Below are 86,783 nucleotides of genomic sequence, written 5' to 3' on the forward strand. Positions count from 1 at the left end.
TATTTTTTCATGCTGACAAACGTATAAAATTGTGTTAATTATTTTAACATTTGTTGCACTAGATTTCTGAAACGGCGCAATGGAGGTAGCCAACTCTGTATATGTTGGCGAGGTTCAACTGCTTTAATCATTAGATTTCTGTAAAGGATTCAGATTTTTAAGTCTTTAGTTGTACAAGTAGTAATAATCCCAAGCTTTCCTATACCAAAACTTAAAGCTTCAAAAGGTGCATACTAGATTTATTTTTCTGAATCCTTTTTTCTATTTATCGTGCAAAAATTAATACCTTTAAGCCGTTTTTTAAATGTATGTCAAAGCCAAAACTTATAAGGGTAACAACGGTCCCTATTTCTTTAGAAAAGCTACTGGGTAAGCAACTTAGCTTCATGGATCAGCACTTCGACCTTACAGCGGTGTCAGCAGATGCATCAGCATTAGTTGAGGTCGGTAAGAAGCTTGGCGTTAAAAGTTATCCTGTCGAAATGACACGTCAGATTACACCTGTACAGGACCTTAAGGCTTTATGGAAAATGTACCGATTTCTAAAATCAGAGCGACCTGATGTAATCCATTCTCATACACCTAAGGCGGGACTGGTCAGCATGTTGGCTGCAAAGTTGGCAGGCGTTCCTCATCGTTTACACACTGTAGCGGGACTGCCACTGATGGAAGCGCAAGGTCTAAAGCGTAAGATTTTGATGTTGGTTGAGCAGTTGACCTATACTGCTGCAACGCATGTCTATCCTAACTCAAAAGGTCTATCCGATTTTATTTTAGAAAATAAATTAACAACAAGCTCGAAGTTAAAAGTTATTGCTAATGGATCTTCTAATGGCATCGATACGACTTATTTTGATAAAGATAATCTTGATCAAAATGATTTATTGGTCTTAAAAAAGAGCCTTAAAATTGAAGATGATGACAAAGTTTTTATTTTTGTAGGACGATTAGTGGGTGATAAAGGTCTTAATGAACTTATTGAAGCTTTTGATGAGATTGGTAAAAATAACACAGCAACAAAACTAATATTAGTGGGCACATTTGAGGATGAGCTTGATCCTTTGCAAACCTCAACTTTGGAAAAAATAAAGTCCAATTCTAACATCATTAATGTCGGCTGGCAAACGGATGTGCGACCTTTTTTGGCGATAGCTGATATTTTAACTTTTCCGAGTTATAGAGAAGGTTTCCCGAATGTTGTGATGCAGGCAGGTGCCATGGGTTTGGCTTCTATAGTTAGCAATATTAATGGTTGTAACGAAATTATTATTGAATATAAAAACGGATTAATTATCCCAGTTAAAAACAAAAAAGCCTTAGCAGAAGCCATGCAAAAGTTGCTAAATGATCAAGCTTTATTAAATAGTTTAAAAACAAATGCCCGTCCAATGATTGTTGATCGCTATCAACAGCAAGTCGTTTGGGATGCACTTTTAACAGAATATAAATCTTTACTCGGAGCTAGAAGTTAGGAATTATGAATTATAAATTCGGAATTAAAAATCCGGCGTTTTGACTAAAACAAAAAACTAGAAACTAAACATAAAAAAAGTTGTACAAGAATTTCCTAAAAAGAATTTTAGACCTCGTCTTAGCGAGTATTGGCTTCATTCTACTGTTGCCAATATTTTTATTGGTGACAATTGGGTTATATTTTGCCAACCAGGGCAAGCCTTTCTTTTTTCAAAAACGTCCGGGCAAGAATGAGAAGATTTTCAAAATCATCAAATTCAAAACCATGAATGATAAAACGGACGCCAATGGACAACTTCTACCCGATAAAAAACGTTTAACAAAAATAGGTGCTATTGTACGAAAAACCTCTTTGGATGAGATTCCCCAACTTATTAATGTTATCAAAGCTGATATGAGTCTCATTGGTCCAAGACCTCTTCTTCCCGAATATCTGGAGATGTATAGCCAAACACAAAAACGTCGCCACGAGATAAAACCTGGTATAACGGGCTGGGCACAGGTCAATGGTCGTAATGCCATATCATGGACCAAAAAGCTAGAGCTTGATGTGGAATATGTAGATAATATTAACTTTTTGTTAGACTGCAAAATCTTCTTTCTAACCATAAAAAAAGTTTTGATACGAGAAGGAATCTCACAAGAAGGTCAAGTAAGTATCGAACCGTTTAACGGAAAAAACTAATAGCAAATGAGTTTATATTTGTACGGAGCTAGCGGTCACGGTAAAGTCGTTTTAGAAATAGCAGAAGCATTGAAGATTCCTGTTGAAGCCTTTATTGATGGTGATCAAACAAAACTTAATTTATTTTGCTACCCAATAATTCATCATGTACCTATAAATGTAGAACTAACATTATCTCTTGGAAATAATCTAACAAGAAAAAGTATTGCAAATAAACTATCGGACTATGTTTTTAAAACATTAATTCATCCAAGCGCGCAGATTTCAAAAAGAGCAGAGCTTGGCGCTGGAAGCGTTGTGATGGCTGGGGTAAGTATTAATTCTTGTTCCAAAATTGGAAAGCATTGTATTATTAATACAAATGCGGCGGTAGATCACGATTGTATATTAGAAGATTTTGTTCATATTTCTCCAAATGCTTCATTAGCAGGCAATGTTGAAGTGGGAGAGTTAACGCAAATAGGCATAGGAGCTTGTGTTATACAAGGTGTAAAAATTGGGAAAAACTGTATGATCGGTGCAGGAAGTGTGGTGATAAAGGATATTCCTGATAATGCTGTAGTAGTTGGCAATCCAGCTAGAATTATTAAATACCGACAAGACTAAATTATCTAACAAAATAAAACAATCAAGGCTTCCCACTGGGAAGCCTTGATTTATTCTGTATAAGAATCAAGAATTACTTCTTTTTAGCGCCAGCTACAGCAGTCGCTAGATCAGCACCAGCTTTGAACTTTGCAACTTTCTTAGCAGCAATTTTGATTGGTTTTTTAGTTGCAGGGTTGATACCTTGTCTAGCAGCTCTTTCAGATACTGAGAAAGTCCCGAATCCTACTAAAGAAACTTTACCTTCTTTCTTTTTTAAAGTGGTTGTAACGTTGCTGATGAAAGATTCTAATGCTTTCTTAGCAGCTACTTTTGTGATTTCTGCATCCTTTGCGATTGCATCGATTAATTCAGATTTGTTCATAATTGTATTTAATTAAAGTTATGTTGTTATAGCAAATATAGAACATTTTTCATTTCATACAAGTCTTTTTGTGTTTTTTAGAGAAAAACCTAGTATTTTTTTTATTATGATATAAAATTCATAATTTTATTATTTGCCAAATTAAGGGCTTTCTTTAAATGTTGTAATGTTGTTATTGCCATTGTATAAGGATATTAGCAATATTTATCTTTTACAATTGCAAATTGTTGATTCTTGAATTTTGATATTAAACTTTTGTTAAGTTAATTGTACTAATATAAATAATTTAAGCTTAGTTTTTATTGAAAAATACTTATTTATAGTAAATTTGCAACATGTTAATAGAAGTATTCAAATCCAAAATACACAGAGTTAAAGTCACAGAGTCCGACCTTAACTACATCGGGAGCATTACCATAGACGAAGATCTTATCGACGCAGCTGGCCTTATCGTTGGCGAACGTGTCTATATTGTTAATGTTAACAATGGCGAACGTTTTGACACTTACGTTATTAAAGGAACTCGTGGTTCTGGAGAAATCTGTCTTAATGGACCAGCGGCAAGAAAAGTGCACAAAGGTGATACTGTAATCATTATTGCGTACGCGCAGATGTCGCCTGAGGAAGCTAAAACTTTCCAGCCAAAAATCGTTTTCCCGAACGAAGATACCAACCTTTTAACCTAATGAATGGCTGAAGCTAAAAAAAATAATCCTATAAAAACGGCAATCACCATTGCTGTATCGCTTGCTTTTGCAGGCTTTTTTTTGTGGCTTGCTTTGAAGGGTTTGGACTTTGAAGTGATAAAAGCTTCTTTGTCGAAAGCCAATTATCTTTGGGTAGCTTTTGCAGCCTGTTTTGGTTTGGGCGCTTATTGGTTTCGTGCGGTGCGCTGGAATCTTTTGTTGGAACCAATGGGACATTCGATATCGAATAGCAATTCGTTGTGGTCTATTTCGTTTGGTTATTTGATGAATTTGACCATCCCAAGAAGTGGCGAAGTGGCGCGTGCAACAGCTTTATATGGCGTCGAAAAAGTGCCTGTTGACCAATCTTTCGGGACGATTATACTAGAGCGAGTTGTCGATTTGGTTTGTATGTTGGCTTTTTTAGGCTTGACTTTGATTTTTAAATACGATGCGATTTTATCATTTTATAAACAATCTGGTGTTAACATTAACCCCAACAAAATTGCTTTAATTTTTGGAGCCTTAGCTGTTTGCGGTATCATCTTCTTTGCAATAAGAAAAAGACTAGCTAATGTACCAGTTCTTGGAAAAATAGTTGGTTTTATTGATGGAATCCTAGACGGATTGATGTCAATCTTCCGAATGAAACAAAAGGCAAAATTTATTCTTTATACAGTTCTAATCTGGATTTGCTATTATTTTGCGGCTTATCTGGTTTGTTTTTCTCTTCCCGAAACATCTGATTTTGGATTTGCTGATGGCTTTTTCATTTTGGTGGTTGGGACTTTGGGCATGATTATCCCAGCTTCTGGCGGAATTGGCGCATTTAATTTGGCGATGAAGTTTGGTTTTATGGCCTTATTCATCTCGATGGGGAAAGATGGTAATCTTGGTGGTGAAGTTGGATTAATTTATTCTTTTATTTCGTTGCCGTTGCAGATTTGCATTATGTTGGTGATGGGATTAATCTCGATTCCGATGTTAGCGAAGGCTAGAAAGTTTTAGTTTAAAAGAGTCAAGGTTCAAGAGCCGAGAACCAAGATTCTAGACTTGAAACTTCAAACCTTGAACTTGAAACCTTGAACTTGAAACCTTGAACTTGAAACCTTGAACTTGAAACTTTATTCATTAAACAAATAAGTACAGCGTTAATTCGCAATAGGGATAGAAGCGGTAGCCCGCAAGGAGGCGCGAGCGAAGCGAGAGCCGACTGAGGACTACAAGCGGATAGCCCGACCCGAGCTGTGGGAAATGCCTTAGCGAGGGGATTGCCCAAAATGAAAGTTTATTAAAGATAATAATTTCAAAAGATTATCTTTGTAAACATAAAATTTGAAATAATTACAACGAGGAGAAATCCTTAAATATCAAAACAAATGACAATAGACAACAATCACGTAGTATCTTTAGGCTACACGCTGAACACGATCGAAGCTAACGGAGAAAAACTTTTTGTAGAAAATACAACATCTGAAAATCCATTAACATTTTTATACGGTGTTGGGATGATGATTCCGAAATTCGAGGAAGAAATTAAAGGTCTTACTATTGGTGACAAAAAAACGTTCACAATTTCTCCAGCTGAGGCTTATGGCGAGAGACAAGATGATGCTGTGGCGCAATTGCCAATCGATATGTTCCAAGAGAGTGGAATTCCGCCAGTTGGTGCGATGTTGCCATTATCTGACAACCAAGGTAACAACTTTAACGCGATTGTTGTTGAGGTGACTCCAGAAACGGTTGTTGCTGACCTTAACCACCCAATGGCTGGGAAAACTTTGAGCTTTGATGTTGAGATCTTTAACACAAGACCTGCAACTGAAGAGGAGCTTTCTCACGGTCACGCACACGGTGTTGACGGAAACGAAGCGCACTAATCTAGTGAATTGAAAATATAAAGTCACTCCTTTTTGGAGTGACTTTTTTTATGAATTAAGTTGAATGAGACTTCCTCTTTCTTCGTCTTTCTCGATGCTTAAAGACATCGGGATACGTTCTTTCAGTTCTTCGACGTGGGAAATAATGCCGACGATTCGGTTTTCTTTTTGGAGATTCATCAAAGTTTCAAAAACGATGTTAACGGATTCTACGTCTTGTGTTCCGAAACCTTCATCAATAAAGAAGAAATTCTTTTCCGCTTTCGCATTGGATTGTACAGATTCCGCCAAAGCCAACGCCAAACTCAAGGAAACTTGAAAAGCTTGTCCACCAGACAATGTTTTCACGCTTCGGCTTCGGCCTTCGTTAAGGAAATCGACAATTTCGAAATCGTTGTTATCATTCAATTGTAAACTTAATTGATTGCGCGTCATTCGGTGAAATCTCACATTCGCATGATCACATAATTGTCGCAAATAGATGGAAGAAACATATTGAACAAATCCTGCTCCTTTAAAGAGATTGAACATCGTTTTTAGGTTTTCAGCGCGTTTTGAAAGTGCAGCTTGTTCCTTCAATAAATCTTCTTTTTTCTCGAATTCTTGTTCTAAACGAGCGATTTCAGCAGCGATTTGGATAGCCAATTTATTGGCTTCTGCAAGTTCAGATTCTTTGGTTTTAAATTGGTTTTCAGATTCTAAAAATTGGTTTTCATCAAACGAAAAATCCTTTAGCTTTTCCTTCAATTCTGATATGCTGTTTTTCAAAGTTTCAAATTGAATTTTAAAATTCTGAATTTCCTGTTGAATATTTTGCTCGTCTAAATTTTGATTCAAAATTTCTAAAACTGCGTCAAGATCAGCGAAATTTGATTTTTCTAAATTTTCATTCAATTGATTTTGGATCCTCTCTAGTTGCAAAATAAAATCCGAAACTTGTTTTTGAAATTGGTCACGCTTCGTATTTTCTGACGATAATTTGACTTGAATTTCCTGAATTTCTGAAATTAGATGATTCCAAACCCTTTCTGTATTCTGATTTTCTTGTTTTAAATTATTAAGTTGTAATTGAACTTCAGCTTCTGTTTTTTCTGAATAATCATTTGGATTTAACTCTTTTAAAAGCGCTTTGTTACTCGCTATTTTGGTTTTAAATTCTAAATTTTCATTTGAAATTTCCAGAAAACGTTGATTGGCTTTTTCTAGTTTTTTCCGAATAGAATCTAATTCTGTTCGGGAAGTGTTAAGTTCTTTTTCTTTCGATTTTAGTTGGAGTTCTTTGTTTTGATTTTCTGTTTTACGATTTTGAAAGTCATCAAAATTGTCTTTTGAAAAGTCTTTCCAAATGAATGTTTTTTCTAATTCCAAAATTTGACTTTTTATTGTTTCAATCGAATTTTGAATTAGTTTTCCTTGTTGCGAAACCAAAACTTTTTCTTGTTGAAGTCTTTCAGCTTCCTTTGCTTTTTGCTCTAAACTTTCAAGTTGTCCATTCAGAACTAAAAGTTTTTCTTCTAAAACTTTCAAATCATTGCTCACATCTTCGAAAACCGCAATCGAAGGATGATGTTCTGAACCGCATAACGGACAAGCTTTTCCATCTTGCAATTCGGTAGAATAATGCGAAAGTTGCTTGGAAACTTCTAACTGATTTTTCTGATTTTGAAGCTTTTCTTTTTCCTCTTTTAAATTTGAAATTTCTGTGAAAAGCTTTTCTAGTTCTAGCTTTTTTAGTTTTTCATCGAGAACTTCAATCGATTTTTTGTTGGCTTCAAAATTTGGTTTTTCTTTATCTAAATTGTTTGTGAAATTTTGTTTTTTCGAAAACCATTCGCCAACTTCAATCAAAGTTGCTGACGAAATTAATTGAGTTTTTAAGTTTGATATTTCCTGCTCTTGATTTTGAATTTTTGAGGAAGTTTCTTCTTCTTTTGCTTTAAATTCTTTTACAAACTTTTCTCCTTCAATCGTACTTTCAGCATTTTTTGCAAGTTTGGATTCGTCGGATTTTACATGAAACAACAACTCTAAATCTTGCTCTAGAACTTTTTGTTTCGGGAGCGCATCAACTTTTGGTTGCAATTCTTCTTTTGATTTTTGTAATCGATTCGAATTATCCGTCAACGATTTACAATGTTCGTCCACTAATTTTAATTGCTCTTCCGTAGATTTTAAAAGATTTTGATTTCGATTTCTTTCTTTTAAATCGTCATTAAACAGTTTAGAAACAGATTGATACTGTTTTAATTGACCCTCTTTTGCATCAATTGTTTCCTTATTTTTTTCTAATTCCGAAAAATCAGTTTCTTTTTTGGAAAGCAATTCGAAATCCGATTTCAGATTTTTTAATTGTTGATAATGCGAATTGACTTTTTCAAATTCGAGTTTTAAGTTTTCTTGAGTCGTTTTCGCTTCTCTTAAATTATCTTTTTGAATAGCAATATGTTCTTCCGAAATCGTTTCAAAACCAGAAAGTTTTCCTTCAAGTTGATCGAGTTCGGTTTGGTTTTTCTTATTTAAACCTGAAACTTTATCCTGCAAATCGAATCGATACAGATTGAAAATTTCTTTCATCATATCCGTTCTTTCTTTTGCGCCCAGCTCCAAAAATTCCTTGAATTGACCTTGCGGAATAATAATCGTTCGTTTGAAATTGGAATAATTTAAGCCAATAATTTCCTCCGCATTCACGTGATCCAAAGCTTCCCAAGTTTCATTTTTAAATTCATAAAACACCGCCGAAGCAGGTTTTACGTCTTCAAAATTTTTAGAATTTCGTTTGTATTCTCGCGTTACTCGGAACAATTTATTTTCATGATTGATGAAATCAAATTCAATATATGATCGATTGGATTTTAAGTTCATCATGTTGTACGCACGTTTATCACGGGCGTTCAATCGCTCAGTTTCGCCATATAATGCAAAAGAAATCGCCTCCAAAATCGACGATTTCCCAGAACCAACCGCCCCAAAAATCCCAAACAATCCTGCTTCCGTAAGATTGGAAAAATCGATGCTTTGACGTTCCTGATACGAATAAAGTCCTTCTATAGTTAGTTTCTGTGGAATCATATTTTTTTTAATTAGAGTTCTCGATACGCTGCGCTACTCGAACTGACGTTGTGTTTTAAATATTTAATGATAGCTGAAGATAATCATTATAATTATGTTAACTATTTAATCAAGTTCACTATTCCGACCGATGTTGTGTTTAAGACGTTTGAAAATAAAATTCAGATAAATATTCTTAGTCGGTAACGTTGTTTCGGTCGTCAGTTCGAGTAGATTTTGAAAAAATCGTATCGAGAACTTTAGTCTTATTTTTTTAAATTCTTTTTTGCAAGATTTGGTAAATCTTCAAATCTGCCATCAATCAAAGCTTGCTTTTTAGCTTGAGACCATTTTTTGATTTTCTTTTCAAAGGAAATTGCGAGGTTGATATCTGTAAAATCACAATAATAAACTAATATTAATGGTCTTCTTGTATAGGTGTAAGACCCAAAATGCTTACCTTCTTGATGTTCTATAAGCCTTTGGTGGACGTCCGAGGTTACACCAATGTAGAAAGTGTTATCAGAACAAAGTAATATGTAGACATAAGAATTTTGCATAGAAATCTTTATTCCTTCTGAATTTCTTTAAGCAAATCCATTAATTCTTCATTAGGTTCTTGATTAGCGTTTTTCGACTTGAAATAATCGACGAAAAGAGGCTCTAAATCTTTTGTGATGTCAATTTCAGCGATTTCAGTCTTTTGATTTTCGATGTTTTTCACTTTTGGAATTAAATAAATTATACCGTCATGACTTTGAAAAATTCGTTTGCGATCTTCTGCTTTCAAAAAAGAATCAGATTCGATGGTCAATTCAATTAATGTATTGGGGTTTTGTGTCAACCAAGTGATTGTCTCATCAACATTATCGAAACTTTTTCTAACCAATTGCCGTCCAGATTTTAATTCAATTTTTTCAAAAGAAATGTTTTGGTTGGGTTTTGCATCAATAATGGAAACAAATTTGGTTTGGCCAGCCTCTGAAAAGCTATAACAAAGCGGTGAAGAACTGTAAACAACAGGTTTTTCTTCCGTTCCAATATTTCTAAAGCCGTGCAAATGTCCCAAGGCCGTATATTGAATTTGATTGGGAATTGAATCGGAATACACCATATCTGCATTTCCGATTTTGATTGGTTTTTCACCTTCAGGTTCTTCTAAAAGTGCAGTACCACGCTTATTCATATATAAATGCGTAGTCAAAATATTAACACCGTTTTCATCACAGAAGTCGTCGGTAATAGTTTTCCAATGTTCGGCTAAAGTTTCGTTCAAAGCTTTTTCTTTTTCTTCACCGAAATACTGTTTCAACCGAACTTCATTGGCGTAGGCCGTATGAATTAGTCGAATTGGATATGCGAACTGATTTAATTTTAATTCTAAAAATCCTTCTAGAGAATTTATAATTTTGAAATTTTCTACTTCAAATTCTTGAATTTTAGCTTGAGGATGTCCGATAAGAATAATGCCGCATTCGCGAGCCAAAGGATCTGGCGCATTAATCAAATTGGGAGAATCGTGATTTCCTGCAATGGCGATTACGGGACGTTTTCCGTTGTTTGACAGTCGTTTTAAAGTTTTATAAAAAAGTTCAACCGCCTCAACACTTGGATTGAAATTATCGAACAAATCGCCCGCAATAATTACCATGTTAACCTTGTGTTCATCAGCGATTTCGATGATTTCATTCATCACCGAAATTTGCTCCTCCAATCGTGAAAATCGGTCTAGGCGTTTTCCTAAATGCCAATCGGCAGTATGTAAAATTTTCATGATTCGCTATCTTGTTGTTGATTCTCCTTCTCAATAAAACTGGCTCTAATTTCTTTTAATCTAGCTTTTCGTTTTTCTTCGGATTCTTGAGTTTTCCTCTTCTTTTGGTCGATTTTTTTCTTGTGCGCTTTTCGGTTGGCATCCGTATTTCTGCTCATTTTTAAGCCTATTTAATGAAGCTAAGATAGTGAAGTTTAAAAGGAAAATAAAAAGGAAATCCGTAAAACTAAAGTTTTGTTTTTGTACTTCGTATGCCTTGAATAGTCTTTTAAATGTCAGATTTTCAATCTATTATATATGAAGTGATTTTTGTCACGTTAAAAAATTTTCGTCAAAAAATTTATTCTGCCTAAGTTTGTAGCATGATTGCGAATTGTTGTCATACTTATTAAGAAAGACGGAGGGATCTGACCCATTGATGTCTTAACAACCTGCCAAAATATGGTAAGGTGTTACATTCAGCCTTTGAAAAAAGGAAAAATAAGTTGAAATACGATATTTGTCGGGTATTTAGGATGCCTGTCTATAATAACTTCTTTCAGCTTTGGCTGGAAGAAGTTTTTTTTGCTCTAAACTTAAAAGTAAATTTTTAAAATATGAAATCTAAAATTAATTTTAATCGAGGAAAACAAGTCGTTGTTACGACAGCTGTTGTTTTCTTTTCAGGAGTTTATTCTATTCAAGCTCAAGAAGTTGCAAAACCCAAAGATACAACTTCTGCTAAGCATATTGAGGAAGTGGTGATTGTTGGCTCTAGAAGTGGAGGACGATCAAAAGCAGATAGTCCTGTTCCTGTCGATGTGTTTAACCTAAAAGGTTTGCAAGAGTCGTTGCCACAGACTAACATCAACCAAATTCTTAATTCGATTGCGCCGTCTTTTACATCGACTATTCAGACCAATGCTGATGGAACGGATCACTTGGATCCTGCGCAGTTACGCGGTTTGGGACCAGACCAAACTTTAGTTTTGATTAATGGAAAACGAAGACATACTTCCGCTTTAATCAATGTAAATGGGACGCCAGGAAGAGGAACTGTTGGGACAGACCTTAATGCAATTCCAGCTTTTGCGCTTAACAGAATCGAAGTTCTTCGCGATGGTGCATCAGCGCAATATGGATCGGACGCGATTGCAGGAGTGCTCAACTTGCAATTGAAACGTGATACTGGAAAATTGACTGGACAGTTTAATTATGGAGGTTATTTGACACCGACTGCTAACGATCACACGGGGAATTATGATGGACAACAATTTCAAGTGGACTTGAATTATGGCAACAAAATCGGCAGCAAAGGCGGTTTTTATAATTTAACTTGGTCTTCACAATTCCGTGAACCAACAAGAAGAGCAGGTACAGAAAGTGATCCTATCTACAATGCCTATAATGCTATCGAAAAAAGAGCTGCTGAAAATGGTGTGAACTTGGCGTCTTATTTTAGCAATATTGGACAATTGAAAGGTTCAGCTGGTGAACAAGATTTTGTGAATTTAATACATCAATATGCGCAAGATGTTAGCTATTTCGGTGGCGATTTGCAGTCGAAAATCCAGTCTGCTAATAGTATTTCTGCGTTGCAATCGGTTTTAAATCCGAGTTCTTTTACAAAAGATCAACTGAATTATTTTACCGATCAAGAGTTGGCATATCGCGGTTTAACAAGAAAAGATTTTAACATGCAAGTTGGACAGTCCAAACTTAATAGCCATCAAATATTTGCAAATGTTGAAGTACCAATAAGTGATGACTGGAAGGTCTACACTTTCGGTGGATATTCGACAAGAAATGGTTCTTCAGGAGGTTTTTTCAGACGTCCATCACAATCAAGAACTTTTACTGGATTGTATCTTGATGGTTACTTACCACAAATTAACACAAGCATCCAAGACGTGTCGTTCTCTGCCGGCGTCAGAGGGAAATTTGATGGTTGGAATATTGATCTTAGTAATACTTTCGGTCAAAATAGTTTTGATTATACCATTAAAAATACAAGCAATACCAGTTTGCGATTTGCGTCGCCGTCATCTTTTAAAGCTGGAGGTTTAGCATTTTTACAAAACACAGTTAATTTAGAATTTAATAAATCTTTTGATGTTTTCAAAGGTTTGAATCTTGCTTTTGGACTCGAGCAACGTCATGAAAATTTCAAAATAAATTCTGGTGAGGAGGCTTCTTACACGGCTTATGATGTTAACGGAAATCCTCAGACGCTGACTTCTGTTAATCCTACAGATTTCTTTGGAAATGCTTTGCCAGGCGGTTCTCAAGTTTTTGCTGGTTTTAGAAATGAAAATAAAACAGACAAAAGCAGAAACTCTTATGCAGCTTACGCTGACGCAGAATTTAATTTCACAGATTGGTTGTTAGTTGATGCTGCTTTGCGTTATGAGAATTATTCGGATTTTGGATCGACTTTTAACTATAAATTGGCGTCTAGAATAAAACTTACAGATCAGCTTAATTTCCGTTTTGCAGGATCGACAGGATTCCGTGCGCCGTCTATTCATCAGATTTATTACAACACAACTTCGACTTTGTTTGTCAATGGTGAGCTAAAAGAAGTTGGAACTTTTAGCAACGAATCTCAAATTGCAAAAGGTTTCGGGATTCCGAGTTTAAAACAGGAAACTTCAAAATCAGTGAGCGCAGGTTTTGCATACAAAATCCCGACACTTAATTTAAATATTACTGCGGACGCCTATTACATTAAAATTGATAACAGAATTGTATTGACAGATCAGTTCTCAAGACCGACGGACAAACAGATTGAAGCTAATCCGAACTTACAGGCTGTAAGAAATGAGTTGGACCGTGCAAGTGTAAATGCAGCTCAGTTTTTTGCAAATTCTATCGATACCGAAACCAAAGGTTTGGATGTTGTCGTGAGTCATAATTATAGAACAGGCGATTTCAAATTAAATAATGATTTCGCTATTAACCTTACCAAAACTCAGAAAGTTGGTGATATTCATGCTTCGGATTTGTTACGAAATGCAGGTTTAGAAAATGTTTATTTCTCTGAAAAATCTCGTATTTATTTGGAAGATTCTGTGCCAAAAGTTAAGGCGAGTCTTTCAAATAATTTGTCTTGGAAAGATTTTAATTTTTACTTAAGAAATACCTATTACGGAAAAGTTTGGGGTGCCGATATTCTTGATGCCAACTTTGATGGAATTACACTTCCTAACGAACATCAACTAATTTCGGATAAGATAATCACCGATTTGTCGATTGGTTATAACATCAATAAGAATTTTAATTTGACAATTGGTGTGAATAATCTATTTGATATCTATCCAACCAAGAATTTGCCTTTCTCTTCTAATAACGATCAATTTGTCTATTCTCGTTCTACATCGCAGTTTGGACAGAATGGAAGATATGTGTTTAGTAAGTTAAGTGTGACGTTTTAATATTTTTCAAAAAGCCATCAAGAGTAATTTTCGATGGCTTTTTTATTGAATTCTAATTTAATTAGATTAAAATACTAAATTCGCTCAAAAAAAATGGAAACTTCTAAAGATCCACTTCACGGAAAACGCTTGGACACGATTCTGGAAGAACTTCTCGAATACTACAAAGGTTATGGCGAACTGGGAAAACAAATCAACATTCGCTGTTTTAATGGTGAAAATCCTAGTGTGTCATCTTCATTAAAATTTCTTCGCAAAACGCCTTGGGCACGCGCCAAAGTTGAGAGTTTGTATTTATATGTTTTGAGAAAGAAAAAGAAAAATTTGGAATAACTTAATCATCCATAAACTCTCCCGAAACATAATACCAACGACCTTTCACAGGTTGAAAGTACGAAAATTCATGATGAATTTGTGAATTACCATCTTGGTCGGTATAATAGGCTTTGAACTCGACTTGATTAAGCGCCGGAGTTTTTATGATTTCAAGTTTTGTCCAAGTATTTATTTCGCCCCATTCTTGCAATTCGGCTTTATCATGGAATTTTCTTTTGGAAGAAAGTGTCGTTTCCCAAAGATAATCTGCGTTCGGAATCGCAAATGCCGAAAATCGCGAACGCATCAAAGCTTCCGCTGTTGATGCAGTTTTATCACGTTTGTGGAAAGGTTGGCAACATTCTTCGTAGGTTTTTCCGGAGCAGCAAGGACAAGTCATTTTTTAATTATTAGTTATGAATTAAGAATTAAATCAATTTTAGATTAAAATAAATTCCATCGTTTTTTCGATATGGCTTTGTTCTGTAATTCCTTTTGCATAAAAAAGAATTCTCGCCCGAATTATATTTATTCAAATACGCTTGACTAATTCTTTCGTTTAAACGATCTAAATCTTTGGGAATTTCGGCTCTAATTTTAAAAACTTGGTTGCCGCATTTTATTTCGCCGTTCGAATCATTTAGAAAAGTGCTGTACCAACTTCTTTCGGCAAATCCCCAGGAACGTGCAAAAATTTTGTTATCAACGGTAACCATCCAAATTTCAAGAAAAGTTTCGCGTTCCTTTCGAGCTTTTATTCCGATAAGGTTGTGCGAATTGATGTAATTAATTGCTTCGTTTTGCATTGTTGAGTTTTATGAGAATCGTCACTTCGAGTAGATTTTGAAAAAATCGTATCGAGAAGTTTTTAATGCAAAGACTTCTCGATACGCTACGCTACTCGAAGTGACGTGAGATTATAAGTTTACCCAAAAGCTCTTTTCAAAAGGCTTTCTACCTTTGGTTCGCTGCCACGGAAGTTTTTGTACAATTCCATTGGGTCTTTGGTTCCGCCGGATGATAATAGAACTTTGTATTTTGCAGCCGTTTCTGGATTGAAAATTCCTGTTTCTTTAAAATACGCAAAAGCATCTGCGTCCAAAACTTCTGCCCATTTATACGAATAATATCCTGCCGAATATCCACCTTGGAAAATATGCGAAAAAGTCGGACTCATCGCCGTTTCAGGATTTACTGGATATAAAGAGGTTTTCGAAGTTTGAGCGTCTTCAAAAGCTTTTATGTCATTTACATCTTTAGGATGCGTGTGATACGCCATATCTAATAATCCAAAACCTAATTGACGAAGCGTTTGGTAGCCTTCCATAAAGTTTTTGGATTGCTCGATTTTTTCAATTTTATCGTTGGGTAAAACTTCACCTGTTTTGTAATGTTTTGCAAATGTTTTTAGGAATTCTGGTTCGTAGCAGAAGTTTTCCAAAAACTGAGATGGTAATTCTACAAAATCCCATTTCACAGAAGTTCCTGAAAGGTTTGGATATTGCGTATTGGCTAACATTCCGTGAATTGCGTGTCCAAATTCGTGAAAAAGCGTCGTCACTTCTTGGAAAGTTAACAAACTTGGTGTGTCTTTCGTTGGTTTGCTGAAGTTACAAACAATAGAAATGTGTGGACGAGAATTCTCGCCATCTTTCGTGAATTGATTTTTATAACTCGTCATCCAAGCGCCGGCACGTTTTCCTTTTCTTGGGAAATAATCGGTGTATAGAATCGCTTTAAGCTGTCGGTTGTCGGTTGTTGGTTGTTGGTTGTCTGTCTGAGCGGAGTCGAAGACTTGATTCTCGGTTCTTGGTTCTTGAATCTCATAAACCTCGTAGGTTTGAACATCCGAATGGTATTTTTGAATCGTATTAACTTCTTTGAATTCCAATCCGAAAAGTTGATTTGCCAGTCCAAAAACCGCGTCCTGAACTTGATTTAAAGGGAAGTAAGGTTTTAATTCCTCATCATTGAAATCGTATTTTGCTTTACGCAACTTTTCAGCGTAAAAAGAATGATCATAACCTTGCATATCTTCGATTCCGTCGGCTTTTGCTAAAGCTTTTAGTTCTTCAATTTCTTTTTGGGCGTAAGGTTTTGCTTTTGTTAAAAGTTCATTTAAAAACTCAATAACTTTAATTGGAGATTTCGCCATTCGCTCTTCCAGAACGTAATCTGCGTAATTTTTATAACCTAAAAGTTCGGCTTTCTGCTGTTTTAATGAAATAATTTTTTTGATAAGATTTTGATTATCAAATTCGCCACCGTCAAAAGATTTTTTGCCATTTGCTAAAGCCAATTCTTTTCTCAATTCGCGATTATCAGCATAGGTCATGAACGGAACATAGCTTGGATACTGTAATGTCACAACATAGCCATCTAAATTTCTTTCTTTGGCTTCTTCAGCGTATTGTTCCAAAATTGCGTCTGGAATTCCAGCTAAATCTTCTTTGTTGGTGATGTGTTTGAAATACGCATTGGTTGCTGCAAGCGCATTTTGTCCGAATTGAAGTGACTTCACCGATAAATCCATATTGATTTGCTTCAATTTTTCTTTATCCGAATCGTTGAGTAAAGCGCCGCTTCTCACAAAACCTTTGTAGGTTTCATCTAAAAGCATTTGTTGCTCTTCATTGAGATTGTATTTTGATTTCTCATCGTAAACTTTTTTAATTCTATTGAAAAGTGCTTCGTTTTGTGAAATTTTAGACGAATATTCTGTTAAAAGTGGCGAAACTTCTTGTGCAATTTGCTGAAGTTCATCGCTGGTTTCGGCAGAATTTAAATTGAAAAAAATATTAGAAACGACATCTAATTTCTCACCTGAATAAGCCAAAGCTTCGATTGTATTTTTGAAAGTTGGCTCTTCTGAATTGTTGACAATTGCATCAATTTCTTTCTCTGATTCTGAAATTAACTCTTTAAATGCGGGAAGATAATCTTCGTTTTTAATGTTTTCAAAAGGTGGCGTATGATAAGGTGTGTTGAAATTTTGGGTAAGTATGTTCATGTTTTGCTGTATTAATGATGTACAAAGTACAATGTATTTACTTAAGTTTTGAGTTTAATGTTTCAAGTTTTAAATCTGAAATCTTAAATCTTGGTTCTTATATCTCTTTCTCAAAGATAAAGCCAAATCTTGAAATTGTGACAAAATTGCGTCCCGGATGGAACGGCATGTTGGAGCTCTCCCAAAAAGAGAGTTTAGGATTGGCTTGGGAAGCGACTAGTGACAGCCGGAAAAGACGCCATGAAAATTATCAGTTCCCTAAATTGTAACGTAAAAGAATGCTAAATTTGATTAAAATATCAAGAATGTCGCATCATTTACTTTTAGTATTCCATTTATTAGGCGCATGCATTTGGGTGGGTGGCCATTTGATTTTGTCCATCGGAATTTTACCCGAAGTTTTGAAGAAAAAAGAGCCTGAAATTCTACTCAATTTTGAACGGAAATATGAGAAAATAGGAATTCCAGCTTTACTTGTTATGGTGATTACGGGCGTTTGGATGTCGTATCAATTCGGGATTAAATGGGATGATTGGTTTCATTTTGAAAATCCTTTGGAAACGGCGATTTCCATAAAATTAGGTTTTCTTCTCGTAACTATTTTGTTTGCGTTGAGTGCTAACTTCCTAGTATTACCCAAACTTTCTGCGAAAACACTTCCATTGATGGCTTTTCATGTGATTTCGGTTACGTTATTGGGTGTTGGTTTTTTGTTGGTTGGGAGTTTTATTCGGTATGGGGGAATTTCTTTTTAATAAATAAAATGTCACTAATTTTTGAAGAGTACTTTTTTAAATATGATTATTTGAAAAATATTATATTTATCTAAATATTAAGTTGATGCAGAAGATTGGATATGAAAAAAGTGAATTAAGGCGTTTTGTGATGCAACTTTTGTCTGACAAAATTAAAAAGCTAGAAAACTTCATAGATTTTACCATAGAAGCAAGTCGCGATATCAAAAAAACGCCAAAGTATGATAGCATTCGTGAGGAAGCTCAAGAAGAGATTTATCAATTGCAAAAGCAATTAGCGGGTTTTTATGATATGCAAAAATCAATGGCGAAAGTTGTCAATTCTGATTTCGAAAAAGTGAGACTTGGCGCTTTGGTGATCACGAATAAAGCTCGTTTTTATATTTCGATATCGTTGGGCGAATTTTTCTATGATGGTGACCGATTTTATGCCATTTCGGAGGAGAGTCCTTTAGCGCAAAAAATGTTAGGTTTGACAGTTGGTAGCGAGTTTACACTCAATAAAATTCATCAAAAAATAGTAGAGATTATTTAATTGAATGAAGACAATTCTAGAAACTTCTCGCTTTTTTCTTCGTGAATTAAATATGAATGATGCTGAATCTTTTTATGCTTTAAATGTTAATCCAAACGTTCTCAAATATACTGGTGATAAAGCTTTTGATCATGTTGATGACGCACGAGATTTTCTACAAAACTATAAAGAATACGAAAAATACGGTTTTGGAAGATGGGCAATTATTTCTAAATCTAATCAAGAATTTGTAGGTTGGTGCGGACTGAAATTTCATCCAGAAACTGATGAAGTTGATCTAGGATTCAGGATTTTTGAAAAATTTTGGAATCAAGGTATCGCCACCGAAACTGCTAAAGCTTGTCTAGATTATGGATTTTCTGTTTTAAAACTTCAAGATATTATAGGTCGTGCGATGTCAGAAAATAGGGCATCGATTTCCGTTTTAGAAAAATGTGGAATGCAATTTTCGAAGAATATTTTATTAGATGGGCAAAAAGCTGTTCAGTATTCTATTTCTAAAACTTAATTCTAGAATCCATAAATCTATTCGTATTTTTACAACATGGAAAATGCAAAGATTTTAAAACATATTATCGAGGAAAGACGTAGTGTTTTTCCCAAAGATTATACCGATACGCCAATCCCAGAACATATTTTGGAAGAAGTTCTTAATGCTTCGGTTTTGGCACCTAATCATAAAAAAACGAAACCTTGGCGCTTCAAAGTTTTTAGAAATGATGACAAACAACAACTTGGTGAAGAGTTGCAATCTATTTATAAAACGATAACGCCACCGCAAACTTTCCTTGAAAAGAAATATCAAGATATTGGTTTCAAAATAGGTAAAGCGAATATTGTAATATCCATTGTTTGCGAATTCAGTGGACTTGTTCCAGATTGGGAAGAAATTGCTGCAACAGCGATGGCGGTTCAGAATATGTATTTGACCTGTACAGCTAATAGAGTTGGTTGTTATTGGAGTTCGCCAGCTTTGGTTAATCATCTTAAAGATTCTTTAAAAATTGAGGAAAACCAAAAATGTTTGGGGCTTTTCTATATGGGAAGTTTGGCTTAATTTTTATTTTTAAAATTGTTTTGATATTTAATTTCTAAATTAAAAGAAATTACTATCTTTGCACACTATTAAAATTTAACCGGGACGTGATCCCAAAAATTAAAACAATATGTCAGTAAAAATTAGATTACAAAGACACGGTAAAAAAGGGAAACCTTTCTTCCACATCGTGGTTGCAGATTCAAGAGCTAAAAGAGATGGTAAATTCATCGAAAAAATCGGAATCTACAACCCAGTTACTAACCCTGCAACTATCGAACTAAATGTTGATGCTGCTGTTAAGTGGTTAAACAACGGTGCTCAGCCTACTGACACTGCAAGAGCTATCCTTTCTTACAAAGGTGCTATGTACAAAAAACACTTACAAGGTGGTGTTGCTAAAGGTGCTTTTGACGAAGTTGAAGCTGAGAAGAGATTCGCTGCTTGGGTTGATGCAAAAGAAGCTAAAGTACAAAGTAAAGTTGATGGTTTAGCAACTGCTAAAGCTGATGCTAAAAAAGCTGCTTTGGAAGCTGAGGTTAAAGTAAACGAAGCTAGAGTAGCTGCTGCTGCACAAGCTGAGGCTGATGCTAAAGCTGCTGAAGAAGCTGCTAATGCTCCTGCTGAAGAAACTACAGAGGCTCCTGCTGAAGGAGAAGCTGCTGCTGAAGAAAACACTGAAGCTTAAGAATCCCCAATTATGCGTAAAGAAGACTGTTATTTATTAGGAAGAATTACGCGTAAGCACGGATTGGCTGGTCACGTGATCCTAAAATTGGACACCGATCAACCTGAACTTTACAATAAATTGGAATCAATATTCGTTGAAATCAACGGATTATTGGTTCCTTTTTTTATTGAAAAAATATCTTGGAGCAAGTCCGACGCACTTAATATTTTACTTAAAAATATTACCGAAACTTTGGCTGACCAAGTTCTTGGGAAAGATGTTTATCTTCCTCTTTCTACTTTGCCACCACTTTCTGGCAAGCAATTCTATTATCACGAGATTGTCGGTTTCGAAATCCATGAAGAAGATGGAAAAACTTGTGGCATCATTCAGTCTGTTAATGACCAGACAGCACAACATTATTTTATGTTAAGATTAGCGGACAAAGATGTTGTTATCCCAATTATTAAAGATTGGATTTTGGAAGTTAATCGCGACGAAAAGTTCATCAAAATGCAATTGCCAGATGGCTTGATGGATGTTTTCTTAGGAGAGCACAAAAAAGACGAATAACTATTTTTTTGGTAAGAAATAAACTTCGTACTTACCAACTTTTTCCTTTTTATTTATCATGACCAAATAAGTTCCCAAATCAGTATCGATGAGGTGACTAATGCCTGTTTTGGTGTAATCTATCTTGGTTTCAGTCTTTGTCCCGTTGAGGTTGACGTTGTAATATTTCATGTAGACTGGTGCGTAACCAAAGCTCGCAACATAATGATTTCCTTGGCTGAACCAAGCATTTCCAGTAACAATACTATCTTTAGCGGTTTTAAATTCAGTTTTCAAAATTCTAACCACTTCATAATAATGATCTCGTAACATATCCTCATTTGGGATACGCTTCATTTTAGGTTTTAGTTCTTTTAAAAGATTTCGTTGATCAGGCGGATACATAGTGTAATCGGTTGATATGGGTGAAAGAAAACCATCTCTTATTAGAAAAGGCTCGTTTGTATTGAGGTTGCAAAAATAATTGAAAGTTCCCCACGAGAAATTATCTAGATCTATTGAAGAATTATTAGGATCGCTAACCAAAGTCATATCTTGGATTTGTGAATACATCTTATTCTGAAGGGCTTTTCGTTCTTCATGTATTTTGTTAAATATCTCCGAATCCCTTTCTTGTTCACCAATATGCCTTTGTTTTTCATATTTTCCAGCGATAACATCAAGGTCAAAAAGTGGAATTTCTTTTTTGATTTTATAATCTAGATATTGGTACATAAATCTGTTTGCGTACAGATTATTTTTACTGTCAAGAAAAGCCAAATTCTGATTGTCAAAATTTGTTTTCAGGCTGTCTTTTTGTAGAATTTTATCGTTTTTAAGAATGAGCAGTTTCCAATCTTGACGATCCCTTTGAAGATAATCTGGCCAGTAAAAAGATACAAATAGTCGCCACGTGATAAAAATTTGATGCTATTTCATTCTGTAGCAGTCCATTCTGCAACTTTTGTTAGTTTGATACTATTGTTTTTAAAACTCGGAAAGTGCGTAATGTCAGGATGTTTATCTTCTTCGATGGCCGATTTTGGAGAATAACAAGAACGTAATGGCAATCAAAAAAAGTAAAAGAAGATAGTTTTTAATAATTGTATTTCTAAAAACTAATATAAGATTCTGAAATTTTATTTAAACAAGTTCGTCTTTCAAAGCGTTAATCTTTCTTTTCATTTTATTAAAAAACAATGCACGATCGCGGTTTCCAGCATTATTCAAGGATTTTGAATTTTTGATTTGGTGTTCAAAATAACTTTTGGCATCGTCAGAAGTCACTTTGTCGTTGGTCATAATGTAACCAAACATACTAAAGGGAACAAAGTAAGCGTTCTCCGTTTCGTTGGTGAATAATATGCTGTTGTTAAGAATCACAATTTCGTTGATGTAGATTTCAAAATTTTGGTCGTCCGCAATTTTTGATTCTAAACGATCGAATAATGTCTCTAAATCTTCTAAAATTAATTGTCCTTCTTTTGACGAAATCATTCCAATTTCAAAATAGAATTTTATCTGCTGAAGAATACTCGAAATACTGCTTTCGTTCCAGATTTCAGTAACTTCCTGTTGTTCATAAAGTTCTTCTAAAGCTTTGTTACTTTCAGAATAATATTTAAAATCAAAATCTTTAAACTTGGTCAAAAACTTATCTTGGTTAAGAAGATTCATCCAAACATAAAACTTGAATTTCGACAATAAGGAATCCGAAATCGTATAAAAAAACGGAATGTCCTTAGCCGAATAATAAACTTTAGCGTGCTGATTTTTGTTTTTAAAACTTGATAAAATCTTTAAAGAATTATCAAAATAATTAAGCAAATCCTCCGATGACTTGACAGTTTGTATGCGCTGAACAACCAATTGATTGGTCGTTCCGACAAATTAGTCTAAAGAAATTTGATAATATCTTGCCAATTCTACCGCTTCTTCCAAACTGAATTTTGACTTCAACGAACTTCTTCGGTGTGCAGCATTGTAACTGATATTAAGGATATTTGCGAGCTCGTTGTTAAGGGATTTGTCACCGATTTTTTTTCGGATTTCTCGAAGTAAAGCTTCCTGATACATTTTTTTGTGATTTTCACAAATTTAATAAAAAACTTAAATGTTTTGCGCATAGACAATCTTCTATTCTGCCTCTAATTTTGAAATAGAATTTTAGAAATCAGAATTATTAAAACCTATTTTTTTATACAAATCACAATGTTTACAAGCTTGACCGTTTTTGGTCAAGAAGAAACACGTTCTCAAGGTGGCGCTTCAAAGATAATTACGTTCACACCATTGTCGTCTAATATTAGCGATGTTAACGGAATTGGGGTCGGAATTGGTCTCGATGGTGATTTTAATCCGAAATCAAAGGGTTTTCAAACCATCCACGGATTTAATCTCGATGTTAATCCACTTGGTTTTTTGATTTTTTGTTTTTACGATTCATTAAAAGCTCAAAATACGATGACAAAAGCACAAATTAATGGATAAAGTCTTTCACTGGCTGGTAATCTTAGGGAGGTAAGTAATACTGGATTTGGCATCTCGATGTACAATTACGGTATGGATATAAATGGTGCTTTCGTGAGCTTTTTTAGTAGTGATGTTGAAGAATTAAATGGACTTGGTGTTTCTATTTTCGGAAATCACGCAAGCAGCGGAAGAGGACTTTTTGTTGGCGGTTATAATTCGGCTGATGATTTCAAAGGGATGCAAATTGGTGTGTACAACCATATGCAGACAGGTTTCGGAATCCAAATTGGCATGGTTAATATTTCGAAATCAACTTCGGCTTTACAATTAGGTTTCTGGAACCGAAACGGAGAACGTACGATGCCATTTATAAATTTTTAAAACAAGAACGATGAAAAATATACCTTATTTATTGATTGTGTTTCGATTTTTGTGCGCACCAATTATTTTAGTTTTAGCATTTTATTTAAAGATAGAAGCGCAAATTCCTATTTTGATTTTAATGTATCTAGGATTGTTTTCAGATATATTTGACGGTATTATTGCGAGAAAAGCAGGTGTTGCTTCGGAGAAATTAAGAGGATTGGACAGTCAGACCGATTTGGTGTTTTGTTTATCCATAGGTGTTGGCACGTATTTACTTTTGCCAGAATTAATTCAACAAAACAAAGTTCCGATTATTTTAATCTTTATTATGGAAGCTTTGTGTTACATCATAAGTTTTGCAAAATTCGGTAAGGAAACCTGTACACACGCTTTTCTATCCAAAATGTGGGGACTGAGTTTGCTACTTGCTTTTACCAGTTTGTTAGGTTTTAAGTATGCTGGTTGGGCTTTCACGACAGGCGTTGTTTTAGGACTGATCTCCCATTTGGATGTGATTTTGATTGTTCTTATACTTCCAAAATGGCAGCATGACATCCCAGGTTGCTATCATGCATGGCGAATTCGTCAAGGGAAATCTATTAAAAAGAATATTTACTTTAATAGTTAATAGGCTAAAACTGTTTAAATTTCATAACTTTGCAGACATTAATTTTTGATAATGAAAAAGCAAACAATTAAAGATCTTTTAACAGATTACAAGAAAGTTTTACATCACGACATTACAGTTTACGGTTGGGTTAGAGCATTCCGTTCTAATCGTTTTATAGCACTTAACGACGGATCAACGATCAATAATTTGCAAGTGGTCGTAGACTTCGAAAATTTTGATGAAAACATTATCAAAAATATCAGCACAGCTGCCTCTCTTAAAGTAACTGGCGAAGTTGTAGAAAGTCAAGGTGCTGGTCAAACAGTAGAATTAATCGCGAAAAAAATTATAATTCTTGGTGACAACTTTACTGAAGAATTGCAGTCGACGATTCTTCAACCTAAAAAACATAGCTTAGAAAAATTGCGTGAGCAGGCACATCTTAGATTTAGAACCAATCTTTTTGGCGCGGTTTTCAGAGTGAGAAGTGCGGTGAGTTTTGCAATTCACCAATATTTTAATCAAAATCAATTCTTCTACATCAACACGCCAATTGTAACAGGAGCAGATGCTGAGGGAGCTGGAGAAATGTTTGGTGTTACTAATTTTGATCTAAATAACATTCCGCGTAACGAAGAAGGAGAAATCGATTACACACAAGACTTCTTCGGTAGGAAAACCAACTTAACGGTTTCTGGCCAGTTGGAAGGCGAAACTGCAGCAATGGGATTGGGGCGTATTTATACATTTGGACCGACCTTCCGTGCAGAAAATTCTAACACCACGCGTCACTTGGCTGAGTTCTGGATGATCGAGCCAGAAGTTGCTTTCAACAATTTGGAGGACAATATCGACTTGGCTGAGGATTTCCTAAAATATGTGATCAACTATTGTTTAGAAAATTGCAAAGACGATTTAGAATTTTTGGATAAGCGTTTTGCAGAAGAGCAAAAAACAAAACCAGAAAAAGAAAGAGCAAAAGAAGGCCTTATCGAAAAGCTTCAAAACATTGTTGCTAAACGTTTCAAGAGAGTATCTTATACAGAAGCAATCGATATTTTATTAAATTCTAAAGAGAATAAAAAAGGAAAATTCGCATATCCAATCGAAGCTTGGGGCGCAGATCTACAATCGGAGCACGAGCGTTTCTTAGTAGAAAAGCATTTCGAAAGCCCAGTTGTGTTGTTCGATTATCCGAAAGATATCAAGGCTTTCTATATGAAGCTGAATGAAGATAACAAAACCGTTGCTGCGATGGACGTATTGTTCCCAGGGATTGGCGAAATTATCGGTGGATCTGAGAGAGAAGCGCGTTTAGATGTTCTTAAACAAAAGATGGAAGAAATGCATGTTGATGAGCACGAGCTTTGGTGGTATTTAGATACGCGTAAGTTCGGGTCTGTGCCACACGCAGGATTTGGTTTAGGACTAGAAAGATTGGTGCTTTTCGTGACAGGTATGACCAATATCCGTGACGTAATTCCTTTCCCAAGAACACCCAAAAGCGCTGAATTTTAATTCAGTTTTTAAAATACGTAAACCCGCCTTTCAAAACTTTTTTTGAAAGGCGGGTTTATTTTTTAGGAGCAATTTCCCGCTCTCGGCTATATCTTTAGGCTTGTCGCTCGGACGGCTCCGCTTGCGCTTCGCCGCCTCACTCCAACCCCAAAGGATGCCGCCTCCATCTGGGCTAGAGATTTGGGATAATCATTTAACCCGAGTTGGAGATAAGAAGATTAACATCTTTTTAGAAGCTTAGACGTTTTTATTTTTGAAACAAAAAAAAGCTTTGCTCATCCAGAGACAAGCAAAGCACATTTATAAATCTTTATTTTGAAAAAAATTCTAATTTAATTTATCCGTCAACTTCGCAAATTGCTTTTCAGCATTTTTCTCTTCATATAGAATGGCGAAAATCGTGTTGATAATCGGAAGTCTTAATTTTTTCTCCTTACATATGCTATAGATGCCATTAGTGGCGTAATAACCCTCCGCGACCATGTTCATCGATTGGATTGCAGACTTAACCGTATAACCTTTCCCAATTAAGTTTCCGAGATTTCGGTTACGCGAGAATAATGAGTAAGCTGTTACCAAAAGGTCACCAAGATAAGCGCTTTCATTAACATCGCGAGGTTCTGGATACACAGCTTCGAGGAAGGTTTCCATCTCACGAATCGCATTAGAAACATAAACCGCGATAAAGTTATCACCATAGCCCAATCCACTAGCAATACCAGCACCGATGGCGTAGATATTTTTTAGGATTGCGCTGTATTCATTACCAAGGATATCTTGACTTTCGTTCACTTTAATGTAGAAAGAAGAGAATATTTTGGAAAGAATTTCGGAGTCTTTTTGGTCTGCTGCTGCAATTGTTAAGTAAGAAAGACGCTCCATCGCAACTTCTTCCGCATGACAAGGTCCCGCAATAACGGCTTGATTTTTATAACCAATCTGGAATTTGTCACGAAGGTAATTTGCAACAATATCATTGTATTCTGGTACAATACCTTTAATTGCTGAACAAAATAATTTTTCTTGATAATTACAACTTAGATTTTCTAAAGTAGCCGCAAGATAAATGGATGGCGTTGCTAAGACAACAATGTCGCAAGCTTCAACCAGTTCGTTAATATCAGTAGTAAGTTTTAGTTGCTTCATGTTAAAGCTAACCATTGGAAGATAAGTTGGATTGTGCCCACGCAATTGTATTGCTCCTTTTACAAACTCGTTACGGACATACCAATGCACGGTTTTACAGTTTTCTGTCAGCATTTTTACAATTGCTGTTGCGAAACTTCCACTTCCTACAACACCTATTTTGGGTAGTTGAGGAGATTTTGTTTTTGCCATTTTGTTCACTTATTTTAACCTTATGCAAAGCTACAATTATATAATTAAAATGAAAATTTATCATTGCAAAATCAATAAATACCTATTATTAGGTATTTCATAGAATTAAAAAATAATTAAAGTTTGTTAAATATTTTACTGTAAATGACCGTTTTATAAAAAATGATTATTTTTGCATTCTTAATTTTTAACGTATAATCAAGCAGATATATATGAAGAGATTTTTGAGAAGTAATAAAAAGACTAATATCGTTTTGGGATGTTTATTAGTTGTTGTTTTTGCTCAAGCCATGTTAATCGGAAAACTTTATTCTGAGAAAGATGACAAAAATTATCAAGTTAATTTAGTAAAAATTAACACGGTAAAAGATAGTATTGATCACCGCGAACTAAAGGAAAATCTTTTGAATGTTGATAAAGTGGTGCGTAATCTTAATTCATTTTTAGTTTCCAAAAACGTATCGGATGTAAGAATTGAAAACCTTGCAAAAGATAGCTTGGCAAACGAAGTTTATCTATCAAAACAAAGTAATCGTTATAGCCAGTATCTAGTAGATCTTGAAAAAAAATTACAGAAAGTACCGTTAGGTGTTCCGACTTCGGGCTATATTTCTTCTAACTTCGGAATAAGAAAAAATCCTATACCGTTCAAAACAGTTTTTGCTTCTGTTAAACCTTTGAAACCTGCTGCAACAGATAGTACTGGCTCAATTGCCACATTAAAGGAAGATCCAAAAGCAAGTCAAAATGCTCCAGCTGAAAAAGATCAAATGCAATTCCATAAAGGGATCGATGTCGCTGTAGCCTTTGGTTCTGATGTTGTTGCGGCGGCAGCTGGTAAAGTTTTGTTTGCTGGACAGAAGGGTGGTTATGGTAATTGTGTCATCATTTCGCATGGAAACGGATTGGCAACGCTTTACGGGCATCTTTCTAGTATTTCGGTAGCTAACAACCAAGAAGTGAAAGTGGGAGAGGTGATCGCAAAATCTGGAAATTCTGGACGTTCTACTGGTCCACATCTTCACTATGAAGTTCATAAAAATAACACGCCGGTTAATCCGAAATTGTTCATGAATTTATAAAATATTAAAAGCATCTTTTTAAGATGCTTTTTTCTTTTTCTATTATCTGTAAATATTAAATTGTTCACGAATTTTGCGTGAGCGATGGCAGCGGAAATCCTTTGGGTTGACGCGAGGCGACGGAGCGTAGCGGAGCCGTCCGAGCGTCAAGCTAAAGATTGTAGCGGACGTAGCGACCCGAAGTTATGCTTTGGCTTTGACTTTGGAAAAACGAGGGGCACGCCCAAAATAAAAAAATCCCGAAACTTGGTAAGTATCGGGATTTTTGTGAAGTATAACTTTAATTATTTCTTAAGCTCTTCAAGAAACTCATCGTGAGAGATTGCTGTTTCTTTTTTGCTTGCTTTTTCTAGGATAGCGTCTTTTAGTTTTGCCATACCAACTTCTGAAGAGATTTGACGTACTTGGTTTTCGTCTTTCAACATTTCAACCGCATATTTTTGTACTTCTTCGTCAGATAAGTGGTGGATACCGTAGATTGCTAATTGATTTCTAACCAACTGCTCAGCTTGTGCTAATACGTCGTTGTAGTCTAAAGAAATTTCGTTTTGCGTCATCAACTTACCTTCTAAGATTTGGTATTTGATTTGGTTTTTCTCTTTTTCAAGAATTTCTTTTGCTTGCTCTTCAGATTGGATGTTTTGGTTAGAGAACATCAACCATTTTGTTAAGAAAGCTTCAGGAAGTTTAACTTCTTCTTTTTCAGAAATTTGTTCTAAAATTTTGTTAACGAAATGTACATCAGCATTTTGTTGGAAATACTCGTCTAACTCTTTTTTAACACGCTCTCTAAGTTCTTCCTCTGACTTAATTTCGTCTTTACCATAAACTTTATCGAACAATTCTTGGTTAAGTTCTGCCAAGTCTAGACCGTAGATGTCTTTAACAGTTACCTCAACTTCGTTGTGGTGCATGTTTTCAGCTTCATCTTTGTTGATGCCTAATTCTTTAGCAAGATCTTCTTTAGCTACTAAATCTTCTTTAGAAACTTTTACAGATTCATCTTTTTTAAGAGACTTAACAAGATCGTATACTGCTTTAGTTTCTTTGTTAGCTGTAACGTGCTTTGGCGCGTGGTTGTGCTCACCTTCTGCACCTTCTTCTACAACTTGCTTAACTTCTAGAGCGATGTAAGAATCTTTTCCGATTTTGTCTTGCTCTACACGCTCAGCAAAACGCTTTTGCATGTTTTCTACACTTGTAGTGATTTCTTTATCAGACGCTTCAACTTTGTAGTGTGGCGCTTCGTATTTTGAAAGATCGATTGTCAATTCTGGCTCGTAACCAACTTCGAAAGCTACAGAAACTTGGTCAGCATTGTAGTCTAACTCGTTAACTGGAAGAGGTACTGGTTGACCTACCAATCTCAATTTGTTATCATTAACATAAGCGTTAAGCGCCTCAGAGATTTGCTTGTTGATTTCTTCAAAAGCGATACCAGCTTCATATTGTTTTTTAACCATACTTAATGGCACTTTTCCTTTTCTGAATCCAGGTACTTGCGCATTTTTAGCGTAGTTAATTAAAGTTTTGTCAACTTTTTCTTTGTAATCTGATTTATCCAAAGTTACAGTAAGTAATGCACTTACTTCGTCATGGTTTTTTGCTGTAACGTTCATTATTAATTAATTGAAATTTTAGTTGGCAAAAATAGTCAAAAAAGAGCGATTTGCAAAATTAATCCTTAGACTAATCATAGCAAATCGCTCATAAAATATGTTAATTTTAATTTTATCGAAGATTTTGTTTATTTTCTTCAACAAAATTGATTCTTAAGATCTTAATTCGTGATACCGAAAGTTGCTTCTGCATCTGTCTCGCCACCAGTTACACTTCCCCAAGCTGTTCCGTTAAGGTTTTCGTTTGCCGAAGCTGGCTCGTGGACCAATGTCATTATTAATTTTGGAGAAGAATCTTTTGTAGCTTTTACAACAGTCCATTTTGTTTTAAGACCAACACGCACGCCTTTTTTGTTGGGTGTATCTAGACGCTCCAATTGGATCTCCGATTTTGGAAAATTGAAAATCATGAAATGCTCATCTTTCGCCATTTCGATCTCGCTGGTTACATCTTCGCTGCCATTCATGAATTGTGCTGTAACTTCATAGCTTTTTCCGTCTTCCAATTTTATTGCGGGTGCAGCGCCAGATCCAACGCTGTAATTATAATCTTGAACATTATTGGTTGTCAAATTCTTAACATGTAGTACGATATTCGTTAGTTCTTCTTGTGGAAGATCATCCGCTTCGAAGTCGTTGTCTCGGCTACAAGATACGATGCTAAGGCTAATAAATGCTAATAAAAATAGTGTGCTTAATGTTCTGATTGATAATATGTTTTTCATTTTGATTTGTTTTAAGTCGTTTTTCATTTTGAAGTAAAATTCGTCAGTTCGAGTGGTTTTTCACAGTCATATTTTTAAAAATTATATCGAGAACAGAATTTTATTTTTTAATAATAGTTTCAAAATGCGCGACGGATTTGTTAATAAAGTTTAATTAAATTTTAAATATTGATACTAAAAATTGTATCTGAAATTGATAATAATATTGCGACCTATATCTTCCGAGAAATATCTAATACGGTTGAGATAATCGCGATAAGCTTTGTTAAATAAATTCTGCACCGTTAAACCAGCCGAAAGATTTTTTGTTAAATTAAATCCTGCTTGTACATTCCAAAGGCTGTAAGCTGGCGGTGGCGTACTAAAATCAACCGTTTTTGTGACCTCGACACCGTTTTCATAAAATGTAATTTCAGAATTGTGAATCGGAAAACGATTTTGTTTTAAAACGCTTCTGTTTTCTAAATTAACGTAGAAGTTGTTCCAATTTTTACGTTGGTATTCCAAACTGTTGCTAAAGTTGGTTGGCATCATCAAGATCAAAGGCTCATCGTTGGTGGTGTCTTGTCCATAAAGATAAGCACCACGACCACGATAGGTGAGGTCGTCTGTCAAATGGAGATTAACATCGACATCAACGCCCAACATTTTTGCATTGATTTGACGATATTCCCAAACTGGAAAAGGTCCAACTTGCGTCGCTTGCTGAATGCCCGTCGGAATCTGATTGATGAAATTGTGGGTGATGAAATAATACGGATTGATACTAAAATCTAAACCTTTCAACACATCCGCTTTTCCGTCAATCAACAAATTGAATTGATGCCCAGATTCGTTTTGCAAACGCATATTTCCTTTTTCGATAATCGCCGCAGAGTGGTGTAGACCTTCAGCAAAGAGTTCCGCAACATTGGGTGTTCTTTCAACTTTTGCGTAATTAAATTTCACACCAAAATTTGGATTGGCTTTCCAATCAATCCCAACATTGTAAGAAAAGTTTTTAAAATTAAGAATCGGATTAGTCAATACACGATTTTGATACGTTCGCACATAAAACTGCGAAAAATTTTGCGCATAATTATTCGTCCAATCTTTGTAGTCATACCACTTGACAACATTGTATTTGGTAGCATCATAACGTGCGCCTGCTTCAACATTTAGGTTTGATAAAAGTTTATATTTAAAAATAGAATACAAACCTCCCGAATATTTATCATAATTCGGAACCAAACGTCTGGCTTGGGTTTTCGGATTCGAGTAATTGTTTTGATACATCAGATCAATGCCTGTTTCCAAAGACCATTTTTCGCGCTCCAATAGATCGTTAATGTTGAATTGATTGGTGATTAGTTCCAAATCCAAACTTGGGATACTATTGAGATCACCACGACGAAGATCATATTCTTTTCGATGATTATATTGGAAACTATAACTCGCCGAAATCTTTCCTAAATTTTCAAAACGTTTAAAAGCCGAAATTTTCGCAATATGATGTTCGATTTCTTGTCTTGGATTATCAATCGAATACCCAAAATCTCTCATATACAAAGGTTCTGGCGCTGTCATCGCCAAATAAAAATCTTTGTCATTGCCAACATGCGAACCGCGGAAAATTCCTAAGTTTTGATTCGTGACATAATAATCAAACGAAATCCCTTGCTTGAATTCATTCTTTTGAACCGTAAAGTTAAAAGAAGAAAACTCGCTTCCCGTGTTCATCAAATCATAGTTAGGCGCGGATAAATCACCAAGCTTTTTGTAGCTTCCATTGGTTTTGATTGCCCAACCATTTTCCCACGTTTTTAAAACTTTAAGGTCTACGCCAAGTCCACGACCATTCGACATCCCCGAAAGATTAGCCGATCCACTTATGCTGTCTTTCTTTTTGTAAATCTCAGGTTCCAAAACGACAACGCCACCAACAGTGTCCGTTCCGTATTTGAGAGCTGAAGCGCCTTTTATCACATCGATGTGTTCAAAATTGGTGATGTCAACATTAGGAGCATGTTCTACACCCCATTCTTGTTCCGCCAATTTTACACCATTGTTGATAATGGAAATTCGGCTGCCGTACATACCGTGGATAATCGGCTTGGCGATGCTGTTTCCGGTTTTCAAAGTTCCAACACCAGAGATTTTGGTCAACAGATTACCGAGATTCTCTGTGGAATTTCGTTCGATGTTTTCTTTATCCAAAGTCTTGATAATGATTGCGCCTTTGGATTTGTGTGGCGCATGTATCGTAATGCTTGCAATTTCTTCTGTGTGATGCTCCAACAGAATTTCCAAATGTAGATTTTTGTTAAGTTCTATTTTGGATTCGTAAGCGTTACATTTTGGGTGCGTTACGATAATGTTGTAAGTCCCAGCTTTGATGTTTGAAAGTGTGAAATTACCTTTTGCATCCGTTTTTGTCGAAAGACTTCCCACGACAACTGTTGCATCACGCAACGCAGATTTGTCATGAAAATCCTTCACCACGCCCTCCACTTTGTACATAGATTGCGCCATTAACAATGTTGTCCCCAAAAGGAGAAACATTACTTTGAATATTGTTTTCATTAAGTTGAATTTCAGTATAACATATCCAAAAGGGAAAGCCCAAATGGAGTGAATTTAATTGCTATTATTACTGAAAAACAGGAGGACCTCGCAAATAGAGGCTGGTAATATTGTAATTGAAAAAGCTTGACTGCAAAACTGCAAACTCCTGCTTTTCCGAAAAAGTTTTGATTGTTGAAAATTCAAAGTCGATTGGCTCGATGCTGTGGTTGGTCGTCAAAAAATGACAAGCCAAACAGTCATTAGCACTCGAGAATTTTTCTAACGAATTTTTCTCGAATTTTACTTCCTTCGAAGTCGAAAAGTTAAGTTGAAACTCGGAATGATGTTGATGTAAGTAGGGCGAAAAGACAAGCAACAACAAATAAAGTCCAGTAATAAAACTGGAGATTATCGATTTATGTTGTTGGTTTTTTCTAAACATCTTTACAAAGTTAGTGTTTTATGTTTTGATATATTTAATTTAAAAACAATTATGTGTTGTTATATGTCTTTAAAAACTAAAATTTGTTACGATTATTTTTCGGAATCGAAGTAAAGACGGTAATATTTACCTTTTTCATCTTGTCCAGTTTCTAGTTTGTCGCGGTCGCCATGAACGTAGATGTGGAAGTTTTTGTCAAGCTTAATGACTGATTTGAAGTGTCGTTGTTGCTTTTTAACTGCTGATTGATTAATCGGAAAATCTTCTGAAATGCTGACTTGCATGTCGTTTTCGTAATCGGTTTTAAAGTTTGAAAAACTTTCGATAACGTGTTCGTCTACCAAGATTTCGTTAACGAAATCATCGTATTTGAATTCTTCTTTTTCTTTGAAGAAGTTAATTGACTTGTTAAGAAAGTCTGCTTGATCGGCTCTTGACACTTCAAATTCTTGAGGAAGTTGCGTCGTGATATAATCTTTGTAAACTGCCAAAGTCTCTTGCGTGTGGAAGAAGTCGTTGTCGCGTTGTTTCACTTTTAAAAAATCCTCGAACCAGTAATACATGTCACCGTTTTTGTTGTTGTCGACAACGGATAAGATGTAGCCAGATTCTTTATCGTTATTGTAGATAAGCGCCGCTTTGTCAATCTTTGAAAGTCCAATCCCGAAATCTCTTTCAATTTCGAAAGATTCGTTTTGCGGATATATTTTGAGGAAAGCTTCTTTTTTTTCGGTTTTGAAAATTCCGATTTTGTCAATTTTTCCGCCTTCTGGATCTTCTTCGGAATCAAAGAATACGATGAATACTTCGCCGTTTTGAACACGTGGATTTTCGGCAGCTTCGTAAAGGTGTTTTGCAATGTTTTCGGACTCCCAAAGGAATTTGTTTTTGTCTTCAAAAATCTCAGCAACCGAACTGTACACGGGATTGTTAACTAAATAGGTGTCGCTGTAAAACTGAAATTGCTCTTCGGACTTGAAAGCGTTAAGGAAATAATTTCCTAATAACTCCTTCATATCTTCGTGCAGCTCTAGCTCTTCCTGAGAAAGGATTAACGGATCACCATTGATTTTGTTACCAACTTTGTGTACAACGATTTTAGAAAACATGTTATAATCTTTTTAGGATTGCAAAGATAGGAATCCGAAATTAAGATTCGATATCAATTTCATGAAGACTTTCTTTTTTTGAGAAATCTGTCAACGGACGCGTGAGGGCGAAGCGCATTGTTGGAGCTCGTGAGTTGAGGCGGCGGCTGAGCGAAGCGAAAGCCGCCGCCTCAACTAACAGCGACTGCGCGTAGACCGACGCTTTGGTTGGGCTAAGCTAGGAAAAGCGGCACGCCCAAATAGAAATATGCTTCTTGGAAATTATAAATTGTATTAAAGTTTTTAATAAAATAGTTAATATGTCAGAAAAATATTAAAGTTATCTAAATATGATGTTTGTCATGAAATTATTATTGTTGGTTAATTTTTGTAAAAACGAATATTAATTAAAAATTAGAATTAAGATGAATAAGGTAATAATTAAAAATGCGGTTTTAGGAATTTTATTATTTGGGTCAGCAAGTTTTGTAACGGCTCAAACTTCAGTGAAAAAGTCGCCAGATATGCAAGTAGCACAAGAACAAGTGAATCCAGCTATTGAAGCTTTGAAAAAACAAGTGGAAGCTAATCCAAAAGATAATAATGCGCTGGTGAATCTTGCGGTTGCTTATCAAGAAGGGAAGGACTGGACGAATGCGTTAGAAACTTGGAAAAAAGTAACAACTGCGCTTCCAGATTGGGCGCCAGCATACTATAGTGAAGGTTATGTGTATCAATCTTTGAAAGATGTGCCGAATGCAACATCTTCGTATCAAAAATATATTAATCTAGTTAAGCCTGAGGAATTAGAGGCTAGTAAAGCAAATTTGGCTTATGCTCACTTTTTTGTAGCTTATTCTCAATTTGCAACTAACAAAGAGGAAGCGAAAAAGAACATAGCAAAATCTCTTGAGTATGACGCAACTAATGCTGATGCCATTAAGCTGAAAGAGGCTTTGGATAAATAATTGAATAAGAATAATGCAATAAAAAACGCTTCAAATTTTTGAAGCGTTTTTGTTTTTTTTATCCTTTGAATTCTCCCATATCGATAAACTTCTCTTGACGATCTTTCATTAGTCGATCTCCCGACTGTTTTGATAAAGTTTTAATGTCTTTAAGAATCACTTCTTTAACATTTTCAAAAGTTTGTTTTGGATCATAATGCGCACCTCCAAGTGGTTCTGGGATAATAGCATCAATCAATTTTTCTTTTAACATGTCAGGCGCTGTCAACTTCATTGTAGCGGCTGCAGTTTCTTTATACTCCCAACTTCTCCAAAGAATTGCTGAACAGTTTTCTGGTGAAATAACAGAATACCAAGTGTTTTCTAACATATAGACGCGGTTACCAACACCAATTCCTAATGCTCCTCCTGAAGCGCCTTCTCCAATAATAATGGTGATAATTGGCGTTTTCATTTGGCACATTTCCAAAATATTTCTTGCAATTGCTTCACCTTGTCCACGCTCTTCAGCTTCTAAACCAGGATAAGCGCCCGGTGTATCTACCAACGTCACAATAGGAATGTTAAACTTCTCCGCCAACTTCATAAGACGCAAAGCTTTACGGTAACCTTCTGGGTTTGACATCCCAAAACGACGATGTTGTCTTTCTTTGGTTGTTCTACCTTTTTGAGTCCCGATAATCATCACACTCTCACCGTTTATTTTGATAAGTCCGCCAATCATCGCCGGATCATCACCAAAGTTGCGGTCGCCGTGTAACTCCACAAAGCTATTTTCGTCAGCAATCCCTTTGATATAGTCCAAAGTGTATGGTCTGTCTGGGTGACGAGATAATTGCACACGTTGCCAAGGCGTTAGGTTTCCGTATATTTTTTTCTTGGTAGCAAGAATTTTATCTTCAATCTTTTTGCAAGATTCTTTAACATCTACACCGCTTTCTTCACCTACTAGAGCACATTTGTCATATTGCTCCATAAGGTCTTTTACCGGTTGTTCAAAATCTAAGTATTCCATTGTTTGTATAAGAATTCAATCTTCAAAAATAGCGTTTTTTTATAACATCTAAATTTTTTAAAAATCGAAATGTATTATTTTATGTTAGAAATAGCATTTTTAAGTCTCAAAATACTTTCGTCTTTTCCAAGAATTGAAAGAATATCTGGTACATCTGGTCCTTTTAGTTCTCCAACTAAAGATAAACGAAGTGGCATCATTACTTTGCCCATTCCAAGTCCTTTTGCTTCTGCAAAATCGTGGATAGTTTGTTTTAAAGTTTCTGATTCGAAGTTTGAAGTTTGAAGTTGATCAGCGAATTCTTGCATTAAACTTCCAGTTTCTTCGTTCCATGCTTTTTTGCTAGCTTTTTCGTCGTAAGAAGTTGGCGCTTCGAAGAAAAATTTGCTATCGTTATAAATATCTTTAATGAAACTTGCTCTTTCCTTCATCAAAGAAACAATTTTCAACAAAGTGTCATTATTTAAACTTGAATTTTTAACCTCATCCAATTCTTTGAACAATTCTAAAACTTCAGCATCCGATTTTTTCAATAAATATTCGTGATTAAACCAAACTGCTTTTTCAGGATTAAATCTTGCGCCAGCTTTGTGAACTTTATGAAGATCAAATTCAGAAATCATTTCGTCCATCGTCAAGATTTCTCTATCGTTTGCAGGACTCCAACCCAACAAAGCAACCATATTGATGAATGCATCTGGGAAATAACCTGACTCTTTGTATCCTTTCCAAATATCACCGCTCTCAGGATCTTTAAAATCCATCGGGAACACTGGGAAACCAAATTTAGCGCCATCTCTTTTGCTTAATTTTCCTTTTCCTTCTGGTTTTAAAATCAATGATAAATGCGCAAATTGTGGAGCTTCCCAACCCATTGCTTCGTACAACAAAACGTGAAGTCCCAGTGAGGGCAACCACTCTTCACCACGAATAACATGAGAAATTTTCATTTCGTGATCATCGATAATATTGGCGAAATGGTAAGTTGGCATTCCGTCATTTTTTACCAAAACTTTATCATCTAAAGTATCAGTATTTACACTAAAATTTCCACGAATGATATCTTCCATATTCAGTTGACGACCAACTGGCATTTTAAAACGCACAACATAAGGAACGCCGTCTGCTTTTAGTTTTTCCACTTCTTCATTAGAAAGTGTCAAACTGTTTTTCATACGATTTCTCGTGAAATTGTTGTAAGCAAAAACTTCACCTTTAGCTTCAAATTCAGCACGAATTGCATCTAGTTCTTCTGGCGTATCAAAAGCGATGTAAGCATAATCTGTCCTTAAAATTTGTTCTGTATATTTATCGTAAATATCACGTCTTTCAGATTGACGATAAGGTCCGTAAGGTCCACCATGAATCGGACTTTCATCTGGGATTAATCCGCACCATTCCAGAGATTTCATAATATAATCTTCAGCACCTTCCACATATCTCGCAGTGTCGGTATCTTCAATTCTTAATACAAAATCGCCTCCGTTATGTTTAGCGAAAAGATAATCATATAATGCAGTTCTTACACCACCCAAATGCAAAGCACCTGTAGGACTTGGCGCAAAACGGACTCTTACTCTTTCCATTGTTTGAAAAATTTAGAGTGCAAATTTACGAAAAATGAAGAGATTATGTTAATTTTAGCTAAGTTTGTATGATGACAAAAGTAGAAAAGCAAAATAAAATTTTATTCTATATAAAAGGCTACTCAACGCAGTTTCTTCCAAAGCAAAATCTTGAAAAAAAAATTAATGCTCTTCGTAAAATTTTGAGTAAAAAAGATTTGGATGTTGCTGAATATCGCGTTGACTACTATAATAAATTGTCAGAAAAACAAAAAGTTACACATTCTGGGACGCGAATTAAAGATCTAAAACATCCTAAAACACCCAAGTCGTACTATTTTGATACTTACGAATATGCTCGCTATTTTGATGACAATCTTCTGATTGATTATGCCTTTGGTGATGTTAACACGATTTTACCAATTCCAATGATTACAAAAAGTCGTCCGATTGCAGGAAGTAACGAAAATAATATTCTTTTAAAGCTAGATAAAGCGAGACATTTTGTGTCGGTCGATGATAGAAAAGATTTTAATAAAAAAAACAACCTGTTAATCGGACGAGGAGGAATCTATCAGGAACATAGAATTCGTTTTTTTGAGAAACATTTTGAAAATCCATTGTGTGATATTGGACAAGTTAATTTGAAAGAAGGCAACCCTAAATGGATAAAACCAAAGATGACTATCGATCAACATCTTGATTATAAATTTATCTTAAGTCTTGAAGGTACTGATGTTGCAACTAATCTAAAATGGATAATGTCTTCAAATTCTATTGCTATTGCGCCTCCTCACAAAATGGAAACTTGGTATATGGAAGGAACTCTTATTCCGAATGAGCATTTTATACAGATTGCTGATGATTTTTCTGATCTTGATGAAAAACTGGAGTTTTATACTAGTAATCCAAAAGCCGCATTAGAGATTGTTGGGAATGCGAAAAGATTTAGATCGAATTTTAATAATGAAAATCTCGAAGATTTAATTGCATTATTGGTGCTCAAAAAATATTTTGAACAAGTTGATTAATGACAAGCATAATCCATTATAATTATTACATTTTCCTTTTCCCCAAAAGTTGGTCACTAGCGAATAGGATAAATGATTGAAGGGGGAATTTGGATTTCATTTCCGATTTAACAATACTAAATCTTCTCTTTAATTCGTGTAAATTTTCATTGAAAAATGTCTGTTGAGCAGGATTGTTAGATAAGTTTTCTTTATTGATTTTATAAGCGTTGTTGAATCGTCGTAATAATTTTTTATACTCTTTAAAATTTTTATTTTTTTTATCGATACTAAAATAGTTGGTGATCGATTTTTTTGTTTCAGTAGAGTTTTCGTAAAATACACTCCCTACTTGTTGCGTAGCGTGTCGTCGATAAGAAATTAATTTTTCATCAAGAAAGTATAATTCATCATGTAGTACTGCCACTAAAGCAATCCATCGATCATGGTGCATTTCGTCGATTAAAGGTATCGGAATTATCTGGTCAATTAGCTTTTTTCTGAATGCCATAGTTGCACCAGTACAAAAATTATCGACAAGATTTAGGATGTTGTACTTGTCAAAGATGTAACCATTTTCTTCAACTAATTTTGGAAAATCCCACACCGGTATTGTGTCAATGTTTAAACTGTTTTCATCAATAATATTTCCATTGGTGCATATTGCAGATATGTTATTTTTTTTCTCAAAAATTTCGAGGATTTTCTCAACCTTATTTGGAGACCATATATCGTCTTGATCACATAAGAAAATAATGTCATTATTACATAAGGAGATAGTCTTTTCAAAGTTTTTTACACTGCGAAGATTGTGATCGTTACTGATTATATTGAATTTCCCTGGATTTTTTTCTGAATAACTTCTTAGAATGGATATTGTTGAATCAGTAGAACAATCGTCACAGACTACAATCTCGTCTATTGGACTTGTTTGGTTCAAAATTGAATCTAATTGCTGCGATAAAAATTTTTCGCCATTATATGTACAAAGTGCTACTGAGGTTTTCATTTTTTTTTGCGTGTAATTTTTATTCTAAAATGTGGTTAATCCACGTCGTGAAAGAATATTTCTCAATGTCTTTCTTTTCTAAATTTTTATAATCGGCATTAACGAAATTTTCAATTACCTGCGGCGTAATGTTGGTATCCCAAACTAAAATATTAGATTGTGAATACAACTCATGTTCACGAGAAAGTTTATTATTTGTAATTAATTTTTTTGATAAATATATCGCTTCAAAAAAACGAAACGATAAGCCGTTGTGAACAGTATCTACAAAGTCTAATATGATATCCGACTTCTGGATTTGCTCCATAACTTGTGGATAGGTAAGTGGGTCTTTTATAAAAGTAATACCAGAATCTGCATATTTTTTTGGAGTTTCTTCATTAAAATATAAAAGCTTAATATTAATAGTGTAACCTAATTTTTTTAGAATTTTTGTTAAAAATAGGATACTTTCAATTCTATTCTCAACAAAGCTTCCAATGAAAAATACTTCTTTATTTTTGCTGTTGTTCGCATTGTAACTCGTAGCAATGTCAAAATAAAAATTACTGGTTAGTAAGATGTTAGAATGTGTTTTTTTGTATTTTTGAAAATCGTTTGGATCGAAAACAAAAAACTTATCGAAAATTGTAATTAATGTTTTTGCCTTGGGATAACGATCAAGTCCGTCCCACTGATAGCCAATTAATTTTTTTGCTTTTGTTTTGAGTAGCAGTAATGTATCTTTCGTAAAGTAGTCTGGGCGAATAACTAATGCATAGTCTGCTATCGAATTTAGATTTTGAAACTGATGAGCTAGTTGAACACTATCGAAATTTAATTTTAAGTTTTGTTTAAAATTTTTATCATTAAAAAATGTTTTTCTAAAAAAATTAGTCAATTTTTGAATGATATTGACGTATCTAAAATCTTGATCACTTGCATAAAATAACTTAACTTCAAATCCACATTGCTCTAGATTATCTAAGAAAGCTTTGTAGATTTCGAAGTGCTTGGGCATTATTAATATGATTGATTTTTTCACAACATTTTGTTTAAGCATTTACTATTCTCATTATCCACTCGCTAAAGCTGTATTTCTTCACAATATCATATGGTAGATCGACGTATGATTTTTTTACAAAATCTGGAATTAACTTATAGTTATTATTCTCAATTACGAAAATGTTATTCGGGTGATAAAAGTCGTACTTTTTAACCTCAACATTATCGGTTATAACTTTCTTTTTATAATAAAGTCCTTCAAAAAAACGTATAGACAAGCCTGCATGTCTTGGATCTACAAAATCTAATAATACATCCGAGTTTTTAACCAACTCGATATTTTCTATAAATGTAATCCTATTTTTAATGTAATTTATCTTGGGATTTTTGCTGTTGTTTTCTTCAAACTCTTGTAAAATAAAATTGAGACGAAAGTTATTTTCATCCGCAAACATGATGAAATTATTTATTTTGTTGCGTCTGTTTTCCCAATCAAGACCCACGAAATATAAAATTGGATTTCCAGATTGTGACGCTGGTTTTAGATTATCAAAATGATCTACATCAAAATAGAAATTCGTAGTTTTTCTGATATTCGGTACGCCTTCAACATTTTCAAAGCAGAAAAAAGTATCAAATAATGAAAAATAATTCTTTACAGCTGGAAATTTTTCAATGCCATCCCATTGATAAGCAATGAGTTTTGATGTTCTTCCTTTTAATTTTTTAATAAACGAGATTGGAAATTCATCGGGTCGAATCACAAGAATATAATCAAAATGTCCATCAAGATTCTCTGCTATTTTCAAAAACTCCTTCTCTGTAAAAATTTTGACAAGTTCTTTTTTATAAGATTTATCTTTTTGAAATGTCTTTTTAAAAAAATTAATTAATCTTTCGCTGTTTTGATATTTAAATTTAGGAATTTGATCTGTCACTAAACTTGCATGAAAACCCAACTTTTCTAGATTTTTCACGAAAAGTTCAGGGAAATCGGAGTAACTAGGCATTACCAAAAGAAAGCTTTTTCCTTGCATTATATTACTTTAGAGAATACAAAATTTTATACGTTTTAATGATTTTTCTAAGACTATTAATTGGGTTTCTGAAAAAGTATTTTTTAATTATGCTGAAATCGTGTCGCGATAGAACATTTAGACTTCTATAATACAAGTCGTTGTTTTTAGACAAAATTCGTTGTTTCCCCAGAGGCTTATAATTGGTTTTTAAAGCTGCTTCTAGTCGCGAAATTATTTCTGAGCTAAGTTTGTCTTGTTCTCTAATTGCAAAATCTAAGAATATTTTTTTGATATAAACTGCATAATAATTAGAAATTATTTCATAATCTTTTTTGATGGAATATTGATTTAAAATTTCTTCCATAACTTGGATGTACGACTCGAGATTTCGATCACCAAGATTTTTTGTGATAGAATTTAGGTTATCAATACGGTAAAAATATGTTTCTTGGTTTATAAACTTTACATTTTTTGCTAAAAGCATGGTTTCAAAAAACCACAGTTCATCTTCATGCAAAATCTTATTTTTAAAGCGAAGATTATTTTTCTTAATAAAATCTGATTTGTACAATCTATTTTGTGCAACAGGCGTAAGACCTGTTTCCATATTTCTAATAATTACTTCATATTGAGTATTTTCAAAATTAATGTCGCCTTCCGAAGGATGCAATAAGCTCGAAAGTCTATTTATTTGATTATCAACAATTGTTGAGCTTGTTGTAATTCCAGTAACGATATCATTGTTTTGATAAGATGACACTAATGAGGTGATCGCATCGTCGGTTAAGATATCATCCGAATCCAGAAAAAAGATAAAGTCACCATCCGCAATATCAATACCTCGATTGCGGGTTGCAGAAAGTCCAGCATTTTCTTGTGTTAAAACTTTTATCCGAGAGTCTATCAGTCCATAAGTTTTTATTATTTCGAAAGTCTTATCGGTACTACCATCATTGATAAGGATACATTCCCAATTTTTATAGTCTTGATTAATGACAGAAGTAACGCAAGCATCAAGGTAATTCTCTACATTATAACAAGGTACAATTATAGATACAAGAGGTTTTTCTGTCATTTTTTTGCAATTAGCTTTGTATAAAGATTCGGTTGATAATAATACAATCTTATGTAAAAATAATATTCTGGGCCAATATCAGTAATAGGATATTTAAGAAATGTTTTGAAAGATTTTCTGATGTTTTCCTTTTCTTGTTGCATTTCATTTTTAGGCGTTTGTCGGAGAATACGCTTAAGAACCATCAAAAGTTTTCTAATAATATTTTTAGTGATTTTTTTCTGATCTTTAATCTGAGTTGTAGCTTGCCAGAATTTAAAAACCTCCATTATCGCTAAGTAGAAATAATATGCGGTCTCGGGAGAAAGGTTGTGAGAGAGACTATTTTCTCTTTGTATGTAATGGTAAAGTTTATCATTAGATTTTACAACCTTTATTGCTTTGTCGAATACTTTAAATAGCGTCGAATAATCCTCAAATGATTTTAAATCCTCAGGAAAACTTATATCTTTTAAAAATTTAGACTTGTAAAGCTTTCCCCATGGATGACTTTGTATGACACTATCTTCTAGTAAAAGCGACAATGCTCTTTTCCCATCAAATACTCGTTCATTAGAAATGGGCTTGTTAAAAACTACATTTCCTTCTTCATCCTCATAAGAGGCTTCTATAACGGCAATATCAGAATTTTCTTCAGCCAGTAGATCAAATAAAGTACTGCAGTAATTAGGCTCAACCCAATCATCGGAGTCAACAAAACAAATGTATTCGCCAGATGCGGTTTTCAGACCCATATTTCGTGCTCTCGAAACACCACTATTACTTTGTTTAATGACAATAATGCGCTTATCACTTTCTTGAAATTCTTTGTAAATTTCGGCACTTGCGTCTGTAGAACCATCATCAATAATGATAATCTCCAAATTACAGTAAGTTTGATGAATAACAGAATTGAGACATTTGCTTAATGACAATTCAGCATTATAGCAAGGGATAATTATACTTATCAAAGGGTAACTACTCATGCGCATTGCAATAGGCTGTTATTAGTTCTGTACCTTTATCATAAAACGCTAACAGTAACTCATTTAGCTTAGGATAAAAAGATTTTGTAATAAAAGCTTTATTTGCTAAATATTTTATGTTGCAATTTAGCAGAAAATATTAAGCCAAACAAATTTTCGAGTTCCGAGCTTTTAACCTAAATTTGAATTAAAATATATAAATATTAGTATTCTCAAAGAGAATATTAGACTTAAATAGCATCATAATGAATATCGTGTATTTAGTTTTCGGAGATAAAATGGAGAATTATCAACAAGTATATTTTTCGATATATACCGCATTAGCTCGAAAAAGTAATAAAGACAGAATTATCGTTATCGCCGAAGATGAATCGTTATTTAAATCATTTGGAGACAATGTAGAAGTATTGCCAATTAATCGAGATGTTATTAAAGAGTGGGAAGGGAAGTATCAATTCTTTTGGCGCGTCAAGATAAAAGCTTTACAACTAGTTGCAGAAAAATATCCAAACGACCCAATTCTTTATTTAGATGGAGATACTTTTTTTTATCAAGATTTTGATGCTTTGCGAGAGGCTCTTGAGAATGGACAAAATTTTATGCATTTAGAAGAAGGGAAGCTATCACAATTATCATCGAAAACCGAAAAATTGATGTGGAAGCAAATGAAAGGCAAAACTTATCATAAATACACGATTGATGAAAATTCGGCTATGTGGAATGCAGGTTTAATAGGTGTCTCAGATAAGCATGTTGGGTGTTTGCAATATACTTTGGAAGTTAATGATGCAATGTGTGCAGATGGCATAACAAGAAGACTTATAGAACAGTTTGCTTTTTCTATTGGACTTAATGAGTATTCGTCGCTAAAACCTGCTGATGATGTTGTAGGACATTATTGGGGAAACAAAAAAGAATGGAATCAGATGATTGATTTGTTCATTAAAAAATCTTTTATGAAAGATTATATGCTTGATCAAATTATTGCTGAGGTTAAAGTAATGGAGCTAACAAAAATCCCTATTAAAGTTAGAGAATCCAATACGCAACGAAAACTTAAAAACTTTATTGACGGATTTTATAAAGATAAAAAAGAAGTATATATACGTTAAACATATTCTATATGTACAATAAAAGCTGAGGTAATCTCAGCTTTTATTTTTTAAAGTTATGTAGGTTTCATTAACGTAAAGACTTTGCAGATAGCTAATTTTCAAGCCATCAATTCCATCTAGAATTCCTAATTTCAAAAAATAGGTTTTAATAAACTTGAAGAAAACTTTACTCCAATGAGTAATACTCGAATATTTTTTACCTTTCTCGTGAAGTTCATTCCCTTTTAATAAGCCATAATAAAGCATTTTCTTCTTAAACTGTTCAAAGTTTGTGAAAGAATAATGCAAAAGCTTATGTTTCAAGACTCCAATACTCCCATCTACTTCAAGCGTTTCGTGGACTTTTTTACTTTCTGTGTAAGATGCTTTCGATTTTCTGAAAAGTCGAAAATTCTTATCATTCTGAGTTCCTGAGTAATTGATTTTCTTTTGCCCCACAAAAAAAGTTCTGTAGATATAATAAGCGTCTTTTGCGTCAGAATTATTAATAGTTTCAATAATTTCGTTCTGCAATAGTGGCGTTGTTCTTTCGTCACCATCTAAGAAGAAAACCCAATCATTTTGTGCTAAAGTTAGAGCTGTATTTCTTTGTTTAGTATAATCTACGAATTCTTGTTTGTGGATTTTAACTTTAGGGTTTTTCTGAGCAATTTCTACCGTATTGTCCGTGCTAAAAGAATCAACAACGATAATTTCATCACAAAAGTTAAAACAATCTAAAACTTCTGCAATGTTTTGTTCTTCGTTGAATGTGATAATTAATCCACTAATTTTTCGCATTTCATCGAAATGTATTAAGCATTCTTAAACTCTAAAACTGTTTTTTCAATGATGTTCACGCAATCCAATAATTCTTCTTTTGTAATAACCAAAGGTGGGGCAAGACGGATAATGTTTCCGTGTGTGGGTTTTGCTAGAAGTCCATTTTCTTTTAAAGCGACGCAAAGATTCCAAGCGGTTGAGCTTTCTGGTGTATCATTAATTAAAATTGCATTTAATAAACCTTTTCCGCGAACAGCGGTTATTAAATTTGTTTTTTGAATTAATTTTTCTATTTCAGAACGGAAAAGCTCACCCAATTCTTGTGAACGCTCCGATAATTTTTCTTCTTCAACTACGTCCAAAGCTGCAACGGCAACCGCACATGCTAAAGGATTTCCACCAAAAGTAGAACCGTGTTGTCCAGGCTTAATAACATTCATAATATTATCATTCGCTAAAACCGCAGAAACTGGATACATTCCCCCAGAAAGTGCTTTTCCAAGAATCAAAATATCGGGTTGTACATTTTCATGGTGACAAGCAATTAATTTACCTGTTCTTGCAATTCCAGTTTGCACTTCGTCTGCAATAAAAAGAACATTGTATTTTTTACAAAGTTCGGAAGCACCTTTCAAGAAACCTTCATCTGGAACGTAAACTCCCGCCTCACCTTGAATTGGTTCTGCTAAGAATGCAGCGATATTTTGAGCGTCAGCTTTTAAAGTTTCCTCTAAAGCATTTAAATCATTGTAAGGGATTTTAATAAAACCTGGTGTAAAAGGACCATAATTTTGGTTCGCATCTGGATCATTAGAAAAAGAAACAATTGTAGTTGTTCTTCCGTGGAAGTTATTTTCGCAAACGATGATTTTTGCAGCATTTTCTGCGATCCCTTTTATTTCATAGCTCCATTTACGAGCTAATTTAACAGCAGTTTCAACAGCTTCTGCGCCAGAATTCATGGGTAATACCTTATCAAAACCGAAAAGCGATGTAATTTTCTTTTCGTATTCTCCTAATTTATTATTGTAGAATGCTCTTGAAGTTAAAGCTAAAATTTGTGCTTGGTCTGTCAAGGCTTTTACAATCTTCGGGTGAGAATGTCCTTGGTTAACCGCTGAGTAAGCAGAAAGAAAATCATAGTATTTTTTACCTTCAACATCCCAAACATAAACGCCTTCACCTTTCTCTAAAACCACTGGAAGCGGATGATAATTGTGAGCGCCGTGCTTCTCTTCAAGTTCTATATAGTAGTTTGAATCTTTATTATTTTCCATATTATAAATATTTTTCGTTTGCAATTTAAAAAAATGCCCAACCTAAGCTGGGCAATTCATTTTTATTTTTAAATCTTAAATGCTGTATTCGTATTTACGATCCATCACAAAAGATTCCATAAATTTAGTTGTGTAATTTCCAGATAAGAAGTCTTCGTTGTCTAACAACTGTCTATGGAAGGGGATTGTGGTTTTAACACCTTCAATATAAAACTCTTCCAAAGCACGTTTCATTTTAGCAATCGCTTCTTCTCTAGTTTGCGCTGTTGTAATCAACTTAGCAATCATAGAGTCGTAGTTTGGCGGAATTGCATAACCAGAATATACATGCGTGTCAACTCTTACACCATGACCTCCAGGAATATTAAGTCCCGTAATTTTTCCAGGTGAAGGACGGAAATCCGCATAAGGATCTTCCGCGTTGATACGACATTCGATAGCGTGCAATTTTGGATAGTAATTGATACCCGAAATTGGTGTACCTGCAGCTAACAAAATTTGCTCACGGATTAGATCGTAGTCGATAACTTGTTCTGTAATTGGATGTTCTACTTGAATACGAGTATTCATCTCCATAAAGTAGAAATTACGATGTTTGTCAACCAAAAACTCGATTGTACCAACACCTTCGTAACCAATAAATTCGGCAGCTTTAACAGCAGCTTCACCCATTTTTTCACGAAGTTCATCCGTCATGAATGGAGAAGGCGTTTCTTCTATTAGTTTTTGATTTCTTCTTTGGATAGAACAATCTCTTTCTGACAAGTGGCAAGCTTTTCCATATTGGTCACCAGCAATTTGGATTTCAATATGACGTGGTTCTTCAATAAGTTTTTCCATGTACATCCCCCCGTTTCCAAAAGCAGCAACAGCTTCTTGGATCGCAGATTCCCAATGTTCTTTTAGGTCTTCTTCTTTCCAAACAGCACGCATACCTTTACCACCACCACCAGCAGTAGCTTTGATCATTACTGGATAACCGGTTTCTTTAGCGATACGCACGGCATCTTCATAAGAATCGATTAGTCCGTCAGAGCCAGGTACGCATGGTATTCCAGCCTCTTTCATGGTTGCTTTAGCCGTAGCTTTATCACCCATTTTTTCAATCTGCTCTGGCGTTGCTCCAATAAATTTGATATTGTTGTTAGCACAAATTCTTGAGAAGTTTGCATTCTCTGATAAGAATCCGTAACCAGGATGGATAGCGTCTGCATTGGTAATTTCTGCAGCTGCAATAATGTTAGGAATCTTTAGATAAGAATCTTTACTCATCGCAGGGCCGATGCACACTGCTTCGTCCGCAAATCTTACATGTAAACTATCTTTGTCTGCTGTACTATATACTGCAACCGTTTTGATACCCATTTCTTTTGCGGTACGTAGAATTCGCATTGCGATTTCGCCACGGTTTGCAATTAATATTTTTTTGAACATCTTTTAGAATTTTAAATTTTAAATTTTGAATTTTAAATTATTTTAAATGTCAAAAAACATCTAAAATCTATAATTTATAATCTAAAATTGCTTACGATGGATCTACCAAGAATAATGGTTGGTCGTACTCAACTGGAGTCGCGTCATCAACTAAAATCTTAACGATTTTTCCGCTAACTTCGGCTTCGATTTGGTTGAATAACTTCATTGCTTCGATAACACAAACAACTTTGTCAGAAGTAATGCTATCACCAACGTTAACGAATACGTCTTTGTCAGGTGATGGTTTTCTGTAGAAAGTACCAATCATTGGTGACTTAATAGTGATAAATTTGCTATCGTCAGCTGAGGCAGCTTCTGGAGCAGAACTCGGCGCTGGAGCAGAAGCTACAGGTTGAGGTGCCGCAACTGGTGCCTGGTAAGCAACTGGTTGAGATACATAGCTAACTGGTTCTCCACCTAGTGGCGTTTTGATTAAAATTTCGAAGTCCTTGTTTTTATATTTTACTTCAGATACACCTGCTTTAGCAACAAATCTAATAAGATTTTGAATGTCTTTAATATCCATATTGTAGGTAAATTATTTTAGAAAGTCAAAGATAATAAAAAACCACTCGATTTAGAGCAAATTGAGTGGTTTTTTATGTCGTGAATAAGATATTTTATGCTAAATATCTTAGTTTTCTTCAGTAGTTTCTACTGTTTTTTCCAATACTACTTTTCCTCTGTAGTATAGTTTTCCTTCGTGCCAATGTGCTCTGTGGAAAAGGTGTAATTCTCCAGTTGTAGCGTCTTTAGCTAATTGAGGAGCAACAGCTTTGTAATGTGTTCTTCTTTTATCTCTTCTTGTAGACGATTGTCTTCTCTTAGGATGTGCCATTACTAGTGATTTTTTTTAAATTCTATTATGAATTATTGTTATACTTAATTATTATTTTTCAATTTTTTGAGAGCTGCCCAGCGAGGGTCAATCTCGTCTTCTTGCTCTTCTTCCTTTATTTTGGGACTGTATTTTTCTAAAAGTTGATGATAATCGTCTTCATCTTTTAGATTGGGAGAAAGTTTTTTCATTGGGACGCTTAACATAACACCTTCGTAGACTAGCTGTGCAATGTTAAAATCGCTGTCGCTGTGTAGTATTGTGATAACTTCCTCGTTACTGTCATCATATTCTTCTCCTTGTTTTACAAGAATCTTCATGTCATGTTTAATTGGATGATCGAATTCTTCGTTGCTAATGTCGCAAACCAATTCAATTTTTCCACTTATGTCAAACCAAAACTCTAGAAAAGTAGTGTGTTTGTCTAGCAAAACATCCACTTGTATTCTTGGTTTTTTAAATTCTTGTTCTATCCCGAACAAATCAAAGAACGCCTGATCGATTTCAAATCTAAACTCATGCTTACCTGTCTTTAGACCTGTAAATGCAATGTTATAATTTTTAAATTTGTCCATAAAATTCGGTTTGCAAAAATAACTTTATTTTTTGAAATAACAAAATAATTTTAAATCAAAGTTTTAAGAATCTATTTTGTTCTTAATTAACTTCTTCTGGTAAGTCTTCGTCATAGTTGTCTTTTGCGTTAACAACACGAGGGCGAAGCTTGCCTTTTTGAAGTTCAATATATTCCATTCTGTTGCGATAGATATCAATCGCAGCAAAAATAGCTTCACTAAAACTTTGTTCGTTAGCAAGATTTTTTCCCGCAATATCATAAGCAACACCATGATCTGGTGACGTTCTGATAAGTGGTAAGCCGGCAGTATAATTAACACCTTCTTCGTAAGCAATCGTTTTGAAAGGCGCTAAACCTTGGTCATGATACATTGCTAAAACCGCATCAAATTTTCTATATTTTTCAGGTTGGAAGAAGCTGTCCGCTGGATAAGGTCCAAAAGCTAAAATCCCTCTATTAAAAAGTTCTTCAATCGCTGGTTGGATGATTTCAATTTCTTCTTTGCCGATAACGCCGCCGTCGCCAGCATGAGGATTTAATCCTAAAACTGCAATTTTTGGTCTTTCGATGCAGAAATCTTCAATTAGAGTTTTGTTAAGCTGTTGAACTTGTTTAACGATTTTTTCTTTAGAAATGTTTTCAGCAACATCTTTTAAAGGAATATGATGCGTTGATACAGCAACTTTTAGGTCGTTTGTAATTAAAAACATAACACCTTTGCGACCTGCTTTTTCTTCGAAATAACCTGTGTGACCAGCATGTTGGAAACCATATTTCAACATTTCGTCTTTGTTAATTGGTGCGGTAACCAAAACGTCGATTTCTCTATTTAGCAAAGCTTCTGTTGCAGCTTCTAAAGATGAAATTGCAAAAAGTGTCGATTCTTCCGTTGGAACACCGAATTCTACATTCGAGTTGTCTTTAGAAAGATTTAACATGTTAATTTTACCATGCGTCGCCTCTCTCACATTTTGTATGTAATTGAAATTGAGGTGCTGAAGCTTGAAAAAATTCTTCTGGTAACTAAATAATTTACCAGAACCAAAAATAATTGGCGTGAAGAAATCAGTAATCGCTTTATCTTTTAAAGACTTCATAATGATTTCTGGACCAATACCATTGAAATCACCTATCGAAATGCCTACTCTTACTTTATGATGCTTCGCACTCATTTTATTATCTTTGAATATTAATTGAAACTACAAATTTACAATTTTTGAAATTAAGCTTTGTAGTTATTATTGAAGATTTATTCTAAGTTTAAAATCCTTAAAGAGAAAATAAAATGTTTACAGGTATTGTTGAGGCAACAGGAAAAGTGCAAAATGTCGAAAAAAATGGAACGAATGTTGATTTCACGCTCGAGTGTAATTTTGCTAACGAGTTAAAAGTCGATCAAAGTCTAGCGCATAACGGCTGTTGTCTTACCGTTGTTGAGATTAATGCGCCGCAATATAAAGTAACTGCAATTGATGAGACTTTAGAAAAGACAAATCTCGGAAATTGGTCTGTTGGTACAGAAGTTAACCTTGAGCGTTGTCTGAAATTTGAAGGTCGATTAGATGGGCATTTGGTGCAAGGTCATGTTGATAAAACTGGAAAAGTTGCGAAAATCGAAGATATGGACGGCAGTTTTTATGTGACGATTTCTTATGATGAGGAGATTAATTACACAACGGTACCGCAAGGCTCTATTACTGTTAATGGTATTAGCTTGACTGTGGCGGATAGTCAACCGAATCAGTTTTCGGTGGCAATAATCCCTTATACTTGGGAGTTTACAAATATGAAACATATTAATGTCGGCGATGTTGTCAATTTAGAATTTGATATCATTGGGAAATATATTTCGAAATTGATGCAAAAACAGAATGTCATTAAGTAATTATAAAGGTTATAGTCTGCGTAACAGGATTTTTGTCGGATTTTTAATTGTCTGCCTTTTGAGTACAATCGGCTCTGCGGTGTTGTCGTATGTCGTGCTTCGCGATAATGCGATGACGCAAAGTAAGGTAGATAAGCAGAGCAAATCCGAGGCGTTGATGTCGTCTTTAGATTACGCGCTCAGTCATACCGAGGTTTTCGAAAAAGATTTACCTGAAGTTTTAGGGAACAAAATTTATGAAATAGCCGATATCAACAAGCATGATATTATTGTTTACGATCTGAAAGGTGATTATCTTCTGTCTAATAAAGATCCGAAACTCATAACCCAAAAACATATACCGACTGACATTTTAGATAAACTAAGAAAAGACGGTTTGCAGTATGATAAAACGGAATATGATCCAAAATTAAAAGCAGATGTAACTTCGTCATACATGGTTCTTAAAAACAATATGTTAGCAAATATTGGTTACGTTTATTTTCCATTGTATCATAACGAAGACGTTTATCTACAAGTTTTTAACCGTTATCTGGGATTAATTATTCTTATTAATATTCTTATTCTTTTGGTTGGAGTTTGGATTAGTTGGGTGACTTCCAATAATTTAACAAAAAAAATTACGCGTTTTTCAAGTATTATTAATTCAATTAATTTGTTTGATGATAATATTCGGCCGATTCGATATTATCAAAATGATGAGCTTAACGGTTTGGTTAAAGCCTACAATAAATTGATTTCGGAAATCCAAGATCAAAGAGAAAAACTACGATATAAAGCTTCAGAAGAAGCTTGGCGCGAAATGGCAAAGCAGGTAGCACACGAGGTTAAAAACCCATTAACACCTATGAAGTTGACGATTCAGAATTTCGAAAGACGTTTTGATCCTGAAGACCCAGAAGTGACAAATAAGGTTAAAAAAATGTCTAAAGTTATCGTTGAGCAAATCGATCTTATTTCTGAAGTGGCGTCTGCTTTCTCCGAATTTGCAAAATTACCGCAGCGTAATGATGTTATTTTTGATGTTGTTGAAGAGACGAAAAGTGTTGCAAATGTATTTGGAGCCAACAATATTTATATTCACTCAAACAAGGATGTTATTAACGTCAATATGGATAAAATCTATTTGACGAGAATTTTAACTAATTTAATTTCTAATTCCATTCAGGCGCAAGATTCGAGTCGACCAATGTTGATAAATGTTGACATCGAAAACATTCAGAAAAAACTAAGAATAAGCGTTGAAGATAATGGTTTCGGGATTCCAGATGAAAAATTAATGAAGATTTTTGAACCAAATTTCACAACCAAAAGCTCAGGAATGGGACTTGGTTTAACAATGGTCAGAAAGATGATTGAAGATTACGGTGGCGAGATTTCTGTAAAGTCCGAAGTCGGAAAAGGCACGATTTTTACTATTATGTTGCCAACAAATATGTAATGTATGATGAAGGTTTTTAGATTCCAACAATTTGATATCATTCAGGATGAAGCGGTTTTTAGAGTTGGTACAGATGCTGTGTTGTTGGGTGCTTTAGCGAATCCAAAAGATGCTAAAACGGCTTTGGAAGTTGGTACAGGGACTGGCGTTATCTCTTTGATGTTGGCGCAACGTTTTCCAGAACTTCATGTTTTAGCTTTAGATATTAACGAAAAAGCGGTAGAAATTGCACAAGCTAATTTTAATGCTTCGCCTTTTTCAAATCGATTGAAGTCGCAACGAGCGGATTTCAAAAATTTTGATGTTGCTGAAAAAGTTGATTTTGTATTTTCTAATCCACCTTATTTTGAAGCTAATGATTCCTGTAAAGATGTCTTAGCTCGACAAAAAATTGAGTTGGGTTTTGGAGATTTAATTAAAACATCAAATGCTATTTTATCCGAATTTGGTGTTTTGGCGGTGATTATCCCTGCTCGAGAAGAAAATGACTTAATTGCCCTCTGCGAAAAGGAAAATTTACATCTTAAACGAAAAGTTTCGATAAGAGGAATTGAGGGTGGGGAAGTGCGACGTGTGATTTTATCTTTTTCTAAATCGGAGGTCGATCGTTGTATTGTAGAAGAATTTGTTGTTGAAAAATCACCTCGTCAATATTCTGATCAATATCTAGAGTATACCAAAGATTTCCATCTTTTCAAAGCATAAAAAAAGCACCAAACGGTGCTTTTTTAGTTTTATAATAGTTGATTTTACTCAAATAATTCTGCGGTGTCCAGTACACTAACTTGTCCATTTTCGCAACGGATTGCTTCTCCCGGAAAATTCTGAATCATGTGATAATCATGCGTTGCCATTACTACCGCGCAATTATTTTCTGTGGCCACGTTTTTAAGCAAAGTCATAATGTCGTTCGAAGTTTCAGGGTCTAGATTACCTGTTGGCTCATCCGCAAGGATTAATTCTGGATGATTTAGCAAAGCTCTTGCAATCGCCACACGTTGTTGCTCGCCACCAGAAAGTTGGTGTGGCATTTTGTGTTTTTTTGTTTTCATACCAACGCTCGCAAGGACTTCGTTGATGCGATCTTCCATTTTTATCTTGTCTGACCATCCTGTCGCTTGTAGTACAAACAAGAGGTTTTTTTCAATATTTCTATCGGTCAAAAGTTGAAAATCTTGAAATACAATTCCTAGTTTTCTTCTAAGGTTAGGGATGTCGGACTGGCGAAGTTTTGCTAAGTCAAATCCTGCAACTTCTCCTTTTCCGCCTTGTAGTGGGAGATGGCCGTAAAGTACTTTTAATAAAGAACTTTTTCCAGCACCAGTTTTTCCGATAAGGTAACAGAATTTTCCTTTTTGGATATGGAGATTAACGTTGTTAAGAACCGTAAAGTTCTTTTGTACAATTTTAGCATTGTCAAGATTGATAATGTTTTCTCCGCTTTCGTGTCTGTGTGGCATAGTTAAAAATCTTGTGGATTAAGTTTTCGACAGCAGTCGAATATTATCTCAAAAATAAGGAAAACTTTTAGGATAGACTTAATTTTTATCATTTTTTAACAACAAAAAATGCTTGAAAGACATTACTCTCAAGCATGATTTGTATGTAATAATTTAAGAATTATCTCTTAGCGCGTGCAGCACTTACAGTTAAACTCTTTCTGCCTTTTGCTCTTCTAGCTGCTAATACTCTTCTACCGTTAGGTGTAGACATTCTTTCTCTGAAACCGTGTTTGTTTCTTCTCTTTCTTTCCGATGGTTGGAATGTTCTTTTACTCATCACTAATATATTTAGTTCGTAATTATCTTTTGATTTTCAGATTGCAAATATAAGACTTTTATTTGTTGTCGCAAATCATTTTTGAAAATTATTTTAAAAATTTATTAGCATAATTTCTTTAACTAAGTTCTAGACGCTTTTTCTAAATTGTTTACTTTTGAAAACTGTAAGTATTATTATAAAAATGGCAGTTCTGTATTCCATATTCATAGAGGTTTTTATTATCGTTTTTAAGCTGTTTGCAATGTTTAATGCAAAAGCTAGAAAAGGTTTGCTTGGTCGAAATACCGCGATTGACTCTGTGCAAAGTCAATTAAATGGCAAGTCGGTCATTTGGATGCATGCTGCAAGTTTGGGCGAGTATGAGCAAGGTTTACCAGTTTTGGAACAATTGAAAACGGAGTTTCCAGATTCTAAAATTCTTATCAGTTTTTTCTCACCTTCGGGCTATGAAAATGTAATTAAAAAAGAGAATATCGCAGATCTTATTATTTATCTCCCGTTTGATAGAAAATCAACGATGCAAAAGTTGGTTAATGCGATGGATGTTAAGATTTTCTTTACTGTTAAATATGATTATTGGTATCATTTACTTCGAGCTTTAAAATCAAAAAATACCAAAATATTTGTTGTTTCGGCTTTGTTTTATGAAGGCCAAGTTTTTTTCAAAATGTATGGCGGTTGGTTTTCAAAACAGTTGAAGACTTGTCTAGATTGGGCGTTTCATCAGACTGTTGGGAGTTCTGCTTTGGCGAAAAGTGTTGGGATAAATCAATCTTCTGTAACTGGCGATACGCGATTTGATCGTGTTAAGCAACTTAAAAATCGAGATAATCACGTACCTTTTATTTCTGAATATGTTTTTAATAGAAGAAGTATTGTGCTGGGAAGTTCTTGGGATGCCGAGGAAAAAGCAGCGCAAGTTTTACATAAAAAACTTCCTAAAACCAAGTTGATTATTGCGCCGCATGATTTGAAGCGTGTTCCACATCTCAGATTACTATTTCCTCAAGCTTTATTGTATAGCGAAATTAACGAAAGGACTGATCTAGAAAGCAATGTTTTAGTTATTGACAGTATTGGTTTGTTGTCAAAATTATATTCTTATGCGACTTTAGCAGTTGTTGGTGGCGGTTTTCACAGTGCGGGACTTCATAATATTTTGGAAGCTGCGGCGTTCGGAATTCCTGTGTTTTTTGGAGATCAATACAAAAAGAATCCAGAAGCTGATGCTTTAATAAAGATGAATGGCGGTAAAAATTTTTCTGACGAATTTGCGATGGCAGGTTATATCGAAGAATTGATTAAAAGCGCAAATCGTACACCAATTGATGAAGTATCGACTTTAAAAGAAATGTCCGAAAATGCAAAGTTCTTTGTCGAATCTCAGCCATATGCGACTAAGAAAATTCTTGCTAAAATTTTAAGTTTCTTTCCCGAAAAGACAGTTGTTTAATTTTAATTAAATAGCTTTGAATACTTCATAAAGCCGTTTAATGCCCAGTTCGCGGTGTAATACAAAGATTTAATCGTAGAATATTTCATGTGATCTTTGTAAACCAAATATTGGTCTTTGATGATGTTTTTTTTGTTTCGAGAAACGCTACTTTGGTGCATTCTGTATTTTGCCATGGTTTTCGGAAGTGGCTTTCCTTCGGGGATTTTTTTTAAAAGATTGAGCCACATCACATGATCTTCACGTTTGCTACCTTCGGGAAAATATTCTTTACCAACACGCGCAGAATCGTACATGGACGATAAAAGAGACAATCGACAGGTTTTCAAAAGATTGTTAAATGTCACCACTTTATCTGCTTTGAAGTCTTCAATCTGAGGAGTTAAATCTTCATTGCAACGTGCATAATTAGAATAAGCGATTTCGGCTTTTTCTTTTTTCATGAAGTTGACCATTTCTTCAAGAAAGTTGGGTTCCCAAAAGTCATCGGCATCAAGAAATGTGATAAAACGTCCAGAAGCTTTCTCGAGGGATAAATTACGGGCATGACCTGCGCCGCCATTTTTCTCAGCTTTTATTAAAATGATGCGCGAATCTTTGTGCTGTTCGATGATTTCGGTGGTTTTGTCCGAAGATTTATCGTCCGTGATAATCCATTCCCAATCCGTCAAAGTCTGTGATAAAACCGAACTAATCGTTTCCTGAATATATTTTTCAGTATTGTAACTCGGCGTAATAATCGAAACTTCTGGCATTTTGTGTTTTTTGCAAATTTAACAATACTACAACAAAAAGAGCCTTTCGGCTCTTAATTTATTCTTGTATTTTAGCTTTCCAAGTTATTCCGCTGATGTCGGTTAAGGCGATTTCGTGGACAATTTGATCGATTTCGAAATTTAAATTTGCTTTTGCGCCCAAAGGTAGAAGTAGGCTGTGTTTGTGAGGTTTGATTTTCGCAACATAATAATTTTTAATTTGTTGTTTGTTAAACTTGCTCAAATCTTCCATGCCTAGACTTTTGACGTTGTTTCCATTTTGATCCAAAAAATCAATTCCTATTAAAAAAGAACCATAGACATCGGCACCTTCAAATCTCATCACATCGAAGCTAACTTGGTTTTTATCTTGTTTAAGATTTGTGATTTCCAATTTTGGCTTGACCGATTTGTTGTGAAGATCGCCATAGACGCCACCGTGGAAAACTTGATTAGTATAAAGTGTCAATCCAAATATTAAAAAACTGATGACTAAAAAAGGCGTGTAGAATTTTAGATTGAGCTTTTCATTAAATTGAGTCTCGTTTAAAACAAAATTCTTTGAAAGTCCATCAATCGAAATTTTGCCGCCACCCAAGTGGAAAAGTGTGAATCCTCCTGCAATTCCCAAAACGCCAATTTGCCATTCGTCGAGGCAAGTTGTACCAATCCAGCCAGAGCCAAGGAGAATTCCTAAAGCTAACGACATAACGATAAGACTGTTGATTCGGGTTTTGTAACCTATCATTAAAAATAAGCCGACAAATCCCTCAACAATCGTGAAAATCCACATTTTTGTCAGTAGAATTTCGGGATTGCTTACGAGGTATTCTATTAAAGGTTTTATAAAAAGTGCATTCGGAAGAAAATGATTAAATTTTTCACCGATATAGCCAGGAACTTCTGGATCGAGTTTGTTTTCTAAAATTAATCGCCTCCAAAAAGCGGAAAAATATGTCCAGCCAATTACAAGGCGGAGCGCTAATCCTGCATTAGGAAAAGCATTGATGATTTCTTTGTTCATTATTGCAATGTTTGATTTTAAATAAATTTTTGGTCTAAAAGTCTATCTAAATAATTTGCAATTTTGAGTTGAGAATAGAGTAGGAAGAGTCGCTCTTGGACGCGCTCGTGAATAACAAAAGCTGTTTTTTCTTTAGTTTTAAAAATGAAATGTTCAATGTTTTTGAAATTGAAAAAATCATTTGCTAAAGCTTGATCAAGAACAAATTTGACTTTTGTTTTAGTTTTTAAATTTTGGGTGTCACAAGTTGACTTATCCGAAAAATTACTTTTGTTGGGAGAGGTTTTTTCAAAACTAAATTCCTTTTGTGACGTCATTTGGAAAAGACTTGCCTTCATGCTACAGGGCGAAAACAAAATCCCGATCACAAAAATTATTTGTAAAAACACTCGCATGTGGGCAAAAATAGCCTTTTAAAATACCAAAACAAAGTTTTTAAGTTTTCTTAATACTTTATTTGCAGTTAAATATGTGTTAAAATGCTTATCTTTGGAAGTCTTTTTGGAAGCCAAAACGAAAGTGTTTTCCAAAATCTTATCTACAATTTTTGATTTTACCAGAAAAATTATTTTTAAAACTTCTATTGTTTAAAATTTTATATCTTTGCAATGTCGTTTTTAAAGATGTTAATATTTGGGTTTTCCAAGATTGATAGAATTATTAACTACAAAATAATATTTTAACAGTGTTTTACGATCACCAACAGATTGAAAAGAAGTGGCAGAAGTATTGGGAAGAAAACCAAACTTACAAAACATCGGACGCTACTTCTAAGCCGAAATTTTATGTATTAGATATGTTCCCTTATCCATCGGGCGCTGGACTCCACGTGGGACATCCGCTCGGATATATTGCGTCGGATATCTATGCAAGATACAAAAGACATCAAGGCTACAATGTGCTACATCCTGTTGGTTACGATAGTTTTGGTTTGCCAGCAGAGCAATATGCGATCCAAACTGGACAGCATCCTGCGGTAACGACAGAGCAAAATATCAATCGTTACGAAGAGCAACTAAAGAAAATTGGTTTTTCTTTCGATTGGAGTCGCGAGATTCGTACATCTGATGCTTCTTATTATAAATGGACGCAATGGATTTTTATTCAGTTGTTTCATTCTTGGTATAATAAGGATACGGACAAAGCAGAATCGATTGATACGTTGATTAAACATTTTGAAGCAAAAGGTACAGAGGGTCTTAATGCCAAGCAAAATGATGAATTAAACTTTACTGCAGAAGAATGGAAAGCAGCTTCGGAAGAAGATAAGCAAGATCTTTTATTAAATTATCGTTTGGCCTTCCGTGCGGAGACTACTGTCAACTGGTGTCCAGCTTTAGGAACGGTTTTAGCGAACGATGAAGTTATTGCAGGTAAATCTGAGCGCGGTGGTTTTCCTGTGTATCAAAAGAAAATGATGCAATGGAGTATGCGTATTTCGGCATATTCTGAAAGATTATTGCAAGGTCTTTGTACTTTGGATTGGCCGCAACCGCTTAAAGATTCTCAAGAATATTGGATCGGGAAATCTCAAGGTGCGAAAGTTAGATTTTTAGTTGAGGGTTCTCAGTTGACAGTTGTTGGTGTTCAGGAAAATTCTGATAACCAACAACCGACAACGGATAAGGTAATTGAAGTTTTCACAACGCGTCCTGATACTATTTTTGGATCGACATTTATGGTGTTGGCGCCAGAAAATCCTTTGGTAGAAACTATTACAACAGAAGCTCAAAAAGCAGAAGTTGAAAATTATATTGCCGAAACTTCTAAGAAAACGGAGCGCGATCGTATGGCTGATGTTAAGTCGGTTTCGGGTGCTTTCACAGGAAGTTATGCCATTAATCCTTTTACAGGAAAGAAGATGCCGATTTATATTTCGGATTATGTGTTGATGGGTTACGGAACAGGCGCAGTTATGGCGGTTCCAGCGCATGATGAACGCGATCACAGATTTGCAAAGAAATTCGGTTTAGAAATTATCGAAGTTGTTGAAGGTGGCGAAAATGTTCAGGAAGAAGCTTTTGCTTCAAAAGATGGAAAATGCATTAACTCTGATTTCTTAAATGGTTTAAATTACGAAGAAGCGAAATCTAAAATCATTGAAGAAATTGTAAAACGAAATATCGGCGAGGCTACAATTAATTATAAACAACGTGATGCGATTTTTTCTCGTCAGCGTTATTGGGGCGAGCCAGTTCCTGTTTATTTTAAAAATGATTTGCCCTACACATTGCCGGTTTCTGCTTTGCCATTGGCTTTGCCAGAAGTTGAAAAATATTTGCCAACAGAAGATGGTGATCCACCTTTAGGGAATGCTAAAGACTTTGCTTGGGACGAAGCGAATCGAAAAGTGGTTGCAACGGATTTAATAGATAATGTAACGGTATTTCCATTAGAATTGTCAACGATGCCAGGTTGGGCAGGTAGCTCTTGGTATTTCTTAAGATATATGGATCCGCACGATGATGAGGTATTCTGCAAAAAAGAATTGTCGGATTATTGGGGACAAGTTGATTTGTATATTGGTGGAAGTGAGCACGCAACTGGACATTTGTTATATTCTCGTTTTTGGAATATGTTCTTAAAAGATAGAGGTTATATCGAACAAAACGAACCTTTCCAAAAGTTGATTAACCAAGGAATGATTTTGGGAATGTCTGCTTTTGTGTATAGAGTTGATGGAACAAATCAATTTGTTTCTAAAGCTTTGATTGGTGATTATAAAACGCAAAAGATTCACGTTGATGTTTCTTTATTAAAAGGAGGTAGCGACGAATTAGACACTGAAGCGTTTAAGAAGTGGCGACCAGAATTTGCTGATGCTGAATTTATTTTAGAAGACGGAAAATACATTACAGAACGCGAGGTTGAGAAAATGTCAAAATCGAAGTTTAATGTGGTAAATCCTGATGATATTAGTGAAGAATTTGGAGCAGATTGCCTTCGTCTATACGAAATGTTTTTAGGACCGTTGGAGCAATCAAAACCTTGGAACACGCAGGGACTTAGTGGTGTTTATGGCTTTTTGAAGAAATTCTGGAACTTGTATTTCGATGGTGATACTTTCGTGGTGAGCGATGAAGAGCCAACAAAAGCGGAATATAAAGTTTTGCATACTTTAATAAAGAAAGTCGTTTACGATGTTGAGAATTTCTCGTTTAATACATCTGTGTCATCTTTTATGATTGCGGTTAACGAATTGCAAAAATTAAAATGTAACAAAAGAGCGATTCTTGAACCTTTAGCTGTCATTATTTCACCTTATGCACCGCATATTTGTGAAGAATTATGGAGTTTGTTAGGCCATCACGAAAGTGTGGAATATGTTAAATTCCCTGAATTAAATGAAACTTATTTGGTTGAAGATGAAATTGAATATCCAGTTAGCTTTAACGGGAAAATGAAATTCAAATTACCACTTTCTGTCACTTTGACAGCTGGCGAAATTGAAGCAATAATATTAAAAGATGAGCGCGTGCTTAACTTTTTGGGAGGTCAAATTCCAAAAAAAATGATAATTGTGCCTAAGAAAATCATAAATATTGTACTTTAGTGCCGTTTTTAAATATAAATTAAGCGAGTGTTTAAAACGAAATACTATTTAAAATTTCAAAAAAATACAGGCTTATTTTAGACTTTATTAAAACGAATAAAAGTACAGAAGTAAAAATGATGCAATATTTTTTGAAATAAATATCAATATAATAATTATTTATCTAAAGCGCTAATATAAATTAGAAGTTAAATATATACTAAGTGTTGCATTTTTAATTTATTTGCCTTTATTTTACAACCTAGAAAATTTAACAATTATAATTTAGTTTAATATGGAAATGAATGTTTCGAACACAGACGAGCAAGTAGTTGCTAGAAAAAAGGGAGGCCTTAATCCGGCTATAATTTTACCAATTCTTTACTTAGTTGCATTAGCAATCTATCTATTTGTACTAGGTAATCCGTCTAACTTTGCTGCTAACCCAAAAGTAACGGGAGCATCAGTAGCTTTAGCAGATGTAGAATCTAAAGAATTACACCCAGAAGGATTTATGGGTATTATCTACATGGGAGGTCCAGTAGTACACATCCTTATCCTTTTCATGCTTACAGTAGTTGTGTTCTCGATTGAGCGTTTCTTAGTACTAGGGAAAGCTGCAGGTAACGGTAACTTAGATAACTTCGTAATGAAAGTTAGAAGCTTACTTAACCAAAACAAGATTGATGAAGCAATGGAAGAGTGTGACAGACAAAAAGGATCTGTTGGTAACGTAGTTAAAGAAGGTCTTACGACTTACAAAGCTTTAGCTAAAGACAACACACTTAACAAAGAGCAAAAAATGATCGCTCTTAACAAGTCAATCGAAGAAGCTACAACTCTTGAGATGCCAATGTTAGAGAAAAACATGAACATTCTTTCTACATTAGGTACAGTTGCAACCCTTATTGCGCTTTTAGGTACGGTAATCGGTATGATTAAAGCGTTCCACGCTTTAGGATCTGGAGGTGGTACTCCTGATGCTGCTGCATTATCAATCGGTATTTCTGAAGCACTTATTAATACGGCTTTAGGTATTGGTACATCAGCTATCGCGATTATTTTCTACAACTTCTTTACTTCTAAAATTGATGGTTTAACTTATAAGATTGACGAAATCTCTATGAGTATCCAACAATCTTTTGCTGAGTTCAACTAAGAACAAACTCAGTTAGATATAATTGCTAGCACGCAATTTGTAATTCAAGAAGTTAGTTAAAGAAATAATAATAAAATGGCGAAAATTAAACCAAAAAGACATGGAGTAGTAACCGACATGACAGCGATGTGTGATGTTGCGTTCTTACTACTTACATTCTTTATCTTGACCACACAGTTTAAGAAACCAGATGTGGAACAAATCAAACCGCCATCATCAATATCAGAAAAATTGTTACCTGATGCGAGTCTTATGACCATCAACGTAACACCAGAAGGTAAATTCTATTTTACTCCAGTTGATAACGGTGCAGAAAGAGTACAGTTATTAGAAAAAATGGGTGCTAAATACGGAATGACTTTCAACGATAAAGAAAAGGTGGCATTTGCGAAAGTGCAAACAATCGGTGTTCCGATGAATCAGCTAAAAGGTTATCTAGGTCTTTCAGAAGATCAATTAAAAACCTTTAAAGCTAAAGAAGGAGTGCCTTTGGATAGCGTTAATAAGCAAGTTATTGATTGGGTACAACAAAGTTTGGCAGTTAACCCTAGCTACAAGTTAGCTATTAAAGGTGATGTGTCAACAAAGTATCCAAAAGTAAAAGACTTATTTGAAGGCTTAAGAGATATAGATTTTCTTAAGTTTTGGTTAATAACATCTCAAGAAGGGAAATAATAAATAGAAATGGCAGAAGTACAAGTAAAAGACAGTGGCGCCAAAGGCGGCAAGGTACGCTCGAAAAAGCAGAATACCAGAGTCGATATGACGCCGATGGTAGACTTAGGGTTTCTATTGATTACCTTCTTCATGTTTACCACTACTTTCAGTAAACCGAACGTGATGGATCTTGGTCTTCCGGCAAAACCGAAAGATGAGACTCAAAAACCGCCAGATACTGAAATTAAATTGAGCAATTCAATCTCAATTATTATTGGGAAAGATAATAGAGTTTTCTATCACCAACAAGATCAAGCTGGTCTTAATGACCAAACCTTGATAGAGACGAAGTATGATAGAGAAGGGATTACTAAAGTAATCGAGCAAGCAAAAGCGAGAGCGGCAGATCAGAACATGTTTACTGTGATTATTAAGCCGACTGATGATGCAGTGTACAAAAATTTTGTAGATATTCTTGACGAAATGGCTATTACTAAAAATGAAAGATATGGGGTTACCGATATCAAACCTTGGGAATTGGCTGTTTATAAAAAGAAAGTTGGAGAATAATCTCCGTGCTACAATTAATTCTTAAATATTAAGAAAATGTCAGAGAATTCAAATTACAATCCAGAAAATCTATCATTAGATGAGATTGTATTTCAGAATAGAAATAAAGAGTATGGCGCATACGATCTAAGAACGGAGTATCCTAAGTTATTGACGAAGTCATTTATTTTTGGTACAATTTTCTTCCTAGTTGCAGTTATATCTCCGTTTGTATATCTGAAGATTAAACAAATGAACGCTGCTGATAAAACTGAAGTTGATGCAAATCTTATTGAGATTTTACCAGAGCAGCCAGTTTTAGAACAGCCTAAAGAAGAGGAACCACCTCCACCACCTCCACCAAAGCAGGAGCCGGAGAAAATTGAAGTAATTCAAAATGTTGTTCCTGAACCTAAAAGAGAGCCAAAGGTAGAAACACCTCCACCACCGATTACAAAACAGTTAGAAACAACTACTGGTCTTGTTAATCAAGAAGGTGTTAAGAAGCCAGACTTTACGCCACCGCCACCTCCACCTGGACCAGGTAAAGTGACAACTGCTGAAGTTAAAGCTCCTGTTAATACTAACGAGGTATATGCTGAAGTAGACCAGTCTGCTGAGTATCCTGGTGGTCTTGGAAGTTTCCGTAAATATGTTGGTGAGAATATCGATTCTTCTAATATGGAAGGTGAAGGACAATTAACAGTTAAGTTAAGATTCATCGTGGAAAGAGATGGTTCGGTTTCCGATGTTAAGGTTATGCAAAAGTCAGGAAATTCTGAATTTGACTCTGAAGCAGTTAGTGTTGTTAAGAGACAGAAGAAATGGAAGCCTGCTAAGCTTAACGGTGAAAGCGTGAGATCATATTTCTCAATTCCAATTACAATGCAATTTCAATAATTAGCATTTATTAACATAAGAAAGAGAAGCTTCGGCTTCTCTTTTTTTTGTATCTTTGTTACTATGATGTTTAATTGGTTATCGGTAATCACGGGTTTTTTTTATGCCGTTCTAGGTATCGTGGTTATTATTTATAAATTTTTTGTAGTTCAGCTTGAACCAAATATTGCTTATCCATTAGGTACTATTTTAATTGGTTATGGGATTTTTCGTGTTTTTCGCGCTATTAGAAAAATAAGAGATAGTCGTTATGAAGAATAGTATTTTAGTAGTATTCGCTATTTTCTTTTTAATTTCATGTAATAAATCTAAAACTGAGGCTTTGGATACACCTAACCAAGGTACTATAACATTGGAAGCGGATGAATCTTTTAGAAGCGTTACAGAAGCTTTAACAGAGCGTTACATGGCTCTCAATCCCAGTACGAAGATTAACGTAGTATATACCAAAGAAGATATTGGCTTGCTAGATCTTTTAGATAGAAAAACGCGTGTCATTGTAATGTCTCGAAACTTGACAAAGTCGGAAAAGGATGCTTATGATAAAAAAATAAATCTGCCTTGGCAACCTGCAAAATTTGCTGCTGATGCCTTAGTTTTTGTTGTTTCTAAAGAAAATTCTACCATTAAAGAATTAAGTGTAGATGAAATTAAAAAGAGAATTTCTTCTGATGAAAAAAGTCTGATCTTTGATGGAGCTAACTCAAGTAATATTAATTTTATTGCTCAGCAGTTTAATGTAAAAGCTTCAGCTCTTAAATATTCAATTATTAAAGGTAATGAGAATATTGTCAAAGAGTTAGAGAAGTATCCGAACAAAATTGGAGTTATTAGCCTTAATACGATTTCGCGTCCATATGGAGATGAAGCTATTATGCTAAGAGATAAAATCAATGTCTTGCCAATTGTTGATAAAGGCAAATCTTATACACCAACAGTTGATAATCTACAAGATATGCAATATCCTTTTACAAGAGTTTTGTATTTTCTAACCAATGAGGCGTATTATGGCCTTGGTAATGGTTTTATTAGATTTGCATGTACACAACTTGGACAGATCGTTGTGGAGAAAGAAGGGCTTCAACCTTACAATCTATATCGCCGTGAAGTTCAGATGCGATAACATGTTAACAAAATTTACGATTTTGAAATAAAATTTGGAATGAATCTTGTGTTTCAATCCATATTCAATATTTAAATAAACTAAAATAAAATTATAATGAATTATTCCAAGAAAATTGTTTTGACTGCGGCTGTTGGGTTTTTCTCTCAGTTTGCATTTGCTCAATCTGTGCAAGAAGGTATCATCTATGTTGACAGTCACAAATATGCAAAAGCAAGACAAAATTTTAATGATTTAATTACAAAAGATCCATCAGCTAATAACTATTTTTATCTGGGGAATACATATTTAACTCAGTTCGAGCCTAATTTTGACAAGGCTAAAGAATATTTTGATCAAGGTTTAGCAAAAGATCCTAAAAGTGCTCTTAACAAAGTAGGTTTAGCTTCTATCAAAATTGGGAAAGGCGATAAGTCTGGAGAAAACGATCTTCGTCAAATTGTTAAAGATACTAAAGAGAAAGATGCAGAAGTACTTTATCGTGCTGCTGAAGCTTTAACGATTTATGAAAAAACTACGAATCCTGATTTAGCAATTGAGTTCCTTAACAAAGCTATCGAAAGATCTCAAAAAGCGGGTGTACCAGCAAATTATTACTATGCGTTAGGAGATGCTTATAGACTTAAGTCTACGAACGACCCTAAGTTAGCTGGTAGTGCTCTTTCTGCTTACGAAAATGCGCTTCCTGTTGCAAAAAGTAAAGCCTCTGTCTATACAAGAATTGCAACATTATGGATGGCAGCTCAACAATGGCAAAAAGCAAAAGAAAATTTAGATAAAGCAGTTGCTGTTGATCCTTCTTATGCACCTGCGTATAAAGCTTTGGCTGGTTTCAATATGAAATATCAACGTAATGCTGAAGCGACGCAAGATTTGGTTAAATATTCTCAGTATGCGGATGAAGATCCTTCAACTCAGTTAGAGATTGCTAAATTATATTTCATCAATGATGATTATGCGAATGCGAAAACGACTTTAGATAAGATTTTTGATAAAGTTGAAGATCCGATTAAATATAAACTTCGTGCTTATATACAGTACGGTTCTGGAGATTATACAAGTGCAAAAGAGAATTTAGATAAATTTGTTAGCTCTGTTGATAAAGCTAGAGTTCAGGCTGCGGATCAAGGTCTTGCAGGTTTGATTGCTGCTGGTTTGGCTAAAAATGAAAAAGATCCTGCTAAAAAAGCAGAATTAGAAACTCAAGTTCAGTCTAAAATTGCAATTGCGAAAGCTGCAAAAGATGAAACAATGAAGTGGGACGAAGAGTTAGCTAAAATCAAAGGTGGATTTAATGCTGCTTCTGCTGATCAAGGGCCAACTAACCCACAGATTGAAGGACTTAAGAAGAAAGTAGCTGCTAACCCAGAAGATACTACATCTATGGCTTATTTAGCACAAGCTTACCAAGAAGCTAAAAACTGGAATGGCGCTGTGTTAACATGGCAAAAATTAACAAGTTTGCTTCCTGATTGGGCGCCAGCTTACAACTCTTTGGCTTATGCTTATCAACAAAGCGGTAATACAGACTTAGCAAATGGATCTTATCAAAAATACATCGATTTGATTACAAAAAATCCTGCTGAAGTTGAAGCTAATAAAGAATCTCTTTCTTACGCATATTTTGCGATAGCTTATGCTAACAAAGATGGAGACAAGGCAAAAGCTAAAGAATATGCTGATAAGGCGGTTGCGCTTAACCCAACATATCAAGATGCAGTTAATCTTGTTAAATATTTAAGTAAATAAGATATTAATCGTAAAAAATCCCGTGGTGAAAACTACGGGATTTTTTTGTTTTCATAAATTTGTAAAAAATTAAGATAATGAAAGTTGACATCTTAGCAATTGGAGCGCATCCTGACGATGTTGAGTTAGGTTGTGGAGGAACACTAGCAAAACTGATTTCGGAAGGAAAAACAGTAGCTATAATCGATTTGACACAAGGTGAATTAGGAACTCGTGGTACTAACGAAACGCGCGCCGTGGAAGCTGCTGAAGCTGCAAAAATTTTGAAAGTATCATCAAGAGAAAATTTGAAGATGGAAGATGGTTTTTTAGAAAACTCTAAAGACTATCAAATGCGAATCGTTAAAATGATTAGAAAATACCAACCAGATATTGTTTTGGCTAATGCGATTGATGATCGTCATCCAGATCATGCAAAAGGCGCAAAGTTGGCTTCTGATGCTTGTTTTCTTTCGGGGCTTAGAAAAATCGAAACCGAATTAGACAATCAACCGCAAGAGGTTTGGCGACCTAAATTGATTTTGCATTACATCCAATGGAAGCATATTCAACCAGAATTTGTTATTGATATTTCTGACTTTTTAGATGTTAAAATTGCATCTTGTATGGCTTATAAAACGCAGTTTTATGATCCAACTTCTAACGAGCCTATGACGCCAATCGCGACAAAAGACTTTTTGGAGAGTTTAACTTACCGCGCGCAAGATCTTGGGCGTTTATCGGGAGTTGCTTATGCTGAGGGTTTTACGTCTGAAAAATTAATTGCTTTGAAAAATTTTGATAATTTTATTTGATAGTTAAAATTATTGTGCTATATTTGCACACGCAAAAACGGTGATTGTAGCTCAGTTGGTTAGAGCGTCGGATTGTGGTTCCGAAGGTCGTGGGTTCGAGACCCATCATTCACCCAAATTTAAAAAGCATTCTAATTTTAGGATGCTTTTTTTTTTTTGTCGATTAAGAGTTTTTTTGACTATTTACTTTCATTATTGTTAAACTTTTTTCAGTTGTAAAAATATTTGAGTTTTGATGATTTCAGTTCCTTCTTTTTATTTCTATATTTTTTCATAATTTGTAGTAGTTAGACGAGATGTTATTCTCAACTGCCTTTTGCGGTTTTAATCTTATGATGATTATGATAAAACTTGACAATATTAATTTTCTTTAATTATAGCACATTAATATTTTTAGCATTTAAATTCTATTAAAGTATAATAGGATGTGCTTATTTGTTGATTTTAAATATATGTTTAATTAATTTTGTTGTTTCTAATGTTTTCTTAATTTTAGAACAAAGGATTCTAAAATAATCTCGATACTTTATTGTTTTGATTTTCGCAGAAATATAAATGGTATTTAAAATATCTCGTTTATAATGATTTATGATTACTAATCGGATAAATTGTAAAAATATTTGTTTAAAGTTTTGCTTAATTAAATATTAAGTTATACATTTACCACGCCTTAGAAAAGCAGTAGTGCGAAGCAAAGGCAATAAATTTTTTTTCATCATTTGTGTTTTTAGAATCGTATCAGAGATACGATTCTTTTTTATGCCTCATAGTAGAGTAGAAGGTAGATAAAGTAGCTGTAGGTGACGCTTCCCTCTTGTCGATTCGTCTTTAAAAATAGATCATTAGTCCAGCTAAAAACATCACCTAATACACTTTCATTTTTTTTCCTAAAAGCGATTTCGTTGGCTCTGTCTCTCTTCATTTTTTGAGAATAGCTTTTTAAAATAAATTCCACCCACTTTGGGTCAGAAGCCTGAATGTTTGCCAGAATATTTTTCAAGGCAAAAAGGTTTGCAGAATATTCTAATTCTGGTTTTCCAGAACAAATGCAATTTAGAAATCCAATAAAACTAGCTTCCTGTTCTCTAGCATATCCCAACTGATGCGCCGCTTCATGGGATAATGTAAAAGCCTTGTTGCTATCGGGCAAAGTGGCATCATATTGTGCTTCTGCCGTAAAAGGATTGTAATATCCTAAAATGCCAGTTAAGCTCATTATTTCGCCAAATAAACTTGGCTTTATAGAAATAATATTTGTTGGTGTTTTGGTGTTGAATTTTGTTGGTATTTTGGCTTGCGTTAAAATGAGTTCGGATTTAATCTTATCAAGGTTTTCGATTTCATAAATGCCGTTTTTGTTTTCATTAAGATGTTCTCTGTTTTTAATACAAAGTTCTAAATATTTTAAAGATAAGGTTTTTAGTTTTTCGATTTGGATTTTATCGCTTGGAGTAACTTTAATAATCGGGTTTTGAAAATACATCATTCCCCAAAAAATTTGATAAACGAAGTAGATTATATTTAAGAATATTAAAACTTTTACTAGCTGAGATTTTATTCCTTTTTTAAAAATGAAATAAATAATAGTTGCAATCCACAATCCTAAAACCACATACAAAATATCACCAACTGAGAAACTGAGACTACTAAATAATTTTTGATGTCCCGCTTTTTGCCATTCATAAAATTTTGCAAAAAAAATGATTGCTAATGCCGATTTTGATAATAGGTAAAAAACAAAAATTTGGGCAAACCAAAGGCCTGCCCAAATTAATATTTTCTTTTTTTGAGACAGTTTAGTGTCCGCTACTTTCATTTGATTCTGTAAGTTCAACGCCTTGTTTCTTTAGTATTTTTGGTGTAATATAACCAAAAATTGCTAGATATAAAAAGCAAAGAGCAGGGATAATGTATGAGAAATGCGTGTAAGTCATTCCCATGATACCGCCATGTCCAGATGGACCATTGTCAATATCGCAAATTGCACCTTGTACTAATGGGATAATGCCGCCACCCAAAATCATCATGATAAGGAAAGATGATGCTTTACCAGTATTTTTGCCAAGTCCTGCAATCGCTAAATCGAAAATTGCTGGCCACATAATTGAACAGAAAAGTCCTCCAGAGATCAAGAAATATTTTGCAATATTTTTGTCGGGATAGAAAAGTCCACAAATCATCATAATAATACCTGCAATACCGAAAATCATAAGTGTTTTTCCTGCGTTTTTTCCACCAATAAAACTGATAAAAATAAATATTGCAATCCAAATAGGATAAATATAGAACGAAGTTACGTCTTTGCCACTCATGTTATTTGCGAAAATAATAATCCCAAATGCTATGAACGGAACAATGATCTTTAAAAGTAAATTAACTGCTTTTGAGGTGTTAAAAACGTTGATCCCGCCATTCCAACGTCCAATCATTAGACTTCCCCAATACAGAGAGACAAACGGCGCAATATTGTTTTCTAAAACACTTCCGAATTCGCGAGTATGCAGTAGGGCAGGTAGATTACTAATGATACTAACTTCCACCCCAACGTACAAAAAGATTGCAATCATACCCAAAACAAGTTGAGGATATTTTGTAATTCTGAATTTCTCCGAACCTTCGTCAATTAGCTTTTCTTCTTCTTTTGCAGGATCTTCAATTTTTGAAAATAAGATGAAAAATGCTACCAAAATAAATGCGATTCCTAAAATCACAAAAGGCATTTTAACCGTACTAAGTTTCCCTTTTACGAATTCTTTTGGATAAAGTGTGTTAGCTGCTTCTTTTTTGGTCTCATCAAGTTGTTTAGAATATTGATTAACAAGTTCGTCTGACATATTTTTGTTAACTTCTAGAGTCGCAAGTCCAGCATTTAATTTACTGATTTGATTATTGGCTTTGGCTTCAGTCGCTGTTTTTTCGGCGCTGTCAACATGAGAATCTTTTCCGAGATCAAGTATATTAGTTTCTAATTCAGTTTTTAGAGTTTTGTATTCATAAACTAAAGTTTCGGTTTTGCTAAGATTTGCAGGAAGAGGTTCGCTTTTATTGCCAGTTCCGAATAGTGCAATACCAACAATAATTGGTCCTATTGTCGTTCCTAGAGAGTTAATTCCGCCAGCTAAAGTCAAACGGTGCGCGCCAGTGCTTGCGCTTCCCATTTTAATCGCTAAAGGGTTGGCAACAATTTGCTGTACCGAAAATCCTAATCCAACAACAAACAAAGCCATTAAGAAAAACCAGAAATTGGCAGTTGATGCAGCTGGGAAAAACAAAAATGCGCCAATTGCGGAAATGCTCAATCCAACAGCAAGTGTTTTTTTGTAACCAAATTTTTGTAAAATATCACTTTTAAGGGAAATGATGAAAAATATTACGGATCCAACAAAATAGGCGGCGTAGAAGGCCCAAGCGACCAGTTGCGACTGTAATTGTGATAATACAAACCATTTTTTGAAAACGGGAATCAGAATGTCATTGCTCGCTGCTACAAATCCCCAGAAGAAGAATACAATAACCAAGGACAAAAACTGTCTCCACTTGGTTTGTTCGTTATGTTGACTCATTTAATAAAAATATGTTAAACAAATATAATTATTTATTAATAAGATAATACTTGTTTAAAACATTTTTAATTTTTTCATACACAACGGATTTTAATTCCGTCATTGATAAGTTGGGTTCGTAGATGCCATTAAAATAGGCTTTGGCGCATCCAGGATAACCTTTTTTATTGTTAAAAGGAAACATTTCTTTTAGGCCCACAAATGTGAAAGCCGCGATAGAAAACTTATGTTTTGTAGCTAAAATAAAAGCTCCATCTTTAAAATTATCCAAAATAATAGACGTGTCATCTGGCACACCACCTTCGGGGAAGATGACAATACTGCAACCTTCTTGCATTTTTTCGGCACAACGTCGATAGACATCAGCACGACTTCTGGCATTGCTTCGGTCAACCATTATACATGTTCTTTTATAAATGGTTCCGAAAATCGGAATCTTCACCAACTCTTTTTTACCAACGAAACAAAGCGGATGATTTGGTAACAAAATCAGCATCAACATAATATCCATGATCGAAGTATGATTGGATACAAATACATATTGTTGGTTTTTGTTGAGATTTTGCTTAGAAAGATTAATGCGTTTATAACGCATACCCATGCCGTAATACATGCAATATGCCCACATACGGATAAAGAAATAACAATATCTGTAATGACTTTTTCTAAAAGAAAGGATATAGACTGGGATTCCCCAAAGTATGGTGAATATAAGTCCGATGATTACCATCCAAACGCGCCAAAGTATATTAAGAATTGCTGCCATTTTAATTATCCATTAAAGATCACTTTCTTTTTGATGCTGTAGTTAAGTACAGAAACTGTTACAATTGCAGCGATTTTACTAATCATTTCTGGAGAGAAAGTGAAAATCTTGATGCTAAAATAACTCGTAAAGACGTAATGGAAAAATATTTGGAATAAGGTTAAACTTAATATAGTTGATATAAAAGAAACGATCATAAAGTACATAAACTCTCGACGTTTTGAGTGTTTTCCTCTTTCAAAAACAAACCAAATGCTCAAAAAATAATTAGTAATAATACCACAACAAGTTGATAAGATGTTACTCAAAGGATATTTTATGCCGTAAAGATTATATTCCCAAGTTGCAATTTTGGGGATGTTAACGCTAAATAATTTGAAGCTGCCGATTTCTACAATGGCGCTTAAACCTCCAGCGATGATAAAAAACAAAATCTGTTTTTGTTTTAAAAGTAAATCTTTCATTTGGTGCAAATTTAAACTTTTAATGTTAAAATATTAAAACAGTTTTTTTAAGATTATGAGAACCAAAAATTATGTATTTATCAGACTTTTATAAGATCTTATAAGCTTAAACCCAATAGAATTGCGGTAAAATAAACGAAAATGACGATGAAACCTAGAAATATTGAATGGTTTATTATTTATAAAAACATTAAAATATTTAAAATAATATTAAAAAATGTTATTTTATTTTGATATTAATTCTAAAAATGTATCTTTATTCTAAGAATAACGCATTTGAAGTGTGTGTGCTGTTTTCCACTTATTTGTATGTTGTTCTTCGATATTTTTAACACAATACAATAGAAATATATTATGAAAAAGCCTCCAAGTTATAGAAAATTTCAGCCTCAGTTGAAAAAAATTGAGGAGCTTGAAAAGAATAATTCGACTTTCAAAAGAATCTATTCTGAGTACGAACTAATGTCCGACGAACTGTGGGAGATAGAAAATGACGAGAAAAATTCGGTGCCGGACGATTTTATTAATGCTATACAATTGCAAACCGAATATCTCGAAGAAGAGATTAATAATTGGCTGACGAATATCACGCCAAGAGATAATGACGCCTAATATATTATTTACAGAATAATTTCCTACTTTTACAGGCCTAATTTATTTATAAAATATATGATTGCAATTGTAGATGGAGGTTCTACTAAATGCGATTGGGTTATCCTAGAACATGATGGTAAAGAGGTCTTTAAAACAGAAACCATCGGTTTTAATCCCAATATTATCTCACCAGAACTTATTGCGCCCGAAGTCGAAAATAACAAAGCCTTGATGTCTGTTGCTAGCGATATCAAACATGTATTTTTTTATGGCTCTGGTTGTGGCTTGCAAAAAAATAGAGAAATTGTCCAAAAAGAATTTATTAAAGTTTTCAAAAATGCTTACGTAACAGCAAAGGAAGATCTTGTAGCAGCAGCTTATGCAGCATATCGAGGTTATCCTGAGATTGTATGTATTCTGGGGACAGGTTCTAATTCTTGTTATTTTGATGGAGAAAAACTAAGGACAGAATTGCCGTCCTTGGGCTTCTTAATAGGAGACGAAGGTAGCGGCAGCTCACTTGGGAAGCAACTCGTGCGTCATTTTTTTATGAAAAAATTACCACCAGATTTACACAATCAGTTTGCGGAAATCTATCAACTTAACATCGAAGATTTGTTACAGAATATGTATCACAATCCTCGTGTTAATGCTTATTTTGCAGATTTTACAAGATTTATTGTTGATCGCAAAACGCATCCATATTTTCAACAATTTGTATATAAAGAACTTAGAAACTTTTTAGAATTTCAGGTTCTTCCTTATAAAGAATGTCGCAGTAGCGAACTCAACTTCATCGGATCGATCGCTTATTTTTTCGAAGATATTTTGAGAGCTGTTGCAGCAGAATTTCATTTCACGGTGGGTGATATCGTACAACGACCAATAGAAAGTCTTGTTAACTACCACCGCGACTATATTTTACCAAAACTTTTACCCTAAGTTTTGCGTTTATCAATTATTGTAGAAGGGAATTTTTTAATTAATTAAAAAAATTAGTATGCCGAAACAAAATCAAAAAGATTTAAATGCTTTTAACAAAGCTGCTTTAGATTATCATAAAGCCGAACCAAAAGGAAAAATCGAAGTTGTACCATCTAAGCCGCACTCGTCTCAAAGAGATTTGAGTTTGGCGTATTCGCCAGGTGTTGCTGTGCCTTGTATGGAAATCCACAACAATCCGCAGACTGTCTATGATTACACTGCGAAAGGAAATTTGGTCGCAGTTATTTCTAACGGAACTGCAGTTCTTGGACTTGGCGACATTGGTGCGGAAGCATCAAAACCAGTTATGGAAGGTAAAGGTCTTCTTTTCAAAATATTTGCAGACATCAATGTTTTCGATATTGAGATTGACGAAAAAGATCCAGATAAATTCATTGAAATTGTAAAAGGAATTGCGCCAACTTTCGGTGGAATTAACTTAGAAGATATTAAAGCGCCAGAAGCTTTCTATATCGAACAAAGATTAAAGGAAGAGCTTAATATTCCTTTGATGCACGACGATCAACATGGTACGGCGATTATTTCTGCGGCGGCATTAATCAACGCTTTAGAAATTGCAGATAAAAAAATTGATGAAGTTAAAGTTGTTGTTAATGGCGCAGGTGCCGCGGCAATCGCCTGTACTAAATTATATATCGCATTGGGACTTTCTAAAGAAAATGTCTTGATGTGTGACTCAAAAGGTGTTATCAATCATAAAAGAACAAACCTAACACCAGAAAAAATCGATTTCATTGCAGAAACTGATATTGAAACGTTGGAAGATGCTCTAAAAGGAGCTGATGTTTTTGTTGGTTTATCAAAAGGAAATGTGATGTCGCCAGAGATGTTGTTAAGCATGGCAGACAATCCAATTGTTTTTGCATTGGCAAATCCAGATCCAGAAATCGATTACAACTTAGCGGTTGAGACCAGAAAAGATGTTATTCTGGCTACAGGACGAAGCGATTTTCCTAATCAGGTGAATAATGTTTTGGGCTTCCCATATATTTTCCGTGGTGCGTTGGATGTACAAGCAACAGGCATTAACGAAGCGATGAAGTTGGCGGCGGTTCGTGCTTTGGCGGCATTAGCGAAGGAGCAAGTTCCTGAGGTTGTGAAGTTGGCTTATAATATTAAGCAATTGCATTTTGGAAGAGACTATTTTATTCCGAAACCTTTTGATAGTCGTCTTTTGACAAGAGTTTCTATGGCAGTTGCAAAAGCAGCGATGGAAAGCGGTATTGCGAAAAGTCCAATTACGGATTTTGAAGAATACGAAAATAATTTGCTAGATCGTATGGGACGTGACGAGCGTCTAATCCGTATGATGCAGAGTCGCGCAAAGTCTAATCCGATGCGTGTAACTTTGGGTAATGCTGAAGAATATAATGTTTTGAAAGCTGCTCAAATTCTTTTGGAAGAAGGTATTGCAAAACCAATTTTGTTGGGTGAGAAGAAATTCATCAAACAACAAATGGAAAAATATAACATCAATATCGATGTGCCGATTGTTGATCCGATGGATGATGATCAGGAAGAAAATCGTGTTAAATATCGCGAGACACTTTGGAAACTTCGTCAACGTAAAGGGATGAATGAGTATAAAGCGAAACTTTTTGTGCGCCAAAGAGATTATTTTGGACCTTTGATGTTGAAACATGGTGATACAGATGCGTTGATTGTTGGCTTTTCTAAAAATTATTCTTCGGTTTTAAAACCAATTTTAGAAGTTGTCGAAAAAGAAAAAGGCGTTGACAAAGTGGCTGCGATGATGATGATTTTAACAGAGAAAAAACCAATTTTCTTTGCTGATACGTCAATTAATCAAAATCCTACTGCTGAAGATTTGGTGAATATTGCTAAAATGTCAGAAATGACGGTTAAGACTTTTGCTATTGAACCAAGAATTGCAATGTTGTCGTTTGAGAATTTTGCAGCAATTTCTGAAACTTCGAAAAAAGTGGCAAAAGCGGTTTCTATTCTGCATGAGAAATTCCCGAAAATGATTGTTGATGGCGAGATACAACCAGATTTCGCAATGAATAGTGATCATTTAAGCGATTATCCTTTCTCAAAATTGGGTGCAGAACCAGCAAATGTTTTTGTATTTCCAAACTTAGAAAGCGCGAATTTATCATATAAAATTATTCGTGGGATGAAGATGGCGCAAGTTGTAGGTCCAATTTTAATGGGACTAAAACAGCCAGTGCATGTACTACAAATGCGCTCTAGCGTTGACGAAATTGTGAATTTGGCGACAATTGCAGTTTTAGATGCACAAAGAAGACAAGTGAAATAAGAATTAATTATTTTCAAAAAATAGATAAAGCGGGACTTCGGTTTCGCTTTTTTTATTAAGAATTTTTATCAATTTTAACAAGATTTTTTAATTCTCGTTTCGAATTAATATATTAGCAAATTGTTAATTAGATTATGATTTATTCATTAAAAGGAATAGTGGAGGAGTTAACGCCGACTTATGCCGTAATAGACGTCAATGGCGTTGGTTATTATGTTGGTATTAGCTTACAAACTTCGCAAATGTTGAAGCTTGGTACACACCACAAACTTTATATACAACAGATTATTCGAGAAGATGCCCATTTGCTGTTTGGCTTTAACACACTTTTGGAAAAAGAAATGTTCAATCTCTTAATTAGTGTTAATGGTGTAGGTGCAATTTCGGCACTTATCCTTTTGTCATCGTTGACCTTAGAAGAGACTGCTTCTGCAATCCAAAATGGACAAAGCATTGTTTTACAAAAAGTGAAAGGCATCGGTACCAAAACTGCCGAACGTATTATCGTCGATCTTAAAGATAAGGTAGCCAAATTTGGGCTTTCGTCAGAAAATATTTCTCAATTCGTAGATAATAAAGTTAAAGATGAGGCGTTAACTGCTTTAGAGGTTTTAGGTATTTCTAAAAAAATGTCGGAGAAGATTGCGGATCGTATTCAGAAGAAAAATCCAGAAGTTTCTGTGGAAGATTTGGTAAAAGAAATTTTAAAAAACATTTAACATTTTTTGTGTTTTAGATAATACAGATGTAAAAAGAGAAGATAGTGAGGAGAGAGTTTTACTTTAAAAAGATTTTTGCATTATTGTTGGTTTTAGTTGGATGCATACAAGCAATTGCACAAGAAAAACCGAATGATAGTGTCAATATCAAAAATCATTTCAATTTAGCAAGTCCTATTCGATACGAGGCATTTTACGATGTCAAAGAAGGGATTTATTATTTGTATCCAAAGATTGGGAATACTACGGTTGGTAATCCGTTGGTGATGACTTTTGATCAATATCGTAACTATATGTTGCAGAATCAATTGAAGTCTTATTTTCAAGAAAAATCGGATAACAACAATTTAGCAAACCGAAAAGATCAAGCTGATGCTAAGAAGAAAGGTCTTTTGCCAAGCATCACAATCCGAAATAAAATTTTTGAAAACATTTTTGGAAGTAATAAAATTGAATTAATTCCTCAAGGTTATGCGTCTTTTGATTTGGGTGTTCTTTTGCAAAAGATTGAAAATCCGCTGATCTTACCACAAAACCGAAACAATTTCACGATTAACATTCAACAAAGAATGCAGTTGGGCTTGACGGGGAAAGTTGGTGAGAATTTGCAGTTAAAAGCCAATTACGATACCCAAAGTGGTTTTGCTTTCGAGAATAGAATGAACTTGATGTGGCAAGCAAAAGGATCGTGGAAGGATTTACAATCTAAAGGTCTCGATGACAAAACGACGGGTGGCGAAGATAAAGTCATCAAAAAAGTCGAGTTTGGTAATGTTAGTATGCCGCTTTCTACCAGTTTGATTCGTGGGGCGCAATCGCTTTTCGGTCTTAAGACGGATTTCCAGTTGGGTAAGACCACGGGTACTTTTGTGTTTTCGCAACAACAAGGTGAAGCTCGTAATATCGTTGTACAAGGTGGTGGCGCGATTAGCACTTTTAAAGTTAATGCTTATGATTATGAAGATAATCAACACTACTTTTTAGGACATTACTTCTATGAGAACTATGATAAAACTTTACAAAGCTACCCGACACTTAGTACAAGAATTAACGTAACAAGACTCGAAGTTTGGGTTTTAGATCAAGGTTCTGCTAATCTTCAGGATCAAAAAAGTATTATTGGTATCCGCGATTTGGGCGATGGTGCAGATGCCTATCCGAGTAATACGCAAAATGGTTTGTACAATGCTGTTACAGGTTTAGGCGCAGGTTTGCGAGATGTTGGTACCGCATATAATACTATTAATGGACAGAACTTACCTAATGCGCAAGGTGGTACAGAACCTTATATTGATGGCGAGCAATTTATTTTTAATAGAAAAGCAAAGCGACTTAATCCCGGTGAGTACAAATTCAATCCACAATTAGGTTATATTTCCCTTAACCAAAGATTAAATGATAACCAATTCTTAGCAGTTTCATACTCATATACAATTGCAGGATCGGATCAAGTGTATAAAGTCGGAGAATTTTCGGAAGAAAGTTCGGTTCTTGTAACTAAAATGTTGAAGTCAAACACCATGGTGAAAACAACGTCGCCAATGTGGGATTTGATGATGAAAAACATTTATCCGATGAATGCTAACCAAATTCAGCAAGAAAATTTCTTATTGAATGTCTACTATCGTGATAATTCTTCTGGAGGTAAGGTTAACTATTTGCCAGGTATCACAACGCCAGATAACAACTTATTGAAAACCGTGAACTGGGATCGATTAAATCTAAACAATGACGTCCAAGCAGAAAATGGTGTTTTTGGTGATGGTATTTTTGACTTTGTGCCAGGTCTTACGATTGAACCTGAGCAAGGAAAATTGATTTTCACTAAAGTACAGCCTTTTGGTAAGACAATGTCGGATCTTATAGAAAGTCTTCCTAATAGTAATAGTATTGATGCTAAACAATATGTTTATACTGACCTATATACCAAATTAAAAGAAACTGCCAAGCAAAGCAACTTAGCGCAACGATATACAATTGAAGGACGCTACAAAGGAGCACAAGGTCAAGGGATCTCGATGGGTGCTATTAACGTACCACAAGGATCGGTACGTGTTACAGCTAACGGCGTACAATTGACGGAAGGTGTAGACTATACGGTTGACTATATGTTGGGTACTGTAACGATTATTAACGAACAAGTTAAGCAATCAGGACAAGCCATCAACATTTCTATGGAAAACCAGATGACGTTTAATACCCAAAGAAAACGTTTCTTAGGATTAAATTTAGAACGTCGTTTTAATGATCATTTGACTGTTGGTGCAACCGTTGTTAACTATGCAGAAAGACCTTTAACTCAAAAAGTGAACTTTGGTCAAGAAGCTGTTAATAACACGATGGCAGGTTTCAATATTTTGTATAATAACGAACTTCCTTTCCTAACAAGATTAACGGATAAAATTCCATTTATCAATACAGAAGCGCCTTCTAATTTAAACTTTAAAGCAGAAGCAGCTTATTTAATTCCAGGTCAGAATAAAGGAACTAACGACCAATCTTATATTGATGATTTTGAACAAACAACTTCAAAAATTTCATTAAAAGAGCCAAGTTTGTGGAGCATCGCTTCTAAACCAGAACTTAATAAAACAGATCCAATTTTTGCAAATGCAGGATTGAACGATGATACACAAAATGGTTATGGTAGAGGTCTGACATCTTGGTATAACATTGACCCGAGATTCTACGGAGTTGGTGGTAAAGCGCCAAACGGTATTAATGCACAAGTCTTATCAAATCACCGTTCGCGTCGTGTTATGATGTCCGAATTGTACAACGAAAGAGATTTTGTAGCTGGAGAACAAACCATGTTGACAACTTTTGACGTGAGTTTTTACCCAAGTCAAAGAGGTCCTTATAATGTTAATCCATTAGATGAAGCAGCTAACCAACGTTGGGGAGGTCTAATGAGATCAATCGGTGTATCTAATTTTGTTAATTCGAATATCGAATATGTTGAGTTTTGGATGATGGATCCTTATGCGGATGGTAATAATCTAGGAAATGATCCAAAACTATTATTACAATTGGGTAACGTATCAGAAGATGTCCTTAAAGATGGTAAACTTCTTTACGAAAACGGAATGCCAACAACTTCTAACCCAACGCAGACAACAAGCTCTGGCTGGGGAAGTCAACCAACGCAATTCCCGATTCTATATGCTTTCTCGACAGAAGGTGATGAGAGAACGCAACAAGATTTAGGTTACGACGGTCTTAATGATGAAGCTGAATCTTCGAAGTTTGGCGTGTCATTTAATAACCCAGTGACTAATGAGTTGGATCCAGCATCGGATAACTTTGTATTCTACATGTCGGATAAATTCCAAGGGACATTGGCTTCTTCTCTTATTGATCGTTATCGTTATTTCCGTAACCCACAAGGTAACTCACAAGCTAATACTTTAGAAGTTGCTACGCAGTTACCAGATGCAGAAGATGTTAATAGAGATTATAACTTAGATCAAAGTGAAGATTACAACCAATACACAATTGACTTAGCAAAAGACAAATTAGTTCTTGATGGGACAAACAAAATTGTTGACATCAAAGAAGTAAATGTTAAGTTTGAAAATGGTCAAAATTCTAAAGTTAAATGGTATTTGTTCAGAATTCCGGTTTCTCAATATGATGATAAGTCTTTAGGAGGAAATGCTGACGCTGCAATTCTTAATAACGTGAGATTTGCCAGAATGATCCTTAAAGGTTTTGAACAAACTTCTACTTTAAGATTTGGTACGTTTGATTTAGTAAGATCAGATTGGAGAAAATATACAAATAGATTAGCTTATAACAATCCTGCAGACGATCTTAATGAAGGACAATCGATTACTAATATTAGTAAGTTCGATGTAGGAAGCGTGAACTTAGAAGAAAATGCTTTAGGAAAACCACCTTATGTATTGCCTCCAGGTATCGATAGACAAGTATTAAGTGGTAACGCTGGTGCGCAAAGACAAAATGAATCTTCGCTTTATATGAAGGTTAATAATTTAGGAAAAGAAGCAAGAGGTGTATTCAAAAATACAAATCTTGATATGCGTCGCTACAAAAAGTTAGAATTGTTTGTACACGCCGAAGATCTTAAAAATGTGATGAATACAAGCGTTGATCCTGATGCTAAATTCTTCATTCGTTTTGGATCAGATGCTACGGATAACTATTATGAGTACGAAGCTTCATTAAAATATACGGCGCAAAATGCAACGTCGCCATTAGATATTTGGCCAACCGAAAACCAAGTTAATCTAGCGATTGAAGAATTTGTTAATGCGAAAATGAAGCGTGACGAGCTGGTGAAAGATAATGCGCCAGGAATCAAACTCGACACACGTTACGAATATCCAGACTATAAACCAGATGGCGATAACAAAAAAATCTTTATTAAAGGTCGTCCGAGTTTAGGGAACGTAACTAATATTTTAATTGGTGTTAGAAATAACAATGGCGCAGGATCTAACAGAGGAATGATGGCTGGGCAACAAAAAGATTTAATACTTTGGGTTAACGAGATTCGCCTTTCCGAAATTGAAAATAAAGGTGGTTATGCAGGTAACGCTTCCCTTAACTTTAACTTAGGAGACTTTGCTTTAGTTAATGCTAATGCAGCTTATTCATCAGTTGGATTTGGAGCAATTGACCAAAAACCTTCAGAAAGAGCGCAGTCATCTAACTCGACATTTAGTATTAATACAACAGTTAATGTGGACAAATTCCTTCCTGAGAAAGTTGGTATGAAGATTCCGCTTAACTACTCGTATACGCAAACCATCGAAGATCCTAAATATAATCCGCTTGATAATGATGTGGAGTTGACGAAATCGCCTAACGAAGAAGATCTTAAAAAAGTGGTTAGAACATACAGTCAGCAACGTAGCATCGGTGTGGTTAACATGCGTAAAGAACGTATGAATCCTAACAAAAAACCAAAATTCTATGATGTAGAAAACTTGTCTTTAACAACGATTTATAACGATGATTACTTCCGTGACATCTATACAAAACGTAATTACAGACAATACTTAAAAGGATCGATTGAGTATAATTATAACTTCAAACCGTTTGTCTTACGTCCATTTAACAAAATGATTAGCGATACGGCGAAGTCTTACAAATATTTGAGATGGATAAAAGAAGTTAACTTCAATCCTGTACCGACGAGATTGTCTTTCAGAACAATGTTGGACAGAAATTATAACGAATTAGAATTTAGAAATATTGATGCATTAATAAATGGAAATATTGATAATGCTAATACGATTCGTAACCGCACATTCTACTTCGGATGGCAGTATAGTTTAGGATTTAATTTCACAAAATCTTTAAAAATGGAAATTAACTCTGAAACCAGAACGCTTAATGATAATCTCTCAGTGTATGATATGAATACAAGCAGTATTTTCGGAAATCCTTTCAGAGCGGGACGTCCAGTACAGTATAATCATAGAGTACAACTTAATTATCGTTTGCCGTTTGAGTATTTACCGTACTTGGATTTCATTAATGCAGAATTAGGTTACAGCTTCCAGTATAATTGGAATGCAAGATCATCGGCACTTCGTAATTTCCAAAATCCTGAAACAGGTGCTATCGAAAGTCTTGGTAATGTTGGTCAAAACACGAATACGATTTTGGCGACATCGACTGTTGATGTACCGAAGTTTTTAGGTAAGTTTAAATACTTCCAAAAGATATCGGAAACGATGTCTAAGAGAAAGCAAGAGATTGACTCACTTAACAATGTGTATTCTCAGAACTTCTTGAAGAAAGGTAAAAAGAAAGAATTCAAAGCTTATAAGTTTAAGAATAAGTTGTCACCTTTCCAAGCGGTTGCTTATGCATTAACATCGATCAAGCAGTTGGATGTTAATTATAATGAGAACAATGGTATTGTGTTACCAGGTCTATTGTCAGCACCTAACTTCTATGGTGTTGGACAAACACTTGGTGGACCAACTATTGGATTCTTGTTAGGATCTCAGGCGGATATACGTCGTCTTGCCATCGAAAGATCTTGGATTTCGAGATCAGACTATATGACCGATGCTTATACGGAGATGACGACGCGTAACCTGACTGCTAACCTACAGGTGATGCCAGTTAATGATTTCAGAATCGATTTCAATGTGTTGCAAAACTACTCGCGTAACTTTATGCAGACCGGTTTTAATGTCAATCCAGATCCTGCTTTCTCATTTGGTTCAGAGATGATAACACACTCAAGTACGGCTTGGACATTTGGTACAGCCTTTACAGATGGCGCAGCACTTTATGATAAGATTAAAGAAAATGCGAGACTCATTTCTCAAGAATTAGGAGGCGCCGCAACGGCTACAGGTTATGCAGATGGTTATGACATTTCTAATGCCTATGTATTAATTCCGGCTTTCAAAGCCGCAGTAGAAGGTAAGTCACCGAAACAATTAGGTAGCGTAAGAAAATCTGGCTTCCCACTTCCTAACTGGAAATTAACTTACAGCGGACTTAAGAACCTTCCGATTGTTAATAGTCAATTCTCGAAGTTTGATGTGTTACACAGTTATTCATCAACTTATACGATGGCAGGTGTACAGTCAAATATCGATTACTTTAACAGAAAATCAGCTGGCGAAAGAGATGTTAATGGCAATTATATTAATCCGTATACTTTCTCACAAGTAGGATATGTTGAGTCTTTCTCTCCGCTTATCGGTATTGATGTCACGATGCGTAACAATATGCAGTTCCGTGCATCGTATAACAGAGACAGAGCTTATATGTTAGGATTGATCAATCATACCCTGACCGAAGATATGGGAACGGAGTACGTTGTTGGTTACGGTTATATTCTTAAAGATCTAAAACTAAAAATCAACTTCAAAGGAAGACCTCGAGATATTAAGAGTGATCTTAACATAAGAGCAGATTTAGCTTTAAGAGATAATAAAACAAGAATCACAAATATTTTAATTGACGATTCTCAAGTAACGGGAGGACAAAAGTTATTGACATTAAAATTATCAGCAGATTATAATATGTCACAAAACTTTAACCTGAAATTCTTCTACGACCAAATGGTTACAAAGTATAAGATTTCAACAGCCTTCCCGCTGTCAACAGTTAGAGCAGGGCTTACCGCAACATTTACATTTGGTGGAGCAGGAGGAGGCTTCTAATGATAAATTAAAATCATAAAAAACGCATTAGTATTTCTAATGCGTTTTTTATGAATATTAAAGATGAGGTAACTATTATTTAGATTACTTATATTTTTAAAATTAAGTTGTGGTATATCGAAAATCTAATTAAATTTGTATCAAACAATAAATCGTAATGAATACACCAGCAGAACTAAAGTACACGAAAGACCACGAGTGGGTAAAATTTGAAGATAATGTAGCAACAATCGGAATTACAGATTTTGCACAAAGCGAATTAGGAGACATCGTATTTGTAGATGTAGACACAGTAGATGATGACTTAGCTGCAGGTGACGTATTCGGAAGCGTAGAAGCTGTAAAAACAGTTTCTGATCTATTCTTACCAGTTGACGGTACAGTTATCGAGTTCAACGAAAAATTAGAAGACGAGCCAGAATTGCTTAACTCAGATCCATACGGAGATGGTTGGATCATCAAGTTACAACTAAAAGATGGAGCAGATCTTTCTTCATTATTATCAGCAGAAGATTATCAATCAATCGTTGGATAAATATCGCAACATATTTAAAAAATATATAATGCCCATTTATTGGGCATTTCTTACGTATATGCTACTTCGGCCAGGCATCGAAAACAAAGAGTATTCATTCATGTTTCCTGGCATCGATAAGGTTTTACATTTTAGCATTTTTGGATTTTTAGGCTTTTGCATTTTGGCTTCCTTTCCAAATATCAAAAAATCGACTTACCTACTAATAGGTTTAAGCTACGCATTACTCACCGAAATCTTACAAGAATTTATGGGCTTCGGTCGATCGCTAGAGATTTTAGATCTGTTTGCAGATATGGCAGGTTTCAGTTTAGCCATTTTCGTTTACAACCAAATTTCCAAACGACTTCCTTAATTTTTATTTTTTCTATTTCGGGCAATCCTCGCGCCTTTCTGAAGTCCTTGCTAGCTCGGTCGGGCTGTCCGCTGTATCTTGTGAGCTTCGCTCGGACGTCTATGTTACGCTGCTCCTTCGTCGCGTCGTAACACCGCCGCCTTGCTCCGCTCCAAGGATGCCGCTTCCATCCCTATTGCAGATTCGGGATAATTATTGAATTACGATTTTCAATTTTAGATTTCCGATTTTTAATTTAGAATTATGAATTATGAATTATGAATTATGAATTATGAAT

81 protein-coding genes, 1 tRNA gene and 1 riboswitch are annotated in these 86,783 nt (G+C 34.8%); of the genes, 42 read left to right on the forward strand and 40 right to left on the reverse strand.

Annotated elements, in window-relative coordinates; translation table 11 throughout:
* The first annotated feature begins 308 nt into the window (after positions 1-308).
* The 3 genes from AC23MB_RS11070 to AC23MB_RS11080 all read left to right on the forward strand — a co-directional run bounded on the left by AC23MB_RS11070 (position 309) and on the right by AC23MB_RS11080 (position 2,764).
* Entirely contained in the window at positions 309-1,472 is a 1,164-nt protein-coding gene (locus tag AC23MB_RS11070) for a glycosyltransferase family 4 protein (protein WP_487787271.1), read from the forward strand.
* An 80-nt stretch (positions 1,473-1,552) separates the two neighbouring features.
* Positions 1,553-2,158, forward strand: a complete 606-nt coding sequence (locus tag AC23MB_RS11075) for a sugar transferase (protein ID WP_487787272.1) — start codon at positions 1,553-1,555, stop codon at positions 2,156-2,158.
* Between the two features lie 6 nt (positions 2,159-2,164).
* Complete coding sequence (locus AC23MB_RS11080) at positions 2,165-2,764, forward strand: acetyltransferase (RefSeq protein ID WP_487787273.1); 600 nt, start codon at positions 2,165-2,167, stop codon at positions 2,762-2,764.
* A 73-nt stretch (positions 2,765-2,837) separates the two neighbouring features.
* Here the strand turns inward: AC23MB_RS11080 and AC23MB_RS11085 are convergent, their stop codons facing one another.
* Positions 2,838-3,128: an HU family DNA-binding protein gene (locus AC23MB_RS11085; RefSeq protein WP_079668296.1), complete on the reverse strand. Its 291-nt coding sequence runs from the start codon at positions 3,126-3,128 to the stop codon at positions 2,838-2,840.
* Positions 3,129-3,463: 335 nt separating this feature from the next.
* Here AC23MB_RS11085 and panD point away from each other — a divergent pair, with 335 nt between their 5' ends.
* The 3 genes from panD to AC23MB_RS11100 all read left to right on the forward strand — a co-directional run bounded on the left by panD (position 3,464) and on the right by AC23MB_RS11100 (position 5,694).
* A complete protein-coding gene (gene panD / locus AC23MB_RS11090) occupies positions 3,464-3,814 on the forward strand; it encodes an aspartate 1-decarboxylase (RefSeq protein ID WP_079668297.1) in 351 nt (116 codons plus the stop codon).
* 3 nt (positions 3,815-3,817) lie between these two features.
* Entirely contained in the window at positions 3,818-4,822 is a 1,005-nt protein-coding gene (locus tag AC23MB_RS11095) for a lysylphosphatidylglycerol synthase transmembrane domain-containing protein (protein ID WP_313028837.1), read from the forward strand.
* Positions 4,823-5,193: 371 nt separating this feature from the next.
* Positions 5,194-5,694, forward strand: coding sequence for an FKBP-type peptidyl-prolyl cis-trans isomerase (locus AC23MB_RS11100; RefSeq protein ID WP_487787274.1), 501 nt, complete (start codon positions 5,194-5,196; stop codon positions 5,692-5,694).
* A gap of 48 nt (positions 5,695-5,742) precedes the next feature.
* On the opposite strand, the gene AC23MB_RS11105 is transcribed toward AC23MB_RS11100, so the two are convergent.
* The 4 genes from AC23MB_RS11105 to AC23MB_RS11120 form a co-directional block, all read right to left on the reverse strand.
* Positions 5,743-8,766: an AAA family ATPase gene (locus AC23MB_RS11105; RefSeq protein WP_487787275.1), complete on the reverse strand. Its 3,024-nt coding sequence runs from the start codon at positions 8,764-8,766 to the stop codon at positions 5,743-5,745.
* A 245-nt stretch (positions 8,767-9,011) separates the two neighbouring features.
* Positions 9,012-9,305 carry a GIY-YIG nuclease family protein gene (locus AC23MB_RS11110; RefSeq protein ID WP_374329099.1) on the reverse strand — a complete coding sequence of 98 codons (294 nt, stop codon included), beginning with the start codon at positions 9,303-9,305 and terminating at the stop codon, positions 9,012-9,014.
* An 8-nt stretch (positions 9,306-9,313) separates the two neighbouring features.
* Entirely contained in the window at positions 9,314-10,519 is a 1,206-nt protein-coding gene (locus tag AC23MB_RS11115) for a metallophosphoesterase family protein (RefSeq protein ID WP_313028847.1), read from the reverse strand.
* On the reverse strand, positions 10,516-10,677 hold the full coding sequence (locus AC23MB_RS11120; RefSeq protein ID WP_312323828.1) for a hypothetical protein: 162 nt from the start codon (positions 10,675-10,677) through the stop codon (positions 10,516-10,518). The genes AC23MB_RS11115 and AC23MB_RS11120 overlap by 4 nt, the downstream gene beginning before the upstream one ends.
* Positions 10,678-10,901: 224 nt before the next feature.
* Positions 10,902-11,006: riboswitch (SAM riboswitch) on the forward strand.
* Between the two features lie 109 nt (positions 11,007-11,115).
* Between AC23MB_RS11120 and AC23MB_RS11125 the strand changes: the two genes are divergently transcribed.
* A complete protein-coding gene (locus AC23MB_RS11125; protein ID WP_487787276.1) occupies positions 11,116-13,932 on the forward strand; it encodes a TonB-dependent receptor plug domain-containing protein in 2,817 nt (938 codons plus the stop codon).
* Between the two features lie 93 nt (positions 13,933-14,025).
* Positions 14,026-14,265, forward strand: a complete 240-nt coding sequence (locus tag AC23MB_RS11130; RefSeq protein ID WP_487787277.1) for a VF530 family protein — start codon at positions 14,026-14,028, stop codon at positions 14,263-14,265.
* Position 14,266: 1 nt separating this feature from the next.
* Here AC23MB_RS11130 and AC23MB_RS11135 read toward each other — a convergent pair whose 3' ends face one another.
* The 3 genes from AC23MB_RS11135 to AC23MB_RS11145 all read right to left on the reverse strand — a co-directional run bounded on the left by AC23MB_RS11135 (position 14,267) and on the right by AC23MB_RS11145 (position 17,257).
* Positions 14,267-14,647 (reverse strand): YchJ family protein, encoded by a 381-nt coding sequence (locus AC23MB_RS11135; RefSeq protein ID WP_313028860.1) that lies wholly within the window; start codon positions 14,645-14,647, stop codon positions 14,267-14,269.
* A 28-nt stretch (positions 14,648-14,675) separates the two neighbouring features.
* Positions 14,676-15,053: a DUF2255 family protein gene (locus tag AC23MB_RS11140; RefSeq protein ID WP_487787278.1), complete on the reverse strand. Its 378-nt coding sequence runs from the start codon at positions 15,051-15,053 to the stop codon at positions 14,676-14,678.
* Between the two features lie 119 nt (positions 15,054-15,172).
* On the reverse strand, positions 15,173-17,257 hold the full coding sequence (locus tag AC23MB_RS11145) for a M3 family metallopeptidase (protein ID WP_313028867.1): 2,085 nt from the start codon (positions 17,255-17,257) through the stop codon (positions 15,173-15,175).
* Between the two features lie 305 nt (positions 17,258-17,562).
* Here AC23MB_RS11145 and AC23MB_RS11150 point away from each other — a divergent pair, with 305 nt between their 5' ends.
* From AC23MB_RS11150 to rimM, 6 genes are all read left to right on the forward strand, one after another.
* Positions 17,563-18,012 carry a copper resistance protein CopD gene (locus AC23MB_RS11150; protein WP_487787279.1) on the forward strand — a complete coding sequence of 150 codons (450 nt, stop codon included), beginning with the start codon at positions 17,563-17,565 and terminating at the stop codon, positions 18,010-18,012.
* A gap of 85 nt (positions 18,013-18,097) precedes the next feature.
* Entirely contained in the window at positions 18,098-18,547 is a 450-nt protein-coding gene (locus AC23MB_RS11155) for a hypothetical protein (RefSeq protein ID WP_487787280.1), read from the forward strand.
* A gap of 4 nt (positions 18,548-18,551) precedes the next feature.
* Positions 18,552-19,055 carry a GNAT family N-acetyltransferase gene (locus AC23MB_RS11160; RefSeq protein WP_312322081.1) on the forward strand — a complete coding sequence of 168 codons (504 nt, stop codon included), beginning with the start codon at positions 18,552-18,554 and terminating at the stop codon, positions 19,053-19,055.
* 36 nt (positions 19,056-19,091) lie between these two features.
* Entirely contained in the window at positions 19,092-19,604 is a 513-nt protein-coding gene (locus tag AC23MB_RS11165; RefSeq protein ID WP_487787281.1) for a nitroreductase family protein, read from the forward strand.
* A gap of 109 nt (positions 19,605-19,713) precedes the next feature.
* The gene (locus tag AC23MB_RS11170; RefSeq protein WP_312322083.1) at positions 19,714-20,271 is read left to right on the forward strand and encodes a 30S ribosomal protein S16; all 558 of its coding nucleotides are present in this window, start codon (positions 19,714-19,716) and stop codon (positions 20,269-20,271) included.
* Positions 20,272-20,283: 12 nt separating this feature from the next.
* The gene (rimM, locus tag AC23MB_RS11175) at positions 20,284-20,826 is read left to right on the forward strand and encodes a ribosome maturation factor RimM (protein WP_487787282.1); all 543 of its coding nucleotides are present in this window, start codon (positions 20,284-20,286) and stop codon (positions 20,824-20,826) included.
* On the opposite strand, the gene AC23MB_RS11180 is transcribed toward rimM, so the two are convergent.
* From AC23MB_RS11180 to AC23MB_RS11190, 3 genes are all read right to left on the reverse strand, one after another.
* Complete coding sequence (locus AC23MB_RS11180; protein WP_487787283.1) at positions 20,827-21,540, reverse strand: hypothetical protein; 714 nt, start codon at positions 21,538-21,540, stop codon at positions 20,827-20,829.
* A gap of 408 nt (positions 21,541-21,948) precedes the next feature.
* The gene (locus AC23MB_RS11185) at positions 21,949-22,674 is read right to left on the reverse strand and encodes an XRE family transcriptional regulator (RefSeq protein ID WP_487787284.1); all 726 of its coding nucleotides are present in this window, start codon (positions 22,672-22,674) and stop codon (positions 21,949-21,951) included.
* Between the two features lie 21 nt (positions 22,675-22,695).
* On the reverse strand, positions 22,696-22,881 hold the full coding sequence (locus AC23MB_RS11190; RefSeq protein ID WP_313028910.1) for a helix-turn-helix domain-containing protein: 186 nt from the start codon (positions 22,879-22,881) through the stop codon (positions 22,696-22,698).
* Between the two features lie 135 nt (positions 22,882-23,016).
* Here AC23MB_RS11190 and AC23MB_RS11195 point away from each other — a divergent pair, with 135 nt between their 5' ends.
* From AC23MB_RS11195 to asnS, 4 genes are all read left to right on the forward strand, one after another.
* Positions 23,017-23,295, forward strand: coding sequence for a hypothetical protein (locus AC23MB_RS11195; RefSeq protein WP_313028914.1), 279 nt, complete (start codon positions 23,017-23,019; stop codon positions 23,293-23,295).
* Between the two features lie 72 nt (positions 23,296-23,367).
* Positions 23,368-23,658 carry an LA_2272 family surface repeat-containing protein gene (locus AC23MB_RS11200; protein ID WP_313028918.1) on the forward strand — a complete coding sequence of 97 codons (291 nt, stop codon included), beginning with the start codon at positions 23,368-23,370 and terminating at the stop codon, positions 23,656-23,658.
* A 10-nt stretch (positions 23,659-23,668) separates the two neighbouring features.
* On the forward strand, positions 23,669-24,271 hold the full coding sequence (locus AC23MB_RS11205; RefSeq protein WP_374329111.1) for a CDP-alcohol phosphatidyltransferase family protein: 603 nt from the start codon (positions 23,669-23,671) through the stop codon (positions 24,269-24,271).
* 51 nt (positions 24,272-24,322) lie between these two features.
* Positions 24,323-25,771, forward strand: a complete 1,449-nt coding sequence (gene asnS / locus AC23MB_RS11210; protein ID WP_487787285.1) for an asparagine--tRNA ligase — start codon at positions 24,323-24,325, stop codon at positions 25,769-25,771.
* Between the two features lie 327 nt (positions 25,772-26,098).
* Here the strand turns inward: asnS and AC23MB_RS11215 are convergent, their stop codons facing one another.
* On the reverse strand, positions 26,099-27,109 hold the full coding sequence (locus AC23MB_RS11215) for an NAD(P)H-dependent glycerol-3-phosphate dehydrogenase (protein ID WP_487787286.1): 1,011 nt from the start codon (positions 27,107-27,109) through the stop codon (positions 26,099-26,101).
* A 212-nt stretch (positions 27,110-27,321) separates the two neighbouring features.
* Here AC23MB_RS11215 and AC23MB_RS11220 point away from each other — a divergent pair, with 212 nt between their 5' ends.
* Positions 27,322-28,191: a M23 family metallopeptidase gene (locus AC23MB_RS11220; protein ID WP_487787287.1), complete on the forward strand. Its 870-nt coding sequence runs from the start codon at positions 27,322-27,324 to the stop codon at positions 28,189-28,191.
* Between the two features lie 284 nt (positions 28,192-28,475).
* Here AC23MB_RS11220 and AC23MB_RS11225 read toward each other — a convergent pair whose 3' ends face one another.
* From AC23MB_RS11225 to AC23MB_RS11245, 5 genes are all read right to left on the reverse strand, one after another.
* Positions 28,476-29,810, reverse strand: coding sequence for a trigger factor (locus tag AC23MB_RS11225; protein WP_312322093.1), 1,335 nt, complete (start codon positions 29,808-29,810; stop codon positions 28,476-28,478).
* 161 nt (positions 29,811-29,971) lie between these two features.
* Entirely contained in the window at positions 29,972-30,535 is a 564-nt protein-coding gene (locus AC23MB_RS11230) for a hypothetical protein (protein WP_487787288.1), read from the reverse strand.
* Positions 30,536-30,709: 174 nt separating this feature from the next.
* The gene (locus tag AC23MB_RS11235) at positions 30,710-33,097 is read right to left on the reverse strand and encodes a TonB-dependent receptor (RefSeq protein WP_487787289.1); all 2,388 of its coding nucleotides are present in this window, start codon (positions 33,095-33,097) and stop codon (positions 30,710-30,712) included.
* A gap of 67 nt (positions 33,098-33,164) precedes the next feature.
* Positions 33,165-33,521 (reverse strand): hypothetical protein, encoded by a 357-nt coding sequence (locus AC23MB_RS11240; RefSeq protein WP_487787290.1) that lies wholly within the window; start codon positions 33,519-33,521, stop codon positions 33,165-33,167.
* A 92-nt stretch (positions 33,522-33,613) separates the two neighbouring features.
* Positions 33,614-34,630: a nucleoid-associated protein gene (locus AC23MB_RS11245; protein WP_487787291.1), complete on the reverse strand. Its 1,017-nt coding sequence runs from the start codon at positions 34,628-34,630 to the stop codon at positions 33,614-33,616.
* Between the two features lie 404 nt (positions 34,631-35,034).
* Here AC23MB_RS11245 and AC23MB_RS11250 point away from each other — a divergent pair, with 404 nt between their 5' ends.
* Positions 35,035-35,577 (forward strand): tetratricopeptide repeat protein, encoded by a 543-nt coding sequence (locus AC23MB_RS11250; protein WP_487787292.1) that lies wholly within the window; start codon positions 35,035-35,037, stop codon positions 35,575-35,577.
* 58 nt (positions 35,578-35,635) lie between these two features.
* Here AC23MB_RS11250 and AC23MB_RS11255 read toward each other — a convergent pair whose 3' ends face one another.
* Both AC23MB_RS11255 and gltX read right to left on the reverse strand, forming a co-directional pair.
* Positions 35,636-36,592, reverse strand: a complete 957-nt coding sequence (locus AC23MB_RS11255; RefSeq protein ID WP_312323555.1) for an acetyl-CoA carboxylase carboxyltransferase subunit alpha — start codon at positions 36,590-36,592, stop codon at positions 35,636-35,638.
* Between the two features lie 74 nt (positions 36,593-36,666).
* A complete protein-coding gene (gene gltX / locus AC23MB_RS11260; protein ID WP_374329115.1) occupies positions 36,667-38,178 on the reverse strand; it encodes a glutamate--tRNA ligase in 1,512 nt (503 codons plus the stop codon).
* A gap of 68 nt (positions 38,179-38,246) precedes the next feature.
* Between gltX and AC23MB_RS11265 the strand changes: the two genes are divergently transcribed.
* Positions 38,247-39,188: a glycosyl transferase family 90 gene (locus tag AC23MB_RS11265; RefSeq protein WP_487787293.1), complete on the forward strand. Its 942-nt coding sequence runs from the start codon at positions 38,247-38,249 to the stop codon at positions 39,186-39,188.
* A gap of 25 nt (positions 39,189-39,213) precedes the next feature.
* On the opposite strand, the gene AC23MB_RS11270 is transcribed toward AC23MB_RS11265, so the two are convergent.
* From AC23MB_RS11270 to AC23MB_RS11290, 5 genes are read right to left on the reverse strand one after another with little or no spacing between them, the layout of a single operon-like run.
* Positions 39,214-40,176, reverse strand: coding sequence for a glycosyltransferase family 2 protein (locus AC23MB_RS11270; protein ID WP_487787294.1), 963 nt, complete (start codon positions 40,174-40,176; stop codon positions 39,214-39,216).
* A 19-nt stretch (positions 40,177-40,195) separates the two neighbouring features.
* Positions 40,196-41,200, reverse strand: coding sequence for a WaaS/CpsH family glycosyltransferase (locus AC23MB_RS11275; RefSeq protein ID WP_374329118.1), 1,005 nt, complete (start codon positions 41,198-41,200; stop codon positions 40,196-40,198).
* Positions 41,201-41,210: 10 nt separating this feature from the next.
* Positions 41,211-42,197 carry a WaaS/CpsH family glycosyltransferase gene (locus tag AC23MB_RS11280; protein ID WP_374329119.1) on the reverse strand — a complete coding sequence of 329 codons (987 nt, stop codon included), beginning with the start codon at positions 42,195-42,197 and terminating at the stop codon, positions 41,211-41,213.
* A gap of 4 nt (positions 42,198-42,201) precedes the next feature.
* On the reverse strand, positions 42,202-43,254 hold the full coding sequence (locus tag AC23MB_RS11285) for a glycosyltransferase (protein WP_312324329.1): 1,053 nt from the start codon (positions 43,252-43,254) through the stop codon (positions 42,202-42,204).
* Positions 43,251-44,219, reverse strand: a complete 969-nt coding sequence (locus tag AC23MB_RS11290; protein WP_487787295.1) for a glycosyltransferase family 2 protein — start codon at positions 44,217-44,219, stop codon at positions 43,251-43,253. Before AC23MB_RS11290 ends, AC23MB_RS11285 begins: the two co-directional genes overlap by 4 nt.
* A gap of 245 nt (positions 44,220-44,464) precedes the next feature.
* Between AC23MB_RS11290 and AC23MB_RS11295 the strand changes: the two genes are divergently transcribed.
* A complete protein-coding gene (locus AC23MB_RS11295; protein ID WP_487787296.1) occupies positions 44,465-45,331 on the forward strand; it encodes a hypothetical protein in 867 nt (288 codons plus the stop codon).
* Between the two features lie 36 nt (positions 45,332-45,367).
* Here AC23MB_RS11295 and AC23MB_RS11300 read toward each other — a convergent pair whose 3' ends face one another.
* The 7 genes from AC23MB_RS11300 to pdxA form a co-directional block, all read right to left on the reverse strand.
* On the reverse strand, positions 45,368-46,114 hold the full coding sequence (locus AC23MB_RS11300) for a glycosyltransferase family 2 protein (protein ID WP_487787297.1): 747 nt from the start codon (positions 46,112-46,114) through the stop codon (positions 45,368-45,370).
* 14 nt (positions 46,115-46,128) lie between these two features.
* Positions 46,129-47,373 carry an ornithine--oxo-acid transaminase gene (gene rocD, locus AC23MB_RS11305; protein WP_312322569.1) on the reverse strand — a complete coding sequence of 415 codons (1,245 nt, stop codon included), beginning with the start codon at positions 47,371-47,373 and terminating at the stop codon, positions 46,129-46,131.
* Positions 47,374-47,448: 75 nt separating this feature from the next.
* Positions 47,449-48,807, reverse strand: coding sequence for an acetyl-CoA carboxylase biotin carboxylase subunit (gene accC, locus AC23MB_RS11310; RefSeq protein WP_312322570.1), 1,359 nt, complete (start codon positions 48,805-48,807; stop codon positions 47,449-47,451).
* Between the two features lie 91 nt (positions 48,808-48,898).
* Positions 48,899-49,375: an acetyl-CoA carboxylase biotin carboxyl carrier protein gene (gene accB, locus AC23MB_RS11315; RefSeq protein WP_312322571.1), complete on the reverse strand. Its 477-nt coding sequence runs from the start codon at positions 49,373-49,375 to the stop codon at positions 48,899-48,901.
* A gap of 108 nt (positions 49,376-49,483) precedes the next feature.
* Positions 49,484-49,687: a 50S ribosomal protein L32 gene (gene rpmF, locus AC23MB_RS11320; protein ID WP_079667367.1), complete on the reverse strand. Its 204-nt coding sequence runs from the start codon at positions 49,685-49,687 to the stop codon at positions 49,484-49,486.
* A gap of 44 nt (positions 49,688-49,731) precedes the next feature.
* Positions 49,732-50,262 carry a YceD family protein gene (locus AC23MB_RS11325; RefSeq protein WP_313216762.1) on the reverse strand — a complete coding sequence of 177 codons (531 nt, stop codon included), beginning with the start codon at positions 50,260-50,262 and terminating at the stop codon, positions 49,732-49,734.
* An 82-nt stretch (positions 50,263-50,344) separates the two neighbouring features.
* A complete protein-coding gene (gene pdxA, locus AC23MB_RS11330) occupies positions 50,345-51,436 on the reverse strand; it encodes a 4-hydroxythreonine-4-phosphate dehydrogenase PdxA (protein WP_374329123.1) in 1,092 nt (363 codons plus the stop codon).
* A 113-nt stretch (positions 51,437-51,549) separates the two neighbouring features.
* Here pdxA and AC23MB_RS11335 point away from each other — a divergent pair, with 113 nt between their 5' ends.
* The 3 genes from AC23MB_RS11335 to AC23MB_RS11345 are packed head-to-tail and all read left to right on the forward strand — an operon-like array spanning position 51,550 to position 54,295.
* Entirely contained in the window at positions 51,550-52,149 is a 600-nt protein-coding gene (locus tag AC23MB_RS11335; protein WP_312322576.1) for a riboflavin synthase, read from the forward strand.
* Complete coding sequence (locus AC23MB_RS11340; protein WP_374329124.1) at positions 52,136-53,590, forward strand: sensor histidine kinase; 1,455 nt, start codon at positions 52,136-52,138, stop codon at positions 53,588-53,590. The genes AC23MB_RS11335 and AC23MB_RS11340 overlap by 14 nt, the downstream gene beginning before the upstream one ends.
* Positions 53,591-53,593: 3 nt before the next feature.
* Complete coding sequence (locus AC23MB_RS11345) at positions 53,594-54,295, forward strand: tRNA1(Val) (adenine(37)-N6)-methyltransferase (protein WP_487787298.1); 702 nt, start codon at positions 53,594-53,596, stop codon at positions 54,293-54,295.
* A 44-nt stretch (positions 54,296-54,339) separates the two neighbouring features.
* Here the strand turns inward: AC23MB_RS11345 and AC23MB_RS11350 are convergent, their stop codons facing one another.
* Complete coding sequence (locus AC23MB_RS11350) at positions 54,340-55,050, reverse strand: cell division ATP-binding protein FtsE (protein WP_300673644.1); 711 nt, start codon at positions 55,048-55,050, stop codon at positions 54,340-54,342.
* A 160-nt stretch (positions 55,051-55,210) separates the two neighbouring features.
* Positions 55,211-55,369 (reverse strand): 50S ribosomal protein L34, encoded by a 159-nt coding sequence (gene rpmH, locus AC23MB_RS11355; RefSeq protein ID WP_039365072.1) that lies wholly within the window; start codon positions 55,367-55,369, stop codon positions 55,211-55,213.
* Positions 55,370-55,553: 184 nt separating this feature from the next.
* On the opposite strand from rpmH, the gene AC23MB_RS11360 reads away from it, so the two are divergent.
* Positions 55,554-56,825, forward strand: a complete 1,272-nt coding sequence (locus AC23MB_RS11360) for a 3-deoxy-D-manno-octulosonic acid transferase (RefSeq protein ID WP_487787299.1) — start codon at positions 55,554-55,556, stop codon at positions 56,823-56,825.
* Between the two features lie 2 nt (positions 56,826-56,827).
* On the opposite strand, the gene AC23MB_RS11365 is transcribed toward AC23MB_RS11360, so the two are convergent.
* The 3 genes from AC23MB_RS11365 to AC23MB_RS11375 are packed head-to-tail and all read right to left on the reverse strand — an operon-like array spanning position 56,828 to position 58,921.
* Entirely contained in the window at positions 56,828-57,580 is a 753-nt protein-coding gene (locus AC23MB_RS11365) for a glycosyltransferase family 2 protein (RefSeq protein ID WP_313029942.1), read from the reverse strand.
* 58 nt (positions 57,581-57,638) lie between these two features.
* A complete protein-coding gene (locus AC23MB_RS11370; protein WP_487787300.1) occupies positions 57,639-58,604 on the reverse strand; it encodes a TQO small subunit DoxD in 966 nt (321 codons plus the stop codon).
* Positions 58,605-58,621: 17 nt separating this feature from the next.
* Positions 58,622-58,921: a hypothetical protein gene (locus AC23MB_RS11375; RefSeq protein WP_487787301.1), complete on the reverse strand. Its 300-nt coding sequence runs from the start codon at positions 58,919-58,921 to the stop codon at positions 58,622-58,624.
* 368 nt (positions 58,922-59,289) lie between these two features.
* Between AC23MB_RS11375 and leuS the strand changes: the two genes are divergently transcribed.
* The 9 genes from leuS to AC23MB_RS11420 all read left to right on the forward strand — a co-directional run bounded on the left by leuS (position 59,290) and on the right by AC23MB_RS11420 (position 69,182).
* Positions 59,290-62,157 carry a leucine--tRNA ligase gene (leuS, locus tag AC23MB_RS11380; RefSeq protein WP_487787302.1) on the forward strand — a complete coding sequence of 956 codons (2,868 nt, stop codon included), beginning with the start codon at positions 59,290-59,292 and terminating at the stop codon, positions 62,155-62,157.
* Between the two features lie 274 nt (positions 62,158-62,431).
* Positions 62,432-63,295: a MotA/TolQ/ExbB proton channel family protein gene (locus tag AC23MB_RS11385; RefSeq protein WP_312322945.1), complete on the forward strand. Its 864-nt coding sequence runs from the start codon at positions 62,432-62,434 to the stop codon at positions 63,293-63,295.
* Positions 63,296-63,370: 75 nt separating this feature from the next.
* Positions 63,371-63,970 (forward strand): ExbD/TolR family protein, encoded by a 600-nt coding sequence (locus AC23MB_RS11390; protein WP_312322946.1) that lies wholly within the window; start codon positions 63,371-63,373, stop codon positions 63,968-63,970.
* 9 nt (positions 63,971-63,979) lie between these two features.
* Positions 63,980-64,522, forward strand: a complete 543-nt coding sequence (locus AC23MB_RS11395) for an ExbD/TolR family protein (protein WP_312322947.1) — start codon at positions 63,980-63,982, stop codon at positions 64,520-64,522.
* Positions 64,523-64,558: 36 nt separating this feature from the next.
* Entirely contained in the window at positions 64,559-65,401 is an 843-nt protein-coding gene (locus tag AC23MB_RS11400; protein WP_312322948.1) for an energy transducer TonB, read from the forward strand.
* Positions 65,402-65,651: 250 nt separating this feature from the next.
* A complete protein-coding gene (locus AC23MB_RS11405; protein WP_313029923.1) occupies positions 65,652-66,524 on the forward strand; it encodes a PstS family phosphate ABC transporter substrate-binding protein in 873 nt (290 codons plus the stop codon).
* Positions 66,525-66,620: 96 nt separating this feature from the next.
* Entirely contained in the window at positions 66,621-68,273 is a 1,653-nt protein-coding gene (locus AC23MB_RS11410; RefSeq protein WP_312324435.1) for a tetratricopeptide repeat protein, read from the forward strand.
* 77 nt (positions 68,274-68,350) lie between these two features.
* A complete protein-coding gene (gene bshB1, locus AC23MB_RS11415) occupies positions 68,351-69,067 on the forward strand; it encodes a bacillithiol biosynthesis deacetylase BshB1 (RefSeq protein WP_312324436.1) in 717 nt (238 codons plus the stop codon).
* A 39-nt stretch (positions 69,068-69,106) separates the two neighbouring features.
* Positions 69,107-69,182 (forward strand) — tRNA-His (locus AC23MB_RS11420).
* A 642-nt stretch (positions 69,183-69,824) separates the two neighbouring features.
* Here the strand turns inward: AC23MB_RS11420 and AC23MB_RS11425 are convergent.
* From AC23MB_RS11425 to AC23MB_RS11440, 4 genes are read right to left on the reverse strand one after another with little or no spacing between them, the layout of a single operon-like run.
* Positions 69,825-70,883 carry a DUF3810 domain-containing protein gene (locus AC23MB_RS11425; protein WP_487787303.1) on the reverse strand — a complete coding sequence of 353 codons (1,059 nt, stop codon included), beginning with the start codon at positions 70,881-70,883 and terminating at the stop codon, positions 69,825-69,827.
* On the reverse strand, positions 70,864-72,630 hold the full coding sequence (locus AC23MB_RS11430; protein WP_487787304.1) for an MFS transporter: 1,767 nt from the start codon (positions 72,628-72,630) through the stop codon (positions 70,864-70,866). The genes AC23MB_RS11425 and AC23MB_RS11430 overlap by 20 nt, the downstream gene beginning before the upstream one ends.
* A 28-nt stretch (positions 72,631-72,658) precedes the next feature.
* Positions 72,659-73,396 (reverse strand): lysophospholipid acyltransferase family protein, encoded by a 738-nt coding sequence (locus AC23MB_RS11435; protein WP_487787305.1) that lies wholly within the window; start codon positions 73,394-73,396, stop codon positions 72,659-72,661.
* Between the two features lie 5 nt (positions 73,397-73,401).
* Positions 73,402-73,860, reverse strand: a complete 459-nt coding sequence (locus AC23MB_RS11440) for a GtrA family protein (protein WP_487787306.1) — start codon at positions 73,858-73,860, stop codon at positions 73,402-73,404.
* Positions 73,861-74,214: 354 nt separating this feature from the next.
* Here AC23MB_RS11440 and AC23MB_RS11445 point away from each other — a divergent pair, with 354 nt between their 5' ends.
* The 7 genes from AC23MB_RS11445 to AC23MB_RS11475 all read left to right on the forward strand — a co-directional run bounded on the left by AC23MB_RS11445 (position 74,215) and on the right by AC23MB_RS11475 (position 86,506).
* Complete coding sequence (locus AC23MB_RS11445) at positions 74,215-74,472, forward strand: hypothetical protein (RefSeq protein WP_312323093.1); 258 nt, start codon at positions 74,215-74,217, stop codon at positions 74,470-74,472.
* A 57-nt stretch (positions 74,473-74,529) separates the two neighbouring features.
* Positions 74,530-75,396 (forward strand): BadF/BadG/BcrA/BcrD ATPase family protein, encoded by an 867-nt coding sequence (locus AC23MB_RS11450; RefSeq protein WP_312323092.1) that lies wholly within the window; start codon positions 74,530-74,532, stop codon positions 75,394-75,396.
* Between the two features lie 58 nt (positions 75,397-75,454).
* On the forward strand, positions 75,455-77,740 hold the full coding sequence (locus AC23MB_RS11455) for an NADP-dependent malic enzyme (RefSeq protein WP_313215799.1): 2,286 nt from the start codon (positions 75,455-75,457) through the stop codon (positions 77,738-77,740).
* A 134-nt stretch (positions 77,741-77,874) separates the two neighbouring features.
* Positions 77,875-78,459: a Holliday junction branch migration protein RuvA gene (gene ruvA / locus AC23MB_RS11460; protein WP_487787307.1), complete on the forward strand. Its 585-nt coding sequence runs from the start codon at positions 77,875-77,877 to the stop codon at positions 78,457-78,459.
* A gap of 83 nt (positions 78,460-78,542) precedes the next feature.
* The gene (gene sov, locus AC23MB_RS11465) at positions 78,543-85,616 is read left to right on the forward strand and encodes a T9SS outer membrane translocon Sov/SprA (RefSeq protein ID WP_487787308.1); all 7,074 of its coding nucleotides are present in this window, start codon (positions 78,543-78,545) and stop codon (positions 85,614-85,616) included.
* Between the two features lie 157 nt (positions 85,617-85,773).
* A complete protein-coding gene (gene gcvH, locus AC23MB_RS11470) occupies positions 85,774-86,151 on the forward strand; it encodes a glycine cleavage system protein GcvH (RefSeq protein WP_313029897.1) in 378 nt (125 codons plus the stop codon).
* 28 nt (positions 86,152-86,179) lie between these two features.
* Positions 86,180-86,506 (forward strand): VanZ family protein, encoded by a 327-nt coding sequence (locus AC23MB_RS11475; RefSeq protein ID WP_312324034.1) that lies wholly within the window; start codon positions 86,180-86,182, stop codon positions 86,504-86,506.
* The last annotated feature ends 277 nt before the right edge of the window (positions 86,507-86,783 follow it).

This window comes from Soonwooa sp. T0.1_25 (genome assembly GCF_057652215.1).

Excerpts from the sequence above, each read along its gene's own strand:
- AC23MB_RS11340 (WP_374329124.1), top strand. The coding sequence starts at position 52,136 with ATGTCATTAAGTAATTATAAAGGTTATAGTCTGCGTAACAGGATTTTT.
- AC23MB_RS11220 (WP_487787287.1), top strand. The coding sequence starts at position 27,322 with ATGAAGAGATTTTTGAGAAGTAATAAAAAGACTAATATCGTTTTGGGA.
- AC23MB_RS11270 (WP_487787294.1), bottom strand. The coding sequence starts at position 40,176 with ATGAAAACCTCAGTAGCACTTTGTACATATAATGGCGAAAAATTTTTA.
- AC23MB_RS11410 (WP_312324435.1), top strand. The coding sequence starts at position 66,621 with ATGAATTATTCCAAGAAAATTGTTTTGACTGCGGCTGTTGGGTTTTTC.
- AC23MB_RS11095 (WP_313028837.1), top strand. The coding sequence starts at position 3,818 with ATGGCTGAAGCTAAAAAAAATAATCCTATAAAAACGGCAATCACCATT.
- AC23MB_RS11250 (WP_487787292.1), top strand. The coding sequence starts at position 35,035 with ATGAATAAGGTAATAATTAAAAATGCGGTTTTAGGAATTTTATTATTT.
- AC23MB_RS11125 (WP_487787276.1), top strand. The coding sequence starts at position 11,116 with ATGAAATCTAAAATTAATTTTAATCGAGGAAAACAAGTCGTTGTTACG.
- AC23MB_RS11350 (WP_300673644.1), bottom strand. The coding sequence starts at position 55,050 with ATGCCACACAGACACGAAAGCGGAGAAAACATTATCAATCTTGACAAT.
- AC23MB_RS11425 (WP_487787303.1), bottom strand. The coding sequence starts at position 70,883 with ATGAAAGTAGCGGACACTAAACTGTCTCAAAAAAAGAAAATATTAATT.
- AC23MB_RS11120 (WP_312323828.1), bottom strand. The coding sequence starts at position 10,677 with ATGAGCAGAAATACGGATGCCAACCGAAAAGCGCACAAGAAAAAAATC.
- AC23MB_RS11150 (WP_487787279.1), top strand. The coding sequence starts at position 17,563 with ATGTCGCATCATTTACTTTTAGTATTCCATTTATTAGGCGCATGCATT.
- AC23MB_RS11445 (WP_312323093.1), top strand. The coding sequence starts at position 74,215 with ATGAAAAAGCCTCCAAGTTATAGAAAATTTCAGCCTCAGTTGAAAAAA.
- AC23MB_RS11235 (WP_487787289.1), bottom strand. The coding sequence starts at position 33,097 with ATGAAAACAATATTCAAAGTAATGTTTCTCCTTTTGGGGACAACATTG.
- AC23MB_RS11255 (WP_312323555.1), bottom strand. The coding sequence starts at position 36,592 with ATGGAATACTTAGATTTTGAACAACCGGTAAAAGACCTTATGGAGCAA.
- AC23MB_RS11360 (WP_487787299.1), top strand. The coding sequence starts at position 55,554 with ATGGCAGTTCTGTATTCCATATTCATAGAGGTTTTTATTATCGTTTTT.
- AC23MB_RS11385 (WP_312322945.1), top strand. The coding sequence starts at position 62,432 with ATGGAAATGAATGTTTCGAACACAGACGAGCAAGTAGTTGCTAGAAAA.
- AC23MB_RS11110 (WP_374329099.1), bottom strand. The coding sequence starts at position 9,305 with ATGCAAAATTCTTATGTCTACATATTACTTTGTTCTGATAACACTTTC.
- AC23MB_RS11085 (WP_079668296.1), bottom strand. The coding sequence starts at position 3,128 with ATGAACAAATCTGAATTAATCGATGCAATCGCAAAGGATGCAGAAATC.
- gcvH (WP_313029897.1), top strand. The coding sequence starts at position 85,774 with ATGAATACACCAGCAGAACTAAAGTACACGAAAGACCACGAGTGGGTA.
- AC23MB_RS11375 (WP_487787301.1), bottom strand. The coding sequence starts at position 58,921 with ATGACGTCACAAAAGGAATTTAGTTTTGAAAAAACCTCTCCCAACAAA.
- gltX (WP_374329115.1), bottom strand. The coding sequence starts at position 38,178 with ATGGAAAGAGTAAGAGTCCGTTTTGCGCCAAGTCCTACAGGTGCTTTG.
- AC23MB_RS11145 (WP_313028867.1), bottom strand. The coding sequence starts at position 17,257 with ATGAACATACTTACCCAAAATTTCAACACACCTTATCATACGCCACCT.
- AC23MB_RS11430 (WP_487787304.1), bottom strand. The coding sequence starts at position 72,630 with ATGAGTCAACATAACGAACAAACCAAGTGGAGACAGTTTTTGTCCTTG.
- AC23MB_RS11240 (WP_487787290.1), bottom strand. The coding sequence starts at position 33,521 with ATGTTTAGAAAAAACCAACAACATAAATCGATAATCTCCAGTTTTATT.
- AC23MB_RS11105 (WP_487787275.1), bottom strand. The coding sequence starts at position 8,766 with ATGATTCCACAGAAACTAACTATAGAAGGACTTTATTCGTATCAGGAA.
- AC23MB_RS11280 (WP_374329119.1), bottom strand. The coding sequence starts at position 42,197 with ATGCAAGGAAAAAGCTTTCTTTTGGTAATGCCTAGTTACTCCGATTTC.
- AC23MB_RS11180 (WP_487787283.1), bottom strand. The coding sequence starts at position 21,540 with ATGTACCAATATCTAGATTATAAAATCAAAAAAGAAATTCCACTTTTT.
- AC23MB_RS11205 (WP_374329111.1), top strand. The coding sequence starts at position 23,669 with ATGAAAAATATACCTTATTTATTGATTGTGTTTCGATTTTTGTGCGCA.
- AC23MB_RS11155 (WP_487787280.1), top strand. The coding sequence starts at position 18,098 with ATGCAGAAGATTGGATATGAAAAAAGTGAATTAAGGCGTTTTGTGATG.
- AC23MB_RS11160 (WP_312322081.1), top strand. The coding sequence starts at position 18,552 with ATGAAGACAATTCTAGAAACTTCTCGCTTTTTTCTTCGTGAATTAAAT.
- rpmF (WP_079667367.1), bottom strand. The coding sequence starts at position 49,687 with ATGGCACATCCTAAGAGAAGACAATCGTCTACAAGAAGAGATAAAAGA.
- AC23MB_RS11070 (WP_487787271.1), top strand. The coding sequence starts at position 309 with ATGTCAAAGCCAAAACTTATAAGGGTAACAACGGTCCCTATTTCTTTA.
- AC23MB_RS11200 (WP_313028918.1), top strand. The coding sequence starts at position 23,368 with ATGGATATAAATGGTGCTTTCGTGAGCTTTTTTAGTAGTGATGTTGAA.
- AC23MB_RS11400 (WP_312322948.1), top strand. The coding sequence starts at position 64,559 with ATGTCAGAGAATTCAAATTACAATCCAGAAAATCTATCATTAGATGAG.
- AC23MB_RS11190 (WP_313028910.1), bottom strand. The coding sequence starts at position 22,881 with ATGTATCAGGAAGCTTTACTTCGAGAAATCCGAAAAAAAATCGGTGAC.
- pdxA (WP_374329123.1), bottom strand. The coding sequence starts at position 51,436 with ATGAGTGCGAAGCATCATAAAGTAAGAGTAGGCATTTCGATAGGTGAT.
- rpmH (WP_039365072.1), bottom strand. The coding sequence starts at position 55,369 with ATGAGTAAAAGAACATTCCAACCATCGGAAAGAAAGAGAAGAAACAAA.
- AC23MB_RS11325 (WP_313216762.1), bottom strand. The coding sequence starts at position 50,262 with ATGGACAAATTTAAAAATTATAACATTGCATTTACAGGTCTAAAGACA.
- AC23MB_RS11215 (WP_487787286.1), bottom strand. The coding sequence starts at position 27,109 with ATGGCAAAAACAAAATCTCCTCAACTACCCAAAATAGGTGTTGTAGGA.
- panD (WP_079668297.1), top strand. The coding sequence starts at position 3,464 with ATGTTAATAGAAGTATTCAAATCCAAAATACACAGAGTTAAAGTCACA.
- AC23MB_RS11115 (WP_313028847.1), bottom strand. The coding sequence starts at position 10,519 with ATGAAAATTTTACATACTGCCGATTGGCATTTAGGAAAACGCCTAGAC.
- AC23MB_RS11170 (WP_312322083.1), top strand. The coding sequence starts at position 19,714 with ATGTCAGTAAAAATTAGATTACAAAGACACGGTAAAAAAGGGAAACCT.
- bshB1 (WP_312324436.1), top strand. The coding sequence starts at position 68,351 with ATGAAAGTTGACATCTTAGCAATTGGAGCGCATCCTGACGATGTTGAG.
- AC23MB_RS11135 (WP_313028860.1), bottom strand. The coding sequence starts at position 14,647 with ATGACTTGTCCTTGCTGCTCCGGAAAAACCTACGAAGAATGTTGCCAA.
- AC23MB_RS11230 (WP_487787288.1), bottom strand. The coding sequence starts at position 30,535 with ATGAAAAACATATTATCAATCAGAACATTAAGCACACTATTTTTATTA.
- AC23MB_RS11225 (WP_312322093.1), bottom strand. The coding sequence starts at position 29,810 with ATGAACGTTACAGCAAAAAACCATGACGAAGTAAGTGCATTACTTACT.
- AC23MB_RS11405 (WP_313029923.1), top strand. The coding sequence starts at position 65,652 with ATGAAGAATAGTATTTTAGTAGTATTCGCTATTTTCTTTTTAATTTCA.
- AC23MB_RS11370 (WP_487787300.1), bottom strand. The coding sequence starts at position 58,604 with ATGAACAAAGAAATCATCAATGCTTTTCCTAATGCAGGATTAGCGCTC.
- AC23MB_RS11435 (WP_487787305.1), bottom strand. The coding sequence starts at position 73,396 with ATGGCAGCAATTCTTAATATACTTTGGCGCGTTTGGATGGTAATCATC.
- AC23MB_RS11390 (WP_312322946.1), top strand. The coding sequence starts at position 63,371 with ATGGCGAAAATTAAACCAAAAAGACATGGAGTAGTAACCGACATGACA.
- AC23MB_RS11080 (WP_487787273.1), top strand. The coding sequence starts at position 2,165 with ATGAGTTTATATTTGTACGGAGCTAGCGGTCACGGTAAAGTCGTTTTA.
- asnS (WP_487787285.1), top strand. The coding sequence starts at position 24,323 with ATGAAAAAGCAAACAATTAAAGATCTTTTAACAGATTACAAGAAAGTT.
- AC23MB_RS11365 (WP_313029942.1), bottom strand. The coding sequence starts at position 57,580 with ATGCCAGAAGTTTCGATTATTACGCCGAGTTACAATACTGAAAAATAT.
- AC23MB_RS11345 (WP_487787298.1), top strand. The coding sequence starts at position 53,594 with ATGATGAAGGTTTTTAGATTCCAACAATTTGATATCATTCAGGATGAA.
- AC23MB_RS11265 (WP_487787293.1), top strand. The coding sequence starts at position 38,247 with ATGATGACAAAAGTAGAAAAGCAAAATAAAATTTTATTCTATATAAAA.
- rocD (WP_312322569.1), bottom strand. The coding sequence starts at position 47,373 with ATGGAAAATAATAAAGATTCAAACTACTATATAGAACTTGAAGAGAAG.
- AC23MB_RS11455 (WP_313215799.1), top strand. The coding sequence starts at position 75,455 with ATGCCGAAACAAAATCAAAAAGATTTAAATGCTTTTAACAAAGCTGCT.
- AC23MB_RS11285 (WP_312324329.1), bottom strand. The coding sequence starts at position 43,254 with ATGACAGAAAAACCTCTTGTATCTATAATTGTACCTTGTTATAATGTA.
- AC23MB_RS11440 (WP_487787306.1), bottom strand. The coding sequence starts at position 73,860 with ATGAAAGATTTACTTTTAAAACAAAAACAGATTTTGTTTTTTATCATC.
- AC23MB_RS11450 (WP_312323092.1), top strand. The coding sequence starts at position 74,530 with ATGATTGCAATTGTAGATGGAGGTTCTACTAAATGCGATTGGGTTATC.
- AC23MB_RS11245 (WP_487787291.1), bottom strand. The coding sequence starts at position 34,630 with ATGTTTTCTAAAATCGTTGTACACAAAGTTGGTAACAAAATCAATGGT.
- AC23MB_RS11335 (WP_312322576.1), top strand. The coding sequence starts at position 51,550 with ATGTTTACAGGTATTGTTGAGGCAACAGGAAAAGTGCAAAATGTCGAA.
- AC23MB_RS11395 (WP_312322947.1), top strand. The coding sequence starts at position 63,980 with ATGGCAGAAGTACAAGTAAAAGACAGTGGCGCCAAAGGCGGCAAGGTA.
- AC23MB_RS11295 (WP_487787296.1), top strand. The coding sequence starts at position 44,465 with ATGAATATCGTGTATTTAGTTTTCGGAGATAAAATGGAGAATTATCAA.
- ruvA (WP_487787307.1), top strand. The coding sequence starts at position 77,875 with ATGATTTATTCATTAAAAGGAATAGTGGAGGAGTTAACGCCGACTTAT.
- AC23MB_RS11300 (WP_487787297.1), bottom strand. The coding sequence starts at position 46,114 with ATGCGAAAAATTAGTGGATTAATTATCACATTCAACGAAGAACAAAAC.
- AC23MB_RS11140 (WP_487787278.1), bottom strand. The coding sequence starts at position 15,053 with ATGCAAAACGAAGCAATTAATTACATCAATTCGCACAACCTTATCGGA.
- rimM (WP_487787282.1), top strand. The coding sequence starts at position 20,284 with ATGCGTAAAGAAGACTGTTATTTATTAGGAAGAATTACGCGTAAGCAC.
- AC23MB_RS11130 (WP_487787277.1), top strand. The coding sequence starts at position 14,026 with ATGGAAACTTCTAAAGATCCACTTCACGGAAAACGCTTGGACACGATT.
- AC23MB_RS11475 (WP_312324034.1), top strand. The coding sequence starts at position 86,180 with ATGCCCATTTATTGGGCATTTCTTACGTATATGCTACTTCGGCCAGGC.
- accB (WP_312322571.1), bottom strand. The coding sequence starts at position 49,375 with ATGGATATTAAAGACATTCAAAATCTTATTAGATTTGTTGCTAAAGCA.
- AC23MB_RS11165 (WP_487787281.1), top strand. The coding sequence starts at position 19,092 with ATGGAAAATGCAAAGATTTTAAAACATATTATCGAGGAAAGACGTAGT.
- accC (WP_312322570.1), bottom strand. The coding sequence starts at position 48,807 with ATGTTCAAAAAAATATTAATTGCAAACCGTGGCGAAATCGCAATGCGA.
- AC23MB_RS11100 (WP_487787274.1), top strand. The coding sequence starts at position 5,194 with ATGACAATAGACAACAATCACGTAGTATCTTTAGGCTACACGCTGAAC.
- AC23MB_RS11195 (WP_313028914.1), top strand. The coding sequence starts at position 23,017 with ATGTTTACAAGCTTGACCGTTTTTGGTCAAGAAGAAACACGTTCTCAA.
- AC23MB_RS11290 (WP_487787295.1), bottom strand. The coding sequence starts at position 44,219 with ATGAGTAGTTACCCTTTGATAAGTATAATTATCCCTTGCTATAATGCT.